The organism is Enterobacter sp. A8 (assembly GCF_004296595.1).
GTDB lineage: Bacteria > Pseudomonadota > Gammaproteobacteria > Enterobacterales > Enterobacteriaceae > Enterobacter > Enterobacter cloacae.
In genome coordinates, this window is sequence record NZ_SCMF01000005.1 from 113873 (window position 1) to 228973 (window position 115101).

Here is a 115101-nt window from a genome sequence, read left to right on the forward strand (position 1 = left end):
TCGCCCCGAAAAAGGGGCTCCCCTTTTTTAAACATCTGGATTCTTTTTTGAAGGACTAAATAAATGAATAAACTGAACGCTATCGTTCTGGGCTCACTGCTGTCTCTTTCTGCCCTGAGCGTTGCTCATGCAGCGGAAACTACCGCTTCTGCAACCTGGCAAGCTTCTGCAACGAAAGACAGCGATTCCGATCTGGTTGTCACCCCAACACGCGCACTGAACTTCGTTTATAGCGCAAACACGAAAGCCTTTAACACCGACACCGGTCTGTTTGATGTGGCTATTCGTGGCGATCACTCTTCTGCAACCAGCTTCAAACTGGAAGCTATCGTTGATGACTCTGACAACACCCTGTTCAGCGTTGGCGGCGAAGCAACCAAACTGAAAGTGGGCGCGCGCTTTGGCGGGACCGATCTGGGCTCCATCGGTGGCACAGTGGGTACGAAGTCAACGGCATGGACTACCCTGGTTGACTCTTCAAACAACACCGGCGTCTCTTCTGGCCTGTGGAACCTGACCACCAGCGCAGGCGCGACGGCAAACACCGAAGTGACCGGCCAGGACAAGTTTGTGTTCTACGTCGATTCTGCACAGGACAGCACCGGTGCGGCGAAAGAGTTCAAAGACCTGACCAACAGCCTGTGGGAAGGTACTGTCTCCGTTGCGTTCCGCGCAACCTGGGGCTAAGAGCTGACAGTTACAGGGGCGTAAGCCCCTGTTTAGGGAAATATCATGTTTAGCCTCAAACCCATCTTCTTCTCTTTATTATTTATTTCCTCCTCCGCGCTGGCGATTAATGTTGGCAAAGTCACCACCATTATTCCTGCCGATGCGGATTCCACCGCCAAGGAATTAAAAAACGAAGCGGACAGCGTGCGCATTATTTCCATCAGCGCCCAGCGTATCAGCAGCCCGATGGATGAAGGCGTGGTGATTAATCCAGAGCAAACCGACGAGCTGCTGCTGACACCCACGCGCATGGTCATGCCCGCCGGAACCAGCAATATCGTCAAATTTTACTATCACGGTAAGGCCGACGATCGGGAGCGCTATTACCGCATTACCTTCATTGATGAAGGGGTCAGCGAAGATCTCGACAACGGCACGCAAAAGAATGGCAAAGGGATGACCCGCGCCGTGGTGAGCACCATTCTGGTGGTCCAGCCCCGCAAGAAGAACGTCGATTTCGTCTACGTGGCCGGGAAGATCACCAATAAGGGCAATACCGCGTTTCGCGTGAACGCGAGCGGAACTTGCCTGAAACCCAACCCGGAATCGCCGACCACGCCGTGCGTCAAAAACTTTTACCTGATGCCGGGCACCTCCCGCGCGATCGACGATATCAACGTAACGGACAGCCATTTTCATCTCGGAATTTGGGACCTGAAACAGTTCATTCCTGTTAAGTAAGGATGCATGGTGAAAAATAAATTAGTGTTGCCGGTGATGATGGCGTGCACATCCGGCCTCTTGCCCGCGTATGCGCATGCGGCCTCCAGCTCCGTGGTTATCGCTAATTACCGTTTTCCCGACTCGCTCTATGCCCTGCTGGAGCAGGGGATCAAAATCCCCGTTTATCTGGTCAATACCCGCCCGGGTGCAGTGCAACAGGCGGGCAGCACCGGTGACGTGAGCGAGTATGTCCGTATTGGCGACGTAACGATCTACGCAGAAGACCGGCAGCTCGGGCTGCGCGATGTCCAGGTCCAGGAGTCAGACAACGGTATTCGCCTGTCAAAAGAGATGCGGACGCTGCTGCAAAGCATCAACGGCAAGCAGTTTGACGACCATATGCGTATTCCGGTGAGCGCCGGGTCGGCGTTCGAGTTGGATCAGAAAAAAATGCGCCTGCTGCTGAACCTCTCCCAACGTGACTACGGGGTCAATATTCGTCCGCGTGAGGTGGATATCGATGCCCCTGAATCAGACGATCTGAGCGGCACGCTCTCCTATAACCTGGGGGCGTATCACACCGAGAGCGGCTACGGCGACAGCTGGTCATCCGGCTATCTCAACGCCAAAAGCTGGGTCTCGATGGGGGTCGATCACCTGCTGGTCGATGGCTCGGGCTACGTTAACGAGAACAGCAGCGACACCCAGATGAACGCGGTGATGTGGGAACGTGACTATCAGGGCATGCGCTACGCCGCCGGGATGTTGAACGGCTGGGCGATGCAGTCTCTCGCCAGCGTCAGCGGGATCTCCGGCGGAGAGGTGTACGGCGTCTCCGTGGGGAACCAGGCCAACTCGCGTAAGCGGGACAATACCCTCTCCCTGACGCCGATCGTGGTTTATTTCCCGACCGCCGGAGAAGCCCGCATTCGTCGTGACGGCCAGCTTATTGGTATTCAGCGCTTTGACGTGGGTAACCACGAAATCGACACCAGCGCGCTGCCCTACGGGATTTACAGCGTGGAAGTCGAGGTGGTCAGCGGCAGCCGCACCGTGTCACGGAGCATGTACACCGTGAACAAACCTTTCACTAACAACGTGTCGGAATCGCTGCGCTGGCAGACGTGGGGCGGGATTTATAGCCGCGACAAATCCGTCGTCAACTATAAGAAGTACGCCAAACGGAAAAACGAGCAGGACAACAGCTACTACTACGATTACGACACCAAACATAAAGACACCATGTCGCTGGTCGGCGCCTCCTTCAGCAAGCGCAGCGGGATGGTCGACTGGAACGCCTCCGGCTATATGATGCGCGAACACGTGGTCAGTGAACTGTGGGCCTCCCTGAACCTGACCGGGTACTTCTCGGTGAATACCCAGACGATGGCCGCCTCTGACGGAACGTACCGCGCCAACTACGGGGCTAACGTCAGCCTGCCGTGGAATATCGGTTCGGTCTGGTACTCGCATGAGCAGCTCTCCAGCGGCAAGTTCCTTGATATCTATGAAAACAAAGGCAACACGTGGGGGGCATCGTTCAGCCTGCCGTCGTTTGGCCTGCCGTCCGCCGGCAACCTGAGCCTGATGCGACAGGAAGACGACGTATACCGCTATAAACGCTATCAGGTTGACTACTCCCAGGGGCTGTATGCCGGTCGTTATGGTACGGCGCGCCTGCGGGTGGGGATGTCGCGCAATAAATACGAAGGCTATTACGAAGAGAAAGACCGCTACGTGATGCTCGATTTCTCGATCCCGCTGGGTAACACCGTCTCGGTGGGCGTTTCCCATAACCGCGATACCGGCACGGCGCTTAACGTCAGCGCCAGCCGCCAGTTCGAAGGGGATTACCTGAAGTCGGTTACCGCCAACGTTTCACGTGCCTTCAGCAGCAACCAGGATCGCACCGTGAGCGGCGGGGGCAGCGTGAGCTTCGACACGCCGTGGAACAGCAACATTCTGAGCGTGCAGAGCGGCACCAGCAAAGGCTGGAACTCCACGCTGACCAGCGACGGCAGCGTGGGCTGGTCGAAAGAGGCGGTTGCGGCCGGTAAAGGCACCCACAGCGCAGGGGTGATCGTCAGTACCGGGCTTAAGTCCGACGAGTCGCTCACGCTGAAGCTCAACGGCCGCACGGAGCGCATCAAGGGCGATAAAACCTGGCTGTCGTTACCGGCCTATCAGGCCTATGACCTGGAGGTCATGAACAGTGAAACCGGCACCGAAAGCTATGACGTTGGCGCAAACGCCCGTCGTCATATCACGGTTTACCCGGGGAACACGGTGGTGATGAAGCCGCAGGTGAAAAAAATCGTCACCCTGTTTGGCCGCCTTGTTGATGCCAACGGTAATCCGGTGAGCGCCACGCAAATCAAAAACCACGTGGGTCTGACCCGCACCGAAAACGACGGTCGCTTCGTGATTGACGTGGACAAGAACAATCCGGTGCTCAGCATTGCCACGCCGGACGACAGCGTCTGCGAGGTGCGTCTGGATATTGCGTCCAACCGTGGCGCGCTGTGGCTTGGGGACATCTCCTGCGATAAAGGCGATTTCGTCTGGCAGGAAGCAAAAGGAACACGGGAACGTGACGATGAAAAAGATATTCGCTCTTAATCTGCTGCTGCTAAGCGCGGCGGCGCAGGCGCAGCAGATGCCCTATTTCGCGATCAACAACCCGGACAACAACGGGACGGGCAACACGGCGGCGCTGTTCAGTCTGAACAGCACCTCCACCGCGTTTTTACACGGCTCGCGGGAGTGGCCCACCCTGAGTGCGAAAACCAACAACGGGATTGCCACCTATATTCCGGACAACAGTTTTAACGGCCCGGCAGGCAGCCCGCTGACCATCAACTTCAGAGTCACAGGCTCCAGCGCCTCGCCGTTCTTTAAGGGCACCGCGTGTTCGTCAAGCTGTGGTACCACGGGCTATACCGCGACGACCAGCTATTCCGACACGTCCATGGTGGTGAAACCGCCGGTCATTGAGCCGGGCACCGCTTATGGCCGCTGGGTGCTGGGGGATCCGTTCTTTGATTATCTGCTCAATGCTGCACCTGGTAACGAGGTGACGATTACTTCCACGCCGCAGATCTCCTCTATCGGCAAGGTCACCACCACCAACACGCTGCATAAGGTCGGCACATTGACCATGACCAACTCGCGGGCGCTGGATCTGGGCATTGACCCGATCAGCGGCGAGGTGACCATTGTGGATGGTTCAACCGGGGCGACGTGTACTAAATACACCCGCAATACGGTGTCGGGTGTGCTTTGCGAACTGCTGGAATACACCTTTGTCGGGGAAGATATCACTGGCTACAACCCGGGGCTGGCGCTGACCTCGTCCCGCGTGAACGGCGTGCTGCAATCGCACATGAACGGGGGGACGGGGCTGGCGGCGGAAATCACCTTCGATGAGAGCAACTGGTACAGCATCTCCGGCGGCATCCTGAGCGACACTCGCGTGCTGGCGAATACCTTCCTCGCGGCGCCGCAAAAAAACGGCGGCAAGGCGTACCTGAAAATCTTCCTCCCGAAGGCGCTGATTTTGAGCGTGGCGCAGGCGGGGGATGGTAACAACATCGGCAATATCGTCAGCCTGTGCCTGACGCCGGGTAACAGCTCGCTGGCGGCGGATTTCTGCTTCCAGCCGGGGGGCGGGCTGGTGATTGACCCTATCCAGCCAGGCCTTGCGATCGTGCCGGATAACCCGGATTACACGCTCGACCCTAACGGCCTGGGCGGTTCCGGGAAAGGCACGATTGGCGAGGGGCCGATAGAGATCCCCTACACCATTACCTACAGCGGCGCGCAAAAAGATGCCGCGATTGCGGTCACGGTGAAGGTCACCGGGCCGACGCAGAGTCTGAACGGCGTGGACTACTGTGCCTTTAGCGGTAACGGCTTCACGGTGCCTGTCCCCGGTAACGTGCTGCTGGGCAAAAGCCAAACGCTGAAGGCGCATAACTGCAAAGGCGAGGCGCTGTCCATTCCCGCACCCGCCACCCATGCGGAAGAGTGGGACAAGATAAGCTCAGGCGTGACGGACATGTGGCTGTGGAAAACCCCGCTGGTATTGCAGTTTGTGATGAACAACCCGGTATCGAAAACCACCTATGACGGTAATACGTGGTTTGGTGAAGTGACGGCTCAGGGTCGAATTGATGTCAGTGCATCCTGGAATTAAACGTGTATGACTGGAAAATTCCTGGCTATTTTCGCAATAAATTGCTTCATTTCCGCAAGCGCAAATGCTTTAATTATTGAAAATCTAAATATTGATTTTCTACCTGAAAAAGAAGTTGTTTTTCAGCCAATAAAAAACGATACCAGTGTACGACAGAATTATACTGTTTCGCTTATTCAGGTTGATGTCCCAAAAGAACACGGGAAAGAGACTGAAATAAAAGATGGTGAGGTGATGTTCTCGCCAAAACAGTTAACTCTGGAGAGTGGCGAGCGGGCCGGATTTAAGTTTTATTATACCGGCCCGCACGACAGCAAAGAACGCTATTATCGCGTTAAATTCACCGAGACGCCGCTTCAGGCGCGGGTTGTGATGAGCAAAGGCCAACGCATTCAGTCGGATGTGGTGGTTTCGCTTGAGGCTATTTTAATTGTCCGACCATGGACAAGGCATTTTGATTATACGTTTAGTAACGGGGTGGTGAGTAATACCGGGAATACCTGGTTTAAATATGTCTCTTCTCAGGGATGTAGCTCACAATATAATGACTCAAAATATCTTCCACCGGGTCAACGGCTGGAAATAGATAATTACGCGCAGCCCGCAAGGCGGATGATTATTTATGGAAATAAAATCATCCCGCTTACGCGCTGCCCGTAACAACCGCTTTCCTTCATAAAAGGAAATTATCCTTTGGCGCAAGCTGAAGATTTACAACTACAGGAGAATAAAATGAAAGCGATTTCATTCGTAGAAGCGAAAGATATTATCGGTGGTGCATTAAACCCATTCGCTGGCCTCGTTAAAGGTGCACAGCTGGGTTATGACACCGGTGCAAGCATCATGGGCATGGTAGGCGGCGTGGTTGGCGGAATTCTGGGTGGCGCAATGGGCTTCCTGGGTGCGCTGGTTGGCAGCTACAACTAATTCAACGAACAGGAAGACAATCATGCAAGTTATCGATTTCAAAAAAGCACAGGCCATCATCGGTGGCTGGGATCCGTTTGCTGCTGCCCTTCAGGGCGCGAGCGCAGGCTATAACGCAGGCAGCCAGATGTTAGGCGCGCTGGGCGGCACCATCGGTGGTGTGTTTGGCCTGGTGGGCGGCTTCATCGGCGGCTTCTTCAGCGCATAAGTTATCGACCTATGCTTATGGCCCGCTTTGCCGGGCCATTTTTTTATTTCAGCCACGGATAATTATGTTTTCGCTTTTTCAGTATAAAAAAAAGGGTAAGACACCCGTTATTCGCCAGCATGAATATACCGAATGTGGGCTGGCCTGCCTGGCGATGGTGCTGGGGCACTATGAACACCACGTCTCCGTCAGCCAGCTGCGCAGGGAGCTTACCGTCTCTGCCGACGCGGGCACCTCGATGGCGGAACTCATGACCCTCGCCAGCGATAAAAATATGACGGGCCGGGTGCTCAAGGGCGAAATCACTGAAATTGAAAGTGCCGAACTGCCGCTCATCGCCTTCTGGCGCGGCAATCATTTCGTGGTGATCGTGAAGGTTGACGGGCGCAGCGTAACGGTCCACGACCCGGCCAGCGGCGTGCGTCGCTACAGCCTCAAGGAGGCGCAAAAACTCTTTTCCGGCTACGTGCTGGAGCTGAAGCCGACGCCGCGCTTCGACAAAAAATCCCCTGACGAGACGCTCACGCTGGGGCGGCTGGCCAATAAATCCCCGAGCTTGTTTCAGCGGCAGGTGCTGCTGTTTGTGCTCTCGATTTTTACCCTCATCACCATGCTGGCCAGCCCCACTTACGTGCAGCTGATCATGGATGAGGCCATCTCGCGCAACGACAACGATCTGGTGATCTTACTCACCGCCATTTTCGCTATCGTCTTTATTTTTGAAGTCATAGGTAAGTTCCTCAAGCAACTGCTTGAGATCCTGATGCGTAACATCGCCTATGACGACCTCAGCCAGTCGGTTCGCCGCTATATGCTGCGTACCCAGACCGGCTGGTTCCGCAGCCGTCCGCCGGGCATTGTGCTGGCGATTGAAAAATCGCTGCATGCCTGTGCGGAGTTCATCAGCAATGGCTATGTGCAGATCCTCTTTTCCAGCCTGATCGCCTTCACCAGCCTGCTATTTATGCTGCTGTATAACGTGAAAATCGCCGTGCTGACGATGCTGCTGATGGGGGTGTTCTTCCTGATCCGCTTTTCGCTGATCGGCCCTTACCAGCGCGCGGTGGACGACTCCATCGAGCGCACCGCAAAGTATGAATCGCTGCTGGTGGAGACGCAGAAGGGGATCATCACCCTGAAGGCTAACAACATGGAGCAGGCCCGGGACGCGGTGATGGATAAATCCCAGCGTGAGCACATAGCCGGGCTGATGCGTAAAGAGCGCCTGCTGGCCCGCTTTGATGTTGCCTCGCTGCTGGTGATCAACGCCGAGCAGCTGCTGGTGGTCTGCTTCGGCGCGTGGCTTATTCTGGAAGGGCAGATGAGTATCGGGATGCTCTATGCCTACATCAGCTACAAACGTTATTTCTCCGACGCGATGGTACAGGTGGCGCAAAAGCTGCTGGACAAAAATGCGCTGAAAGGGCCGCTGGATCGCGTGGGCGACCTGCTGTTTGCCCCCTCTGAAGCCAGCCAGTTTGGCCGGAAGATTGTGACTTCACCCGTCAGTCTGGCCTTTGAGGATGTCTCTTTTGCTTATCCGGGACGTGAGGCGACCCTGCAGCACATCAACATGACGCTGAAGCAGGGCGAAGAGGCGGTGATTGTCGGCCAGAGCGGCTCCGGGAAAACCACGCTGCTGCGTCTGATCTCCGGGATGTTGCTCTCCACATCGGGCAGTTTGCGGATCAATGCGATCCCGATCACCGAGTGCGATCTCTCCTCTTTGCGCCAGCATATTCGCATTGTGCATGCGGACGATATTCTCTTTACCGGCTCCATTCTGGATAACCTCTCCTGCTTTGATAGCGCGCCGGACAAAGAGCGGGTGATTGCTGCCTGCCGCCTGGCGGAGATTGACCACGTGGTTGCGCGTCTGCCGCACGGATACGAAACGGAGCTGCTGCCGGGAAATACCTTTTTCTCCGCCGGCGAGATGCAGCGTCTGGTGCTGGCGCGCGCCCTGTACAGCCAGCCGAAGCTGCTGCTGTGCGATGAAGTGACGGCAAACCTCGATAAAACCACGGCGCAGAAGGTGCTGGCGAACCTGCGTGGCCTGGGGATTGGTCTGGTGTTTGTCACCCACTCGCCGGAGGTGGTGGGCTGTCATGGACGGCTCTACACCATGGAAAATGGCACGCTGCGGGAGAGTGAGCAATGATGTTTCTGCCCCGTCTCTACGCCCGACTTTGCGCCCGGCAGGCCGGACGCACGCTGCTCGCAAGCCGGATCACGCAAAACTACAGCCAGTTTATGCGCTGCCCGGAGGCTGACGTCCCACCCGATTTTTTGCGCCAGAACGCCCTGGAGATGAGCGGCTTTCATTTTGTCGAGCAGATCTTCCCGCCCGCGCTGTGGCGGCGCAACGTGCGTTTCGATCTCCACGCCCGGGTGGCTGCATTTACCCGCGAGCAGGATTTCTATTCTCAGCCCCGCACCCTGCTGCTGGGCATGCGCTGGGCCGGATTTGGCCTGATCGCGGATGCGCTGCTCGCCACCGCGCCAGACGACGTGCGCTTTCAGTTTGTTACCCGCCTTCCCGCGCTGCACAAGCTGATGGCGGCACACGAGGAGCGGCGGGCAGGGGCGTTTTTCGCCCCGCACCGGCTGGTGACCGTGCTGCTGGTGGATGAGCGCCTCCCGGATGCGCCGCTGTTCATGACCCAGGCGGGCGACCAGAAAGCGTGGTTAACGGACGTGTCGACGCGCTTTTTAACGCGCTACGGATACGTGATTCGTACGCTGCTGCCCGGCTGTTCGCTGCACTCGGCGGAATTTGCGCTGGAGAGCCAGACCTATGCCCCTGCGGAGTACCGTCAGGCCGCCACCGCCACGCTGAACGCGTTGCGTAAAACCCCCACGCTCTGGAGTGCATGGGACGATCTTTCAGTGATTTATCATGGATGACATGTCGTGAAATTAAGAAACCGAAACCGACAACGTCGGGCGCTGATCCCGCACCATTTTTCAAAGAGCTACGAGATCAACGCCCCGCGGCTGAAAGGCGTGTTAACGCTGTTTATCTCCTTTTTTCTCTGTCTGCTGGTCTTTTCGATCGTCTTTAACTTTTCGGAAACCACGCTGGCGCGCGGGGTGCTGATCCCGGCCCAGGGGGATGTGGAAGTGCGTGCCAGAGAGTCCGGCACCATCGTGGATTTTGCCGTACGTCCAGGCCAGTACGTGAAAGAGAATGACCCGCTTTTTACCGTGTCGCAGGACTACGGCGGCAAGCAGGGCTCGGTGGTGCAGTTCGATCGCCAGCAGATGGAGGCGGAGAAAAAGCGCAGCGAGCAGCGCGTGCAGACCATTGAAGATTCTATCGCTACGTACCGGAAAAACCTGGCGCAGCAGCTGGATATTGCCGACCGGCAGATTGTGGTATCCCGCGACAAAGTGAAAAAGCTGCGTGCGTTGCTCAAAAACAGCACCGATACCTATGAGGCGTGGAAAGCGATATCCGGGAAAGGCTATGTGTCGAAGGTCGATCTGGATAAAAGCCACAACGACGTGCTCAACGCGCAGCTTAACCTGACGCTGGAGGAGAGCAGTATCCTCGATCTGGAGGCGCGCAAAACCAGCCTGACCGACAGCACTCAGTCGCAAATCGACTCCCTGAGCCAGGAGCTGCTGTACGTGAAAAACCGGATCAGCGAAATTGACCGCAACCTCTCCAGCCGGGGCAGCTCTACGATGGCCATGCTGGCCCCTGCCGATGGCTACGTGGTAGCGATCAACTTCCCGCCGGGCCGGGCCATTACGCAAAACAGCGAGGTGGTGGTGGTGATCCGTAAAAACACCGCCGCGTCGATGGAGGGGTACCTCTATGTGCCAGCCACGGGCGTGGGCCGGGTGGCGAAAGGGGATAAGGTGAAGCTGCGCTTTGACTCCTGGCCGGTGGATAAATATGGCTCGGTGGAGGCCACCCTGTCTGATTTTTACGAGGTGAATATTGATGCGCATTCGGCGCTTATCCCGCTGCAGGAGGGGCAGAACTACTATCTTGCCAAGGTGCGGGTGCCTTCCTGGTTTACCGATCCGGACAACAAAAAGCGTCTGCTGATGGGCGGGATGACGGTGAACGCCGATATCGTTATCGATCGCAAACCGCTTATCAATCTGCTGATTGCGCCGCTGGAGCGGGTGCGTAAACGGTTTATCGATTGACCCGATTTCATCGTTCATCGCCCGTTAGCCCACAGGCTAACGCCGGGTCGCGGGCTATTCTCCTTATCACACGCACAGGAGAATAGCCCATGAACATCACTCATATTCGCAATGCTACCCAACTGATCACGTATGCCGGTAAACGCTTTTTGATCGACCCGATGCTGGCCGCAAAAGACGCTTATCCCGGTTTCCCCGGCACGGCGCGGGCCGAGATCCGTAACCCAATGGTTGAACTGCCCGTTGACGTCAGCACGCTGCTGGACGCCGATGCGGTGATCGTCACCCACACCCATGACGATCACTGGGATCGCGCAGCGGTGGAACTGATCGCCAAAGACAAACCGATCTATGTGCAAAACGATCGTGATGCCGCGCTGCTGCGAAGCCAGGGTTTTCATAACCTGACAGTCATGACCGACGAGACCACCTTTGGTGATATCCGCATCGCGAAAACCCACGGCGGCCAGCATGGTACCGATCGCGCGTACGCGGTGCCGGAGCTGGCAGAGCGTCTGGGCGAAGCCTGCGGTGTGGTTCTGCGCCACCCCGACGAGAAAACGCTCTACATCGCGGGCGATACCGTCTGGCGTGATGCGGTGGCGGCCGATCTGCAAAAACACCAGCCGGATGTGGTGGTGCTTAATGCCGGATACGCGCATGTGATCGGTTTCGGGCCCATCATTATGGGGGAACAGGATCTGCTCAACGTTCACTTCCTGCTGCCGCAGGCAAAAATTGTGGCGGTCCACATGGAAGCCATTAACCACTGCCTGCTGAGCCGCCGCGCGCTGCGGGAATACGTGGAAGCGAACCAGATCGGTGATGCGGTGAGCATTCCCCAGGACGGCGAAACCGTTATATTCTGAGCACCAAAAAGGGAAGGAGAGACAGATGCCACTTATCAACGTCGCGATTGTCGCGGTGGACGGGTTTAGCCCGTTCCACTACTCCGTTCCCTGTATTCTGTTTGGCGACGCGGTCTCCGGCGAAAAGCGCTTTAACGTGACGATCTGCGCCGAAAAACCCGGTGTTCTCACCTCAAAAGAGGGCTTTGCCCTTAACGCGACGCAGGATTTTTCAGCCATCGCGCAGGCGGATATTGTGATGGTGCCCTACTGGCAGCACGTGCTGGATCGCCCGCCTCAGGTGCTGCTCGACAGCCTGGTGCAGGCAAGAGACAACGGTGCGGAAATCGTCGGGCTGTGTCTGGGGTCGTTTGTGCTGGCGTATGCGGGCATTCTCGACGGCAAGCGCGCGGCCACCCACTGGGAGTTTGAACATCACTTCCAGTCGCTTTTTCCGCGCGTCCAGCTTGATATCAACGCCCTCTATGTGGATGACGACAATATTATTACCTCCGCCGGGACCGCCGCCGCGCTGGACTGCTGCCTGTATATCATCCGTCAGCGCTTTGGCAGCGTGGTTGCCAACCAGATCGCCCGTCGGATGATTGTGCCGCCGCACCGCGAAGGCGGTCAGGCGCAGTTCATTGCCCAGCCGGTGCCGAAGGACACCCGCGACGCACGGATTAACTGCCTGATCGACTACCTGCAGCAACACATTACCGAGCCGCATAATCTCGACTCGCTGGCGAAGGTGGTTTCGATGAGCCGCCGCACGCTGACCCGCCATTTTGTCAACGCCACCGGCATGACCGTGGCCGACTGGCTCACCGCCGAGCGCCTGCGGCGCAGCCAGATCTTACTGGAAGCTGGCAATATGCCGGTTGAACGCGTGGCCGAGCTGGTGGGGTTTAACTCTGCGGTGACCTGGCGACAACAGTTTAAGGCGCGTTTTGGCGTCAGCCCGACGGAGTGGCGCAAGACGTTTCGTATTCAGCCGTCTGTAGCCAGGCATGATGCGACATGAAGTAACACCGTCTTTTAGGCCGGGAGACCCGGCCTGCGGATGCTTTTAACTCACCACACCTTACTGAACAATCACGCGGCCATTCAGCGGCTGAAGCGGACGGTTATTGCTGTGCTCAAGCGCTTGCTTAAACATCTCCAGCTGCTTTTCTGACAGGGTGACGGTGTTTTTCATCACCAGCCAGCGCAGCCCTTCGGTGCACGGTGGGGTGGTCAGCGAGCCGCTGAAGCGATAATAGTGCAGGTCAGCCGGGAACAGCGGACGAAGATCGAGGTGTTTATCAATCGAGATTTCGTGGTCCTTTTCCTTCGGAAGGCGTGCCAGCAGCGGGTTGAGTGCGCTGTTTTCCGGGCCGACCTCAAACATAACGGCAAGCACTGCGACGTCGCCCTCTTTGCTGGCATGAACAAAGTGCGCTTCCAGCGGGAAGGATTTGCCGTTGATCCGGTTTTCGCTCGGGGTGTGGAAATGGTACTGGCGCAGGGTAAAGATTTGATCGTCCAGACGGAATTCATCTTCGTCGCTGGCGGTCACCTGCAGGGTGTGGCCGTTGTTCACCAGCTTTTCGGCGGCGGTATGGAAATTCGTTTCCAGCGGCGGCAGCGTGGCGTTATAGGCGTTACGGATATCGATGGGCGACTGGAATTTCCCGGTCTTGCAGGTGGCAAACTCGTCACTGAGCTCGCCCCAGTTTTCCGGACCACTCTTGCCTTCATACGTCCAGTGTGGGGCAGACCCCGCAAAGACAGAGGCAGATAAGGCGAATAAGGATGCGGTCAGAATGTGTTTCATGTTGTGTCTCTCAGAATAAGAAATGCGCGTTAAAATACTGATGGCATTGTACTCTTTTCCAAAAGACCCGTATTATATTGTGGTTATTTGCGTTAAAGAAAATGCAAGCCCCTTCTTACCCCAGCTTCTCCATCTTCGTCTCTCCTTCCGTCATTGACAGCTGATACAGCGAAAACGATCGGTGCTTCTCAATCAATGTCGCCAGCTCCGGCGAGTGGCTGGTGAGCCAGATCTGCGAGTAGCGGCTGGCCTCGGCAATCAGGCTTGCCAGCGCGGGCAGCATCTGCGGATGCAGGCTGTTTTCCGGTTCGTTGAGGGCGATAAACGCCGGTGGGCGCGGGCTTAACAGTGCCACTGCCAGGCACAAAAAGCGCAGCGTGCCGTCAGAGAACTCCGCCGGTTCCAGCGGGCGGCTTAAGCCCTCACGCTGCATCATCATGCGAAAACGTCCGCCGGTATTGTCGCTGTAAAACACGCAGCCGGGGAAAGCCTGATCAAGAATGCGCATCAGCAGCAGTTCATCGCCAATCTCGACAATGGTCTGGAATGCCGCCGCGAGGTTGGCGCCGTCGCTCGCCAGCACCGGAGAGCGGAAACCCACCTGCGGGGCACGCATCATGGAGCCGCTTGCAACGGAAAACTCATGATAAAATCGCCAGTTACGCAGGGACTCGCGCATCTGCGACACTTCCGGGTAAAGGTGCGGTTCGCCGAGCTGTCCGAATACCGATTCGTTCTCGTACAGCGTGCCGCTGTGGGTCACTTTCTCGTGATGGACGTTATTCAGGAAAACCGCCTGATTTCTGCGCTTCATCAGCTGTGCCGACGGGCGGCGGTGCTGGCCGCTCAGCCAGAGCGACTCTTCCTTGATCACCGGATCGAGCTGAAACTGCGAGGGATAGGGCAGCTTCTCAACAAAGCCTACCTGCAGCTCGTATTCGTAGGTTTCGGTTTCTACCGCCAGGTTCATCCGTCGCAGCTGGTCGCTGCGGGTTTTACCCGCCCAGAACACTTTCAAAATCCCGCCTTCATTCGCCAGAGCCTGAGAAAACTGCCCCTGCGCGGCGCTGTGCATCAGGTGGATCGCCTTGTAAATATTTGATTTTCCGGTGCCATTCGGGCCGAAGACAATGTTGAGCTGTTCCAGCTCCAGCGACATATCGCGAATTGAGCGGTAGTTTTGAATGTGCAGGGTGTTAATCACAGGCCGATCCCTTTTTTGCGTTTTAACCTGTATATATTTACAGCCTTTCATGCGAAATGCAAAAAAGAGACGACAGTGAGGATGTCGTCTAAACGGGCTACTGCTTCGGGCCCCTGAGGGTCAATGGGGGCCTTCGCCTTATTGATTATTTAACGGCCAGACGCAGACCCAAATCATCAGGATAGGGATCAAAGTAGTTTTGCGTCATCAGATACTGATCCGGGTATTCGGCAAGGTAATGTTTTAGCAGCGTGATCGGCGCAAGAATGGGCAGAAGCCCTTCGCGGTAATGCAGGATCACGTCACGAAGCTCACCCCGCTGGCGGCTGTTAAGCTGATTGCGAAAATAGCCCTGAATATGCATCAGCACGTTGGTGTGATTTTTCCGCGAGGCGGGCTTTTTCAGGATGGTCATCAGTTTTTCGCGGTACGCCTCGAAGAACGCGTCCAGATCGTCCCATTCATGCAGCGAGGCGACAAATGGGCCAATCTCACGGTAACCCGCCTGATGGTGTGCCAGCAGCTGCAGTTTGTAGCGGCTGTGAAAATCCAGCAGCGCGCGGCGCGTCAGGCCATTTTTACGCAGTGTGTTCAGTTCGTGCAGCGCAAAAACGCGCTCGACGAAGTTTTCCCGCAGCACCGGGTCGTGCAGACGGCCATCCTCTTCTACGGGCAGCCACGGCCAGGTTTCAAGGAGCGCGGCGGTGAACAGCCCGACGCCCTCCTTGCGGCCCCGGTTGCCGTTTTCATCGTACACGCGCACGCGTTCCATGCCACAGCTGGGGGATTTTGCACAGACGATAAACCCGGCGAGATCGCCGATCTTAGGCAGATAGCTGGCCGTAAAGTCGGCCATTTTCTGCGTGACGTCATCATGCGGCGGATGGCTAAAACGCATCTGCGTGTCGCCGCCGGTCGTCATGATCAAACGCAGCGCAGGGCGTGGTGTAGGCAGGCCGATGGCCATTTCGGGGCAAACGGGTCGGAAATTCACCCACTGGGCCAGCTCATCCATGACGAAACCCATACGCTTATGCCCGCCGTCAAAGCGAACGGCGGACCCGGTCAAGCAGCCGCTAATACCCAGCACAGGTTTCGTTGTCATGGTATGTTCCTCCAGAGCCAATACTTAAAACTTACACAATCTTGCTTATTTGTCCAAGTATTGGCGGAGGTATTTTTTATTGCCGTTTAAAATCAACAGGTTTTAACTGCCCTTGTAGGTTGAATAACCGTACTGACTCAGCAGAAGTGGAATGTGCAGTTTCTCGTTGGTCCGGGTGACGGTAAACAGCACCGGCACTTCCGGGAAGAATGTCTCCAGCTTTTTAGCGTGGAAATAGTCTGCGGTTTTGAAGGTCACTTTATACACGCCAGGCTGCATGTCCTGTTCCTGGGGATAGAGCGATTTGATACGTCCGTCATGGTCGGTTTTGCCGCTGGCAACCGGGATCCATTTGTCCTGCTGCTGCTTTTCCAGGGTAACGGTGACATCCGATGGCGGCATGCCGGTTTGCTGGTCGAGAACGTGTACGCTCAGCGTGCCGGCAGGGGCACTGAAGGCGGCAGGGGCAAAAGCCATGGAGGCCAGGATCAGCAGAGGGGCAGTTTTTTTCATGTTGTTTTCCTGTGAAGTTGTCAGTCACAGGAAAACGTTAGCATCTGCGGCGCGGAAAAATATTCAACTTTTCGTGAAGATTCCCGCAGGAGAAAATCATTAGAGGATAATGACCTCAAGGGAAAGCTGCTGCTGCCACTGCGCCACCTGTTTTTTCCGCGCGGCGGTCAGTTTACCGCTGGTGACCAGCAACCATTTGCGATCGGGGAATATCTCCGGTGCCAGCGTGGCAGGGGGCGTGGGTAACACGTCGATGCGGTGACCCTGGCCGGTCCGCGACAAGGCTTCGAGCCAGATTTCACACGGGTCGTTCAGGTACCAGCCGCTGAGCAGAATGTTATCGCCCGGCGCTTTTTTATCGCCTTCAAGGCAAAACGAGGTGTAGGCGATGAGGATGCCGTCGAGGATCGCGCGCAGAGTCATGGCGGCGGCGACGTTGGCGGACACCTGGCTGCGCAGCGGACGCAGCACGTTGGTCACCAGTTCAGGTCTGGGGTATTCGCGGCCCGCGTCGTAAATCATCTGGCGCAGGGACTCGATTTTGCCCCCCTGCAGGCGTTCCAGCATGTTCTGCTGTAGCGTTTGCCAGTTGTTGGTCCGGCGAGGTACAGGGCGCTCAAGCAGGGGTTTTACCTGGCCAATGGGCACGCCTTTTTTCACCCAGTCGAGGATTTTCAGCGCCTGCTGAACGTCTTCATCGCTGTACTGGCGGTGGCCGCCCTCCGTGCGCTGTGGCTTGAGTAAACCATAACGACGCTGCCACGCCCGCAGCGTGGTGGCGGTGATGCCGCTAAGTCTGGCGAATTCGCCGATGGAGTAAGCCATGTCCATGTCCAGAGTGGAGGAATACTCTCAATATACTACGAATTTTTCAGAACGGGATGAAGCGCCGAAAGGGTGCACTACACTTAACATCCAACCGTGCAAATGAAAGGAATTCTCATGAAGCTATGGCCTGTTGTCACCGGGGTTGCCATTGCGCTGACCCTTGTAGCCTGTAAATCCCCCACGCCGCCGAAAGGCGTGCAGCCTATTTCCGGTTTTGATGCCAGCCGCTATCTCGGCAAGTGGTATGAAGTCGCCCGCCTGGAGAACCGCTTTGAACGCGGGCTGGAGCAGGTGACGGCCACCTACGGCCAACGGAGCGATGGCGGAATCAGCGTGCTTAACCGGGGTTACGACCCGGTGAAGAACAAATGGAACGAGAGTGAAGGCAAAGCGTACTTTACCGGCGCGCCAACCACCGCCGCGCTGAAGGTTTCGTTCTTCGGCCCGTTCTACGGCGGCTATAACGTCATCAAGCTGGACGATAAGTACCAGTACGCGCTGGTCAGCGGCCCGAACCGCGACTACCTGTGGATTTTGTCGCGCACGCCAACCGTGCCGGACGCGGTGAAGCAGGATTACCTGAACACCGCGCGCAGTCTGGGCTTCCGGGTCGATCAGCTGGTGTGGGTAAAACATTAACCCCTACTGGTACGAGAACGTAATGCTTGCCAGCGCGTTCGCCGAGCCGGGGACCAGTTCGCCGGTTCGGATGTATTGCGCCTGGAACGGCAGCGACAGGGTTTGTGCCGCAATGGTGCTCTGGATAAAGAACTGATTAGTTGTGCCCGCCGCCGAGCTGTCCGGCCCCATCATCAGCGGGCCGGTGCCGTTATAGAAAAACTGCACCCCTACGCCGGACGCGGTGGAGTCGCCGGTCAGCGTCACCACCGACGAGGTGTTTGACGGCGTGGTCTGATCGGTCATCACCGCGCTCACCGCGACGTTCGCGTCACAGGTCAGGCTGACGTTAAACGCACCCGAAGGCGATGTACTGCCCACGGTGGTCAACGTGCGGATATCGATCGTACCCAGATCGACGTTCGCGCTTTTGGTGCCCACCGTACAGCCGCTCGCCGTCACGGTGATGGTGGTGGGGTTAATGATGACCTTTGCCGTTTTGACCTCGTTGTTATAGGCGGTTAGCACCGCGGCGTTGATAGTCGGAATTTGATACACGCCGGATTTCAGGGCGACGCCGGTTTTTATGAAGGTGACCTTTGCCGACCACCCCAGATCCTGGGTGCTTGTACTGGTGCCTTCTGCCGGATAGCTCTGCGTCACACCGGTTTGCAGGGGAATGTATTTGGTCCCATTAAAATCCTTCAGCCCGATGATATAACCCACGCCTGGAACGCCGGTTTCAAAAATGGTGTAGTTCACCCCGTCGACGGTGACCGTCATCCCGCTTGAGATCGCGCTGCTGCTCGGCTCCAGCGTGCTTTTAGTGCAGTGAAAAACAAACCCACACCAGAACACCTGTTGCACGCTGACGGAGGCGCTCCAGGTGGAGCCGATAATGCTCCCCGGCATAACTGAATCTGCCGGGCCGCTGTAGGTCATCGGCTGCGGGGAGAGGGTGATATCTGATTTCCATTCCATCGCCTGTGCGCTGGCGCAGAGCAGTAATCCGCTAATAAACAAGAATAAACGCATCATTGATACTCCGTGGTCCAGGTGGCAAAGGCGGAGACGTCTCCGGCATTCACCGGCGCGCCCGTGGCGGCCAGCCGAGCGTAGAAGGTCATCTCTACGCTGTCATCGCCCGGCGTGCCCCGGGCGGTGGTTTGCGTGTCGAGGGGGATCAGCCCGCCGTCTTTATCGAGGATCTGCACCGCCACGCCGGTGGCGCCGCCGTCGGCAATTTTCACCAGCTGCGGGTTGTCGTTATCCGGCGTGCCGCTGAAGCGGATTTTGACCCCGGCAAAGGTTGGCCCGCACGCTTCAAGCCTGATCGTGAAGGGCGTTTTGATATTGCTGACCGCGCCTGCACGGGGGAATTGTTTAATCCCGATGGTGCCCAGCGGAACGTCCTGCTCTTTAGAGTCCGCCGCGACAACGCAGGTGTTGCCGATCAAATTCCCGGTGACGGAAACCAGCACGTCATAGCCGCGAACCGGGAACGTGAAGATCAGCAAAGCGATGCTGAACGTCCGAAGCGTTACTGACATACCACCTCCTGTGAATAGAGCCCGGTGCGGGCGTTATAGCTCTGCTTGTTCAACGCGTAGTTGATGGTGCAGCGCTGGTCGCTGTTGCGCCCCCATACGGCACTCAACGTGCCTCGCTCGGTTAACCCCGACAGATACAGGCTGCCGCCGTCGCCGACGATGCCGCTGGTTTTGTCATCGTTCAGTGAGACCAGCGTGCCGAAGGGCAGCACGTCGTTGCCGCGGTGCACGACAAACATCGCTTTTTTCCCCTGGCGTGTGACAAGGGTGGCGCGAACCAGCGCACCGTCGGTCGGCGTTTTGTTGACGATGGCATTCTCCAGCTCCACGTCATTACCTGCGGTTGTGACATCCAGCGCGACCTGGTTCACGCGGTACGGCGTGGCGTAGGGGATCACCGCGTAGCCCCGGCTGTCGGTTTTGATACCCTTGTGGTTAAGCACGGCAACGTCACTGGCGCCCGGGGCTTTCACCAGAATGTTGGTGTTGCCGAGCGGCTGGCTCAGCGTCAGACCATCTTCATGCAGCACCGCCCCGCCGCTCATCCCGTAGCTGAGGTTGCGGGATGAGCGGGTGTAGCTGTAGCCCAGGTTGTAGTCTCCTTTTGCGCCTTCGTATTGCAGCGTGGCGTCGCCGCCGTAGTGCTGCTGCGCGCTATAGCGCTGGTTGACGCTGTAAAACAGGTTCTCCTGGCCCGGCAGATAACCGCTCACGCCGGTACTGGCCGTAGTGCCGGTTGAATCCGCATGGGTGGTGGTAAAGCGGGCGCGGGTCGACAGCGCCGGGTTGCCCAGCGGCACCGAAAGTGACATCGCCAGCACGTTATCTTTTTTGTCGTCATACAGGCTAGAGCTGCGCTGAACGCTGACGCCAAGCGACACGTTACGAAACGTGGCATTCCACGCGAACTGCAAACTTTGCGTGGTTTTCGACGTGTTCCAGTAGGTTTGCTGATCCCACGACAGCGACAGCGAACCGTATTGCCCCATCGGCTGTGACAGCAGCAGCTGGTTTTTGGCCTTACGCGACATGCGCAGGTTATATACCGTGTCGTAGTGGGTGGTGACGGTGCCATCGTCTTCCACAATCTGCTTTGGGGATCCGCCCGCCATGCCCTTGTACGTGGTATCGCTCAGGGTATAAAACCCTTTCGTTGAGTAGCGCAGCGAGAAAAAATTAACCCGCGTGCCGATATCATTCAGCAGCTTGCTGTAACGCAGGCGCACGGAATCGCCGGTGTAGTGCTGGTCGTCCGCCAGCTGGCTGCGGGCGTGGGTCAGGTCGATGGAATACGCGCCAAAGCGCCCCAGGTTCTGCCCAATCCCGAAGGCCAGACCGTTATAGCGATCGGCAAACTGCGCCCCACCGTAAAATGTCAGGCCATAACGCCAGCCGTAGAACAGTTCGCCCTGCGCGAAAGAGGGCGCATCCTGATGGCCCATCGGACGATATTTCCCTGCCCCCAGGGCATATTTCAGCTGTCCGTTACGCACCAGGTTTGGCACGCTGGCATACGGAAGCGTGTACTGCGTCTGGCTGCCGTCGTTCTCCTGGATCGTGACCGCGAGATCGCCCCCGGAAGAGGTCGGGTAGAGATCTTTCAGCACAAACGCCCCCGGCGGCACTGAGGTTTGATAAATGATGTTACCGTTCTGGCGAACCGTCACCGTGGCGTTGCTGCGGGCGATGCCGCGCACTTCCGGCGCATAGCCGCTCAGGCTAGCAGGCAGCATATTGTCATCGGTTTTCAGGGCAATGCCACGCAGGCCCACGGCGTCGAACACCTGGGCGGAGGTATACGTTTCCCCGGCGTAAACCTGCGCGTTCAGGGCGGGAATATCCCGCTGCAGCCAGGTCTGCACGTGGGTAAGTTCGTTAGTATCTTTGGTCCACGTGGTGAAATCACGCAGCCGCCACGCGCCGAGATTGATGCCGCTGTTCAGGCTCGCAAACAGCTGCTGGTCGCGCGTGCGCGTCTCGCCCTGATAGTCATTGTTCGAGCCGTTTACTACATAGTTCAGCCACGCGGCAGGAATGCCCGCTTCCCAGCTTTCCGGGCTGACATACCCGCGCGGCAAATTGCGCATCGCGCTCTGCGGTACGGTGAAGCTGAGGGAGAGCGTCTGCTGGTCAAAATCAAACCGGGTATCGGCAAACGCCTCCGTCAGAAAAATGCAGCGCTGCGCGAGCGGCAGTGCGCCGCCTTTCGCCTGCTGGCTGTCGATGCCCAGCGCCGCGATCTGTTCAGGCGTGAGGCATGGCAGGGCTTCCCCTGTATTTTCAGCGGTGCGGAACGTGATATTGCCGGTGAACGCATAGTTGTTATTGATATACACGTTGAGGTTGTGATCGCCCGGCGGCAATGCGCTCCCGGCGTTGACCCAGGCGAGATCGGCGCTGTTGGCGCTCTCACCGTTGAGGAACGCAGGGTTAAATTGCAACGCGCTTTCAGCCGCCATGGCCTGCCGAATTACCAGGGAGATCACCGTGGCACACAGGATTTTTCTTTTCACGTGGTCACGCCTCACAGTCGGGATTATTGGGACAATGCCGCGCGTGTCGCGGGCGTCCATGCGCCGTAATCGTTAATGGTCTGGTAGCTCACGCTGCTGGCGTGGCTGAAGGTTTCGCCCAGCGTTACGCTGGATTTCGGCGGCACCATCACCGGCTGTACCGGCATGCCATCGATTTTCAGGTTGATGGTGGTGAGGTAGTACGGCGTTGGGTTGCTGAGCGTGACCTTTCCGCCGCGATAGGCTCCGGTCAGGCTTTTCCAGGCGTCACCTGCGCCTTGCCCAAGGCTCTCCGGGCGATAAAACACCTTGATGCGGTTTGCCGAAGCAAACTGCAGCGAATTGCCGGAACCGCTTTTGGTCTGCTGTGGAATGGCTTTCACCGTCATCCAGTAGAGCGTTTCGCGATCCTCTGGCAGGGCTTTACCGTTAAACATGATTTTCACCGCGCTTTCGCTGGCCGGTTTCATGACGAACAGCGGCGGCGTAATAACGAAGTCGTTGGTTTTTTGCCCTTTTTCGTTTTCCATCCATGACTGGATCAGGAACGTGGCGTCGGGATGAGTGTTCCTGACCTGCAGCATGGACTGGTTGGTAGTGCTGGAGTAAACCATTCGCGTGGCGCCCAGCCCTACGCCGCCTGCATATGCGGCGGATGAACATAATGAAATAGCCAGACAGATCCCTGCTTTTGCGCGCATGGTGCGTCTCCTTAAAGCTGAGTCAGGCCCGGCCAGCGAACCGGGCCTGAAAATTACGAGTAGGTAACGGTGTAGGTTGCAACCGCGCTGGCATCACCCGCCGTGGCGTTGCCCTGCGGTGAGTAATATTTCGCGCTGAAGTTCAGGGTGTTGGCCCCCGCACGCAGAGGAATGGCGGCGGCAGGTTCACCCAGCTTCACCACCTTGCCCTGCTCGTCGTACAGGCGAATCGCAACGTGCTGCGCCGAGTTAGCGCCGCCGTTTGCGCCAACGGCCAGGCTGTTGGCATCGGCCGCATCCGGCGTACCGGTGAAGGTCACGGCCACGGTGGTGGCGGCAATCGGATTGTCTTCCGTTGAGGCGGAGGTATCGGCGATTTCGCAATCTTCCAGGGTGATGGAGAAGGCTTTCGCGGTGCTGGCTTCGCTGCCTGCTGCGGCCAGCGTGGCGGTACGCACTTCGCCCATGTCGACATCAATGTTGGCGCTGCCAGCACTGATGGCGCAGGCCGACGTCACCACCTTGCCGCTGAAGTTCACCGTACCGCCGCTGGTGGTTGCAGCGAACGCCGACCCTGCTGGCAGTACTGCCGCAACGGCGACGGCAAGCAGTGTTTTCGTTTTAAATTGAGCTTTCATTGTCCTGATTCCATGTTGTCGTTATGTCGGGTTGTGCTCTTGGTCGACAGATCTAACTGGTTAAAAAGACCAGCAAATCTGTCTTATTTCTGAGCCCAAGTTTTCTTATCGCTGAGCTTTTTAACGCGCTGACGCGGCGGTAAGAAAGCTGCTCTGTTTCGGCGATATAACGCATATCCAGACCTTTTCGCAGATCCTTCAATACTCGCCATTCGCCCGGCGTCAGCGATAACGCCGTGGGTTTCTTTTTTGGGCGATATCGGCTATCGACCATTTTTAATAAGCTGGCTCGCCAGTGATAAAGTGGCTCCTGCAGCGAGATATAGGCATCTATATCGCCGCGTATCCACAGCCAGGAATTCGCTGGCGCGGAATACATACAAATAAGGACGTCAGGCTGGCGGGATTTGATGTTTTTTATATATTTCAGGCAATCAAATCCCGCGTGATACTTTTCCGTGCCGGATAAAAAAATGACATCAACGGGGGTGGTTAAACACACGGTTTCCATTAATGAATAATCATCGCTTGATGCTATTATCTGTATTTCAGGAACCATGTTTTTTAATACCGCGGCGATCCCCTGACGTGAAAAGTGATCGCCTCCCAACAGTGCGGTTGTTAAATGACGTTTATTTCCGGTTTTATTCGCCATGTTATTCCCTCGATTTATAATTGTAATGAGGCTCGCCCGTCTGGCAGAACGATGCCTGTATTTTCGAAGCAATTAAGCATTGCACGGTATGGAGTCACTATACGGATAGTGCGAAACAGGTAATCTGAATTAATCTTAATTTGTATTAAGTTGAGCTAAACGGATTTCTTCATTATCTCCCTGCCGTACCGGCTGCCTCATATTTGCCTGTAATTAATCATACCGACACTTTTTAATGAAAAGTTGGCTTTACTAAATGTTTTGTAAGGAAATTGTCTGGTGATGTCAGGTATTCGGCCCTGTTACTTACTTCTGATAACAATTTCAGGGTGAAACTGTTAATTATGACGGGGCTTTTAGACGAGTATGAGATGACTAAAAATGCCGGCAGGCCGCGTCTTGTCTGGTTTCCTCGGAAAAAGTGAATAAAGGTCTCTGAATAATTCAGACACGGATGGCCGAAGCGTTCAATTCGCCGTTTTGTCGAGTTTTGTCAGTGTCAAGTCCGCGTGGGGAAAGGTAGCATGAGGCATTTTCAGGTGCTTTGCCAGATCTCATATGGCCAAAAAGGCGGTTAAGAGAACTTCAGATAAGCGGTTAAGAAAAAATAAAAATAAGATTTTTCGCCAGGCGCCAGGATATACAGACGCGGGTTTATCGGTCACATTAATCCTTAAACCGGCGTTTACAGGAGGTATTTAACGAGTCTTATGCATAAGTATTATATCATTAATGGCATCGTCGAGTTTCATCCTGCGGCCAGCACATTACGCGACCTCAATAATCCTGAACAGGTGGTGGTATTAAACTCGCCTGCCGGACGTTGTTTGCTGTTATTGATTGAAAGAGCCGGGAGTATTGTCACTCAACAGGAGTGTATGGACATTGTCTGGCAGCGTCGGGGAATGATGGTGTCGCCGAATACCTATTACCAGAATATCTCTATTCTGCGTAAGGGGCTGAAAAAAGCCGGGTTTGAAACCGATCCAATCGTCACGATCCCCCGTATTGGCCTGACGCTGGCAAGCGATACGCAAATTACGATTAAAGAGGCGCAGTTGCCCTCGGCAGAGCCAGAAGCACCGGTCCAGACCGTTCAGGAAGAGGATGGCGTGCCGCAGCCCGTGGCTCCTGTCACTCCCGTTGCTCCGGTTGCGAAACGACGCTTCTGGCTGGGGGGCGCACTGCTGGCGCTGCTGTTAATCATTAGCGTGAGCGTCATCAGCTATAGCCGGCCGCATGACAACTATTTTGTGGACGGTTACCGCTTCACGACAATGATGGGAGAGTGTCGGCTCTATTTTGCCCGCGATATCGAGACGCCGCAGGACAGGGAAAAAGCGCTGGCCTATGCTGCGCCATTTAAAGATGAATGCAGCAGTTATCCCTGGATCTATATCAGTGGATATAGCCTGTTGCCGCGTGCTTCGGTGATCCGCTGCGACCGGGCAATGACGGAACCAAACCGTTGTATGTCAGATTACTTTATTCAGGATCATTAATATGGCTCGTTACCGTCAAACGCTGTTAACGCTCTGTTTGTGCCTGCTGGTGGGGGCGTTAGCCGCTGGCTATTATCTGTGGCAGCGTTATTACATTCACCCTTTTGCCTGTCAGGTGAACTTTATTCAGCACCATCCTGAAGAGACACTGACCCTGTGGCTAAATTATACGGTGGACGGTAACAACGGCACGCTCAGCATGAACGGTCGGGTGAAGAGCGATCCGGGTAAGACCTTTAATCGTAAAATATTCTTTCAGGTAGAGCGCAAAGATAATGTCTATTACATGCGATCTGTCCGCAATATCAAATTCCCCGATGATGACGTGAGCGACAGCTGGCTGGAGAAGTACGAACCGTTATTTTTCATCTACCCCAACGAGAGTATTTATATGCGAATTAAGAAACAGCAGAATGATAATTATTTATTCATTCTGGGGACGTTACCGACCTATGTGTGCCACCCCTCAAAAACGGAGGGCTGAACGGGAAAAGCGTTGCTGTTTTGTGGTCATCATTTATACTTTATTGAACCGCTAAGAAATATCTTAGAGTAATATAAGAGCAACACAATATGTTGCGATAATGTAATTAATATTTTTTGGCAAGGTAATGAAAACTTTAATTGATGACTCATGCAGGCGTGGTTCTGCACGAAATAAACCCCTGCATATCGGTTTATTTCTGTGGCCCCATTTTTCGTTATTAGCCCTATCGGGGTTAATGGAGGCGTTACGTACGGCGTCCTGTGTACAAAAAACCAGACAGAAAATCGCGTTCAAACTCAGTCTGATAAGCACCCGGGCGGAATTGCCCATCACCAGCAGCGCCGGTATTAGCGTACAGCCTGAAGCCGCGCATCTTACTCCGGGGGAATACGACTATATTGCCGTGATTGGCGGAAGCCTGGAGGATCTGGATAAGGGGCTCCAGGACGACCGGGCATTTCTTGCAGAGGCGCATCACAACGCCATTCCGCTGATCGGTATTGGCACCGGGAGCTTTATCCTGGCGGAAGAGGGGATCCTCAATGAGCGGCGCGCCTCGATCCATCCTTATCATCATGACGTCTTCACGCAACGGTTTCCGCAGGTTTATGCCGAGCAGGGGCTGGATTTTATCGATGAAGGCGATGTGCTGACCTGCCCGGGCGGGATCTCGACGCTGACGCTAACCACGGCGCTGATTCGCGCCCATGCGGGCGACGATATTGCCGCCACCACGTCACGGCGTTTATCGCTCTCACCGCACGCCGTTACTACCCCACGGCCTGCCAATATTGCGCTGATCCCGGACTCGCGGCTGCGCAGAGCGGTCATGATCATCGAACAGTACCTGACACGCCCGCTTAGCGCCGCCGGGCTGGCCCAGGACGTCAAGCTGAGCGAGCGTCAGCTTAATCGCCTGTTTCATGCTGAGTTTGGTAAAACGGCACGTGAATTTATCCGCAGCGCCAGACTGCGCTATGCCTGCTGGCTGTTGAAGAACTCGCAGCAAAGCGTCACGGACATTGCGCGGCGGATGGGCTTTAGCGACTGCGCCCATTTTATCCGTCATTTCCAGCTTGAGTACGGCTGTACGCCTGGGGTGTGGCGCACGTCGCAGAGCTAATGCCCCGATTTCGTGCTTTCTTCGTAGGGTATTACTGGTTTGCCTGGATACACTTCCGTTAAAAGCCCAACGGGGGGACGATGACATGAACTGGCAGCCTTTTCGCGGCAGCGCACCGGGAAATATGACCATTTTCAGCGCCTCATTTCCTGATGTCAGCGACCAGTGGCCGATGAAAGACGAGACTGCCCGGGAGATCAACGCGCTTAACCAGGCGCTGAAAGCCGACCCGGCGCTTCGCCCTCCGCTGATTGAATACGAAGAGGGCGGGCATGCGGTGCTTGTCCCGCAGAACCGTTACTCCGAACAGGCTTTTCGCAACCGGCCTGCGCTTCTCGCGTGGCGCGCCCGGCTGGTTCCCACTGCGCTGGCGCTGTTTGTGGTGCAAAATCCGCTGGAGGACCGCCTCCCCGAAGGCACGAAAATGGACAGCGACAGCCGCCAGTGGTTTATTCACGCTAACGACGCCATCGGCGTGCGCTCCCGCGCAAAAGTGCTGGCTGAACTGGTAGAGAAGTACATCCATAACGAGAGCGAGAACAACTGGGTGAGCCTGGCCAGCGGAGCGGCCATTCCCGTGCTGGAGGCGCTGCGCAACGCAAAGCTCGACGGCCAACAGGTGTACCTGACGCTGGTAGATAAAGACCCCGTCGCGCTGAGCTGAGCCGAGACCATGGCCGCGCAGGAGGGGCTGGTTGTGGGCGAACAGCTGACGCTGCTCAGGCGCAACCTGCTACATACGCTGGTGCGTAACGACGATTTACTGCTGGAGCTGGGTGAGCATCAGGCCGAACTGGTCGACGCGCTGGGTATATTTGAGTACTTCAACGATACCGATGCGGTGACTTTCCTGCAGCGCGCGCTGCGGCTGGTGAAGCCCGGCGGGGCGGTGATTGTGTCGAATATGCTGACCAGCAGCCCGCAGATCGACTTTGTGCTGCGCGGTATTGGCTGGGAGGACATTCACCCCAGGTCGTTGCAGCAATTGCAGGATATCCACCTCGCGGCGGGCGTGCCGGTGGAGAATGTCACCGTGGTGGTGCCAAAGGATGGGGTGTACGCGGTGATGGAGGTGAAGGTTTAGCGCGATCGGTTCTCTCTCCCTGTGGGAGAGGGTTAGGGTTAGGGTGAGGGGGAGCAGCACGCACAGCGTGACTTGCATTAGTTCGGTTTTCCAAACATGATCCCCTCATGAAAATAGAAACCGCACATCCCTCACACTTCGAACGCCTGGTCGCAATCTGGGAATCCTCCGTTCGCGCCACCCATCACTTTTTACAGGAAAGCGATATCGCGGCTCTGCGCCCGCTATTGCTCAACGCGTATCTGCCAAACCTCACCGTCGTGATGGCCCGCGATGATGCAGGTGTTATCCACGGCTTTTTAGGCGTGGATGAAAACCGCATTGAAATGCTGTTTGTTGATGATGCGAGCCGGGGAAAGGGCGTGGGGAAATTACTGCTGCACTATGCCATCGCAGAGTTTGGTGTAAACGAAGTGGATGTGAATGAGCAAAACCCGCAGGGCGTCGCGTTTTATCGCCATATGGGGTTTGTGCAGGTCGGCCGCTCAGAGGTTGATGGGCAGGGGAATCCGTTTCCGTTGCTGCATATGCGGTTGAATCGGGATTAGCGCTTAGCCTGCTTATCCCATTTTAATAAGCCGACAATATCTCTCTCACCCTCGGCTTCTTTCAGCAGGCGCTGCTTCTTTTCATACTCGATGTATTCTGAGCACGCCTTTTCATCCGCCGCTTTTTTGCTGATTTTGCCTGCGCCTTCTAAAACGTCCCGGTCGTTAAATTGCAGGAACTGATCGAGTTTGGTTTGCCAGTCTCGTAAAAATACCTGCTTGCGGCGTTTGGCCTGATCTTCAGCAAAGTCGAGCCACATATTAACGACACGATTTAGTTCGCTGACTTCATCCTGAGACAGATAATTTTTTGCTGTGGTGACATCGCTTTTACGGACTTCTTCGCCTTTATAGCTGGTCAGCCCCATATACGGTTGCGTGGCGTCCGCACGCTGGTGAATCAACTCAGCGGCGGTAAGGCCGGTGCAGGCAAAATGCAGTTTATTCTGGATGGTCTGGAAGAATTGCGTGGTTTCTTTAAGTGACGGCTGATAGTCAGCGGCTAATGCAAAAATCTCCCTCACACGGAGATAAACCCGGCGTTCGCTGGCCCGTATATCGCGAATGCGTTCCAGCATTTCATCGAAATAGTCAGGTACGGCGGATGATCCCACAGGCGGGTTTTTCAGGCGCTCGTCGTCCATAACGAAGCCTTTTACCAGATATTCCTGCAGCGTTTGGGTGGCCCACTGGCGGAACTGTGTCCCTCGCGTGGAGCGGACGCGATAGCCGATGGCGAGAATGACGGGCAGGCTATAGTGAAGTGTGTTGCGATTAACCTTGCGCTGACCTTCTTGCTGAACTTGTAAGTAAGCCTTACAAGTTGCTTTTTGTTCAAGCTCACCCTCTTCGTAAATAGCTTTAATATGCTGTGTAATGGCTTGAGGAGTGACCTGATAAAGAGCCGCTATGGCTGCTTGCGACAGCCAGAGCGTTTCATGTTCAAAGCGACATGTGATGCGAACAGTTCCATCATCGCTGGCAAACATAATAAATTCGCCAGCCGGAGAGTGGATTACGTTTTGATCTGCCATGTCGCCTCCCTCTTTTGAGTAATTAACCTTACCAGCGTGTAGTATGCCAGAAACAGCCGCTAAGCCAGGTGGTTTGTATTTGATTTTGCGAGGCGCTTTCCATGATGCTGAGCTTGGATCGCCGCAAGCGCGTCCTCAATCTCAGTGAGCTTTGCTTTCGTCTGTTTATAATCATCCTGCAACCTCTGCTCCTGCTCGTTATACGCTACCAGAACAATGCACCCTTTCATCACCTTTACGGTCACCTGATGTCCGGTTTCAAACCCTGCCGCGCGTAGCCATTTGCCGGACAGAATGATATTGGGCGTGGATTTGTCGAAAACATTCGGGCGGTATCCCACAATTAACGAACGCTCGGTTCCGGATTGGTCGGTGTCTGGGGTAGAATGCGAATCAGCCATAATCAACTCCTTGATAGTTGGTGAGGTTAGACGCTCCTGTTGTGTTCCCGCACATCGGAGCGTTGCTAGTAGAGGAGGTTTAGGTGGCCTCCTATATGGTTCAGAGTAGATGGATAGGTGGCCTCATGTCAATCATATCGCGCGAAAAAAAACCAAAAGGCGGTGGGCAGTCCCCGCAATTTAAGATGCGTATTGATCCGGCGTTGAAGGAGCAGTTGGATGCCGTGGCGGCTGAGGAAGGGGTGAGTCTCGCCAGTTGGTTGAAGGAACTGGCGAGGGAGGCTTTACGACGAAAAGGCCTGGAGCCAAAGGGATAATTCACTACGGGTTCATCGCACTTCGACAATGAGTCGCGGTTGCTAAGCAAGGGCAAGTCTGCGCACCGTCATCAGGAAGTCGTAAGAGGTCGTCTCCCACAGCTCGGGCGAAAAATCAAATCCATATCGGCTTTTGAACTCATCATCCAGCTTGTCTCCGTAACACTCAATGAAAGTATCAATCTCTTCGGCTAACTCTTTTAACAACCAACCAGGTGCCGTCTTTTTAAATAGCCCAATTATTCCCTCAATTGTATCCTCACCATCATTAATGAGGTCATAGTCCTGATTGAAGTAACCATGAATCAACTGATCAAGATGATAGAAATTTTGCATAATTCACCTACGGGGTCGGGAATGCAGTAAGGATATAGTAAGGCTTACCATTATATTCTTTCAGCTCAAATAATTAATGCTGTTATACCCAATAAACTTAAATTTGCATGCTTAAGCAACAATGCAGCCCAAGCCTTATAGACATGAAACGACTCGGGCAACATGCAATTTGAAGTATTACCGATATGAATGTAATATACGGGCTAAAATATTGGATGAAAAAATCATTATGATGATTAAATATCATCAAACCCATAAATTATATTTTAATATTAGTCATTATATTCTGATTGTCGTAAAACATCCTCTGCAGCCTGACCAAGATACCATCTGATTGTAGAAAAAAAAGGAGATAGCTTACCGTGATTATCCGGACAAAGGTAAGCTTCAGCCAACTCATTCAAAGCTGAAGGAAGATTTTCTTCGGAAAATGAAAGTAATTCATCTCTTATTTTTTGTATTGTGGCGCTTCTAAATCTTTCAATTTTTTTTGTGTTGAGTTTTAAGTATTCAATAGTTTTATTGGCTTTTTCCTTAATTTCTAGTGGACAACTATCAGATACAGAAATAGTTCCCTTCTCATTAAACTCAAAAAGCGATGGAAATGCTGGTATATCTGCAGTAGGGTCGAGGATAATTGCTGTCCAATCATTATTCATTTTTGGTACATCACAATGAGTATGTGGGTTGCTATACCTTTCCTGGCTCTCCACAACATGTGGTACGTTCCCTCCAGTACAACATCCAAATAAGTTTGGCCAGTGCAAAGCATAATTTATACCGTCATCTCTTGACTCACCAGTCTTTGGATTTTCCGGAAAGAAATGTTCTACTCTAAAATCATCATATCCAATTCCTCCAGCATCTTTAAGGTCTATTTCACAATAAACGCATAAACCAAATTGTTCTTTTTTTAGCGCATCTCGAACTGACTGATTTGCCTCTGCTCCAGCATTTTGTCTGAAGCCATTCTTCCAGTCACTGTCAGGATTTTCTCTTTTATATATAGATAATAAATTCGGCTCATCCCCTTTTTTTATTTTTTTCATTATTTTTTGCCTCTTCTAAACTCACGAAGCCTAATATCCATTTGCAGTTTTTTCATTACTGGATCGTGTTTACCTGCCCATTTATCGAGCTCCTCCTTCAATTCTTTAGCCTCATCCGTATCCCACATATCGAGTTCTATTAAATCTTTATACCGGTTAAGCATTTTTACTTGCTCAATATTTTCCGGGCGAGAGTTTACAAGGAATATATCTTCAAGAATCATATCAGACTCGGAACCGAGAGAGAATTCAGGTTCGACAATATTTAGCATTCCATTTTCATCATTACGAATAACCTTAATGCAATGGCTCGGTGCTGTTGATAATACCTGAGGGCTATGAGTTGTTATAATAAATTGAATGTTAGGAAAAGTATCCTGAAGTTGTCCAATGATTTCCTGTTGCCATTTCGGGTGTAAATGTAAATCAATTTCATCGATAATTACAACGCCATGGCCTTTTAAAGCATTAATACCTTTTCCTGGGTTTAGAAGAATAAGCCTACGGCTAATATCACTGACTAAGGAAAATAAAGCTTTTTCACCCTGGGAAAGGTCAGTTGCAGAAATAGTTATACCGTTTTTATCAAGTAAGATTGACACGTTATCTTTATCAACTTTCATTCTTATATTGTCGATGCTCATAAATTTATATATTGCTTTCTTAACAATGCTAACAATATTACCATCGATATTATTTAGAATTAACTGTAATTCTGCAATTTTAATGCGAAGTTCATCTAACTCTGTTTTAAGCTTCAATCCAATCAAGGATTCTTCTTTAGTTTCATCTGCTAAAAAATTGTAGATTTCATATGTTGTATTATATTTAACTTCAAGAGAAGATAGTTTGTTTTTGATATCATCAACTTCATCATTATTTTGAGAGCCACAAAACAACATCCATTTAATTAAATTCTTGAAATTCCTAGACTCTTCAAATGAAAAGCTGTACCCATCTAAATTATTAAATGCCGTAATTTCACCATTGTTTTGTTCATCATCTATTTTTATTTCTAACGCTCTACTAACTGAATAGTGGCAAAAGAGAGGGAGGCAGGATTCACCTTTATATTTACTGTTGAGTGAATAATACATTTCGGCTAAGTTTTTAAACTCACTCAATGAGCTTCTGTTCTTATTTGTACTGCTTTTATTTTTATATAAGATGAGTGTGAATGTGGATTTCTCATCAAGAGTTAATGTTGCTGTAATTGCACAATCTTTTGCACCTTGAGAGTTATTTATTTCGGCAGGAAGGATTCCTTTACCATTTGCTCTATTTTTAATACCATTAACCAGCCAAGTAGATGCTTTTACTATAGACTCAATTATTGTCGTTTTTCCGCTGCCATTCACGCCTACAAAGATATTCAAGTATGGGTCAAGGGTGATTTTTTTTACTGTTTTTCTAATGCCTTTATAATTTACTAATTCTAAGCTAGTAAAAAAAGGTCGTTTTTTTTGAAGATTTTCATTTATATGATCGTAATATTCTTGAGCTTTAGCTTTATCTGTATTTAGAGAATAACGCCCTGACTCCATCCATCCTGCAACTTCATACATATCCCCCAGATGTCCTTTTTCTGCACCTTCAATTTTTTCAGTTACAGTTCTGGTTGCTTTTTTATTTTTACTTTCCATTATTCCCTCCATTGACCAGAGATTATTTTATCTACCAAGTTAACTGAATATTTTTTCTTCATTCTTTCGATAAATAAAGGCTCTATATGTTTCGAAAAGGATAAAAGCCCCTGTAGTTTAGCCAGTTCAATATCGTCAGATTTACCTAGGGAGTATTTATGGATCATTGACGATATTATCCTTTTTTTCTCTCGGCCTAAAGATAGAGTGTCATTATTAGTAATGGTAACTCCTGCAATATGCCTGTTGTGTGCTTTAGATGAAAAACTGGTTTTAACTTCATTAATCGTTAATTTTTTACCAAACTCAGAACTTAAAACATATTGGATTAGGCTTGGGATTTTAAAAAGTATGTTTTTATTCTTAGTGGAAAAAAATAAATCATCGGCATATCTCGTATATGTGATCTTCAGAGGCGCACAGATCGAACTAATTGTTTCATCGAATGAAAACATAATGAAATTCGATATTAATGGCGATGAGGGCGCACCTATGCTGAGAATAAGGGTTCCTGTATTTGTCTTCGTGGGACTCCAAAACACAGAACGACGGATTAATGCTTTGTCTGCTGTGCTTAGTTGGATTTTATGTTTCTCAATCCGCTCCTCAAATAGATGAATATCAATACTATTAAAGAAGTCAGCGAGATCCATTCTTAAAAAATATGGATTTGTCACATGTTGAAGCGCATTATCTTTAATACTGATATTTTTTCTATATGCATAAGCCGCATCATGTACAGGCAATTTATCATTTAAGTATTCAACTAATCCTCTTTGGATCACCTTGAGAGCTCTTGACGGATGAGCAATTGTACGTTTGCCCCCATTTTTTTTGGGTATTGTATAAACTCTATACATCTTGGGGCCACTTACCATCACCTTTGCAAGTGAGACAGTGAGCCATTTTTCCACATCCAATTTCGTCACTTTTTTAGACGAGGAGGTAGAGAGCAAACTGAACGCCTGTTCCGCGACGAAGGGGCTGGTGAGTAAATGATGTTTTAGAGTTGCCATTTTATCGACTCTAGAGTTAGAGCCCTTCAGGTGAAGGGCTGTGTTGTGCTCTTTACTAGAGGAAGCGAAAGTCTCGCGACCTAAGTGAGTTAACGAACTTGGGTCGCGAGACTTTCGCAACCACAATGTCGTTCAATAAGTTGGTGTCTGGCGAAGCGCCCGACAAGGCTTTAATACTGAGCCACAAGCTAAAGAGCAATCAAAGCATATCAGACAAGCTAACTGTCCAGCAACACAGCAGCGATTTCAGCAACTGCTATTGATGGGGTTCGTACAAGAATGCACTGCGAGCTTAACAGGAGGTATAGTAAAAAAATAATAAATTTAGAAAAAAAACAGATGTTTACTTCTCTTTGGAATATTTTTTGGAATAATTTGTTGTAAAAAATGTGGTTGAGTTTTATGCTTATCAAAGACATTTCACAGCAAAAATACCAGAGATCCTATATGTCTTTAATCAACAAAGAAGAAGCACATTCAGTCTGTCAACCCTACTACAACACCTTAACTTCAGTTTTCGACAATGTTTGGAAAAATTGGCTTCAAAACGATGTCGCACGACGGTTGATCGATAAGCGTGTTCGTTCAGCTGTTCTCCGCAATGACGCATTGTTTTTCCTTAAAGACAGTATTGAAACTTCTAATCTTAAAGGGATCAAATATGTAAAAATGCCATATCAGGTAGGCTTTCTGATTCAGGATCGATATTTTGTGAGGATTAAGAAAGGTGATAAGAGCCTTCGTTCTTCCAATTACCCTACTCAAAGAGCCTTGGATTTTCATAATCCTGAAATGGACATGTTTGGAGGATTAGTTCGTTTAGAGCTACTCTACATACTTAGTGACGATGGTGTAGGAATTGATAAAATTGTTCTCACTCAGCGCAATGGTAGGTTTGTTGCGTGGGCAATTGACTTAACAGATGCAAATCTGTACGAAATGCCTGTATCTAAGCTTGAATTGAACATACCCCAACCACAGCCTGTTAAGACGGTTTCCCCAGCGAAAAGTGTTGTGAAACCAAAACGGGCTAGAAAGGCAGAACCGAAGGTAGAAAATGGTCGTGGAGATTAAGTCAGCAGCCACAATACGCCCAGAGATGATTGAGTTGCGTCGGAAAATGTTGGGTATGAGCCAGAAGGATTTGGCTCAGATTATCGCCATTTCTCAAGGAACCTTGTCTAAGATTGAGCAAGGCCTTAAGCTGGCCACTGATGAGCAAATTGATAGCATCGCAAAAGCGCTCAACTGCCCCGTTGAGTTTTTCATGATGTCTGAAAGGCTTTATGGTGGACCTATAAGTGCAAATCCCATGTATCGTAAAAAAGCGTCAGTCGGTATGAAAGTACTGGACAAGCTTGTTGCGGAAGTAAATGTCCGCATAGCCCATCTCAGAAAGCTTTTGCAGTTCGTTGATTTTGAACCTGAATATGAACTTCCGTATTATGATCCTGACGATTATGAAGACAATGTTGAGCAAATTGCGCGTAACGTTCGTACAGCATGGCACATCCCACGCGGACCAATAAAAAATCTAGTCGAAGTGTTAGAAAGGGCTGGAGTCATTATCATCGACTGTGATATGGAAGATACGAGTCTTTCCGGCCTTAGTTATAACCTTGCTGGACTGCCACCACTGATCTTTATAAACAAAAATCAGCCAATGGACCGCTACCGATTTACCTTAGCTCATGAGCTGGGACATTTAGTCATGCATCGTGCTCCTACTCCTGAAATGGAAGAGGAGGCAAACACTTTTGCTGCAGAATTACTTATGCCCGCTTCAGATATTTATAATGATTTAAGAAATGTAAGCATTGAAAAGGCTGCCGCACTTAAACCGTTCTGGCGAACCTCGATGGCTGCGTTGTTCTATAGAGCTAAAACATTAAAAGCTATTACGGCAGGCCAAAGTGATTGGATCTGGAGGCAGATGTCCATCAAACGTTACAAGGTTGATGAGCCTGTAAAACTCGATGTAAATGGGGAAAAACCCACTTTACTGAATGCAATTATTGATCATGCGAAAGAAGAGCTGGGTTATGATCAGAATGAACTTGCATCTATATTCAACCTTTTTTTACCCGAAGTTAACCAGTTGTACTCACTGAGCACACAAAATCAGCATTTACGTTTAGTGAATTAAAAAGGCAATGGCTGAACATTTACAGTTTAGCCATTTTACTTAATGCTATGTTTTCATTGGTGAAAATGATGTTTTTAGTAAATGGGTAATATTGGCTGAATACCACTGCATCATCTCTTTTCTTCCATCCAGATATTGCGCATGGTTGTAAGCCCCACGAATCGCATTCTTGTCCACATGAGCAAGTTGAGTTTCAATCCACGCAGAGTCGAAACCCTCTTCGTGCAGAATGGTACTCATTGTTTGACGGAAACCATGCCCCGTCAGCCTTCCTTTATATCCTAATAACTCAATCACCTTATTAATGCTTTCTTTTGAGATCGGCTTAGTACGATCATTACGTCCAGCGAAAACAAGTGGGTACATGCCGGTAACTGGCTTAAGTGATTCAAAAAGTGCCACTACCTGATCTGAAAGCGGAACGGTATATGGTCGTTTCATCTTATTACTTCAGTTGGTATCTCCCAGAGTCGCTTTTCAAAGTTGATATCTTCCCAACGGGCGAAACGCAATTCCTGAGTTCGTACAGCTGTAAGCATGATGATTTGGGTTGCTGTCTTGGTAATAATGCTAACAGTGTACCCAGTTGGATCCTTGAGGAAGAGTGGTAGTTCTTCAGCTGTCAGGAAAGGAAAATGTGTTTTCTTTGGTTTTGCGAGTGCAGTAGCGAGATCGGGGGCAGGGTTATATTCAGCTCGTCCGGTCACGATCGCATAACGGAATCCTACACTACAGCGTTCTCTGACTTTGCGCATCTTTTCTAGTGCTCCACGTTTTTCCATTCGGCGCAGAGTTTCAAATAACTCCATCGGTTTTATTCCGCAATAGGATGCTTACCAATGTAGCGAAAAAATCTTTCTCGAAGGTATCAATGATTTCTTCACGATAGCGCAACGACCTACGGTCAGTTCTCACCTGATGCCATTCTCTCGCAATTGCTTCAAAAGTATTTTCAAAGCCTAGCTTCTGAGCGATTTTCTCCGTTTTCTTTACTTCACCAGGATCGTTACCCGCAGCCAGTATCGTTTTTACTGCTTCACCTTTATCACACTATTCAGCCAAGGAGACTTCTGGATATAAATCAAAGGCAAGGCGTTTTTCTTGACCAGCGTAACGGTAATTCAAACACCAATAACGCAGCCGCTGGTCGCGACCTCAAGGTAGAGACTACCGACATCATATAACTTGTAGGGCTTTTCTTTCGGTTTAGCAGTATCAACTTGACGGGCTGTTAACTTCATTGGGACATTATGGGGGGCATCTTTTATGCTCCCCATAATGCCCCCAGAATGTACTTGATTCTGGTAGACATGAGGAGAACATAACTGATTGCAATCGCAGGTAGTATAAGGGATTTATTGACTGTGAGGGAATTCAGTAGAGGCTAATTGGCGGAAGATCACAGGAGTCGAACCTGCCCGGGAACGCTGGCGTCCCCAACTGGATTTGAAGTCCAGCCACCTCACCGGAGATGACGATCTTCCGCGCCTGCATTGCTACATGGAGGCGGGGCGCATTATAGCTACTTTCAGACATTTACCACATACCCCGACACACTTTTTTCACCTCTCTTTTGACCTGAACACCCCCATTTCAGTTAATTCTTAAGAAAATCCTCAGGTTAGCATTTCGTGCTCCGCGACATTTACCCCGATCACAAAAAACAAGAAACGTAATTTGCTAACCAGAAAACGCAATACTCGCTCCTGAAACAATGGTTTAAAACCTCTGTAACCGGTCTCAGTGCCCGTATCGCCACACGGCAGGCACCTGACGGCCAGCAAAGGATTACAGAACCAGGAGGACGAAAGTATGAAAATCAGTGATGGAAACTGGCTTATTCAACCTGGCCTGACCGTGACGTATCCGGTCCAGGTGTTCGATGTGGAGCAGCAGGGCAATGACCTGGTGGTGTATGTGGCACCGCGCGACGTCCGCGAACGCGCGTGGCAGCTCGATACGTTGATGTTCACCGTCCGGCTCTTCGCACCGCAGGAAGGGATTGTCGGGGTGCGCATCGAGCACTTCCAGGGGGCGCAGGACAAAGGCCCGCACTATCCGCTCAACGTGCTGAAGGACGTAAGGGTCGAGACGGTAAATAACGCCGAATACGCCGAGCTGAAAAGCGGTAATCTCAGCGTGCGCGTCACCAAAGGCGAGTTCTGGGCGCTCGATTTTATGCGTAACGGCCAGCGGATCACCGGCAGTGAACTGAAAAACAACGGCTACGTGCAGGACAGCAACACGAATCGCAACTATCTGTTCGAACGTCTGGATCTGGGCGTCGGGGAAACGGTTTATGGCCTCGGTGAGCGCTTTACCGCCCTGGTGCGCAACGGTCAGCAGGTCGATACCTGGAACCGCGACGGCGGCACCAGCACCGAGCAGTCCTACAAAAATATTCCGTTCTATCTCACCAACCGCGGCTACGGCGTGCTGGTCAACCATCCGGAAAATGTGTCGTTTGAAATCGGCTCGGAGAAGGTCTCCAAAGTGCAGTTCAGCGTCGAGGGCGAATATCTGGAGTATTTTGTGATCGACGGCCCGACGCCGAAAGCGGTCCTGGACCGCTACACGCAGTTCACCGGTCGTCCGGCGCTGCCGCCAGCGTGGTCCTTCGGCCTGTGGCTCACCACCTCGTTTACCACTAACTACGACGAAGCGACGGTGAACAGCTTCATCGACGGCATGGCCGAACGCGACCTGCCGCTGCACGTCTTCCATTTTGATTGCTTCTGGATGAAGGCCTTCCAGTGGTGTGATTTTGAGTGGGACCCGGTGACCTTCCCCGATCCAGAAGGGATGATCCGCCGCCTGAAAGAGAAAGGGCTGAAGGTCTGCGTGTGGATCAACCCGTACATCGGCCAGAAATCGCCGGTGTTTAACGAGCTGAAAGAGAAGGGCTATCTGCTGAAGCGCCCGGATGGCAGCGTGTGGCAGTGGGACAAATGGCAGCCCGGGCTGGCGATTTACGACTTCACTAATCCGGACGCGTGCCGGTGGTACGCCGACAAGCTGAAGGGCCTGGTGGAGATTGGCGTGGACTGCTTCAAAACCGATTTCGGCGAGCGTATCCCGACGGATGTGCAGTGGTTTGACGGTTCCGATCCGCAGAAGATGCACAACCATTACGCCTTCATCTATAACGCGCTGGTGTGGAACGTGCTGAAAGAGACGGTAGGCGAGGAGGAGGCGGTGCTGTTTGCGCGCTCGGCGTCCGTCGGCGCACAGCAGTTCCCGGTGCACTGGGGCGGCGACTGCTATGCCAACTATGAATCCATGGCGGAAAGCCTGCGCGGCGGCCTGTCGATTGGTCTGTCCGGCTTCGGGTTCTGGAGCCACGATATCGGCGGGTTCGAAAACACCGCCCCGGCGCACGTCTACAAACGCTGGTGCGCGTTCGGGCTGTTCTCCAGCCACAGCCGCCTGCATGGCAGCAAATCCTACCGGGTGCCGTGGGCGTACGATGATGAGTCCTGCGACGTGGTGCGCCACTTTACGCAGCTGAAATGCCAGCTGATGCCGTACCTCTATCGTCAGGCGGCGCTGGCACGGGAGTGCGGCACGCCGATGCTGCGGGCGATGATGCTGGAATTCCCGGACGATCCGGCGTGTGACTATCTCGACCGTCAGTACATGCTGGGGGATGCCTTGATGGTGGCGCCGGTGTTCTCCGAGGCGGGTGAGGTGCAGTTTTACCTGCCGGAAGGTCGCTGGACGCACTTGTGGCACAACGATGAGGTTCAGGGCTGCCGCTGGCATAAGCAGCAGCACGATTTCATGAGCCTGCCGGTTTATGTGCGCGACAACACCTTGCTGGCGCTGGGTAACAACAAGCACAAACCGGACTACGCCTGGAATGAGGGCACGGCCTTTCAGCTGTTTAACCTGGATGAGGGCGCAACAGCGGTGAGTAAAGTGCCTGCGACTGACGGTTCGGTGGTATTTACGCTGAAGGCGTCACGCAAGGGCGACACCGTGACCCTTACCGGCGCGGGTGACGCGCGGAACTGGTCGGTATGCTTGCGCAACGTGCAGAAGGTGAGTGGTGTGAAAGGTGGCTCATACGCGGGCAGCGAGTGGGGCGTGGTGGTGAACGCGGAGGGGGATGAGGTGGTGGTTCACCTTTAATTCCCCTCACCCTAACCCTCTCCCCAAAGGGGCGAGGGAATGGTTTACTCCCTCTCCCTTTCAGGGAGAGGGCTGAGGTGAGGGTGGTGTTGAAACTACACCACCCGTCATGGTCTGCTGAACCTGCTGTTTATCCATATTTACCGCGCTCAGCTTGCCATTTACCGTTGGCTTCAGCGGGGTATTCGCCTGCACACTCCCGCTGGCAGTCAGCTGAATATTGCCGTCGCCGCTCACCGGCAGCGCGGGCCAGCCCCACTGCTGCAGGATGTTGAGCGGCACGCCGCGCCCGTTCAGGCTCACCGTGGTCTGTCGTTGCGCAAGCTGAGAAACCGTCGCGGTGGCTTCCAGAATGCCTTTCTCGGTAAAGGCGCTCAGATCGGTGATATTGACCGTGGCGGCGTTAGCGTTCAGTGCCAGCGACGGGCGTCGCACGTCCACGCGGTTAAAAGTGGCTGCCGCGCCGTTTAGCGTGGCGCTGCCGCCCCATACGCCCCATTTGTGGTCCTGCGCCAGCTGCAGGTTAGCCCCATAGCCATCAAGAGAGGTGATCTGCCACGGGAACGCGGGATCAATGTCGATCACCAGGTTGCGGCTCAGGCCGAATTTCTTCAGCGTCACGCTGTTCAGCCATTCCGGCAGCGGATCCATCCACAGCGTTTTCCAGTTCTGCGGCAGGGTGTACTCCAGCCCGGCGACGGCGACATCGTCCAGTACCAGCGCTTTACCGTCGCGCAGCCAGTTGCCGGAGGTGCGCACCATGCCCCCTTCCCAGCGGGAGGTGAACTGGCGCAGCGCCACGCCCTGCGGAGAGAATTCCGCATTCAGGATCGGGTCGAACAGATGCAGCGAGCCGTAAATAAATTCGCTGGCATTCATGGATAAACGCCCGTCCTGGCTCTGCCAGTCTCCTTTGCTCAGCGTCAGGTTGCGCAGGCTGAGATCCAGATCGGTTACGGCCCAGTCTGGCCCCTGCAGGCGCGCATCGGTGACTTCCAGGCGGCCAATCTGCAAGGAGGGGATGGTATTGAGCGGCGCGAAGAAATCCAGCAGCGATTTATCGCTCTGCAGGCGGATCTCGTTCAGGCGCATGGTGTCGATGACCCAGCTTCCGTCGGCGTTGCGCAGGGCGGAGCCGGTAAGCGAGCCGCGCGCCATATCGGCACCGATGGTGTTCAGCACCACCTCCTTGCCGTTCAGCTGGCCCTGGATTAGCACGTTAGTGGCCGGTACCCCGTTCAGGGTGAGCGAACCCGCGCTCATCTGGATCTGCGCATTTTTGCCCAGCACGTGACCCGCTTCTGGCTGCCACGGGCTGACACCGCCCGTCACTTTTTGCGCGCTTAAATCCCACTCCGTGTTGGGGCTGTTGAAGGCCATGTTGTTTAGCTGCAGACGGTCTGCCTGGAAGGGCATCGGCGCGGTCTGCGGAGAGAGGTTCAGCGTGCCATCGACCAGGGTGATGGTGTCCATATGCAGTGGATCGGTGAGCTGTCGGCTGCCAAGACCAATATCGACTTTTTTAGCCACCAGCGTGGCGGGCTGACCGTCGCGGCCAAAGGTGACGTTTTCCAGAAGGATGTGGGAAGGCGACGAAAAGCGGTGGTCCATCAGGTCGAAACTGAGTTCGTAATCGGTGTTCACCGTTACCCAACTGCTGACCTGTGACGCACCCCAGCGGGTCTGAAGCAGAAAATAGAGTGCCAGCAGCACAAGGAGCAGGGCTACCAGAAGATAGACGAGCAGCTTTCCAATAAATTTCATGGTCTTCCTTCCCGCGAAACGTACATAAAGGAGTTATGCACGATTTATGCGCAATGCTCAAGGCGGGAATGGTGTAAAGAGATGTCACGGCAGGCATTGACAGCCTGCCGTGAGGACAATCAGTTTTTCTCTGGCGGGAAAACGAGGTTCAGCACGATAGCGGTGATACCGCCAGCGGCGATGCCGGAAGAGAGCAGGTTTTTCACCCAGTCCGGGGCAAACTGCAGGATCAGCGGCTGCTGAGAAACGCCCAGACCCACGGCCAGCGACAGGGCAATAATCATGATCGCGCGGCGGTTCAGTGGCTCGCGGGAGACGATTCGCACGCCCGAGGCCGCGATAGTTCCGAACATCACCAGCGTTGCTCCGCCCAGAACCGGCTCAGGGATGTGCTGCACAAAGCCACTCACGGCCGGGAACAGGCCAAGGACAATCAGCATCAGCGCCACCACAAACCCGACATAACGGCTGGCTACGCCGGTCAGCTGGATCACGCCGTTGTTCTGCCCGAAGCAGGAGTTCGGGAATGTATTAAACACGGCGGAGACAAAGGAGTTCAGACCGTTTGCCAGCACGCCGCCTTTCAGACGCTTCATGTACAGCGGGCCGGACACCGGCTGCTCCGAGACATCGGAGGTGGCGGTGATATCGCCGATGGTCTCCAGGGAGGTGATCATAAAGACCAGCATCAGCGGCAGCAGCAGACCCCAGTCAATGCCCAGGCCGTAGTACAGTGGCGTTGGAACGGTAATCAGCGCGCTGTTGGTCGGCGCGGTGTTTTCCGGCAACATGCCCAGCGCCCACGCCAGCAGGTAACCGGCCGCCATGGCGATCACCAGCGAGGCCACGCGCAGGTACGGGTTACGCTGACGGTTGAGCAGAATAATGATGGCCAGCACCACGCCAGCCAGCAGCAGGTTTTTTGGTGCGCCAAAGGTGTGGTCGCTCATTGCGGCATAACCCCCACCGATGGAGGTCAGCCCCACCTGAATCAGCGACAGACCGATAATCATCACCACCACGCCCGAGACCAGCGGGGTGATGACGCGGCGAGCCAGATGCAGAACACGGGAGATCACCATCTCCGTGCAGCTGGCCAGCATCAGCGTGCCGAACAGCGCCGCCATCATGGTCGGGACATCCGCCCCGCCGGTTTTTAACGCCGTACCGCCCATGATCAGCGGTGCCACAAAGTTAAAACTGGTACCCTGAATCGACAGCAAGCCAGACCCCACCGGACCCCAGGCTTTAATTTGAATAATTGAGGCCACGCCGGAGGCGAAGAGGGACATGCTGATGATGTGCTGCGTATCCTGAGCCGGTAAACCCAGCGCCTGACAGATCAACAGTGCCGGGGTGATCACCGCAACAAACATGGCCAGAAGGTGCTGGCAGGCAGCGAAGAGCGTCTGCGGAAGCGGTGGGCGGTCTTCAAGACGGTAAATCAGTTCGCTATTTTGCTTCTGCGCAATCGGTTGCGCATCAGGAGACTCTATGCTGTTAACGGACATCGACGGTAATCCCACGGTGGAAAAGCGGGCATTTTATCTGACCAACTGGTAAAAGCAAACGATTGCCAGCAAAAAAAAGAGAGAAAATCTGCCGGTATGAGCAGGTTTTCTACAACGTGGAGGAAAAAAAAATTACACTTTTCGCGCCGGTGGCTCATGACGAGCATAAGCCGGCCCAGGATAACGCCGCGTGTGTATGGAACACGCGCATAACAGGAGCCTCTTATGATTCATCTCGATACGTTGTCGACCCTTGTTGCCGCAACGCTGGTTCTTCTGCTTGGTCGCAAGCTGGTACACAGTGTTTCCTTTCTGAAAAAGTACACCATTCCTGAACCTGTTGCCGGTGGGTTGCTGGTGGCGCTGGCCCTGCTGGTGCTGAAAAAAAGCATGGGCTGGGAAATCGATTTCGATATGTCCCTCAAAGATCCGCTGATGCTGGCCTTCTTTGCCACTATCGGCCTGAACGCCAACCTGGCGAGCCTGCGCTCGGGCGGTAAGGTGCTGGGCGTGTTTCTGATTGTCGTGGTTGGTCTGCTGCTGATGCAAAACGCCATCGGCATCGGTATGGCGTCTCTGCTGGGGCTGGATCCGCTGATGGGTCTGCTGGCTGGCTCCATCACTCTGTCCGGCGGGCACGGTACCGGGGCGGCGTGGAGTAAGCTGTTTATCGAGCGCTATGGCTTTGAAAACGCAACGGAAGTGGCGATGGCCTGCGCGACCTTTGGTCTGGTGCTTGGCGGTCTGATTGGCGGCCCGGTAGCGCGCTACCTGGTGAAGCACTCCACCACGCCGGACGGCAGACCGGACGATGAACTGGTCCCCACCGCGTTCGAAAAGCCGGACGTTGGCCGCACCATCACCTCGCTGGTGATGATTGAAACCATCGCCATGATCGCCATCTGTCTGACGCTGGGTAAAGTGGTTGCGCAATGGCTGGCGGGCACGACCTTTGAGCTGCCGACCTTTGTTTGTGTGCTGTTTATCGGGGTGATCCTGAGCAATGGTCTGGCCCTGATGGGCTTCTATCGCGTGTTTGAACGTGCGGTCTCGGTGCTGGGTAACGTCTGCCTGTCGCTGTTCCTGGCGATGGCCCTGATGAGCCTTAAGCTGTGGGAACTGGCGTCGCTGGCGCTGCCGATGGTAGCCATTCTGGCGGTGCAGGCGCTGTTTATGGCGCTCTATGCCATGTTTGTTACCTGGCGCATGATGGGCAAAAACTACGATGCCGCGGTGCTGGCGGCGGGGCACTGTGGGTTTGGTCTGGGTGCCACGCCAACGGCAATCGCCAATATGCAGGCAATCACCGAACGTTTCGGGCCTTCGCACATGGCGTTTCTGGTGGTACCGATGGTTGGGGCATTCTTTATTGATATCGTCAACGCGCTGGTGATCAAGCTGTACCTGATGCTGCCGATGTTCGCCTGAGATCAGGCGTTGGAGTAGCGCTCAGTTTCCGGCATCCAGCGCTCAATTAACGCTGCCGCCTGTTCGGGGTAGCGTTCATGAATATGGCGGGCAAGGCGCTGAACTTCAGGGATCATGGCCTGATCGCGCAGCAAATCTGCCACTTTGAATTCAGCGTTCCCGGTCTGACGTGTGCCCAGGAGCTCGCCCGGGCCACGGATCTCCAGGTCTTTTTGCGCAATGACGAATCCGTCGTTGCTGTCACGCAGTACCTGCAAACGCATCTGCGCGGTTTTTGAGAGCGGGGCTTTGTAGAGCAGAACGCAATGTGAGGCCACCGCACCACGGCCCACGCGGCCACGCAACTGGTGTAACTGCGCAAGCCCCAGACGCTCCGGGTTTTCGATGATCATCAGACTGGAGTTTGGCACATCCACGCCCACTTCAATCACCGTTGTGGCGACCAGCAAATGCAGCTCACCCTGTTTGAAGGATTGCATGACGGCCTGTTTTTCTGCGGGCTTCATGCGCCCGTGCACCAGGCCCACCTTCAGTTCCGGTAGCGCCAGCTTCAGCTCTTCCCACGTTGCTTCTGCGGCTTGCGCTTCAAGCAGGTCAGACTCCTCAATCAGCGTGCAGACCCAGTACGCCTGACGTCCTTCATGGGTGCAGGCGTTGCGCACGCGATCGATGATGTCGCTGCGGCGGGTATCCGGGATGGCCACCGTCGTGACCGGCGTACGGCCCGGCGGCAGCTCGTCAATGGTGGAGGTGTCCAGATCGGCGTAGGCGGTCATCGCCAGGGTTCGCGGAATAGGCGTGGCGGTCATGATCAGCTGGTGCGGATGGAAGCCCTGCTGCAGCCCTTTTTCCCACAGCGCCAGGCGCTGATGCACGCCAAAGCGGTGCTGTTCGTCGATGATCACCAGCGCGAGGCCGTTAAACTGCACCTGCTCCTGGAAGATGGCATGGGTGCCGACAATCATCTGCACCTCACCGCGAGCGATGGCATCCTGTTGCGCAAGACGCGCTTTGCCCTTTTGTTTTCCGGCAAGCCAGCCCACCTCAATGCCCAGCGGGGCGAACCAGGCGCGGAAGTTATTCGCGTGCTGCTCCGCCAGCAGTTCCGTCGGCGCCATCAGCGCCACCTGCTTGCCGTGGGCAATGGCGCGCAGGGCTGCCAGGGCAGCAACCAGCGTTTTACCAGAGCCTACATCGCCCTGCACCAGGCGCATCATGGGCACATCAAGCGCCATATCGCGTTCGATCTCGGCGGTGACGCGCGCCTGGGCACCGGTAGGTTTAAACGGCAGGGAGGCCAGCAGCTTATCCTTGAGCTCATCACGCGGGCTTAAGGGCTGGGCATGAAAACGCTGCGCACCGGCGCGCAGCGCCAGCATGCTCAGGTTATGCGCCAGTAATTCCTCAAGGATAAGACGCCGTTGGGCAGGGTGCTTGCCGCTTTCTAAATCGCTGAGCTGCAGCGTGGGCGACGGGCGATGCAGCGTACGCAGCGCTTCCGGCAGGCTCATCATTCCCTGCGCCAGCTCAGGCGGTAGCAGTTCGGTGATGGCGCAGGTATCGAGTAACTCCAGGGCCTGGTCGGTGAGCTTACGCAGCGTCGCCTGCTTGATACCTTCCGTTGTCGGGTAGACCGGAGTGAGCGTCTCCTGCAGCTCCGGCGTGCTGAGATCGCCCTGCACGCGGTACTCCGGGTGGATCATCTCTGCGCCATATTTCCCGCGTTTGGCTTCACCATACGCCAGCACCCGGCGGCCTGTTGCAAGGCTGTTTTTCATCGCCGCGTTGAAGTTGAAAAAGCGCATGGTGAGAATGCCGGTGCCGTCGCTGATTTGACAGGTCATCATCCGGCGGCCGCCAAAGGTGATATTGCAGTTCAGCACCTCGCCCTCAACGGTGGCGTAAATCGCGGGCAGCAGATCGCCAATCTTATAAAGTTGCGTGCGGTCTTCATAACGCAGGGGGAGGTGGAGCAGGAGATCCTGCACGGTGTGCAGGCCAATTTTGCCCAGTTTACTGCTTTGCGCCGCGCCCACGCCCGTCAGGCTATTGAGCGGGATGGCATCCAGCAGGCGGCCTTTCATCGGTTACCCTGCGTACTGCATGGTGGCCCACCACCCGGCATCGGCTTCAATTTCGCCCTGCGCGTTGACGTGGGGGTAAGGCAATTTTTTCTGCTTTGCAACACGAGCCAGCACCGGATAACCGCCTTCAAACAGCAGGCGCTGCTGTTCGTCTTCCGGCAGCATGCTGTTGCTGCGCTCGTACATCCCGGCGTTCTGACGCTGGCGCTGGGCTTCATACAGAATGAGCGCGGAGGCCACAGAGACATTCAGGGACTGCACCATGCCGATCATGGGGATGATGATGTCCTGATCCGCCAGATCCAGCGCTTCCTGAGTGATCCCGGTTTTCTCCTGACCCATCAAAATACAGGTCGGGCGGGTGTAGTCGATCTCGCGGAAATCGACCGCTTTGGCAGACAGGTTGGTGGCAAGAATCTGCATACCGCGACCTTTCAGGTGCGATACGGCTTCTCCGATGGTCTGATGGGTTTTGACGGACACCCAGCTGTTACTGCCTGCGGCTGTCGACGCCATGGTGCGCATGCGGGCACCGGGCCAGACGGCGTGCACTTCATGCACGCCGACGGCGTCTGCGGTACGGACAATGGCAGAGACGTTATGAGGTTTATGGACCTGCTCCATGCAGACCGTCAGATCAGGCTGACGCCTGGCGAGCATTTCGCAGATACGTGCATAACGTTGTGCATTCATAAAACTAGTTTCGGTTTCGGGTGACTTTAATGACGTCCGGCATGACGCGGATCTTGCGCATAATATTTGCCAGATGCACGCGGTCGCGGGCGGTCAGACGAATAAAGGCGCTGTACACGCGGCCATCTTTTTCTTCCGTGTTCAGGCTCTGAATGTTGGAAGAGGCCGTGTTGATCGCTGCCGTCAGGTTCGCCAGGGCACCCTGGTGGTTGAACATATCCACCTTAATTTCGGTGATAAATTCCTGCGCCGTCTCTTTATCCCACTCGACCGCCATAAACTTCTCCGCCTCTTTTTGATAGCCGCGGATGTTACGACAGGATTCATGGTGGATAACCAGCCCTTTGCCCGGGCTGACGTGCGCAATAATCGGATCGCCAGGAATTGGACGGCAACACTTCGCAAAGGTGATAAGCACCCCGTCCGCGCCTTTGATCGGCAGATGCGCGTGGCCGGATGCGCCAGGTGCGGAAGGTATTGCTTCGCCCTGCTGCAGATTTTTGGCCACCACGACGCTCATGGCGTTACCCAGCCCAATTTCCGCCAGCAGATCGTCCAGAGAGGTGAGCTTCATCCGGTCGAGTTCACGCTGGATATGTTCTGGTGGGATCTCTGCCAGCTTACGGCTGCCACCCAACGCATGGTTGAGCAGACGACGCCCAAGGCTGACGGAGTCATCACGCTTGAGGTTTTTCAGCAGCTGACGGATTTTGGCGCGCGCTTTGGAGCTCACAACAAAGTTCAGCCAGGCCGCGTTTGGACGTGCGCCCGGTGCGGTGATGATTTCGACAGTCTGGCCGCTGGCGAGCGGTTGAGACAGCGGATAAGGCTGTCTGTCAACGCGTGCGCCTACGCAGGCGTGGCCGATATCGGTATGCACGGCATACGCGAAGTCGACCGGGGTCGCGCCCGCAGGCAGTTCGACAATACGCCCTTCAGGCGTGAAAACGTAAATCTCATCCGGGAAGAGATCGGATTTTACGCTCTCGATAAATTCAAACGAGCTACCCGCACTCTGCTGCAGCTCCAGCAGGCTCTGCATCCAGCGCTGGGCGCGAATTTGTGCCGTGGTGCTGCTTTCACCACCGTGCTCTTTATAGGCCCAGTGTGCGGCGACACCCATCTCCGCCATCTGGTCCATGTCTTCGGTGCGGATCTGCACTTCAACAGGGACACCGTGCGGGCCGATCATCGAGGTATGCAAAGATTGATAGCCGTTCGCTTTTGGAATGGCGATGTAATCTTTCATGCGCCCAGGACGCGGCTTGTAGAGGCTGTGCATCTGCCCCAGCACGCGATAGCAGGTGTCGGCATCGTGGACGATCACGCGGAACGCGTAAATATCCATGATCGAGTGAAAACGCTGCTCTTTGAGCACCATTTTGCAGTAAATAGAATACAGGTGTTTTTCGCGACCGCTCACGCGGCAGGGAATGCCCGCTTCCTGTAAACGTCCTTCAATTTCCGAGAGGATCTTTTGAATCATCTCTTTACGGTTACCGCGGGCGGCTTTCACCACCTCTTTAATGACGCGATAGCGGTTCGGGTACAACGCTTCAAAACCCAGCTCTTCCAGCTCGGTTTTAATGTGATGGATACCTAAACGGTGCGCCAGCGGACTGTAGATTTCGAGGGTTTCACGGGCAATGCGGCGACGTTTGTCCGGGCGGAGTGAGCCCAGCGTGCGCATGTTGTGGGTACGGTCAGCGAGTTTGATGAGAATGACGCGGATATCCTGCACCATCGCCATAATCATCTTGCGAAAGTTTTCGGCTTGCGCCTCTTTCTTGTCGCGGAAGTTCAGCTTATCAAGCTTGGACACCCCTTCCACCAGTTCGGCAACGCTTTTGCCAAACAGCTGTTCCATATCCTGGTAAGTGGCAGGGGTATCTTCGATCACGTCGTGCAGCAGAGCGGCCATCAGCGTTTCATAGTCGAGTTTCATCTCGGCCAGAATGCAGGCCACCGCTACCGGGTGCGTGATATAGGGTTCACCGCTTGAACGTGTCTGGCCCTCGTGAGCGTCACGTGCAACGAGATAAGCCTGCTGAAGACGCTTAATCTGGTCTTCAGGCAGGTAGGTTTGAATCAGTTGATTCAGGCTTTCAAACAGATACAAGGGCGACCCGCAGGTTTAATTAACGACGACCTTCAGCAATGGCGGTTACGGCCTGCAGTTCTGCGGCTTCCTGCTCTTGCTGCTCCTGGCGCTCACGCACGTCGAGGATCTGGTTGTTGATCAGACCTTCTTCGATTTCGCGAAGTGCAATTACGGTGGTTTTATCGTTTTCTTCCGGTACCAGCGGATCTTTTCCGCCTACCTGCATCTGACGAGCGCGACGCGCGGCGACCAGCACCAGGTCAAAACGGTTACCAATTTTCTCTACAGCGTCCTGAACAGTTACGCGTGCCATACTTAAAATGCTCCACAGGTGAAGAAATGACTGGGCATAATACTGAAAGTGGGTTCAGTCTGCCAACAGTTTGGTGATTAATGCGTCATGTCGCTGCTTCTGGCGGCTCATACGCAGACGTTCTGCGCGAAGGATGGTTTTGAGATCGCTCAGTGCGGCATCAAAATCATCATTCACAATAAGGTAATCATATTCGGCGTAATGGCTCATTTCTGCAACTGCCTGTTCCATACGCTTTGCAATGACCTCTTCGCTGTCCTGACCGCGGCCACGCAGGCGGCGATCCAGCTCATCTTTCGACGGCGGTAAAATAAAGATACTGCGCGAATCAGGCATTTTCTTGCGAATTTGCTGTGCGCCCTGCCAGTCGATATCCAGGAACACATTCACGCCGGTTGCCAGAACCTGCTCAATGGTTTCACGCGAAGTACCGTAGTAGTTCCCGAATACTTCTGCGTGTTCAAGAAACGCATCTCGGCCAATCATCGCTTTAAATTCGTCGTGATCGACAAAGAAATAGTGTTCACCGTGCACTTCACCCGGACGCGGTTTACGCGTGGTGTGTGAAACAGAAACCTGAGTGTCATACAACGGTTGGGTTTTTAACAGTGCCTGAATAAGGCTGGATTTACCCGCGCCACTAGGGGCAGAAACAATATAAAGCGTGCCTTGAGCCATGAGAGTCTTTTGTATGTGTTAACGAAGAAGTCCTACATACGGGCTTATTATACACGTCGCCGCTGTGTGACGTAGCCTTTGTCACACTTTTTCCCCTGGATTATTGCATTTTGCGTGTCGTTTTCAGGTTTTACCTGTGTTTTGCAGCAACATAAATTCACTCTGGATAGCGCCTCGCAAAGCGCAATGTTGCCATTAGCGTGGTTTTCATCGCCGGGTTATACCTCCAGCAACGTAAAGGAGGGGTAGCGATGTGGCGATGGATAAGCGGCTTCATGCTGTTGTGGTGTGGTTCTGCGGCGGCGGTGTGCCCGGTGTGGTCTCAGGCGAGGGCGGAGAAAGAGATTGCGACGTTAAGTGCGCAAATCAAACGCTGGGATGACGCCTACTGGCAGCAGGGTATCAGCGAAGTGAACGATGAAGTGTATGACCAGCTCAACGGGCGGTTAAAACAGTGGCAGCACTGTTTTGGGCATGCCTCACCTGACGCAGCACTTCCCGCCCTGACGGGACGTATCAAACACCCTGTCGCCCATACAGGGGTTCATAAGGTGAGCAGTAAAGAAGAGCTTGACCAGTGGATGCATGCCCGGCGCAATCTCTGGATGCAACCCAAAGTTGACGGTGTAGCGGTAACGCTGGTGTATCGGGGTGGAACATTGGCTCAGGCCATTAGCCGTGGCGATGGGTTAAAAGGTGAAGACTGGACATCGCAGGTGCGTTTAATACCGTCGGTGCCACAACACCTTTCCGGCGCGCTGGCAAACAGCGTGTTACAGGGAGAGCTTTTTTGGCAGCGTGAAAACCACATTCAGCAGCAGATGGGCGGAATGAATGCACGCGCAAAAGTCGCAGGTGCGATGATGCGCCAGCAGGATAACGCGTTTTTGAGAGAGGTTGGGGTATTCATCTGGGCCTGGCCAGACGGGCCAAAAGAGATGAAAACCGCACTGGCGGAACTGTCTGACGCGGGGTTTACCCTGACGGCGCGCTATACCTTGCCCGTAGAGCATATTGAGGCCGTCGAAAAGCAGCGCTCAGCGTGGCACACCGCAGCATTACCCTTTGCCACGGACGGCATTGTGGTTCGCTCGGCGGATGAACTGCCGGGTGAAAACTGGCTGCCAGGAGAGGGCAGTTGGGTTGTTGCATGGAAATATCCCCCTGTCGCGCAGGTTGCTGAAGTACGGGATATTCACTTCACTGTGGGCCGTACGGGTAAAATTGCCGTTGTGGCGGCGCTGGAGCCGGTACGGCTGGATGATAAACAGGTGCAGCGGGTTAGCCTGGGGTCCGTTGGCCGCTGGCAAAGGCTGGATATCGCGCCGGGCGACCAGATCCAGGTAAGCCTGGCCGGGCAGGGGATCCCCCGATTCGACAAAGTCGTCTGGCGAGGGAGCGACCGGCAAAAACCAGAACCTCCAGTCCCGCAGTACCATTCTCTCAGCTGTTTTTACGCTTCACCGGAATGTATGGAGCAGTTCTTTGCCCGGCTGACGTGGCTCAGTTCTAAGCAGGGGCTGGATATTGCCGATTTAGGCGAGTCAGGCTGGCGGTCGCTCTGGCAGGCACATCGCTTTGAACATATTTTCTCATGGCTGTTGTTAACCCAGGCGCAGCTGCAAACCACGCCGGGGTTTTCGGCTGCACGCGGACTGGCGCTCTGGCATCAGTTTAATCTGGTGCGCGAGCGTCCTTTTATTCGTTGGATCATGGCGATGGGTGTTCCGCTGGCTCAGGCGACCCTGAAAGCCGCCGGAGAGCTATCATGGCAGACCATGCACCAGCGTAGCGCTATGGACTGGCAGACCTTGCCGGGGACCGGAGAGGAGAAAGCGCGGCAAATCGTTAACTGGCTCCACGCGCCGGAGGTGGATGTGCTGGCAAAGTGGCTGGCTGAACAGCACATCAAGGGATTCTGAAATTAGTGAGCGCTGTGTTTGTAGTGAAACACCGGCAGGCCGAGCTTCAGTCGCAACGCCAGCATGCGGGCCGTAAAGCCGAACAGCAGCGTGGAGATGACCACCACATCATGGTTCGAAACATAATGCTGCAGGGCAATATAGAGCACCGCTGCGGCGAAGGAGATGCCGGCGTACAGCTCTTTTTGAAAGACCAGAGGAATACGTTTGCAAAACATATCGCGCAGCACGCCTCCAAACACCCCGGTCACCACGGCGGCAATGGTGGCGATAACTGGCCCTTCGCCCATATCGAGCGCGATTTGTGCGCCAATGATAGAAAAGACAATCAGCCCGAGCGCATCAAGCACCAGAAACAGGCGACGCAGATGGGTCATAACGGGCGCGACAATGGTGGTTACTACGGCGGCGGTCGCCACAATAATCACGTACTCGGGGTTTTTCACCCAGCCCAGCGGGTAATGGCCCAGCAGAATATCGCGCACGGAACCGCCGCCCAGCGCGGTCGCTGTGGCAATAATGATCACGCCGAAGGTATCCATTCGGCGACGACCGGCTGCAAGCGCGCCAGTCATGGCTTCTGCAGTGATGCCAATGAGATAAAGAGTGTGAAGCAGCATATAACCTCCGGTGTGAAGCCGGGAAGGTTAACGTTTTGTGCGCACGATCACGATTGAGATTTTCTAAAGTGAGCGGGTTTGCCCTATAAAATTTTATCAACCCATAGTGGAGAAGGTTGATTGGTGGCGGCAAAGCGAGAAAAGACGGGTTAAAATGGATTAGAAATAGTAATGGGTGACGTCGGTCGACGCCACCCGAATAGTATTACTCAATATTCTGGATCTGCTCGCGCATCTGCTCAATCAGTACCTTGAGCTCAATGGCGGAATTCGTCACGTCGGCATTGATTGATTTAGACGCCAGGGTATTCGACTCGCGGTTGAATTCCTGCATCATAAAGTCGAGACGACGACCAACGGCTTCTTTCTTCTTCAGAATGTTGTAGGTCTCTTTAACATGTGCTTCCAGACGGTCCAGCTCTTCGGCCACGTCAACGCGCTGCGCCATCAGCACCAGCTCTTGTTCCAGACGGTTATTTTCCAGCTGAACTTCCGCTTCTTCCAGTTTGGCAACCAGACGCTCGCGCTGCCACTGCAGCACTTCCGGCATATGGGTACGTACTTTTGCCACTTCGGCGCTGACGCCTTCAAGGCGCTGTTCAATCATCGCTTTCAGCGCCTGGCCTTCGGTTTCGCGAGCAACGATAAAGTCATCCAGCGTGCTGTCGAGGGCGGCAAGGATTTCAGCGGCAATTGCATCCAGATCCTGCTCTCCGGCAGCCATGACGCCAGGCCAGCGCAGAATATCAACCGGATTAATTTCGCCTTCGTCGCTTTGCATTTTGACCCAGTTCGCCGCATTGACGAGCTGTTTTGCCAGTTTTTCGTTGAGGATCAGTTCGCCCTGCGCGCTGGCATCCGGCTCAAAACGCAGGTTACATTCCACTTTGCCGCGCGTCAGACGCGTACGGATACGCTCACGCACCACAGGCTCAAGGCTGCGGAACTGCTCCGGCATACGGAAATAGGTTTCCAGATAGCGCTGGTTTACCGAACGCATTTCCCAGGTAGCGCTACCCCAGCTACCCTTGATTTCACGCCGGGCGTAGGCGGTCATACTGCGGATCATAGATATTCCCGTTTTTAAAGGAGAGATGGGGGGATTATAGCTTTCAGGGGCTTCTCAGGATAGGAATAAGCGTCCTTTATCCGTATAATGCGCAGCCACATTCGTTTCAAGCCGGAGAATTCATCATGCGTCCAGCAGGTCGTAGCGCCAATCAGGTGCGTCCCGTCACCCTGACCCGTAACTATACAAAACACGCTGAAGGCTCCGTTCTGGTTGAGTTTGGTGACACCAAAGTGCTGTGCACGGCTTCCATTGAAGAAGGCGTTCCGCGCTTCCTGAAAGGTCAGGGCCAGGGCTGGATCACGGCTGAATACGGCATGCTGCCGCGTGCAACGCATACCCGTAATGCCCGTGAAGCGGCAAAGGGTAAGCAGGGCGGCCGTACCATGGAAATTCAGCGCCTCATCGCGCGTGCGCTGCGCGCCGCTGTTGATCTGAAAACGCTGGGCGAATTCACCATTACCCTGGACTGCGACGTCATTCAGGCTGACGGTGGCACGCGTACCGCATCGATTACCGGTGCCTGTGTAGCGCTGGCGGATGCCCTGAATAAACTGGTTGCGGCCGGTAAGCTGAAAACAAACCCAATGAAAGGGATGGTTGCCGCGGTGTCCGTCGGTATCGTTAACGGTGAAGCGCTTTGCGATCTGGAATACGTAGAAGACTCCGCTGCCGAAACTGACATGAACGTGGTGATGACCGAAGACGGACGTATCATTGAGGTGCAGGGCACCGCAGAAGGCGAACCGTTTACCCACGAAGAACTTCTCACCTTGCTGGCTCTGGCCCGAGGGGGAATTGAATCTATTGTAACGACGCAGAAAGCGGCGTTAGAAAATTGATTTTAAAGGCGACCAATGAGTCGCCTTTTTTTTGCCTGTAAGACAGAAAAGACAAAGGAGCGAATCCATGAAACCGTATCAGCGCCAGTTTATTGAGTTTGCGCTTAACAAGCAGGTCCTCAAGTTTGGCGAGTTTACGCTGAAATCCGGGCGCAAGAGCCCCTATTTCTTCAATGCCGGGCTGTTCAATACCGGGCGCGATCTGGCGCTGTTAGGCCGTTTCTATGCCGAAGCGCTGGTGGATTCAGGGATTGATTTCGACCTGCTGTTTGGCCCGGCCTATAAGGGCATTCCGATTGCGACCACCACCGCGGTTGCGCTGGCAGAACACCATGACCGCGACGTGCCGTACTGCTTTAACCGTAAAGAGGCCAAAACCCACGGTGAAGGCGGCAACCTGGTCGGCAGCCCACTGCAGGGGCGCGTGATGCTGGTGGACGACGTCATCACCGCGGGTACCGCCATTCGCGAATCCATGGAGATTATCCAGGCCAACGGCGCGACGCTGGCTGGCGTGTTGATTTCTCTGGACCGTCAGGAACGGGGGCGTGGTGAAATCTCGGCCATTCAGGAAGTTGAACGTGATTACAGCTGCAAAGTGACGTCAATCATCAACCTGAAAGACCTGATTGCGTATCTGGAAGAGAAGCCAGAGATGGCGGATCATCTGGCTGCGGTGCGGGCATATCGCGAAGAGTTCGGCGTGTAACGGAATCGCCCGGTGGCGCGTCGCTTGCCGGGCCTGCGCAATTCGTAGGCCGGATAAGGCGAAGCCACCATCCGGCAACGACGTTACTGCAACTGCGCCGCCACTAACGGCCAACGGGCGTCGAAATCGTCCGTTGGGCTGTATTTGAACTCACTGCGTACAAAACGGGAGAGCATGCCTTCGCAAAACGCCAGGATCTGGCTTGCCAGCAGCGTTTCATCCGTGCTGTAACCTTCGCCTTCACGCATTTTCTTTTCACGCAGTACCTGGCGCAGCTGCGCTTCAATACGTTCGAAAAGCTGGTTGATGCGACCCTGCAGTCTGTCCTGCTCAAACATCAGCGCATGGCCAGTCAGAATACGGGTCAGGCCCGGGTTACGTTCTCCAAATCCCAGAATCAACTGCACAATCAGACGCAGACGCGCAGTGGTGTCTTTTTCGTCTTTCAGAATCAGGTTGATGCGCGTGATCAGACTGTCTTCGATAAACTCGATCAGGCTGTCGAACATCCGGGTTTTGCTCGGGAAATGACGGTACAGCGCCGCTTCAGACACGCCTACAGAGGCGGCCAGTTTTGCGGTGGTGATGCGTTGACTGCCATCGCTGGATTCAAGCATCAGAGCCAGAGATTGAAGTATTTCTTCGCGACGGTTCCTTTTCGCGGTTTGTTTTTCTGCCATGTTGCAAAATACCCCTGAAAATAAGCACTTGTCAGGCTGGCATCCACACAGCGACCGCAAACTGGCGTTTGCGGTTTGTTATGACATTATGGCGCTGTGAGATGCGTGTCTGTCGGGCGGTTATTTGCGCCCGGAATGGCCGAAGCCGCCTTCGCCACGGTCGGTGGCATAAAAGTCTGCCACCAGGTTAAATTCTGCCTGCACCACAGGTACAAAGACCATCTGCGCGATACGCTCGCCCGGTTCAATGGTGAAGCTGTCCTGACCTCGGTTCCAGACGGAGACCATCAGCTGGCCCTGGTAGTCAGAGTCGATCAGGCCGACCAGGTTACCCAGCACGACACCATGCTTATGACCCAGGCCTGAACGTGGCAGGATCACCGCCGCCAGTGAAGGGTCAGCAATGTGAATCGCCAGGCCCGTTGGGATCAGGGTGGTCGCACCCGGAGCCAGTTCTACGGCGTCATCGAGACAGGCGCGCAGGTCAAGACCGGCAGAGCCGGAGGTGGCATAGGTTGGCAGCGGGAATTGCTCGCCAACACGCGGGTCCAGAATCTTAACGTCGATTTTTTTCATCATAACGGGTAACGATCTCGTCCAGTAATTGTTGGCCCAGGAGTTCCTTGCGCTCAAGCGGTAAGATTTTATCTCCATCCTGCCAGAAAAGGTGCAGTGCGTTGCTGTCGCTGTTAAATCCTTGCGTGGCCAGCGATACGTCATTCGCGCAAATCAAATCGAGGTTTTTGCGGGTACGTTTTTGCCGGGCATATTCTTCCACATTATTTGTTTCTGCGGCAAACCCAACAACGTAAGGACGATGGGTTTTCAGCGCGGCGACGCCAGCAACGATATCCGGGTTTTTCACCATTTTTAGTGTTAATTCATCGCCTTGCTTTTTGATTTTGGCATCGGAAATGGTCTCTGCGCGGTAGTCCGCGACGGCAGCACAACCGATAAAAATCTGCTGGTTTTGCGCACGGGCCTGTACCGCGGCCTCCATTTCCAGCGCGGTGGTGACATCAATACGCTGCACAAAAGGCGGCGTAGGTAACGAGACCGGGCCACTGACCAGCGTGACGTTCGCGCCGCGTTTCGCCGCTGCGGCCGCAATCGCAAAGCCCATTTTACCGGAGCTGTGGTTGGTAATGTAACGTACCGGATCCAGCGGCTCGCGCGTTGGGCCGGCTGTAATCATGATGTTGAGATGTTGCAGGTCGTTGACAGGCGAAAAATGGGCCGCGGCCATATCGACAATAGTCAATGGATCAAGCATACGACCTGGTCCGACATCGCCACAGGCCTGGCTCCCGCTGTCCGGCCCCCAGATCAGCAGGCCGCGCGAGGCCAGCGTCTGTAGATTATGCTGGGTCGCGGCATTGCGATACATCTGCTGATTCATGGCCGGCACGACGGCAACAGGGGCGGGCGTAGCCAGACAAATGGTCGAAACCAGATCGTTCGCCATCCCGGCGGCAACGCGGGCAATTAAATCGGCCGTGGCGGGGGCAAGGATAACCAGGTCTGCCCATTTCCCAAGCTCAATATGGCCCATCGCGGCTTCTGCGGCAGGGTCAAGCAGGCTGTCAGATACCGGGTATCCTGAAACGGCCTGCAGGCTCAGAGGAGTGATAAAGGCTTTTCCGCCTTCGGTTATCGCGACCCGTACGTCGGCCCCGCGCTCGCGCAGACGGCGCACCAGTTCCGGCGTTTTATAGGCTGCAATGCCGCCGCTAACGCCAAGAACGATTTTTTTACCGGCCAGGCTCATCATGATTCTTTCCTGTTGGGTTTCACCAGAGAGCGGGCATTTTATCACAATCCCAAAAACGGGGTGATCTTGTCCTTCGGTCACTTTGCGAGGCGTTACGCAAGAACGAGACGCGAGAGTCAGGTACCTGAGTAGCCTATGGCAAGATGGGCAAAAAACAGGGAGAAAAAGCATGGAAGACGAGGATGAACTGCTCTTACCGCGCGAAAAATTGCTGCGCTATGGCGTCACTTTGCTAAAAGATGAGGAACTGCTGGCGCTTTTTTTGCGCACCGGTACGCCGGGCAAAACGGTCTTTACGCTGGCAAAAGATCTGATAGGCCATTTTGGTTCACTCTACGGTTTGATGACGGCGGAACTGGCGGAGTTTGCGCATGTGGAGGGTATCGGTGTGGCGAAATATGCCCAGCTTAAGGGGATTGCCGAGCTGGCCCGCCGTTTTCAGTGTGTTCGTATGCAGGAAGAGGACCCGATACTGACTCCTGCGATGACGCGCGAGTTTCTGCAAAGTCAGTTAACCGATATTGAACGCGAGATCTTTATGGTGATCTTTCTCGATAACCGGAACCGGGTGCTCAAGCATAGCCACCTTTTCTCGGGCACGCTAAGCCATGTAGAGGTTCATCCGCGTGAAATTGTGCGCGAAGCAATAAAATTGAATGCAGCCGGCGTGATACTCGCGCATAATCACCCTTCTGGCTGTGCAGAACCAAGCAGAGCTGACAAAGAGATCACCGACCGCATTGTCAAATGCTGTCAATTCATGGACATTCGTGTGCTGGACCATCTGATAATTGGCCGCGGAGAGTACCTTTCTTTTGCAGAACATGGCTGGATTTAGGCTATTTCTCGCGATCCATCGGGATCTTTGTCTGTTCGGGACTTGAGCACACCGCCGAGTCAGCGTATACTACGCCACCTTTGAGAATCTCGGGTTTGGCATTTGGGCCTGGCAATCGAGAGTTCAATAGAACTATGCGATGACCGGGCTGTAAAGCCTGACGAGGCGCCGATACCCCATACGAAGCTCGAGCTAATTTGATTTTTGGAGAATAGACATGTCCCGAGTCTGCCAAGTTACTGGCAAGCGTCCGGTGACCGGTAACAACCGTTCCCACGCACTGAACGCGACTAAACGCCGTTTCCTGCCGAACCTGCACTCTCACCGTTTCTGGGTTGAGAGCGAGAAGCGTTTTGTCACCCTGCGCGTATCTGCTAAAGGTATGCGTGTAATTGATAAGAAAGGCATCGATACAGTTCTGTCCGAACTGCGTGCCCGTGGCGAAAAGTACTAAGTACTTAAAGAGGAAATAAATCATGGCTAAAGGTATTCGCGAGAAAATCAAGCTGGTTTCTTCTGCTGGTACAGGTCACTTCTACACCACCACGAAGAACAAACGTACTAAGCCGGAAAAACTGGAACTGAAAAAATTCGATCCAGTTGTACGCCAGCACGTAATGTACAAAGAAGCTAAAATCAAATAATTTTAGCCTCCTTGTATTGAAAAACCCCGCAACTGCGGGGTTTTTTGCATTCTGCATCTTACTACGGAGGAATCATGCCTGAATTACCTGAGGTGGAGACCAGCCGCCGCGGTATTGAGCCGCATCTGGTCGGCGCGACTATTCTTCATGCTACCGTGCGTAACGGTCGCCTCCGTTGGCCGGTTTCTGATGAGATCCATGCGTTAAGCGATAAACCGATCCTCAGCGTCCAGCGCCGCGCGAAATATCTGCTTCTGGAGCTGCCCGATGGCTGGATCATCATTCATCTTGGCATGTCCGGCAGCCTGCGGATCCTCACTGAAGAGCTGCCTGCGGAAAAGCATGACCATGTCGATCTGGTGATGAGTAACGGCAAAGTGTTGCGTTATACCGATCCCCGCCGCTTTGGCGCATGGTTGTGGACCAAAGAACTGGAAGGACATAGCGTACTGGCACATCTGGGGCCAGAGCCGCTTTCAGAAGCGTTTAACGCGGAATACCTGAAAGCGAAGTGTGCGAAAAAGAAAACCCCGATTAAACCCTGGCTGATGGATAACAAGCTGGTGGTCGGCGTGGGGAATATCTATGCCAGCGAATCGCTGTTTGCGGCCGGGATCCATCCCGATCGGCTGGCCTCTTCGCTGTCGGCGCAGGAGTGTGAGCTGCTGGTGCGGGTGATTAAAGCGGTGCTGCTTCGCTCAATTGAGCAGGGGGGAACGACGCTGAAGGACTTCCTGCAAAGCGATGGTAAGCCAGGCTATTTTGCTCAGGAGCTGCAGGTGTATGGCCGCAAAGGCGAGCCGTGCAGAGTGTGTGGAACGCCGATCATCGCAACAAAGCATGCCCAGCGCGCCACATTCTATTGCCGTCAGTGCCAGAAATAGCGCTACTTTAGCTTGTCCATCAACGCCTGGTGGACGTTAACCGGCAGGAAATGGGTAACGTCCCCGTGATGACGCGCCACCTCTTTCACCAGCGTGGAAGAGATGAACGACCACTCCTTGGATGGCATCAGAAATACGCTTTCCAGCTCCGGCATCAAATGACGATTCATGTGCGCCAGCTGCATCTCATACTCGAAGTCTGCCACCGCGCGTAAGCCACGGATCAGAATCGTCGCCTGCTGAGCGCGGGCAAAGTTGGCCATCAGATCGCTGAAGCCCACCACCTCAACGTTCGGCAGGTGCGCAATGGCCTCGGTGGCAAGCGCAACACGCTCGTTCAGGTCAAACATCGGTTTTTTACTGGGGCTGGCAGCAATCGCCAGAATCACCTTGTCGAACATGCACGCCGCACGGGTGATGATATCAAGATGACCATTGGTGATCGGATCAAAGGTACCTGGATAAATCGCTTTTGTGCTCATGGCTCACGTTTTCTCTGAGTAGCCGCGGCTGAGCGCCCACAGCTCGGTGTATTTGTTGAAAGTATACTGGGCATTTACCACGGCCAGTAACCAGCCCTGTTTACCGTCCAGCACGCCGCCACGCAGCAGCAGCGTTTTCAGAAACGCCCCCAGCGTATGGGTGAAGATACCTGTCAGCGTGGCCTTCTTGCCGCGCTGATGGCGCTCCTGTGCCCAGGCGGTGGCATAGTTGAGCTGTTTACGCTGGAAGCTGGCGAAATCCCGGCAGGTCAGGTGCAAAAGATCGCCCGTCAGAGGGACGACTGGCGCACTGTCGCAGGCCAGGGATTCATGGACCAGATTATCATTGTACTGATACCGCTCGCGCTCGTAGAGGCGCGTGACCCGGTCGGGGTACCAGCCGCTGTGACGCATAAAACGGCCAAGGAAATAGTTACGACGCGCAATGCTGTAGACCGTGCCCGGCGTTGGTGCGGCGAGCACCGCCTGAATGGCCTGACGCAGCTCCGGCGTGATGCGCTCGTCTGTGTCGAGCATCAGTACATAATCACCGGTGGCATATCCCTGCGCGCGCTGGCGCTGGATGCCATACCCTTGCCAGTCGGTGTTGGTATAGACTTTTGCACCCGCTGCGCGGGCAACGTCCGCCGTGTTGTCTTCACTGCCGGAGTCGAGCAGGATAATTTCGTCAGCCCAGGCAACGGAGGCCAGGCAATCCGGAAGCAAGTCGGCAGCGTTTTTGGCGATCAGAACGACCGACAGGCGCGTTGACATTAGTGGCTCCGCTGCGGCAGATAAGGTTGCAGAAGCTGCAGCAGACGAGTGAGGGCACCCTGGTTCTGATGCAGCACTTCGACGGCATGACGACCGTACCACAGGCGGTAATCTTCGTCGGTCAGCAGAGTCGAGACCTCTTTGACCACCGAATCCGCATCGGTCACGGTAATTAGCCCTTCCGCTTGCTGCAATTTCGCACAGATATCTTTGAAGTTGAAGGTATGTGGACCCATCAGCACGGGAATGGCATGGGCCGCTGGCTCCAGCGGGTTATGGCCACCACGCTCCACCAGGCTGCCGCCAACAAAGGCCAGATCAGCGATGCCATACAGCAGCATCAGCTCACCCATGGTATCGCCAATAACTACCTGCGTGCTGGTGGAGGGGATCTCACCGCTGCTGCGCAGGGTGAAGCTGAAGCCGCCTTTTTGCACCATTTCACGGGCGTCTTTAAAACGCTCGGGATGGCGAGGTACCAGAATCAGCAGCAAATCGGGGAATTTCTCCAGCAGCTTACGATGCGCCTGCAGGATAATCGCCTCTTCGCCATCATGGGTGCTGGTCGCAATCCAGACCTGGCGACGCGGTGCCCACTGGCGGCGCAGCGTGATAGCACGGGCCGCAAGTTCAGGCGTGACGGAGATATCGAATTTCAGGCTGCCTGTCACCGCCAGCTGGTTGCGTTTCAGGCCAAGCGAGATAAAGCGCGCTGCGTCTTCTTCGTTTTGCGCAGCAATCAGTGTGATCTTGCTGAGCAGGCGGCGCATAAATTTCCCCAGCTTGCCGTAGCCTTTCGCCGACCGCTCAGACAGACGCGCGTTCGCGATCACCAGGGGAATCTTACGTGCATGCAGAGCGGAAATCATATTCGGCCACAGCTCGGTTTCCATCACGATCACCAGTTTAGGGCGAACGGTTTCCAGAAAACGGTTCATGGCGCAGGGAAGGTCGTAAGGCAGATAGACGTGATGCACGTCTTTACCGAAGGCGGACATCACGCGCTCAGAGCCGGTCGGCGTCATGGTCGTGACGGTGATCGGCAGCGACGGATAACGGTGACGCAGGGCGCGAACCAGCGGGATCGCTGCCAGCGTTTCGCCAACAGAAACGGAATGCAGCAAAATACCGTCCGGGGCAACTTTATTGCGACAGAAGCCATAGCGTTCAGCCCAGCGTTTTCGGTACGCAGGCGCTTTACGGCTACGAAGCAGCAGTCTCAGCCACACCAGTGGCTGAATGATATAGAGCAGGGCGGTATACAACAATTCCAAGCGATTATCCGTCTTTTTAGTTTCGGCGGGCAAATTCTAAGCATTTGGGCCAGGTAAAGCTATCTCTTATGCCACATAGCGCTTCAAACGGAAGTAACGACGGCCCAGTCGCCAGCGCAGTCGGGGACTTTTTGCATTTTTCCAGATGAGTTTCCAGATCCCTTTATCGAAAAACTCTTTGATAATAAATGCCTTTTTCTGCTCATCTTTCATGTTGTCGAAAGTATGAATGATGCCCAGCCCTTCTTTGGCAATTTGCCAGTGGCAAGCAGGGATCCCTTTCACTTTATCGGGGTAGCGCTGATTAATGGCATCGAGCATCTGCAGGATTTTCATGTAGTGACGCGCCGAGCGAATGAGCGTGTCATCATTGTCCGGCATATGAGACACCGACGCAGAGTGAATGTAGTAGTCGTAGTAACGTTCACTGGTGTACTGCACCCGCTCCGCCGCCAGCAGTACTTCTGTGGTCCACGGAATATCCTGATGGCGCAGCCCCGGTTCAAAGTGAAAACCGTGCTCGCGAATAAAGTCATGACGATAGATGTTCAGCCAGGTCACGTGCAGGAACTTACGGGAGTCGAGCGCCATTTTGAGCCATGCAGGGCCGGACATGACGCCCGTTGATGCCAGTTTGTCTTCAGGGAAAATAGGGCGTGAAGGCTTCTTATTATTTTCCCAGACGTAGTTGCCGTTACAGGTAGCGACATCAAGACGTTGCGTAACAGCCATATCAAGCAGGTGCTGATACATGCCGGGTTTAAAGACATCATCAATATCAGGGAAAGAAAGATATTGGCCCGTCGCGACGGCCAGACCGGTATTACGCGCGATGGATACGCCCTGATTTTGCTGCTCAATAACCTGCATCTGCGGCAGCTTTTCGCGCCAGTTTTCGACGATCTGCATCGAACGGTCCGTGGAGCCGTCATTGACGATGATGACTTCCATGCTGTCGATGCGTTGATCCACAAGGCAGGTAAAGAACTGATCCAGGAACGCTTCACCGTTATAAACGGCTACCACCACGCTTAATAATGGCGCTGAATTTTGCATAAGAAACCTGATTATTTTTGATTGTCGACCAAAGCAATATATTGCTGGCAAATGGCCTTGATACCGAACGATGCAATGGTTGCGCGATCAACGACCGGTGGAGAGGTATAAATATCCGCCAGCGTTTTTGCCAGAGACTCGTCATTCATCTCTGCCAGACCGCGGGATAAGTCTCCCTTGAGGATTTCGGCGGGGCCACCTGGACAATGTGTACTGACGGGTGGCGTCTGGCAGATAATGGATTCAACCAGCACATTACCAAAACCTTCGCAGTCAGAACTTAACACTAAAAGGCGTGCCCCTTTAATCCAGGGATAAGGATTAGGTTCGAACGGACGGAAAACCGTTTTGTCTTCAATGCCCAGTTCGCGGGCAAGCTGCTTAAGCTTTTGAATTTTAGCCTCAGAGCCATTGCCCATCATAACCAGCGTGGTATTGAGCTGACTCAGCGCGAACGCCCGTAGCAGGCGATCGTGGCGCTTGTGCTCATGGAAGCGGCCGACGTGAATGATGTAATCCTTTCCCTGCATCTCAAAGGGGGCGTCCGCCAGACGCTGGATTTCAGGAATATCAAAAGGATTATGGATTACCGCTGTGCGTCGGAGATTCAGGGCCAGCGTTTCTGAAAGATCTTTCAACACGGCGCCTGAGACGGCGACCACGTTGCGGTTTTCGTAGGTATGGCGAATTTTAGTGTGTTTAAACCAGCGTGAAAGCCCACGGCGATGACGAAGGTAGGAGAATGAGAACATGCCATGCACGCAGAACCAGACTTTATCGCGCTCCAGGGCGCGGCAGTGCGCCACGATGCGGTCAGTTTTGTGCAGATGCGAGAACACCACATCAAATTTGCCGCTGCGCTCCGCCCGCTCGATAGCCTGATCCAGCAGCCTGGCGCGGCGTGGGATCTCCGTTAGCTTCCGCCACGGTTTTTTGCAGGTATCCTGAACGACCTGATAATCGATGCCTTCCGGAATGGCGTAGTCGCACACTTTCCGCAGCGAGAAGAGAGAGACCTGATGCCCCATCTCTGTTAATCCGCTGGAGAGTGTAAGAACCGTTTTTTCAGCTCCTCCACCGGGTAAACCATCAATAATCATTAGGATGCGCATTTTTAATCCAGTAATTTTTGATAAAGCGAAATAAGCTGACTTGACAGTTTTTCGGGGGTGGCGTCTTTTACACGTTCACGTGCCGCTCGTCCCATATCGTTATTTTTTTCCAGCGAAGGGGTGGCCGCTACCGCCTCCTTCAGGGTGCTGATATCAAGTGCGTCACAGTAAAATCCGTTCTGGCCTTGCTGAATAAATTCTGCCCCACCGCAACTCTCTGATGTAATGACCGGCAAACCGCAGGCCATCGCTTCAAGAATGACGTTAGGGAAAGGATCATACAGCGTTGGTAGCAGTAAACCATCAGATAGCTGATAAAATGGCAGCGTCTCTTTTTGCATCCCCAGAAAACGGATTTGCCCCTCGCAGCCTAATGAACGGGCGAGGTCGCGATAGCGACGTTCTGCTTTATCCTGCCCAACCACAATCAGCCATGCCGCAGTACCCGCAACGGCGCGTATAGCGCTGGCCAATCCTTTTCGTTCAAATCCTGACCCTACGAAGCAGAAAATGACGGCATCGGTCGGCAAACCAAACTGCTGACGCAATGCGATACGTTGTGCCTCTTCTGCCGGAACGAAACGGGTGGAGTCAATTGAATTATAAATCACATGTATTTTTTTTGCGTCAATATCAAAGTCTTCGACGATTTCGCGCTTGATCATCTCCGCATTACAGATAACCGCCTTTAACTCCGGCGCCTGGTACATTTCACGTTCGGCATTCATCACATAGCGGTGATAGCGATCATGCATCAGCAGTTTTGCACGCCAGGCAGGCAGAATGCGTGCGCGCTGCAGGAGCCAGCGTCGGTGTACGCCGTCGCCTGCACGATAAATGTCACAGCCCGGAATGCGCTCGTGGCTTTGCACAATATCAAACTGCTGCTGCTGCCAGAGCGCACGTGCGGCATGCGCAAATCCGCGCTCGCGGCTGATGCGGCCCCATTTGCGCGGATCGCAAATATGAATATGCCAGTCGTCCTGCTTCTCACCCTGCCACTCGCGCGTGATGACGTTGAGCTCGAGATTTTGGTTGCTCAGCGCGGTAAGGGCGCGAGACACGAAGCGTTCTGCCCCGCCATCCGGGCGATACTTTTGGCGAACAATCGCCAGGCGATGGTGTTTCATGACAGATATCTCCTTGCGGCGGAGACGACAGCATCAACGGGAATGGCGTCGAGATAGCGTTCTTTTGTTTTGGTATCAATGGCGTCTGGATCGGGCAGTGGGCCGTAATCACCTGCCCAGATGACTTCCCCATTAACCTGCCAGGGTGACCAGAAGGTAAGTTTTGATGGGCCAAACAATGCCACACAGGGGGTCTGAAGCGCAGCGGCCATATGCATCGGAACGGAGTCAACGCCAATAAACAGAGACGCATGATCAATAAGCGAAGCCAGTTGACGCAACGTGAGCTGACCTGCCAGCGAGACGACTCCCGTCGCTGGCGAGGCGGCGAGAATGCGATCGATCATCGCCAGCTCTTTTTTATCCGGCCCGGCGGTGAGGACGACAGTGTGGCCATCCTGCTGCAGCGCCGTGATGGTTTGCGCCATTTTGCCTTCGTCCCAACATTTAAAGAACCAGCGCGACGTAGGCTGAATCACGATGTAGTTGTCTCCCACACCGTTTTGCATCAACTTTTGGTGAGCCTCGTGCCAGTCTTCAGCATGGTAGGCCATGGTTACGGCAGGTTGAGCTGTGACCGGTAATGGCGACAAAATAGAGAGGTTCTGTTCGACAGTGTGCAGCGCGTTGTGCCCGGCCACAGAGACCAAATCGCTATGGCAAAACCGCCAGAATGCGTTGTTGCGCTTGTTAAAAGCGAACCCGAGTCGTACCGGTGCGCCGGTGAAACGGGTAACGATAGCGCTGCGCCACTGATCGGCAAGATTAATCACCAGGTGATAATGCTGTTTCCTTAACGCACAGAGCAACTGCCACTCTTTTTGCAGATGTTTCAGCGTGCCCAGCTGCTTCCATTTACGGTCGATCCCGTAAACAGTACCGATCGCCGGGTGTGCGGCGAGCATATCGCGGGTTTCTTCATACAACAGCACATCAATCTGTGCCTGCGGCCATTTTTGACGTAACGAATCAATGACGGGAGTGGTCAGTAACATGTCGCCATGATGGCGGAGTTTGATAAGTAAAATGCGCAAATCAGGCGTGTCAGGTAAGTTATTCATCATCATCTTATTGGCGTTGTACTGTTGGCAATTCTAATAGACCTGATAGCGACTTGCACTCTTTCTCCATAATCTCAGGAAATTCCCTGGAAGGGTTTACTCATGCTTCGGTGAGTGCGTAACATAGCGCTAACTTTCCTGTCTTGCGGACTCATTATGAAAAAACCAGCGTTTATCATCACGATTGATACTGAAGGCGATAATCTCTGGCAAAATCACCGCGTCATTAAAACGGAGAATGCGCGCTATCTGGCGCGATTCCAGACGCTTTGTGAGCGTTTCGGTTTCAAACCCGTATGGCTGACAAATTATGAGATGGCGATTGAGCCGGTTTTCATTGAGTTTGCCAAAGATGTGATCGCCCGCGGTCAGGGTGAAGTCGGGATGCACCTTCACGCGTGGAATAGCCCTCCTGAACACGATCTCACCGGAGATGACTGGCGCTGGCAGCCGTATTTGATTGAATTTTCAGATGAGGTGATGCGCGAGAAAGTGTTGTTCATGACCCGTCTGCTGGAAGAGACCTTCCAGACCAAAATGTTAAGCCATCGCGCCGGGCGTTGGGCCTTTGATAGCCGTTACGCCAGACTGCTGATCGAACTGGGCTACCAGGTTGATTGCTCTGTTACGCCGCGCGTGAACTGGCGTAACGCGAAAGGCGCCCCGCAGGGGAATGGCGGAACCAATTATCAGCACTTTCCAGACCACGCCTACTTTATTGATACAGACGATATCTCACGAGCGGGCAATAGCCCCTTACTCGAAGTGCCGATGAGCATCCAGTATAAGCATCCGGCCTGGTTGAACACCGTCAAACAGGGCTACGATCGCCTGCGCGGTAAATATCGTTCACCGTCCGTAAACTGGTTGAGACCGTCCGGTGGTAATGCGTCGCAGATGATTCAGGTCGCACAGCAATGCCTGTCTCAGGGACATGACTACGTGGAGTTTATGCTGCATTCCTCTGAATTTATGCCGGGCGGAAGTCCTACGTTTAAAGATGAGGCGGCGATTGAAGAGTTGTATCAGGATCTGGAAGTGCTCTTTAGCTGGTTATCCGACAAGACGGTAGGGATGACGTTGGCGGAGTTTTATCAATACAAGAAAAATTAATGCCCGCATCGCGGGCATTATGATTATTGTCGCTTTGTTTGCGAAAACGAGGTGCTTAATGCAAAAAGTGTCATGAAGAAAATTAAGGCTTCTGAACTCAATAGCATCACATCTGTCAGTCCGTAGAGCAGTAAGAGAAGCATAGCCGTTAACAGCAGACCATTTCTGTTAGTCATGGCGTATACAATCATCGAAACGTAGAAAAAGAGTAAAACTGCCAGACCTGGGATCCCTTGCAGAGAGTATTTTTCAATAAATTCATTATGCAAATGAATTCGCATGTATCCAAGTGCAGCGGCAACATGCGCATGGCCCTCTTTTACATACTGTTTTGCCCAGATTTCCCTGCTTTCAATAGACTGTCCCAGAGGATGGGCAAGGCCAGTCATTATTCCCACATTCCACATAGAAAAACGCGCACCGAGGGATGTGGCATCGTGGCCTTTTTGATATTTGGTTATCTCATTTTGAGTTTGTTGAATTTTTGGTGAAATCAACGGCTTGTAACTGACGATAATGATACCCGCAACAATACATAAGAAAATCATCAGCGATTTTAGATGAATTTTTCTAAATTGATAAAGCGTGAGAACAATAGCCAGTATGAGGTAGAGTCCCATAGCAGCACGCGTGGCGGTCAATAAAATTACGAAGTAAGACAGCAACACAACGAAACCAGCCAGTAAGTACAGTTTCACATTTTGCTGAAGATACAAGCTATAAACGAACGCTAACGAAAGAACAGAGTAGATGTAAGCCGCAATTGTTGGCCGATTGATAGCCATCTCGACGCGATCAATACCTTGTATGGCCTGGAAAAGCCCATATCCTGTAGCCAGTACAAAGCCAACTGACGTAGCGATTAAGAAATATTTTTGGAAGTTCTGTTTCGTTACATGAGATTTAAAGCGATCCAGATAGAAGATCAAAAAACTTGCCAGTATTAATTTCTTACTTGCTCCAAGATAATCACTATATGCGTTTAACCCCTCATTATGGAATTCATAAGAGAAATACCAGATCAGGTTAAGGATCCCCACCAGAAGTACAGGATATGCGATGCTAAAAGGCCTCCAGGTGATTTTTTTATACTCAACGGCTAAGCCTAAAATACTGGCATAGATAGCAATATAGAAAAATTCTCTTTGTTTACCTGAACTAACCAGCACCAATGCTAAAGACACAAGGCTTAGCGTGAGCGTTAACTGATAAAGTCTTAACTTTACTTTTTCCATAATGCCTCAATAACCCTTTTTTTATAGCTGAAGCGAACATCGCTGGATAAGAAAAATGAGAGAGAATAAAGTGCTTTTACCCGTTGTTTAACGAGCTGGAAATGCTGGTCGGTCAGATGTTGCCGATGATTACTGTAAATATCAAACCAATGACAATTTATGAGATGTTGAAACGGCTGCGGGAATGTTTTTTCCATCAGCAATGTGCATTCCACAAGCGTCTTGATTTTGCTCGCGTCGAGTTTGCTCGACAAACTGTCGCTACGCTTGATGTAGTAATAGTGCCCGCGACGTTGATAGGCTATTTTACTCGATTGCATCAACATGCCAGGGAATACCGCAAAATCCTCATAACACACCATCGAAGGAATCGGATTACTTTCGTATAACTTGCGATGAATGAATTGACCAATGAGATGTGCCTGGAAATCTTTATGCAGCAGGAAACGTTTTATAGCCTCCCGTTGCGACAACGCAACGGGAGAAAATCCTTGCCAGTTGGGGGTGATTTTTTTGATATCACGAATTTCTAGCAGGCGCGTCAGCAGCATATCAGGACGCTCTGTCTTGAGGAATGCTACAGCGTCCCTGATGCTACCCGGTTTCAGTCGGTCATCACTATCCAGCATCGTAATGTAGTCACCTGATGCCAGAGAGAATGCGCTGTTGCGAACAAGGCCTACATTACGAAACTGAACGTGCCGGGAGTGCACATTCGGAAACGCTGGCAACCACGTCTCAATAATATCTTGCGTGGAATCATCGGAGCTGTCGTTAAAGATAATCACCTCAACATCGTCGCCCGCATTATCGATGGCATTGTGCAGGCTTTCTAACGTTGTGTGAAGGGTATCTTCGGCGTTATGTGCAGCAATAATGATGCTTAGAAAAGCCATAAAAAATTAGTTTCCCAGGGCATCAAAGGTATATGGGGTTGCGGTAGCTTTTGGTAACGCGCAAATGAAACGTTCGAGTTCGTTTAAGGATTCGTCTGTTACAGCAAAGAGTTCTTCCCTGTCTTGCGAGAAATAGTATTTAGTCTCAAAAACATAAGAACAAATATTGTCGTCGTTCCCTATCAGCATCACATTTCCAAGTGGGCGTTGTTCATAGTGGCAGCATGGGCCAAACAGCAGCACTACGGGTACATCTACTGCATCGGCAATATAGACATTGCCTGAATCAGACGCGATATAACAATCCATCCTGGAAATCGCCCACGGAAGATCTTCGAGAGGGATTTTGCCGATGAGGTTAACGACATTAGGAATATCACCGTAAGCACGGGTGATATCGTCCAGCCACGACTGTTCATCAGGGGCGCCAAACACATAAAACTCGCAGGGCAGGTCGGCGAGACGATCAATAATTCGCTTCCAGATGACCGGCGGCACCGTTTTGGCTTTATTACCTGCGGCAATGCTGATGCCGATGCGGATCACATCAGGTTTGTCGAGAATTGCCGGGTAGGTCGCCGGTTTGAACAGCGGCTTTGTGGCGTGCTTGGGCGAGTCCTGCCACGTCAACGAACGGTCGGCCAGCTTCAGGTAATTGGTCACTGATAGCGTTTTTTTGCCGTGCTCAACGGTACCGTCGGCGGTGAGATAGAAAATCCCGTGATACCATCTGCGGGTGTAAATGCTTAAAAATTGTTTGTTTTTGGCATTACAGACGGCGGCAAAAAAGAGATTTACACTGTTGGGTTGCAGAAGATAGACGTTGTCGTAGCGGTTCATGATGCGGCAGGCAAAGCTGAGCTTACGCCACAGACTACGCTTATGCTGCTCGATAAAAAAAATCTCTTCGATCGTTTCGTCATGCTTCGCCAGCGCACCTACGCTGCGACTGATAAGCACATCACTTTTTTGCAGGTATGCCAGCAGGGGCGTCGCATTAACAAAATCACCGATTTTGGCTGTCTGAATGACCAGGTTTTTGCCTGTATCTTTGCGGAACAGCTTCCGGATAAGCTTCACCGGAAGGAGTAAAATCAGCAGAAATACGTAACTCATTCGTTAGATATCCCTGTCGGAAAGCCAGTGGCTGTCCTGTAAAAATGAAAAAATGGCATCTGCGCTAATGTCCCTCGTTTGTTGAGTCGGGCTGACCATTTGATGCTGGTTTTTACCGTAACCCCCAATCAAACCGGGATCGGTCGGGCCAAAAATCGTGATGTTTGGACGATCCAGCGCCGCGGTTAAATGGCTTAAACCCGTATCAACGGAAACGACAGCTTTAGCTCCGGCCAGCTCTGCAGCAACTTGCGCCAGCGTGAGTTTAGGTAAAACCTCGACGTGCGAAAAACCGGCTGCCAGACGTTCAGCACGCTGGCGCTCATGTTCAGCACCCCACGGCAGTTTAATATGGATGCCGGCAGGTTGCATTAGTTCAATGAGTCTTCGCCAGTGCGTTTCCGGCCAGTGCTTATCATCGCGCGTTGTGGCATGCAGGAAGACCAGCCAGGGCTGCGCAGGCTTCTCTGCATCACGCAGAAAATGCTGCGAAATCGCGTAATCACCCTGCGTTTCCGGCTTTGTGTAACCGAGGCTTTTTGCAAACAGCTCGCGGGTGCGTTCCACTGCGTGCTGCTGCTTTGCAATATGGTGACGACGGTTATAGAACAGGCTGGCGAGTGGTTCGCGGGCGGTTTGCCAGTCCATGCCGTGCTTTACACCGTGTGCCAGGCGCGTTACCAGCGCGGCGCTTTTGACCAGCCCCTGCGCGTCGATAATGGCGTCGTAACGCTGCGCCTGCACCGCATCGCGGAAGGCTTTGCGCTCGGCTTTAATCGGTGTGGAAAACCACGCTTTACGCCAGCGGCGGATGGCCACCGGGATCACGCGGTCGACCGCTTCGTGCCAGGTAGGGATCTGCGCGAAGCCTTCTTCCACCACCCAGTCAAAACGAATGCCTGGAATGGCCCGCATGGCGTCCGTCAGCGACGGAAGCGTATGCAGCACATCACCCATCGAAGAGGTTTTAACGATCAGTACCCGCATTCGTTATCCTTCTTCGCTCAGCAGCAGTTCGTTGAGTTCTTCGAGAACGCGCTGCGGCGTGATGTCGATCAGGCTCTGGTGATAACCTTGCGCGGCATCGCCTTTACGCACCTTATGGTAACCCGTGATCAGACGAATAACGCGCGCCTTATTTGAGAGCGGCGGCGTGAAGTCCGGGCTACTTGGACCGTACAACGCAACCAGCGGGCGGTTGAGCGCGGCGGCGACGTGCATCAGCCCGGAGTCGTTGGTGACTACGGCTTTACAGGCAGCAAGTAAAATCACCGCCTGCTCAAGCTGGGTTTCCCCGGCCAGGTTGCGGCACCAGGCCTGCTGTTCTGTGCTGAGGGCTGCAAGAATTTCGTTCCCCGCCTCGTGGTCTTTGGCCGAGCCGAACAGAACGATCTGATAACCTTCGTCAATCAACTGCTTTGCCAGCTCTGCGTAGTGATAGTGCGGCCAGCGTTTTGCCGGGCCGAATTCTGCGCCCGGGCAGAAGCCAATCATTGGCCGTTCAGAGGAAAGACCAAACGCGTTACAGGTCTGGGATTTTTCACCCTCGCTGACCTGTAGCTGTGGCCATAGCAGCGGCTGCGGCAGGTCTTTTGCGCTGCGCATCACGCCTTTGTCGTAGGCCAGCGCCACATAGCGCTCCACCATTAATGGCCAGGCCTCTTTATCCAGCACGCGTGCGTCATTCAGCAGACCGTAGCGCATCTCACCGCGCCAGCCGGTACGGTGCGGCACACCGGCGAAGAAGGGAACAAGCGCGGATTTAAACGAATTGGGTAACACGTAAGCGCGGTCATAACGCTTCTCGCGCAGACTGTGACCGAGTTTACGACGTTCGCCAATTTCCAGCGCCCCGTGGCCGAGCGGCATTGGGATGGCTTCATTCACTTCCGGCATACGCGATAACAACGGACGGCACCATGCGGGTGCCATCACGTCGATTATCGCCTGGGGATAACGCGCCTTGAGCGTGCGATAGAGACTTTGCGACATCATCATGTCGCCCACCCATGACGGGCCGATCACCAGAATTCTCATACTTACGCGTCGCGATTCAGCCAGGCCATATATTCCGTTACGCCTTCGGCAACGGTCTTGAACGGCTTGTCATAACCCGCTGCGCGCAGGTTGGTCAGATCGGCCTGGGTGAATGCCTGGTAGCGGCCTTTCAGTTTGTCCGGGAAAGGAATGTACTCAATGCTGCCTTTCTTGTGATACGCCAGCGTTGCGTCAGCCACGGCCTGGAAAGACTCCGCGCGGCCGGTGCCAAGGTTGAAAATACCGGATACCCCATTTTCCCAGAACCACAGGTTCACGGCGGCAACGTCGCCTACGTAGACGAAGTCACGCTTAAAGCCGTCGCTGCCTTCGAACAGTTTTGGACTTTCGCCGTTATTCAACTGAGTGTTCAGATGGAACGCCACGCTCGCCATGCTGCCTTTGTGGCCTTCGCGCGGCCCGTAGACGTTGAAGTAGCGGAAACCAACGATTTGGGAGTTCGCTTCTGGCAACACCTGACGCACATATTCGTCGAAAAGGAACTTGGAGTAACCGTAAACGTTCAACGGCTGCTCATATTCGCGGGATTCAATGAAATCAGAGGTACGTCCGCCGTAGGTGGCCGCCGAAGAGGCATACAGGAACGGAATTTCACGCTCCAGACAGTAGTGAAGCAGCTCTTTAGAGTACTGATAGTTGTTGTCCATCATGTACTTGCCGTCCCACTCTGTGGTGGAGGAGCATGCCCCTTCGTGGAAGATGGCTTCGATCTCGCCGAACTCTTCACCTGCCATAATCTGGATAAGGAAGTCTTCTTTATCCATGTAGTCAGCGATGTTCAGATCCACCAGGTTGACGAACTTGGTGCCGTCTTTCAGGTTGTCAACCACCAGGATGTCGGTGATGCCTTTGTCATTGAGAGCTTTAACAATATTGCTGCCGATAAAGCCCGCGCCGCCGGTAACGATGATCATAACTGTAACCTTTGAAGTGTGGAGTCCGGGGACAATCCCGGACGCTAATGGTTCTATCATATCATTAGTATGGCTGCCCTTCAGCCATTCACCGACATAGCGCAAGGGTACACGTGATTTATGCTGCAAAAACGAGAAGAGATAATGTGTCATCTCGTCATGAACTATAGGTTTGGGTAATATGTGCCGAAATTTGCCGAGTCTGGAGAATTGCAATGCGTGGTGATTTTTACAAACAGTTAAACAGCGACCTTGAGACCGCGCGTGCGGAAGGGTTGTTTAAAGAAGAGCGTATTATCACGTCTGCTCAGCAGGCGGACATCACCGTTGCCGATGGCAGCCATGTGATCAACTTTTGTGCGAACAACTACCTGGGTCTTGCGAATCACCCTGAGCTGATTGCTGCGGCGAAAAGCGGTATGGATACCCACGGTTTTGGTATGGCCTCCGTACGTTTTATCTGCGGCACGCAGGACAGTCACAAGCAGCTTGAGAAAAAGCTGGCGAACTTCTTAGGCATGGAAGACGCAATTCTGTACTCCTCCTGCTTCGATGCCAACGGCGGTCTGTTTGAGACGCTGCTGGGTGCAGAAGATGCCATTATCTCCGACGCCCTTAACCACGCTTCCATCATTGATGGTGTGCGCCTGTGTAAAGCGAAGCGTTTCCGCTATGCCAACAACGATATGGTTGAACTGGAAGCACGCCTGAAAGAGGCGCGTGAAGCGGGTGCTCGCCATGTGCTCATCGCCACCGACGGCGTGTTCTCTATGGACGGCGTGATCGCCAACCTGAAGGGCGTGTGCGACCTGGCGGATAAATACGATGCGCTGGTGATGGTCGATGACTCGCACGCGGTCGGTTTTGTGGGTGAAAACGGCCGTGGCTCGCATGAATACTGTGACGTGATGGGCCGCGTGGACATCATCACCGGTACGCTGGGCAAAGCGCTTGGTGGCGCGTCTGGCGGCTATACCGCTGCGCGTAAAGAGGTGGTGGAGTGGCTGCGCCAGCGCTCCCGTCCGTACCTGTTCTCCAACTCCCTCGCGCCGGCCATTGTTGCCGCCTCCATCAAAGTGCTGGAGATGGTGGAATCCGGGGCTGAACTGCGCGACCGTCTGTGGTCCAACGCGCGCCTGTTCCGCGAAAAAATGAGTGCGGCAGGGTTTACCCTGGCCGGTGCTGACCACGCCATTATCCCGGTCATGCTGGGCGATGCCGTCGTGGCGCAGAACTTTGCCCGTGAGCTGCAAAAAGAAGGCATTTACGTGACCGGGTTCTTCTTCCCGGTCGTACCAAAAGGCCAGGCGCGTATCCGCACCCAGATGTCCGCGGCGCATTCGCCTGAACAAATTGAACGTGCGGTGGAAGCCTTTACCCGCATCGGTAAACAGCTGGGCGTAATTGCCTGAGGACGTGTGATGAAAGCGTTATCCAAACTGAAAGCGGAAGAAGGGATTTGGATGACCGACGTGCCGGAGCCGGAAGTCGGTCATAACGATCTGCTGATCAAAATTCGTAAAACCGCCATTTGCGGCACTGACGTTCATATCTACAACTGGGATCAGTGGTCGCAAAAAACCATTCCGGTACCCATGGTTGTCGGCCACGAATACGTTGGTGAAGTAGTTGGGATTGGTCAGGAAGTGAAAGGTTTTAACATTGGCGACCGCGTCTCGGGTGAAGGACACATCACCTGCGGCCACTGCCGTAACTGCCGCGGTGGGCGTACGCACCTGTGCCGTAATACCATTGGCGTGGGCGTGAATCGTCCGGGTTGCTTCGCGGAATATCTGGTGATCCCGGCTTTCAACGCGTTCAAAATTCCGGACAACATTTCTGACGATCTGGCCTCGATCTTTGACCCGTTCGGCAACGCGGTACATACGGCGCTCTCTTTCGACCTGGTCGGCGAGGATGTGCTGGTCTCCGGTGCGGGCCCTATCGGGATTATGGCCGCAGCGGTGGCGAAGCACGTGGGTGCGCGTAATGTAGTGATTACCGACGTGAACGAATACCGTCTGTCGCTGGCCCGCAAGATGGGCGTCACCCGTGCGGTGGATGTCTCTAAAGAGAGCCTGGCCGATGTGATGGAAGAGCTGGGCATGACCGAAGGGTTTGACGTGGGTCTTGAGATGTCCGGCGCACCACCGGCGTTCCGTACTATGTTGGATACCATGAACCACGGCGGTCGTATTGCGATGCTGGGTATTCCGCCGTCGGATATGTCTATCGACTGGAATAAAGTTATCTTCAAAGGGCTGTTCATTAAAGGCATCTATGGCCGTGAAATGTTCGAAACCTGGTATAAGATGGCGGCATTAATTCAGTCTGGCCTGGATCTGTCCCCGATTATTACACATCGTTTCTCCGTTGATGATTTCCAGAAAGGCTTTGACGCGATGCGTTCGGGCCAGTCCGGGAAAGTTATTTTGAGCTGGGATTAAACCTGCCAGCTGGCACCCGTATAAACGGGTGCCAGTGCTAATTATGGTAGTTTGACTTTTCGGAATTTTCTTGTTACTTTTCAATAAAATACCAATCTTTCTTCTCCACGCGTTTATTAATAATAATTACGTCAGGAAGACACTGTCAGGCTTGTCAAAACATTATGTCCACGCACCTTTCGCTGAAGCTGGTTGATACAACTTCACGGTTTACCTCTTTTTTAAATCTGGCGATTTCTCTTTTAATATTTATGGCTGTAAATATTTTACATGCCCGATATAATTTGGTAATTAACAGAACGTTTGTTTTTTTGCTGATGTTGTTGATGCTCAAGTGCATAGACAATAAATTAATACGCAATGTACTGGCGATTGTACTTCTCATTCCAGTTGCGGCAGATATTTCTCTCCAGCTACACGCATGGAGAAATTTCGATTCTGCGTTTAGTTATGGGTTTGCAATGAGCATAATCCACTCCACACCGGATGAAGCAAGTTCAATGCTCAGCGTGTACTGGCGTGAATGCATTATTTTTATCACACTCTCTGCTTTTTTTATTTATACCGCAAATACGGGTGCATGGCCCGTTGCACCGCGATTTCGTCGCTGGCCTGCCATTGTGCTTGGTGTGACGTTGTTGGCTTTCTATGGTCAGGCACTACAGCACCAGTTCAGGAAAAGCAGCGTCGAAAGTCTGGCGCAGCGCGTGGTTCAGGCGACACCAGTCAGTACGGCAAAAGTTTTTATGCAGGCTTTTGAAGATAACGCGGTCATTGCCAATATCGGTAACAACATTCCTGATTACAAACTCACGCTTTCGGATACCGGTATTGAGAACTACGTGCTGGTTATCGGTGAGTCTGAGCGAGCGGCGAATATGGGCATCTATGGTTATCAACGAGATACTACACCAGAGCTGGAAAAGCAGAAATCGCAGCTCTTGCTGTTCCGTAATGCTGTAGCGCCAGCGCCGGTCACGATTATGGCCGTACCGTTGGCCATGACCGCTGATAAAGTGAATATTCGCGATCCGAAAAAATATGGTGATAATGTTATTAATATTGCCAATAAAGCAGGCTATGAAACTTATTGGTTTAGTCATCAGGGTAAAGGCGGGGCGCATAACAACGTCATCACCGGGATTGCCATGAATACGAAAAAGCATGAATGGCTCGAAGGCGGTTACGATGAAGATCTTCTACCTCTGTTGCAGAATGCATTAAAAGCCCCGGGTAAAAAAGTGATCGTCTTGCATTTATACGGCAGCCATGAACCATCCTGTACGCGCTTTCCGGCAAACCAGGCGGTGTTACATGGTACCAATGAGGCCGATGACTGTTATGACAACTCGGTACGGTATACAGACACATTGATGGGCAAGATGTTTAGTATGCTGGCCAACTCGCGTTCTTCGGTTATGTATTTTTCCGATCATGGTTTGATTCGTGATCCGCAACGCGCTGTCGTTTACTCTCACGGTAATGTGAACCCTCCACGAGAGGCTCTGCACATCCCTGTGTTTATCTGGTATGGGCAACAGGTTGATAAAGCCAGGCAATACACAGGAGACTATTACACCGTCTGGTCTGCTGATGATGTGAACACGCTTGCTGAATTGTGGTTGGGGATCCATCGTCAGGGTCAACCTGTCCAGTCGGTAAACTCATGGCTTGCCGGTTACGATAAGAATGTCTCAGTACTGGATACCACAGGTAAGACCTATTACTGGAGTAATATACGTTAGCCCGGACGTGTGATATCTACTGCACATCAAGGTGACGTAAAATAATAAAAGGGGCCTGAGGCCCCTTTTATTATTAGATCGCAGAACTATCGTTACTAAGTTTATTCAATACTTTTGATGAGATATCATCAATGTTTATTTTATTGTGGCGCTTGTCAAATATCAGTTGTTCTGAATTCTTGCCAACTGGGGAGAAAATAGTATTGCCTTCGAAGTTTTTATTATGATCCAGCAGCATTGAAAAATAGATGGCAATAATTTTTTTATCAAACGCACAGGCGATATGAACAATGGCCGTATCAACAGAGACCACTAAATCGGCTTTTTTTATGAGCGTGATAGCATCCCAAAGCGATTTAAATCGACAGACAGTAATTTTCTCATCATCGAAGGCAAGGTCTGCCAGTTTTTTTCCTTCACCAATGATGAAAACTTGTGTATCCGGGTGCTGCACAATATCAATCGCCAGTTTTTCCAGTTGAGGCAGAGAAAGACTGCGTTCGGCTACGCTCGCGAAGGGATTAAGCACAACGATCTTTTTACCAGCATGAGGTTGTAGAAAATCATCAATAAAAACTTCATGCTCGGGTAAAACAGGTAAGGAGTAGCTAAGAGATGCGGGCTTAATACGTAAAGCGTTAAGTATTTTTTTTTGGGGATGTGTAATATGAAACTCAGGACTCACCGGTAACATTAAGTTATAGGGTTTATCCAGCCAGCCACCAAATCCAATCGCATATTTATAATGAATTTTTGCCAGAAGTTGTGTGTTAAATAATTCCTTTCTCTTCATCCATGAATAATGACTAATCACCAGATCTGTCTCGATATCTTTCATTTTTTTGATATTGTTGATATCGACAACATAAACTTCATCAATGTCAGTCATCTTCTCGAAGAGATCGCGATTTCGTTCTTCAACAATGACCTGAAGTTGATAGCCTGCATCTTTCAGATTACGCCAGGTTCCTGTATGGCATACCGCATCGCCAATTCCAAGATCAACAAAAGGGAAAAGAATTTTTTTAACGCTGGAGACGTCAATTTTTTCTTGTCGCTTATCCTGTAATTGTCGCGATAAAGAAAGCAACTGTAGCCGTCTTTTTAATTCTTTAGTTTTATAGTTTCGCTGCCTGTTAATTTCCTTTAAATAACCAATTATTTTCTTCATAACCACGCTAAACCAAATTAAGCATTTTACTGTGGGTAGTATAATCTTAACGACAACGAAAAGGAATGTCTGAGGAAATAGAACAACGCGACAAAGATTTTACTGTTACTTAACAATAAGTTAATGCATTTTTTCACTCTGTGAGTTCCGTCATTTTTTCTGGGATGACTATCATGTTATAGAGTTTTTTATTGACCAAAGTGAGCCTTGCCAGCTTTTCCATAAAAAATAAGATACAGATTCGGAAGTGACAACAGTGATAGCTGGCACTATCTTGTCAGGAATGACTTGACTGAGTTCAGGAGACCACATGTTTAAACTAACCGTATGTCTTTTGACATACAACTCTGCCCGCTTGTTACATAAGGTGTTAACGCCGTTAATGAGTATTGCAGATGAGTTTATTGTTGTTGATTCTGGTAGTTCAGATGAGACATTAGTTATCCTTCAGGAATATGCCATTACACCAATATTTCATCCGTATGCAATGCACGGTGAGCAGATGAATATTGCCATTTCCCGGTCATCTAACGACTGGGTGTTATGTATGGATAGTGACGAAATACTCGATGAAGACACTATACACTATATCCTGGCGTTAAAGTCTGGAGAGGAGCCGTCCGCTGATTGCGGATGGAGCCTGTCACGCTACTGGTATGTCTTAGGCGAGCGCACACGAACCATCTATCCGATTTCTTCTCCAGATTTCCCATTAAGATTGTTCAACCGCCAGCATGTCAGATTTAACAATCGACCAGTGGATGATAAGGCGATAGGTGCGGCGCGGGTGACACGTATACCTGGCCATGTCCGGCACGACACATTTTATTCCCTGCATGAAGTATTTAATAAGCTGAATGTCTATACCACCCGAGTCGTAAAATATCAGACGCTCAGGCCGTCAATCGCACGTGGTGTGGTGAGTGCTATTGGGGCTTTCTTTAAATGGTACTTGTTTAGCGGGGCATGGCGGCAGGGGAAAGTTGGTGTAGTTACAGGGCTCTATGCCACCTTGTACAGTTTTTTAAAATATTTCAAAGCCTGGTATCAGTATCAGGATGAACGTGAGTCCGCTGCACGGGAGCACACGGACTCTCACCTTATAAAATAGTTACGCTTTCTTACCCCAGCCCTGCCACTGATGTTGAAAATATTGCACCAGCGTACTCTGGCTCATGCTTTCACCAATCACAGAGAAGAACCGGGTCGCATAAACCGGTTCAGGGGCATGTTTCGGCACACAGCGTTTTACGCCGCGGAACGGGTTACGCGGCGTTGATGATCCTGGTTTCCCCTGGTTCGGCGTTGACGTATCAACCTGTGGTTCGTTCAGGAGATCGCTCGGGCGGACCAGCGTGATATCCGAAGGCAATGTCGGCAGCATTTGCTGCAGGACGCGAACGGTCGACGGATGCGGGTGGCCGATGGCAATCGCGGAGCCATTGCGGCGGGCCAGCTGCACAGCGCGATTAAACTGCACGCGAATGTCTGCTTCGTTCTGCGTATCGTCAAGGAACACCTTGCGCTTAATCACCTTCACCCCCGTTCCCTGCGCGGCACGCATCGCCTGACTGTTGCCGATGGTCATGCTATCGAGGAAGTAGAGGTTGTAACGCTCCAGCGCCTGCATCACTTTGAGCATCCCGTACAGGCTGGATGTCATCGCGCTGCCCATATGGTTGTTTAACCCCACGGCATACGGCACTTTGTTGTAAGCGTCGCGGATAATGCGATCGATCTCATCGCTGCTCATCTCAGGGCGCAGAGTATCTTTTTCCAGCGGTTGTTTGCTGATGGGGGCCATCGGCAGATGGATCAATACCTGGTGGCCGCTGTTGTGGGCCTTGGTCGCCATCTCACGCGCGTGTGGCGCATTCGGGAGGACGGCGACAGAAATGGCTGCCGGCATCGCCAGCACCTGATTTTCATAGTGCGGACGATAACCGAAGTCATCAATCACAATGGCGAGTTTACCGGCGTATACCGGTGCGACCAGCGCCAGTGCGCTGGCGACGGAGAGAACAATTCGACGAAATTGAAGCAAAACTTATCTTCCCAACCACGGCTGTGGATTGACCGCCTGACCCTGGCGACGAATTTCGAAATAGAGTGACGGGCGGCCCTGACCGCCACTGCTGCCCACAAGGGCGATGGGTTGACCCGCGCGCACCTGAGTGCCAACGCTGACCAGTGCGCTCTGGTTGTAACCGTAGAGGCTCATGTCGCCTTTACCGTGCTCAACCACCACCACAAGCCCGTAACCCTGCAGCCAGTCGGCCAGGATTACGCGGCCATCGGCGATGGCTTTCACTTCGCTACCTTCAGACGCACCGATAACTATCCCTTTCCAACGTAGTTCACCCTGCAGCTGTTCGCCATAACGATGCAGAATTGTACCGCGAACGGGCCAGTAAGCCTGACCGCGAGGGGAGCCCAGGCCACCGGTTCGTGACATCAATGAGCGTTCGCTTTCGCTTGGTTTATAGGTTGTGCCTTTACGGGAGGCTTCCTGCTGCTTATCGCGAACGGCCTGCGCCTCGCGAGCCTCTTTTTCGGCGCGGGCTTTTGCCGCGGCTTCCGCTCGGGCGATGCTATTACGCAGCTTCGATTCGTTGGCGCGCATTTCGCTCAACTGGCTCTGACCAGCCTGAATGGAGGATTCAAGCCCGGAAAGGGTTTTCTTACGTTCGTTGCGAGCCTGCTCGAGCTTTGCCTGCTGGGCCTGCTGTTCGTAGAGCAGCGTCTGCTGCTGGCTCTGCTTCTCTTCCAGCTCGGCTTTTTGCGTGGTGACCTCTTCGCGCGTCTGTTTTAGCTGCGCGATAGTCTCCTGACGCGCCTGGTTCAGATAGCCGAAATAAGCCTGCAGGCGCTGACCGCGCTGGCTCTCTTCACCGCTGAGGATCAGCTGAAGGCCGGTGTGTTCACCCTGGCGGAATGCGGCATCAAGTTGCGCCGCAAGATTACGTTCCTGCGCATCGCGCTGACGTTCCAGCTTGGCAATCGACGCGTTCATCTCGTCGATCTGTTTATTCAACTGGGAGAGGGTGTTTTGTGTTTCGCGGAGCTTACGTGCGGCGGCGGAGATCGCCTCTTCCTGCTGCTTAAGCTGAGCAAGCAGCGACGCGCGTTGCTGTTGCTGCTGACGTACCGCATGCTCTTTGGCGGCGATATCGGCCTGAATGGATTTCAGCTGGTCGCGATCATCCGCGTGGGCGGATGCGGCGCACAGCAATACGCCAGCGCTGAGTGCGCTGGCGTAAAACAGAGGTCTGACTGATAACCTAAGCGGTTTCACGACCCATGTGATTGAAAAAATCGCCTTTCCCCTCATGGGGAGCGATTATTCCACGATGAACAGCGGCTTACCAGTCATCTCTTCAGGGATCGGCATACCCATCAGCGACAACATGGTTGGCGCGATGTCAGAAAGCTTGCCGCCTTCCACTGCTTTCAGTGCTTTATCACCTACATAAATCAGCGGAACCGGCAGGTTGGTGTGGGCCGTATGCGCCTGTCCGGTTGCCGGGTCGCGCATCTGCTCTGCGTTACCGTGGTCAGCGGTAATCAGCAGCTGGCCGCCAACGGATTCAACCGCTTTGGCAACCTGCTCAACGCAGTGATCCAGCGCTTCAACCGCTTTAATAGCCGCTTCCATCACCCCGGTATGACCCACCATGTCACCGTTTGGATAGTTACAGATGATGGTGTCGTATTTGCCGCTAACGATCGCCGCAACCAGTTTTTCGGTCAATTCCGCAGAGCTCATCTCTGGCTGCAGGTCATAGGTAGCGACTTTTGGTGAATTAATCAGAATGCGATCTTCGCCTTTGAACGGCTCTTCTACACCGCCGTTAAAGAAGAAGGTGACGTGGGCATATTTCTCGGTTTCGGAGATACGCAACTGCGTCTTATCGTTTTTCGCCATCCACTCACCGAAGGTATTGGCCAGTGAAGCTGGTGGGTAAGCGCATGGGGCGTCGATGTCAGCGGCGTATTCGGTCAACTGGATGAAGTTGATGTTCACCGCTTTCTTACGGGCGAAACCGTCGAAATCGCTGTTAACGAATGCGCGGGTGATTTCACGCGCACGGTCAGCACGGAAGTTCATGAAGATCAGCGCGTCCCCATCTTCCATGGCGGCATCAGCCTGGCCTTCTGCGCGAATGACGGTCGCTTTCACGAATTCGTCGTTTTCATCGCGCGCGTACGCGGCTTCAAGGCCCTCAACGGCAGTCGCAAACTGGAACTCGCCTTTTGCCAGCGTCATCAGGTCATAGGCCTGTTCCACACGATCCCAGCGATTATCGCGATCCATGGCGTAGTAGCGGCCAATAATAGATGCCACGCGGCCTTTGCCCAGTGCGGCAAATTTCTCTTCGAAGGCTTCCAGCGAACCTTTAGCGCTACGCGGTGGCGTATCGCGGCCATCCAGGAACGCGTGCAGGTAGATTTTTTCCGCACCGCGCTCAGCGGCCAGTTCAACCATCGCCATAATATGATCTTCATGGCTATGAACGCCGCCGGCAGACAGCAGACCCATGATATGCACGGCTTTGCCTGCGGCAACGGCTTTATCCACCGCACCACACAGCACAGGGTTGGCGAAGAAGGTGCGTTCTTTGATTTCAACATCCAGACGCGTCAGATCCTGATAGACAATGCGCCCGGCGCCCAGGTTGACGTGACCGACTTCAGAGTTACCCATCTGACGGTCCGGCAGACCCACTTCCAGGCCGGATGCGTCAATCAGAGTGTGGGGACGTTTCGCCCACAGCGCATCCATGACCGGGGTTTTAGCGTTGAAAATGGCGTTATCCTGTTGATCTTCACGGTAGCCATAGCCATCCAGAATCACCAGTACCATAGGTTTTTTAGAAACCGACATTGCGACAACCTCATGCTCAAGAGTCAAAAATTTGCGTAATTTTACTACAGCTGAATCGTTCAAATAGCCGCAGAAGATCAAAGAAAGGGCAGGGGCAAGATGCTTCTCCGACCATTTTGAGGCATTTTTTTAGGTGGCATGCCGCAGAAAATGGATTAGCTTAGGGTCGCTGGCTGTATTTGCCACAACGCACAGGTATACTCCTGTCCTGGTTTTTTTAATCACTAAGTCGGGAGTAGTTACCCTCCATGCAAGAAATTATGCAATTCGTTAGCCGCCATCCGGTTCTGAGCATCGCGTGGATTGGCCTGCTGGCCGCTGTGCTGTTCACCACATTTAAGGGCCTGACGTCTAAGATTAAGGTTATCACCCGTGGTGAAGCGACGCGTCTGATTAACAAAGAAGATGCCGTCGTGGTCGATCTGCGTCAGCGTGACGATTTCCGCAAAGGGCACATTGCAGGCGCTATCAACCTGCTGCCAGCTGAAATCAAAGCCAACAACGTGGGCGAGCTTGAGAAGCATAAAGCCCAGCCGATTATCGTTGTTGACGGTACCGGCATGCAGGCGCAGGAATCTGCTAGCCTGCTTCATAAAGCAGGCTTCGAAAACGTCTCTGTACTGAAAGAAGGCATTTCCGGCTGGAGCGGAGAAAACCTTCCTTTGGTGCGCGGTAAATAAGGAGTTCAGTGATGGCCAATATCGAGATCTACACCAAAGCGACCTGCCCGTTCTGTCACCGTGCGAAAGCGCTGCTGAACAGCAAAGGCGTAACGTTCCAGGAACTGCCGATCGATGGTGACGCGATAAAACGCGAAGAGATGATTCAACGTAGTGGTCGCACGACGGTTCCGCAGATTTTTATTGATGCGCAGCACATTGGCGGCTGTGATGACTTGTATGCGCTCGACGCCCGTGGTGGACTCGATCCCCTGCTGAGCTAAGAGACTTTAGGACAATTTAAAAAGGGTTTTTCCATGTCAGAACAAAACAACACCGAAATGACTTTCCAGATCCAGCGTATCTACACCAAGGATGTCTCTTTCGAAGCGCCAAATGCGCCACATGTTTTCCAGAAAGATTGGCAGCCAGAGGTTAAACTTGATCTGGATACCGCATCAACCCAGCTGGCTGATGACGTGTATGAAGTCGTACTGCGTGTGACCGTGACCGCCTCTCTGGGCGAAGAAACTGCATTCCTGTGTGAAGTACAGCAGGGCGGTATCTTCTCCATCGGCGGTATTGAAGGCAACCAGATGGCGCATTGCCTGGGTGCATACTGCCCGAACATCCTGTTCCCGTATGCGCGTGAATGCATCACCAGCCTGGTTTCTCGCGGTACATTCCCGCAACTGAACCTTGCGCCAGTTAACTTTGATGCGCTGTTCATGAACTATCTGCAGCAGCAGGCTGGCGAAGGTGCTGAACAACATCAGGATGCCTGATGAGCACTGTTAATGCGTCAATGACTGTGATCGGTGCCGGCTCTTACGGCACCGCTCTTGCCATCACGCTGGCAAGAAATGGTCACGAGGTGGTCCTGTGGGGCCACGACCCAAAACATATCGCAACGCTGCAGCACGACCGCTGCAACGTGGCGTTCCTTCCTGACGTTCCGTTCCCTGACTCCCTGCACCTGGAAAGCGACCTTGCGACCGCGCTGGCAGCCAGCCGCAATATTTTGATTGTGGTGCCGAGCCATGTGTTTGGCGACGTGCTACAGCAGATTAAGCCGCTGATGCGCCCGGATGCACGCATTGTGTGGGCAACGAAGGGGCTGGAAGCCGAAACCGGTCGTCTGTTGCAGGACGTTGCCCGCGAAGTGCTGGGTACCGAGATCCCGCTGGCGGTTATCTCCGGCCCAACGTTTGCCAAAGAGCTGGCCGCAGGCCTGCCAACGGCAATCTCGCTGGCCTCCACGGATCCTGTTTTTGCGGACGATCTTCAGCACCTGCTGCACTGCGGCAAGAGTTTCCGCGTCTACAGCAACCCCGATTTTATCGGCGTGCAGCTGGGCGGTGCGGTGAAGAACGTCATCGCCATTGGCGCCGGGATGTCCGACGGCATTGGCTTTGGTGCCAATGCACGTACTGCGCTGATTACCCGTGGGTTAACCGAGATGTCCCGTCTCGGGGCGGCACTGGGTGCCGATCCGGCCACCTTTATGGGGATGGCGGGTTTAGGCGATCTGGTGCTGACCTGTACCGACAACCAGTCGCGTAACCGCCGCTTTGGCATGATGCTCGGTCAGGGCATGGATGTAAAAGGCGCGCAGGAGAAGATTGGTCAGGTAGTTGAAGGCTACCGCAATACCAAAGAAGTCCGCGAATTGGCGCACCGTTTTGGTGTCGAAATGCCAATAACCGAGGAAATTTATCAGGTATTGTATTGCGGAAAAAATGCGCGCGAGGCAGCATTGACCTTATTAGGTCGTGCGCGCAAGGACGAGCGCAGCAGTAACTAGTCGGAACCATTGTCACCTGAATGACCCAGCCAGCGCAGAACTGGCTGGTCATTATACTATCGTCTGGAGTAAGCAATGCCGTGTGAAGAACTGGATATCGTCTGGAATAATATTAAAGCCGAAGCCCGGGCGTTGGCCGACTGTGAGCCGATGCTGGCCAGTTTCTACCATGCAACGTTACTCAAGCACGAAAACCTCGGTAGTGCCCTGAGCTATATGCTCGCCAACAAGCTGGCGTCTTCAATCATGCCCGCCATCGCCATTCGTGAAGTGGTGGAAGAGGCCTACGCCGCAGACCCGGAAATGATCGCCTCTGCCGCCTGTGATATTCAGGCCGTGCGCACGCGTGATCCGGCGGTCGATAAATATTCTACGCCGCTGCTGTACCTGAAGGGTTTTCATGCCTTACAGGCGTACCGCATCGGCCACTGGTTATGGAAGGAAGGCCGCCGCGCGCTGGCAATTTTCCTGCAAAACCAGGTTTCTGTTACCTTCCAGGTTGATATTCACCCGGCGGCCAAAATTGGCCGGGGGATCATGCTCGACCATGCCACCGGGATTGTTGTCGGTGAGACGGCGGTCATTGAAGATGACGTGTCGATCCTGCAGTCGGTTACCCTGGGCGGTACCGGCAAAACCAGCGGCGATCGCCATCCGAAAATTCGTGAAGGGGTGATGATTGGCGCGGGTGCCAAAATCCTCGGCAATATCGAAGTGGGCCGCGGCGCGAAAATCGGCGCGGGCTCTGTGGTGCTGCAGCCCGTGCCGCCGCACACCACCGCCGCTGGCGTACCGGCGCGCATCGTCGGTAAGCCAGACAGTGATAAACCATCGATGGACATGGATCAGCACTTCAACGGTATTCACCATACGTTTGAGTATGGTGACGGCATTTAACTTCTGAGAATGGCGCCCGGATACCCCAGTTGGCGCCAGGCTTCATACACCACCACGGACACGGCGTTCGACAGGTTCATGCTGCGGCTGTCCGGCATCATCGGAATACGGATTTTCTGCTCAGCGGGCAGGGCGTCCAGAATCGTAGCCGGCAGGCCGCGGGTTTCCGGGCCAAACATCAGATATTCGCCTGCCTGGTAGCTCACGGCGCTGTGCGCGGGCGTGCCTTTGGTCGTCAGGGCAAACATGCGCTCTGGCTTTTCGCTTTCCAGAAACGCGGCGTAATCATGATGGCGAACCACCGCGGTAAATTCATGATAATCCAGCCCCGCACGACGCAGGCGTTTATCATCCCACGTAAAGCCCATCGGCTCGATAATATGCAGGCGAAACCCGGTGTTGGCGCACAGGCGGATAATGTTGCCGGTATTAGGCGGAATTTCTGGTTCGAATAAAACGATGTTAAGCATGCTGCCCCCTTAATTGCGGGGGCAGCATAGCAGAAATGACGGGCACTACGCGACGCCGGGTTCCTGTGGGCGGCAGCGCAGCATTTTATAGACGGTGGCACCTGCAGCCACCAGCGCGGGCAGGCTGAGGATCATCAATATACTGTCTGCCTGCCACTGCATGGAGAGAAGCTGCGCGCTGGTCATGGTACCCGCCACGCCACCAAAACGGCCAATTCCCTGCATCCACGCGATACCCGTCGCGCGGCATTCTGTTGGGTAGAAGGTGGCGGCCAAAGTTTGCATCCCTGATTGCGCGCCGTTCATGGCGATCCCCATCAGGAAAATCAATCCGCCAAACAGGGCGATGTGATTATGCTCCATGCCGAGCAGCAGGATGAGCGCCATGGTCAGCATAAACCCACCTGCCACCACCCTGTGCGCCTCCCAGCGGTCCATCATCCACCCGGCGAGAAGAATGCCTGCGGTACCGCCGAAGGTGAACAGCGAGGTGAGCCAGGCAGATTCCGCCAGCGGATAACCCATCCCCAGCATCAACGTCGGCATCCAGCTCAGCAGGACGTAATAAATCACCAGCCCCATAAAGTAGGTCACCCACAGCATCAGGGTGCCGGGCAGCCAGGGCATAGAAAACAGCTGTGCCACGCTCCCTTTCTTAGACGCGACCCGCTCCTCCGCCAGGAAAAAGCCGGTCACGCCATCCAGCGTGCCGCGGGCGAAGCGGCTGGCGATACGGCGGATCTGCATCACGTCTCTTCCACGCTGAACCAGAAACTTCACCGACTCCGGCAAAAATAGCGCCAGCAGCAGCGTCAGGATCAGCGGGGCAATTGCGCCGGTCAGCAGTACGCTTCGCCAGCCGTGGTGAGGAATCAGCCAGGAGGAGATTGCCCCACCCCCCGCCGCGCCCAGAGGAAAACCGCAGTACATGGTATTGATCGCCATGGCGCGACAGCGCTTAGGGGCAAACTCTGAGATCAGCGTGATGGCATTAGGCATTGCCGCACCCAAACCCAGGCCGGTGAGAAATCGCCACAGCGTCAGGGTGTTCAGGGTTTGCGCCCAGGCGGCGCCCAGGCTTGCAAGACCAAAGAATAAACACGAAAAGACCAGCACGCGCTTGCGGCCCATCCGGTCCGATACCGGACCTGCGATCAGCGCACCCAGCGACAGTCCCAACAGCGCGGCACTCAGTACCGGCCCCAGATCCTGTTTGTGGATCCCCCATTCTGCCGAGAGTGTCGGGGCAATGTAGCCCATTGCCGCTGTATCGAAACCATCGATTGCCAGCACCAGAAAGCCCAGCACAATGAGTAGCCAGTGAAACCATGAAAAGGAACTGTCGTCGATTACCTGCTGAATATCCACCTTACCTGAATAGGCCATACGCTCCTCTCTGATGTGATGTTGTTTTTGTGTTCTTGTATTTGCTTGTCTATACAATTGCGTGTGGCGGGGGATGTCAAATATTCTTATCTAATATGTTGTATAGATGTTATTTACGACACAAAAACGCGTCCGATGGAGGAGATCGGACGCGTGAGTAAGGTTGGTTAAGCGGAGGGGATCAGGCCGCGTCTCCGTGGGTAAGCGGTGCCAGTGCCGCAGGGATATTGCTCAGCTCCTGCACCAGAGAATCCTTGCTGATCTCGCCGATTGTTTTCGCCCCGGTGAGAGTCATTGCAACCTTCATCTCTTTCTCAATCAGGTTAAGCAGGTTTGCTACCCCTGCCTGGCCGCTGGTGGCCAGCGCGTAAAGGTAAGCGCGTCCCAGCAGTACGCTGTCGGCACCCAGCGCAATCATACGCACCACATCCAGCCCGTTACGAATACCGCTGTCGGCGAGGATAGCGATGTCGCCTTTAACCGCATCCGCAATTGCCGGAAGGGCGCGTGCGGATGAGAGCACGCCATCGAGCTGACGTCCGCCGTGGTTCGAGACCACTATCCCGTCTGCGCCAAAACGCACCGCGTCGCGGGCGTCGTCCGGGTCGAGGATCCCTTTGATCACCATTGGGCCGTCCCAGAATTCGCGGATCCACTCCAGGTCTTTCCAGGAGATGGACGGATCGAAATTGTTCGCCAGCCAGCCGATATAATCTTCCAGCCCGGTAGGCTTACCGAGATAAGCCGAGATGTTACCCAGATCGTGTGGACGGCCATTCAGGCCCACGTCCCACGCCCACTGCGGATGTGTTACCGCCTGCCAGTAACGACGCATAGCAGCGTTCGGGCCGCTCATGCCGGAGTGGGCATCACGGTAGCGCGCGCCGGGGGTGGGCATATCAACGGTAAAGACCAGCGTGGAACAGCCCGCCGCTTTGGCGCGCTCCAGCGCGTTACGCATAAAGCCGCGATCGCGCAGGACGTACAGCTGGAACCACATCGGGCGTTTGATGGTCGGGGCCACCTCTTCAATCGGGCAGACAGACACGGTGGAAAGGGTAAACGGAATGCCTTTGGCATCCGCCGCCGCAGCGGCCTGCACTTCACCGCGACGGGCGTACATGCCACACAGCCCGACCGGGGCAAGCGCTACCGGCATGGAGAGCGTTTCGTTAAACAGTTTCGTCTCAAGGCTCAGATCCGACATATTCTTCAGCACGCGCTGACGCAGAGCCACCTCCGACAGATCTTCCACGTTACGGCGCAGGGTATATTCGGCATAGGCCCCGCCGTCGATATAGTGGAACAGGAACGGCGGCAAAATACGCTGCGCCGCGGCGCGGTAGTCACTGGCTGCTGAAATAATCATGCTTCGTTCTCCCTGGATATATCACTGTCGCCAGGCAGACGGGTAATACGCGCCTGTCGGGCCTGATCTTCATCAAATCGTTTAATGGTGGTGTGGACGAAGCCCAGATGCGCCATCATCGCCTTGCGTGCGGCCTCGGCATCACCGGCCAGAATGGCGTTGAGCACCGCCTCGTGCTGTTCGGTCAGTTGAGCAAAGACCGGCGGGACCAGATACATGCGCTGGCGGCTCTGCTTCACGGAGGATTGCAGCAGGTCGAAAAAACCGCGCATGGTCTGGAGCAGCACCACGTTGTGTGATGCCTCGGCAATCGCCAGGTGAAAGCGGACATCCGCCTGCGAAGCGATATCCGGGTCGCTGCTTTGCGTGGCGTCGAAGCAGGCCCTGAGCTTCTCTCTGTCGGCTTCGGTTGCTCGCATGGCCGCATGCCAGGCGGTACTGGTTTCGATGGCGTGACGGGCTTCGAGGATGTCGAAGCTGTAGTCCGGGTCATTCTCCATCAGGGTTTTGAGCGGCTGGACGATGTTTTGCTCGGACCAGTCGTCATGTTGCCAGCGCACAAAGGTGCCGCCGCCGCGACGGCTTACCAGTACCCCTTCGCTGACCAGCGTCGCCAGCGCTTCACGCAGGGAATTGCGCGACACGCCAAGCTGGGCGGCGAGTTGACGTTCAGCGGGCAATTTCATGCCCGCTTCCAGCTGTTGTTCTTCAATCAGCGCCCGCACGCGAGAGGCAATCTCGTCGGACAGGCGTCTGGGCATGACTATCATGGGATCATCCAGGTTAAGACATAGGCCTGCAGGGTGGTGATCACCCCAACCATGCAGGTGAATATCAGGCTGTGTTTCACGGTAAAACGGAACAGGTCGGACTCTTTACCCACCAGCCCTACCGCCGCACAGGCAATGGCGATGGACTGCGGAGAGATCATCTTCCCGGTCACGCCGCCGGTGGTATTCGCGGCCACCAGCAGCACGTCAGAGACGCCAATCTGCTGAGCCGCCGTCGCCTGCAGGGCGGCGAACAGGGCGTTAGACGAGGTATCTGAACCGGTCAGGAACACCCCCAGCCAGCCGAGGAACGGCGAGAAGAAGGTGAAGGCGTGGCCGGTATGGGCCAGCGCCAGTGCCAGCGTTGATGACAGGCCGGAGTAGTTCGAGATAAACGCGAACGCCAGCACCATGCCGATGGAGTAGATCGGCAGCATCAATTCTTTAATGGTCGCCGCAAAGGTCTGTACCGCGGCGGCCGGCTTCATGCGCAGCCACACCACAGAAAGGAGTGCGGCAAACAGGATGGCCGTGCCGGTGGCGGAGAACCAGTCAAACTTAAATACTGCCGCGTACGGCGTGGCGTCGTGCACCACTGGCGGCATACGGGCGACCATCTTGTCGAGGAACGGCACGGAGATGTTAATCACCATGTCGTACAGCGCACCGCCCGGGGCAAACAGGGCCTTAAACGGCGGGATGCTCCACAGCGTTACGGTGGCGGTCAGGAACAGGAACGGTGACCAGGCGCGAACGATCTGCCCGGCGGTATAGCCCGTGCGGGCGAGCGTCTGATCCACGTGCGACGCGCCCATATCGGCAAAGCGGAAGATGCGCACAGGCTGCCAGCGTTTCAGGAACAGCGTCAGACAGACCAGCGACACCAGGGAAGAGATAATGTCCGGCAGCTCCGGGCCAAGGAAGTTCGAGCTGAGATACTGGGCAATCGCGAACGAACCGCCCGCCACCATCACCGCAGGCCAGGTCTCCTTCACGCCGCGCCAGCCGTCCATAATCGCCATGATCCAGAACAGCACGATAATGGTCAGGAACGGCAACTGGCGGCCAACCATCTGACCAATCTCGAAGCTGTCCAGGCCAGTCACCTGGCCTGCGACCAGAATCGGAATACCCATCGCGCCAAACGCCACCGGCGCGGTGTTGACGATCAGGCAAAGACCGGCGGCATAGAGCGGATTAAAGCCCAGCCCGACCAGCAGCGCGGCGGTGATTGCCACCGGCGCACCAAACCCTGCCGCCCCTTCCAGAAACGCCCCGAAGGAGAAGCCGACAATCAGCATCTGCAGGCGCTGGTCCGGCGTGATGGAGAGAATCGACGAGCGAATGATGTCGAACTGCCCGGTTTTGACTGAGATTTTATAGACAAACACTGCGGCGATGATGATCCACGCAATCGGCCACAGGCCGTAGAAGAAACCGTAGACAACGGATGCCAGCGCGCGATCGATCGGCATTTTGTAGAAGAACAGTGCCACCAGCAACGCGATGGCGACGGTGTACGTCGCGGCGAGGTAGCCCTTCAGCTTGAGCTTAATCAGCGCAAAGAAGAAGAACAGGATCGGCAGCGATGCGATCAGGCTAGACAGCCAGATATTTCCGGCCGGGTCGTAGTTTTGTTGCCAGAGGCTCATGCAGGTCTCCTGGGGACCAGACAGCCTATGCTGCGGGTGAGTCTCCGCTCATCTCTGCGTCACAGTCTGTGTAAAAGTGGTCCTGCCAATATTGTGTGTAGGGGTAATGACAACAAATGGTTAACCAGATGTTATGGGCTGGCAATGGTTTTGTGAGCGGAAATAATGGATTTGTGAACCAGGGAAGAAAGAAAGGGGGATTGGTTGGGCCAATTTTGAAGCGGGGCCCTATCGGGTGATAGTGGGCCCCGTAAATGCGTTTCTAGAATATCAGTAATTAAATAGCCTTCTGAGCAGAAGAGGCGTCTCCGATAACAATCAAACCATCTTGTTGCTTAAGGCGGTTATCTTTAATTTCCTGCTCAATGACTTCGGATATTACCTTTCTAAGGAGGCTACTGGTTGATTTAAAACCAAGCATCCTTGAGACGGATGTAATGATTTCATCTTCAGTTGCTCCCAAGCTTGCGCTAACGATGTCAAAGACACCTGAAGCGATTTCTATAGGTGCGATCAGTTCTGGTTTACGTACGCCTGCAGACAAGACGTGCTGTCTGTTGCGGATTCGAATTGCTACTTCTTTATGTATGAAAAATTCTTGCTCCTTATAAATCTTACCTCTCTTGCAGGCAATTTGAGCAGCCTGGCTAACAACACTTTCTATCCGTGCACCAGCTCGCTGCAACCCCCATGCTGAGCGCAGACGAGTGATTACTTCATTCAAATGGATAGGCGATTCTGTGAAGACTATTTTTTCAACCATGTCAGCAAGTATGCCGGTTGGTGTTTCATGTAAAGCATAGGAAAGATTGGCTTCGGGTTGTGCTTCTTCATAAATGATAGACTGGTCATTAGCGGAATCAGTTCTATCAAGACCAATCTCAACAACGTCTTCTCGTTCAACAGTGACGATATCAACTGGAACGGCTCGGGAACGCCCGTATGTGTGTTCTGCTCTGTTATTCAGTTCTCTTTTTGCATTCTCAATAGCGTAAATAACTTTTTGCAATTGTTCCTCAGGTCTTTGGAACCAATCAGTACTCCAGATTCTGTGGATGATCCATCCATGATCTTCCAGAACGGCTTGACGTAAGCGATCACGCTCTCTGGCAGAACGAGAGGAATGATAAGCGCTGCCATCACATTCAATCCCGAGAAGATAACGGCCAGGTAGATCAGGATCGGCAATTGCCAGATCGATGAAGAAGCCAGCAATTCCGACTTGTGGGTGCACCTGATAGCCCCGCTTCTGAAGTGCTGAGGCGACTTGTTCTTCAAATACGCTATCCATCGGACGCCCTGAAACAGTGGACATTGATAAACGTCCTGTACGTGCATATTGAAGGAAGAGTTTGAACGCCAATACGCCAACACCTTTCGCGCGCTCAAGATCAATATCTTCATCGGTGATCGATGCAAAAACCTCACATCGGCGTTTTGCACGGCTAATCAGCACATTAAGCCGTCGCTCACCGCCTTGCGAACCCAGAGGGCCGAATCGCATTGCCAGATAACCTTGTTTATTACGCGCATAGCCTACAGAGATCATGATGACATCACGTTCGTCACCTTGAATGTTTTCCAGGTTTTTAATGAAGAATGGCTCGGCAGGATGAGAATTAAAGAAATCTTCATATTGAGGATTTAAACGGCGGAGAATCTCTAATTCATCCTGGATAGCTTTACGTTGTGAGACAGAGAATGTTGCGACTCCCAGTGACATTTCAGGATTTTGCTGTACATGCTCAAGAATGGCGGTAGCAATTCTTTTAGTCTCAATAGGGTTGGCATTACCTGCACCTGATTCGAAAACACCGTTTTCCACAAAATGGAATCGCAAGCCCATTCCAGCCTCTTCGGTATATGGGCTTGGGACTATAAATAATTTATTTTCGTAGAACTGGCTATTAGAAACCGCAATAAGTGACTGGTGTCGACTGCGGTAATGCCAGCGAAGCATTCGTTGTGGCAAGCCTCTGGCAACAAACAATCCGAGTATACTTTCGATATCTCCTACTTGTGTTGAATCTTCATCCCCATCATCGTTACTGGCTTCAGTCATACGAGAGAAAAAGCTGGTTGGTGGCAGTTGTCTTTCGTCGCCGACAACAACAACTTGCTGACACCGCGCAATTGCGCCTATGGCATCGACAGGCTGAATCTGGCTTGCTTCATCCATCACAAGCAAATCAAATTTTTGCTTACCGGGGATCAAGAATTGTGCGACAGAAAGAGGACTCATCATCATAACCGGTTTGATTGCTTGAATTGCTGGGCCCGCTTTAAGCATCAGTTGGCGAATGGGCATATGGCCTCTTTTTCTCGCCATTTCAGCGCGCAGCACTCCAACTGGACCTGCCGCTCCAATTTTTGAAGGAATACGGCGATGGTGTGCCCGAGCGACCTCAATACTTGAGCTCTTTATGCGGCGTAGATCCATTTCGGAAAAGTGCTGCACTTTTCGGTTATGAAGATCACCGTCAAAGCGGGAAAGGGAAGGTGTCTCTTTAGCCATCAAACTGAACAGTGATTCATAATAGGTATATTCGACCGAGCTAAAACAAGTGGATAATGGTAAGCGCCCATTCTCAAGTCGTTCTACCACTTCTGACAGTCCCAGTTTATTTGCCTGATTGCGTCGGTGTTGCCAGGCAACCCATTTAGACAATTGTTCGGCATTTTCAATCCATGAGGTTAGTTTGTTCAGGACGCTATCGATACGTAAATGCTGATTATCTAAATGGAAGAATTCGTCGGTGGATGATCCGAGTTCGTCTGTAAGATTATCAAGTGCGTCGATGATAGAGACACGTGCCGCTGACAGTTGATTAGCGGAATTGAGTAACTCATCACGATTGTTTATGGTCGCGCAAATGAAGCGTAAGTCACCGTTTTTTTCCATCCATGTATAATCGCTAACGAGATTGCGCCAGTTCGATCGCGTGCCCAGCCAGGCACTGCCCAATGCAGCGCTACCCAATTCGGATTGGGATTCAATAGCCTTTTTCTGGTATTGCAGCGCTATAATATTTTTAACCAGTGTCAGGCGTTCACCGGGCCGATCTGACGGATCTTTAAACACCTGATGTGATGTTGAATCTATACGAATGAGTTTTTGAGACAGAGTTTCAACATAGCTTAATGGGACACGCTTAATAGAATAATGATTATCAAACCAGGATTCTGCAGTTGCGCCAAACGCTTTCCAAATTTGTTTCAGTTCGACGCTAGCTTGATTAAGGAGTTGTTCTAGTTTCTGACTAAGGTGTCTCAATGTTTCACGATCAGACAGTTGGCTCGCAAGTACACGTGCTTCTGAGCCAACATCTTTAAGCGTTGCCATCCATTCTACTAAAGCTTTCAAAGCACTACTGTTACTATTTTCACCACGCCAGTGTGAGCCAAATGCGCTATGACCAAACTCGCTCGCGTTGGTGATATTTTTTCGTAGCGCTTGCGCCTGAATAACGTTATCCAATAGCTCGATTTGCTGGTGAATAGGTTGATTTGTATCTCGAATAAGAGAACGGGCAAGTGCACGTGAACGGCGCCATTCACTGTTAAATATTTTGAATAGACCCGTATGTATCGCGAGGTTATGGCGAATTTGAGTCAGTTCGGTATCCCAAATGGTCTCCGAAACATGGGGATCGATCTTCTGACGCAAAGAATGTAAATTGGCGATTGAATTGACCAACTCTCTGGCTTGTTCGACACCATGTTCCCATACAGAAGCGACAAAGGCTTGTGGGCTTGCATCAGGGGCATCGGCTACACGTATACTGAGTTCAATCAGATTTTTGATTTCCTGAGATGAACGGTACAGAGATTCCGTACCTAGCTCTTTCGTCAGATGGGATACTGTTAATTGAATTTGGGGTAGTAGTGGTAGTAATACTCTGGCGGCTGAGAAGGCATCAGGCAAAAGATCTTCCGGGATTGTTTCCAGCTCATCTCGAAATTCAAGAAGAGGGGTATCAAACTGTTCGTCATGAAGCAGGTGTTTGATTTCTTCTAATTTACTCTGATACGTTACACCCTGCTCAATTAGACTTTTTATCTCATAAAGAGAGTGCGACCAGACAGGATTTACTAATGCAGACTCCTCATACTCAGGTGCCTGATGTATGAGGTTAGCAATCTTAACAATTTTGTCAGCCTCGTTGAAAAGTACGGGATCAGGTGTTATCCCGATTTCTACAGCCAAAGGCACTATAGTGCTTTGAAAGTCATGTACTTTTTGCAACAACGTAGTGATTTTTGGCTTCAGGCGATCAAGTTCACCTGGCAAAACGGATTCTCGTTTTACGCCATTCCAGGGATGATTATGGGGTAGCCCAATATCTTCAACTCTTTCAATAAGTTCTTTAACGAGATCCAGTCGTTTTATCAGATCGTTATTGCTCCATTCATCGAAGCCATGAAGACTAAAGTCCGTAGGTGTTTGCCCATTTTGGCGCAACCGTACCAATTGCCCAATAACCTGATAAGGGGTCAAACCCGAAGGGGTGTAGACTTTGTGTAGGCGTGCTGGGTGTGCATTTAGGGAATCACGGGCTTCGGTTAAGTTCTCAATCAATTCATCAGGAAATTCACCGCGTGGAGAACCTAAATCCCAAACTCGCTTCAACTCTTCGAGCAAAATTCGTTTATTGGCCTTGTTACTGTGAAGTTCTAAACAAGCATCTCCTACCCCTGTTTGGTCTAAACGCCGTTTAACCACTTCAAGGGCTGCCATTTTTTCTGCAACAAAGAGTACCGTTTTTCCATCGGCAATTGCGGATGCAATAATATTGGCTATAGTTTGCGACTTACCCGTCCCCGGTGGCCCTTGTATAACGAGGTTTCTACCTTTTCTTACTTCATGAATCGCTAGTGTCTGGGAGCTATCACTATCCATAATATGAAGCATATCTTTTGGCGTGATAATGGGATCTATAGGGCTATCTTCTGGAAGGAGTCCATCGCTTTCATCGAACCCTTCTTCCATAAGTGCTCGAATGAGATGTTTTGATGTAATAGCTTCATCATCTGGCCAGTTGGCAGGATCAAGATCACGATACATCAAAAATTTAGAAAACGAGAACAAACCAAGAATTATGTCATTGGTCTTAACTTCCCAATCCGTTTTCAATGCTATTGATTGTTGTACGGCCTCAAAGTAACCACTTACGTTAATTTCATCATCATCAGATTGCATTACCGGTAAGGTGATCTGGTGTACGCGTTCAAGGAAGGCTTCAAGAGAGAGGTTAGGGATGATGTCTTCTGAGCGTGCTTTTAATTTAAATCTTTCTCCAGCACTACCGCGTTCCAGACTGACTGGCACCAGTATTAATGGGGCATAACGGACATTTTCTTTATTGGCGGGATCTATCCATTTCAATGTTCCCAAGGCCAGGAAAAGAATGTTTGCGCCTTGCTCCTCTTCAAGAGTTTTGGAGTCATGGTACAAATCGAGTAATCGAGTCTGCAGCCCTTTAGGTGTTAAACGAGTCTGAAGTTTGGTATCAAGATGTTGAGATTTTATTTCAGCATCTGACTCATCAAATTGATAAATAAAAGATTTTTCTTCTGAAAGACTCTCTTCGGTCTCTTGGTCATCTTCTTTTCCTGATTTACCATGCAAAAAGGTGAATGTCCTTTTTTCATTAAAGAGAAGGTTGTAGACCAGCTCAGAACGTTCATCAATCACTTCCAGGAAACGTGTATTCTTCGATCGCGGAATGTTGAGTAAACGGTTCCTTGCCCCTAAATCCAGAAGTTCAGCCCGGGCTTTTTCAAGTTTTTGTTCTAAAGAAAGGGTGCTGTTTTGAAAGGTTGAGCTCTCAGTAGAATTCATAAAATTTATAACCTAATGCAATGACATACCATCATGCCAAAGAAAATATATTATATTTCAATGACGTGCCGTGTGTATTAGTTAGATCGAAAGAAATGAATGCCCACTTTACTCTCATGAGTGAGAATTGTGAACCTGCAGAGTTTACTATTACTTGTCTACTTTTGAGGGCTATAGCCCAGTATTTTTTGGATAATAAAAAACCCAATATATTCTGTTGGTGAATATATTGGGCAGGATTTTATTAACTTAACTAAAATTAACTATCAGAACGCCGTCTTACAAAAACCCGTCATCTCTTTCAGGCCCATCTCGCGGCCAAGCTCGGTCATCGGGTGGACCACCACCAGACCCCGTACGCTTTTCTTCAGCTTGCCCATATCGGCCTGCTCTTTTTTGGTAATGGCGCGGCGGTGCGGCATATTCATCAGCTTCTGCGCTTCTTTACTCAGCTTCTGGCTTTTCACTTCGCGCAGGCGCTCGATCTCCGCTTCCAGCTTCGCGGTCTCTTTCTCAAGCTCGGCGTACTTCTCGGCGGAGTCTACCAGCGAGAGACCGGCCATCTGATGGCGGATCAGATCCAGGCGGTCGCTCAGGCGTTTAATTTCGTTCTTTTCGACTTCTTTCATGACAAATAACTCTGAAAACGGGGAATTTAGAGGGAAGGATACACCAATGTGAGCAGGCTTACTTCTGAAACGCTTTTTTTAAGCTGATTCGGGAAATCAGCTCAGTCAGGGAAAGAACCATCGTGGAACGGACAACCTGTTGATAACGCAGCTTTTGCATGGCGTACAGTTCCGGGTCGCTGTTATCAAAATGGGGGGCAGGGGGGAGCGCGGTAACGCAATGTAGCTCGCCGAAAGGGCCAAGGATCTCGTCATCGGTAAAGGTGTACTCATTACCGTCATGATTGAGCTCTTCGCGCAGCGCCATCAACAGCTCCGCATCTTCATACTCTTGTCGGTTCAGCACGCCAAGACCATAAATCAACTTCAGACGCACGGATAAATCGCCCAGCGGTCCGTCGCCGTCCAGTAACGGTTCTACAGCATATTTTACCGCGTAGTCGTCTTTGCGAAACACCTGAAGTACCAGGATATTCACCGCCTCGGTTAACAACTCGACGGCGGTAATCAGGAAACTTCGTACGGTTTTGCCAGCATTCAGACGCTCAAGCACACGATTTTCAAAGGCCTGGGTTTGTTCCATTATTGCCTGCATATCTGACAATCTGTAATCAGGGCGCAGGATCACCTGCGCCTCACTGTGCATCATTTGGTTGCGTTATATGCGTTAACCGCCTCCGCAACCACGTCGCTGTTGGCGTCCAGACCGGAAATCTGCGCCAGCGCAGCCTGTGCGCCCTGGTCATCAATCAGCTGAGCCAGCTCCTGCGCCTGCGGATCCTGCTCGCTGCGGTAGTGCATCGCGGCGGCAATCCCTTTCACCAGGTTGGCGTGCGGTAGGCCGTATTCCAGCGTACCCAGCAGCGGCTTAATCAGGCGATCGCCCGCGCTCAGCTTACGCAATGGCTGGCGGCCCACGCGCTCAACATCATCTTTCAGATACGGGTTTTCAAAACGACCGAGGATTTTCTGGATGTATGCTGCGTGTTTATCAGCATCAAAACCGTAGCGTTTGATCAGCACCGCGCCGCTCTCTTCCATTGCCCCTTTTACCACCGCGCGGATCTTCTCGTCGAGGATCGCATCACGAATAGTCTGATGACCGGCCAATTTTCCGAGGTACGCGGTTATAGCATGACCCGTGTTCAGCGTGAAGAGTTTACGTTCCACAAATGCCATCAGGTTATCCGTTAATTCCATACCTGGAATGGTCGGCAGCGCGCCTTTAAACTGGGTTTTGTCCACGATCCACTCGCTGAAGGTTTCTACCGTCACTTCCAGCGGGTCGTTAGTTGCAGATTCTGACGGCGGAACGATACGGTCAACGGCAGAATCCACGAAGCCAACGTGCGCTTCCACCCAGGCTTTGTCTTCGTCCGCAACGGCGGCCAGAACGTGGCCTTTCAGCTGTGTTGTGCCACGCACCATATTTTCACAGGCAATGATGTTCAGCGGGGTATCGATGCCCTGCGCTTTACGTTTTGCCAGGCCTTTTGCGACCGCAGGCGCGATGCGCTCAAGTACCACCGGGCCCACTGCGGTGGTCACCAGGTCAACGCTGGCGATGAGGTCGATAACATCGTCGCCAATGCTGCTTACCGCCTTGACGCCAGAGACCGTTTCAACCTGCTCGTTTTCTCCCACCACGTGTACCTGGTAGCTATGACGGGCATTCAGGGCATCCAGAACGACCTGATTCACATCGGCGAATGTCAGCGTAATGCCCGCGTCTGCCAGCAGTTTGCCGATAAAGCCACGACCGATATTACCTGCGCCAAAATGTAATGCTTTCATAGTGTTAACCTTTATCAATGTTTTTACCCGAGAGGGCTGGGGTGAGGAACGTTTACCCCTCACCCTAGCCCTCTCCCTTAAGGGGAGAGGGAAGATACGCTGTTATTTGTTGAGGAGTGCCAGCACTTCTTCAACGCTTTCAGTCTGTGCCAGACGCTCGATGACGGACTCATCATCCAGCGCGTTGGTCAGGCTGGTAATCACCTGGATGTGCTCGTTATTGCGAGCGGCGATACCAATCACCAGACGGGCGATGTCGTCTTCTTCTTCACCGAAGCGCACGCCATCAGGATACTGGCAGAACACCACGCCGGTTTTGAGCACGCGGTCTTTCGCTTCCACCGTACCGTGCGGCACCGCGATGGATTCGCCCAGGTAGGTTGGCGTCAGTTTTTCGCGTTCCAGCATCGCGTCGACATATTCAGGCTGAACGTAGCCGCCTTTCACCAGCTGCTCACCGGCAAAGCGAATTGCCTCTTCTTTGGTGCTCGCGGTACGGCCGAGGAAGATGTTCTCCGCGCCCAGCTTAAACAGGTGAGCATTGCTCTCGTCAAAGCTGTCCTGCAGGCTGGTCCGCACTTTCACTTCGTTGTCTTCGTGACGCTGTGCGGCCACCAGACGTTCAGTCAGGCTGGTGTACAGGCCGCTGTCGAGGAAGTTGGTCAGCGAAATATGCTGTGCCTGCGGTACCTGGCGCATGGCACGTTCGGTCAGGTCACGGTGCGTAATCACCAGGTCAACATCCGGTGGCAGGCTGTTAATGGCGCTGTTGGTCACTGAGATATTGGTCAGGCCTGCATCCTGCACTTTCTTACGCAGCACGCCGGCACCCATTGCGCTGGAACCCATACCAGCATCACAGGCAACGATGATTTTACGCACGTGGCTCAGGTCGTTAGAAACATCACCCGCTGACAGCGGCGTTGCGCCTTTGGACTCGGCTTTCATGTCGTGCATACGACGGGTGGCCGCTTCGATATCGTCATCTTCTTTCACTTTGCTGGTTTTCAGCAGGATAGAAGCGACCACGAAGGAGACTGCCATTGCCGCACAGATAGCCGCGATGTTAGCAAAATAGGCACCTTTCGGCGTCATTGCCAGTACCGCCAGGATAGAGCCCGGAGACGCCGGAGAAACCAGACCACCGTTCAGCACGCTCAGAGTGAACACACCGGTCATACCGCCGAGGATAACGGCCAGGATCAGACGTGGGTTCATCAGCACGTACGGGAAGTAAATTTCGTGAATACCGCCCAGGAAGTGAATGATAGCCGCACCGCCAGCAGACTGCTTCGCGCTGCCGCGACCAAAGAACATGTACGCCAGCAGAACGCCCATACCCGGACCCGGGTTCGCTTCAATCAGGAAGAAGATGGACTTGCCGAGGTCATGAGACTGCTGAATACCCAGCGGTGAGAAGATACCGTGGTTGATGGCGTTGTTCAGGAACAGGATTTTCGCCGGTTCAACAAAGATAGACGCCAGCGGCAGCATGTCGTGCGCCACCATGAAGTTAACGCCCGCCGCCAGAATCTTGGACAGGACTTCAACTGCCGGGCCAATGCCGAGGAACGCCAGAATCGCGAGGATCATCCCGATGATGCCCGCAGAGAAGTTGTTCACCAGCATCTCGAAGCCGGATTTGATTTTGCCATCAACCCAAACGTCGAATTTCTTAATCGCCCAGCCACCCAGAGGACCGGCGATCATCGCACCGAGGAACATCGGCATATCCGCACCGACGATAACACCCATGGTTGTGATGGCACCCACTACGCCACCACGGTCACCGCCCACCAGACGACCACCGGTATAACCGATGAGCAGCGGCAGCAGGTAAGTAATCATTGGGCCAACAAGTTTCGCCAGCGTTTCGTTAGGCAACCACCCTGTCGGAATGAATAATGCAGTGATGATACCCCACGCGATAAACGCGCCGATATTTGGCATCACCATATTGCTGAGGAAACGACCAAAGCTTTGAACTTTGATCTTGAAATCGGATGACATAAAACACCCCTTCTTCTGTTTACGCTTAGGCTTGCGGCCCGAGGTTTATTGTTAATGAGGCGGCAGAGGTAGCCGGGCCCTGTTCTGATGCTGTGAAATCTGGCACTGAATCGTTCAACTGTCCAGACAGCGAAAAATTGTGTGATCACAATCACGTAAATGCAGGGGGTGTGGCGGGAAATGAGGTGATCTGAATCACAAAACCACAGTCTAAAAAAAACACAATGGGGAGGAAATCGGCAAAACACCCCTGTTTTTGTGAGATGTATCACATTTAGTTGTCGCGAGTTTGTTTCTGAGTTGTGATTTAATTCACAAAAAATTTTTATACGGATTTCTCCGGCTGTGATCGGCGGCAAATTCTGCCTGACGAATGAGCGTCACGATGGTTCTGGGCAACACGCAAAGCTAAAAAACCACTTTTCATGTGTGGTATGGCGAAAAGCGAAAACGTGGATTACGCTCATAATGTAAGGTTAAGTATATTATTATTCAGGATATATTTTGACACGTTTATAAACTTGCATGGAGATATTATAAAAACCGATACTCCCCGGCTCTGAAATAACCAGTCTACCTTTTATATTTAAAAATAAATTAATTAGGTTGCGTACTGTTTTATTAATTTAATGAGTTGACGTTGTTTAAGTGAGGAGAATATGTTTCTCAACTATTTTGCGCTGGGCGTATTGATTTTTGTTTTTCTGGTTCTGTTTTACGGAATCATCGCCATTCATGACATCCCCTATAACATGGCCAAAAAGCGTAATCATCCCCATGCCGATGCAATCCACACGGCGGGCTGGATTAGCCTGTTTACGCTCCATGCCATCTGGCCGTTCCTGTGGATCTGGGCCACGCTGTACCGGGAAGATCGCGGTTGGGGCATGCAAAACCACATCACCAAACCTGATGAGGTGCCGGGTATGGATGCGCTGGCCAAACGCGTGGCCGAATTAGAACAAAAGCTGGCAGCGGTACAGCCCACTGCTGATACGAAAACGCTGGAGCGCTAATTATGGATCTGTTGATTATTTTGACCTACGTGGCGTTTGCCTGGGCGATTTTTAAAATATTCCGTATTCCGGTCAACCAGTGGACGCTCGCCACCGCCACATTAGGTGGGGTATTTATTGTGGCGGGCCTTATTTTATTAATGAACTATAACCACCCGTATACGTTTACGGCGCAAAAAGCGGTTATTTCCATTCCGATTACGCCGCAGGTGACCGGCGTGGTCAGCGAAGTCACTGATAAAAATAACCAGCTTATTAAAAAAGGCGAAGTGTTATTTAAACTTGACCCGGGCCGCTATCAGGCACGGGTCGACAGACTGCAGGCCGACCTGGTGACCGCGACGCACAATATCGACGTGCTCAAAGCGCAGTTGTCGGAAGCAGTAGCCAACACCACGCGCGTGTCCGCCGAGCGGGACCGTCTGTATAAAGATTACCAGCGCTATCTCAAAGGCAGCCAGGCGAAGGTAAACCCGTTCTCTGAGAGCGATATCGACAACGCGCGGCAGAACTATCTGGCTCAGGACGCGCTGGTAAAAGGTTCAGTGGCGGAACAGACGCAGATCAAAAGCCAGTTAGACAGCATGGTGAACGGCGAACAGTCGCAGATTGCCTCTTTACGCGCCCAGCTGGCCGAAGCCAAATACAACCTGGATCAGACCGTGGTACGTGCGCCGAGTAATGGCTACATCACCCAGGTGCTGATTCGCCCGGGGACGTATGCCGCCGCGCTGCCGCTGCGCCCGGTCATGGTCTTTATTCCTGAACAGAAACGCCAGATTGTGGCTCAGTTCCGTCAGAACTCGCTGCTGCGTCTGAAGCCGGGCGATGAAGCGGAAGTGGTGTTTAACGCCCTGCCGGGGCAGGTCTTCTCCGGCAAGCTCACCAGCATTCTGCCGGTGGTGCCTGGGGGCTCATATCAGGCGCAGGGGGCACTGCAATCGCTAACGGTAACACCGGGAACGGATGGCGTGCAGGCGCTGATAGAACTGGAGCCTAACGCCGACGTTGATGCGTTGCCGGACGGTATTTACGCGCAGGTGGCGGTCTATTCCGACCATTTCGCGCACGTCTCGGTGATGCGTAAAGTCCTGCTGCGCATGACCAGCTGGATGCACTATCTCTATCTTGATCATTAATCCTCGCCGGGCAGGAATGCGACATGCATACCTGCCCTTTTTTCAGCGCTTGATCCATACTGACTTTTTCTGGCATCAAGGATCAGGCAATGAAACTCATCGGCAGCTACACCAGTCCCTTCGTGCGAAAGATCTCGATTCTCCTGCTGGAGAAAGGGATTGAATTTGAATTCGTTAATGAACAGCCCTACAACGCCGAAAACGGCGTTGCGCAGTACAACCCGCTGGGGAAAGTCCCGGCGCTGGTAACGGACGAGGGCGAATACTGGTTTGATTCCCCGATTATCGCTGAGTACATCGAGCTGCTCGGCGTTGCGCCAGCCATGTTACCGGCAGATCCGAAGGCGGCCCTGGCAGTGAAGCAAATTGAAGCGCTGGCCGATGGCATCATGGATGCGGCGTTAACTTCCGTGCGCGAGCAGGCAAGGCCCGTTGCTCAGCAGTCGGAAACGGAGCTGCTGCGCCAGCGTGAGAAAATCAGCCGCAGCCTGGACAGGTGCGAGCAGCTCATCCAGGAGGGCAAAATAGCAACGGATAGCCTGAATCTGGCGACGATCGCTATCGCCTGCGCCATTGGTTATCTCAACTTTCGTCGCGTCTCCCCTGGCTGGTGCGTCGACCGTCCGCTGCTGGTGAAGCTCGCCGAAACGCTCTTCCAGCGCGAGAGCTTCGCCCGTACCGAACCGCCAAAGGCTTGACGCGGGTTATAACACTTCGCGTCAGGAGGCGGTACAATCCCTCCACATGTTAACTCCCTCTCCCGTCGGGAGGGGGGATGATATTTACTCGCCAGGCGCTTTCATGACTACTCATCACTCCCTGTACAGCCAGATCCCCGCTACCGACCGACTCCTTCGAGAACCCCTTATTCATTCCGCTGTTGAGCGGTTCGGCCATACCGCGACGGTTGAGATGTTACGTCTGCTTCAGGACGAGGCCCGGCGCCATATTCAGGCAGAAAATGCCTTGCCCGGCTGGTGCGTGGCGTGGGAGCAGGAGCTGGAACAGAGGCTGGTTGAGAAAGGGCAAAGCGCGTTGCGCCCGGTGATTAACCTGACGGGGACAGTCCTGCATACCAATCTCGGGCGTGCGCAGCAGGCGGAAGAGGCGGTAGATGCCGTAACGCAGGCCATGCGTTCGCCTGTCACGCTGGAGTACGATCTCGACGGTGCAGGACGCGGGCATCGTGATCGGGCCCTGGCGGATCTGCTTTGCCAGCTCACCGGTGCTGAAGATGCCTGCATTGTGAATAACAACGCGGCGGCGGTCCTGTTGATGCTGGCAGCGACCGCCAGCGGCAAAGAGGTGGTCGTCTCGCGCGGCGAACTGGTGGAGATTGGCGGCGCGTTTCGCATCCCGGACGTGATGCGCCAGGCGGGCTGTACCCTGCAGGAAGTGGGTACCACTAACCGGACCCATGCGAATGATTACCGTGCGGCGGTTAATGAAAACACCGCCCTGCTGATGAAGGTCCACACCAGTAATTATCATATCGAAGGGTTCACTAAAACCGTTGAAGAGGCCGAGCTGGCGGCGATAGGCCAGGAGCTGAATGTGCCGGTCGTTGCCGATCTCGGCAGCGGCTCGCTGGTGGATCTGAGCCAGTATGGTCTGCCGAAAGAGCCGATGGTGCAGGAGATGATTGCGGCGGGCGTTAGCCTGGTCAGTTTTTCTGGTGATAAGCTGCTGGGCGGGCCGCAGGCCGGGATCATCGTCGGTAAGCGTGAATTGATTGCGAAACTGCAGCAGCATCCGCTGAAGCGCGCCCTGCGTGCCGATAAAATGACGCTTGCTGCGCTGGACGCGACACTGCGGCTCTATCTCCACCCGGAGAAACTGGCGGAACGCCTGCCAACGCTGCGTCTGTTAACGCGTGATGCCGCCTCGATTCGCGCGCAGGCCGAGTTACTGTTGCCGAATGTCGCGTCGCATTACGCCGATTTCGACGTGCGCATTGAGTCCTGCCAGTCGCAAATTGGCAGTGGCTCGTTACCGGTGGATCGGCTGCCCAGCGCGGCCCTGACCTTCACCCCGCGCGATGGCCGCGGCAGCAGGCTTGATGCGCTCTCTGCGCGCTGGCGTGCTCTGCCTACGCCGGTTATCGGGCGAATTTACGATGGCCGAATGTGGCTGGATCTACGCTGTCTTGAAGATGAAGAGCGATTTCTGGAGATGCTGTTGAAATGATTATTGCCACCGCCGGTCATGTTGACCACGGAAAAACCACCTTGTTGCAGGCCATCACGGGCGTGAATGCCGATCGCCTGCCGGAAGAGAAAAAGCGCGGTATGACCATCGATCTGGGTTATGCCTACTGGCCGCAGCCCGATGGCCGCGTGCTGGGCTTTATTGACGTCCCCGGACACGAAAAGTTTCTTTCCAACATGCTGGCGGGGGTCGGAGGTATTGACCATGCCCTGCTGGTGGTGGCCTGTGATGACGGCGTTATGGCGCAAACGCGTGAACACCTGGCGATCCTGCAGTTGACGGGCAACCCACAGCTAACCGTGGCGCTGACCAAAGCCGATCGTGTGGACGCGACGCGTATTAACGAGGTGCGCGAGGCGGTGGAGGCCACGTTGCGCGAATATGGCTTTACCGATGCTGCGCTGTTTGAAACAGTCGCCACAGAAGGGCGCGGGATCGACGCACTTCGCCACCATTTGCAGCAGCTTTCGTCGCGGGAACATGCCAGCCATCATCGCTTTCGTCTGGCCATCGACAGGGCGTTTACCGTTAAAGGTGCGGGTCTGGTGGTGACCGGTACTGCCCTGAGTGGGGAAGTGAAGGTGGGCGATACCGTATGGCTGACGGGTATTAACAAGCCGATGCGGGTGCGCGGGTTGCATGCACAAAACCAGCCCGTTGATCATGCCCATGCCGGGCAGCGTATCGCCCTCAATATTGCCGGCGATGCGGAGAAAGCGCAGCTAAACCGCGGCGACTGGCTGCTGTCTGAGGCGCCACCAGAACCGTCTGAGCGGGTGATTGTCTCCCTGCAGACGCATATCCCGCTCAGCCAGTGGCAGCCGCTGCATATCCACCATGCGGCCAGCCATATCACCGGGCGCGTGTCGCTGCTGGAAAACGATCTCGCTGAACTGGTTTTCGATACGCCACTCTGGCTGGCAGATAATGACCGTCTGGTGCTGCGTGATATTTCGGCGCGAGAAACGCTGGCCGGGGCGCGGGTGGTGACGCTCAACCCGCCGCGTCGCGGGAAGCGTAAACCGGAGTATTTGCAGTGGCTGTCGGCACTGGCGCAGGCCAGTAACGATAAGGCTGCGCTGGAGGTGCATCTTGAACGCGGTGCGGTGAACCTGACCGACTTCGCCTGGGCACGACAGCTCAGCAACGAAGGCCTACTCCCGCTGACCCAGCAGCCGGGATTTATCCAGGCCGGTAATAACCTGCTGAACGCGCCGGTTGCGGCGTGCTGGCAGCGAAAAGTGTTAAACACGCTCGCCACCTACCATGAACAGCATCAGGATGAACCTGGCCCGGGGCGCGAGCGCCTGCGTCGTATGGCGCTGCCAATGGAAGACGATGCGCTGGTGCTGTTGCTGATAGAAAACATGCGTGAAAGCGGCGTGATCAAAAGCCACCACGGCTGGCTGCATCTGCCGGATCACAAAGCCGGCTTCACCGCAGAGCAAGAGGCAATCTGGCAAAAAGCGGCCCCTCTGTTTGGCGATGAGCCCTGGTGGGTTCGCGATCTCGCCCGTGAAACGAATACCGATGAGCAGGTGATGCGCCAGGTATTGCGCCATGCCGCGCAGCAGGGGCTCATCGTTGCGATCGTGAAAGATCGTTATTACCGCAACGATCGTATCGTCGCGTTTGCCAGTCTGATCCGCGAACTGGATCAGGCGCGAGGCTCCACCTGTGCGGCTGATTTCCGCGATCGTCTGAACGTGGGGCGTAAGCTTGCCATTCAGATCCTGGAATATTTCAACCGCATCGGTTTTACCCGCCGTCGCGGTAACGACCATTTATTACGGGATTCGTTGCTCTTTCCAGAAACAGCGTGACCCCTGTCGTAAACACCACTCCCGGCTGGCGATAAAATCACCAGCCGGTACTACCCTTGTTGTACACCAACAGCAAGGAGACGGTCATGACAAACAATCCTCCCTCTTCACGCATTCAGCCAGGCGAGTACGGTTTCCCTCTCAAGCTAAAACCCCGTTATGACAACTTTATTGGCGGCGACTGGGTGGCACCCGTCGACGGCGAATACTATTCCAACCTGACCCCCGTCACCGGCCAGCCGCTGTGTGAGATAGCCAGCTCAGGCAAGCGCGATATCGATCTGGCGCTGGATGCGGCGCATAAAGCCAAAGATAAATGGGGACAGACTTCCGTGCAGGACAGGGCGGCGATCCTGTTCAAAATTGCCGACCGGATGGAGCAAAATCTTGAGCTGCTGGCGACGGCAGAAACCTGGGATAACGGCAAGCCGATCCGTGAAACGATGGCGGCCGATGTGCCGCTGGCGATTGACCACTTCCGCTATTTTGCCTCCTGTATTCGTGCTCAGGAGGGGGGAATCAGTGAAGTCGATAGCGACACCGTGGCGTATCACTTCCACGAGCCGCTGGGCGTGGTGGGGCAGATTATCCCGTGGAACTTCCCGTTGCTGATGGCGAGCTGGAAAATGGCGCCCGCGCTGGCGGCCGGGAACTGCATTGTGCTGAAACCGGCCCGCTTAACGCCGCTTTCAGTACTGCTGCTGATGGACATTATCGGTGACCTGCTGCCCCCGGGTGTGATTAACGTGGTCAACGGGGCCGGGGGGGAGATTGGGGAATATCTGGCGACCTCAAAACGCATCGCCAAAGTGGCGTTTACCGGCTCGACGGAAGTGGGTCAGCAGATCATGCAGTACGCCACCCAGAACATCATTCCGGTGACGCTGGAGCTGGGCGGAAAATCCCCAAACATCTTCTTCGAGGACGTAATGGCGGAAGAGGACGCCTTCTTCGAAAAAGCGCTGGAAGGGTTTGCGCTGTTTGCCTTTAACCAGGGCGAAGTCTGCACCTGTCCAAGCCGCGCGCTGGTCCAGGAGTCCATCTATGAGCGCTTTATGGAACGGGCCATTCGCCGCGTGGAGTCGATCCGTAGCGGTAACCCGCTAGATAACGTGACGCAGATGGGCGCGCAGGTGTCGCATGGACAGCTGGAAACCATCCTCAATTACATTGATATCGGCAAAAAAGAAGGGGCGGATGTCCTGACTGGTGGACGCCGTAAAGTGCTCGGTGGCGATCTGCAGGAAGGGTATTACCTTGAGCCGACCATTCTGTCTGGCAAAAACAATATGCGCGTTTTCCAGGAGGAAATTTTTGGACCGGTGCTGGCCGTGACCACCTTCAAAACGATGGAGGAGGCGCTGGAGATTGCCAACGATACGCCGTATGGCCTGGGGGCAGGCGTCTGGAGCCGCAACGGCAATCTGGCGTATAAAATGGGCCGGGGGATCCAGGCCGGACGCGTATGGACCAACTGTTATCACGCCTACCCGGCGCACGCGGCCTTTGGGGGCTATAAGCAGTCAGGCATCGGGCGTGAAACGCACAAAATGATGCTGGAGCATTATCAGCAGACGAAATGCCTGCTGGTCAGCTACTCCGATAAACCGCTGGGGCTGTTCTAGTCATCCAGCTCAGGCCGTCCGTGGGCGGCCTGAGCTATTTGCTGGCGAAGATTATTCAGGACGCCATCCAGAACATATTGCACGCGCCATGGCTGGTATTCACGCTTGCGGAAGATGGCCGTCAGATCCAGCCACCACTCTTCCTGATGCGGGAAGCAGGGAACCAGTGAACCATTTTTTAACTCTTTTCTCAGGCTCTCTTTCGGCGCAAAGACGATACCGAGATTATTCCTCGCCAGCTCCAGGGCAGTTTGCGTATTGTCGCAAATATAATTCCCGGTAACCCGGTAATCCTGTACATCATCACTGCCATGAACGCGGAACCGCCAGATGTTAGCATCATCCACCAGCATGGAGTCGATTAGAATACAGGAGTGATGAATTAAATCTTCCGGGCCGTTTAACGGGTGCTGATTTAAATACTCTTCGGTCGCGAAGGCGGTAACGGAATATTGGGTTAATACACTTGCGACCAGACTTTCATCTTTCGGCTGAGCATAGGTAATTAAAATATCGCAGTCATCCGGAAAGGTCACCCCCTCAGAAAATTCATTGCGATCCAGATTGTATGTTTTCAGCGAAATACGAATATCGCCAATATCTTTTATCTGGTGGATCACATGACGAGAGAGATAGGTCACGATGCCTGTCGGGGCGTAAATCGTCACCTTTCCACGCTTTTCATGCTTATAATCGGCAATAAAATTAATAAGCTGACTATTTTTATCCAGCGTGGCGTTCACGTAAGGAAGCAAGGCCTCACCAAACTGCGTTAGCGCAAGCTGACGGGTGGTGCGTTCAAAGACCTTGAGACCGACTCGTGTTTCAAAATCAGAAAGATATTTACTGACGTTGGCCTGTGCCATGCCCAGCAGGGCGGCGGCGTCGCCAATGCTGTGGGTGGCGGCGATGACGGAAATTATTTTTAATTCACGGGGTTTTAGTTGTAATTTATTCATCATGCCCACCCATCTATATGATTTTATATATAATATTATATAAACAGCGGCGTTGCATACGCAAATTTGTAACCATTATTATTCGCCTCGCTTGTTCGGCGTTTAAATGGATTACATGGAATGACTATTAAAAACAATTTACTCATCGCTGCCACGTTATTTGCGACCTCATCCGCAATGGCCGGTGACTTTTCACTTGGCGCGGGGGCTGTATTTAATGAGTCACCTTATAAAGGGTATAATGAAAATACCACCGCGGTTCCGTTAATTAGCTATGAAGGTGACCGATTCTATGTGCGCCAGACCACAGGTGGATGGATCCTGTGGAAAGACGAAAAAAATGAATTTAGCCTGACCGCGTCGTGGATGCCGCTGCATTTTGATCCCGACGATAACGACGACCCTCAGATGAAACATCTGGATGAGCGTAAAGCGTCTGCATTCCTGGGTGGCGCCTATTACCGCCATGAAAACTGGGGCTCGCTGAAAGTGGCCGTTTCCGGCGATGCGATGGATGAAAGCGGTGGCGTAGTCGGTGAGATTTCGTACTTCCGCCCCATCCGCATGGAACGCCTCACGCTGACGCCATCTGTGGGCATTTTCTACAGTGACGAGAGCTATAACGACTACTACTACGGGGTTTCCGGCAGCGAGTCTCGCCGCTCAGGTCTCAATGAATACGCCGCCGGTGACAGCTGGACGCCATACGTGGGTCTGGCGGCAAAATATCAGTTAACCCAGAACCTGTTCCTTAACGCCAGCGCGGTTTATACCGTATTGCCTGACGACGTGAAGAACAGCCCGATGATCGACCGCGACGACAGCTTCGCGCTGATGACCGGGCTGAGCTGGCGCTTCTGATGCTGTAACGCCGGGTGGCGGCTTCGCCTTACCCGGCGTTGTGATAGCGCCTGTATTTCGATCTGCAATTTACCTGTTCCGCCTTTCTTTTTGCGTTGCTCCTTCCTGTTCAGACAAAACCCGGCTGCGTTTGCATTTCCTTTCGTCTATTGTCATCTGCACCAGTAGCGATGGTGTGTATGATGCGTATAATCATGGAAGGATTGGAATGTGAAAAGTGCGGATGTCATTACTGTTCTGGTCAGGCATGGCTGGAAATGTGTAAGAACGAAAGGAAGCCATCATCAGTTTCGCCACCCAGTGCATGCGGGGTTGGTGACCGTTCCACATCCCAAAAAGGACATAAAACCCGGCACCCTCGCGCAAATCTGGCGGCAGGCGGGAATCAAACACTGATATCAGGAGTAGTTATGTTTTATCCGGCTTACATTCATTCTGATCCCGACGGTAGCGCCAGCGGTTTTTTTCCTGACGTT

General features: G+C 53.3%; 105 protein-coding genes, 1 tRNA gene and 2 pseudogenes (1 of these 108 running past the window's edge). 49 read left to right on the forward strand and 59 right to left on the reverse strand.

Translation table 11 applies throughout. From position 1 onward, the window contains the following. Nucleotides 1–63 precede the first annotated feature (63 nt). From EQV24_RS18550 to EQV24_RS18605, 12 genes are all read left to right on the forward strand, one after another. A complete protein-coding gene (locus EQV24_RS18550; RefSeq protein ID WP_013094841.1) occupies nt 64–687 on the forward strand; it encodes a common pilus major fimbrillin subunit EcpA in 624 nt (207 codons plus the stop codon). A 45-nt stretch (nt 688–732) separates the two neighbouring features. Next, complete coding sequence (locus EQV24_RS18555) at nt 733–1410, forward strand: fimbria/pilus periplasmic chaperone (protein ID WP_020686458.1); 678 nt, start codon at nt 733–735, stop codon at nt 1408–1410. 6 nt (nt 1411–1416) lie between these two features. Next, nucleotides 1417–4011: a CS1-pili formation C-terminal domain-containing protein gene (locus EQV24_RS18560; RefSeq protein WP_095455671.1), complete on the forward strand. Its 2595-nt coding sequence runs from the start codon at nt 1417–1419 to the stop codon at nt 4009–4011. Next, nucleotides 3989–5587 (forward strand): receptor, encoded by a 1599-nt coding sequence (locus EQV24_RS18565; protein WP_130626916.1) that lies wholly within the window; start codon nt 3989–3991, stop codon nt 5585–5587. Before EQV24_RS18560 ends, EQV24_RS18565 begins: the two co-directional genes overlap by 23 nt. A gap of 6 nt (nt 5588–5593) precedes the next feature. After that, a complete protein-coding gene (locus tag EQV24_RS18570) occupies nt 5594–6247 on the forward strand; it encodes a hypothetical protein (RefSeq protein ID WP_013094845.1) in 654 nt (217 codons plus the stop codon). A gap of 72 nt (nt 6248–6319) precedes the next feature. Beyond that, on the forward strand, nt 6320–6514 hold the full coding sequence (locus EQV24_RS18575; RefSeq protein WP_013094846.1) for a hypothetical protein: 195 nt from the start codon (nt 6320–6322) through the stop codon (nt 6512–6514). A 22-nt stretch (nt 6515–6536) separates the two neighbouring features. Then, complete coding sequence (locus tag EQV24_RS18580) at nt 6537–6722, forward strand: hypothetical protein (protein ID WP_013094847.1); 186 nt, start codon at nt 6537–6539, stop codon at nt 6720–6722. Nucleotides 6723–6786: 64 nt separating this feature from the next. Further along, nucleotides 6787–8883: a peptidase domain-containing ABC transporter gene (locus EQV24_RS18585; RefSeq protein ID WP_020686461.1), complete on the forward strand. Its 2097-nt coding sequence runs from the start codon at nt 6787–6789 to the stop codon at nt 8881–8883. Further along, nucleotides 8880–9629, forward strand: coding sequence for a hypothetical protein (locus EQV24_RS18590; protein ID WP_014830094.1), 750 nt, complete (start codon nt 8880–8882; stop codon nt 9627–9629). Before EQV24_RS18585 ends, EQV24_RS18590 begins: the two co-directional genes overlap by 4 nt. A gap of 6 nt (nt 9630–9635) precedes the next feature. After that, entirely contained in the window at nt 9636–10886 is a 1251-nt protein-coding gene (locus EQV24_RS18595; protein ID WP_013094850.1) for an HlyD family efflux transporter periplasmic adaptor subunit, read from the forward strand. 89 nt (nt 10887–10975) lie between these two features. Then, nucleotides 10976–11755: an MBL fold metallo-hydrolase gene (locus tag EQV24_RS18600; RefSeq protein WP_013094851.1), complete on the forward strand. Its 780-nt coding sequence runs from the start codon at nt 10976–10978 to the stop codon at nt 11753–11755. A gap of 25 nt (nt 11756–11780) precedes the next feature. Next, complete coding sequence (locus EQV24_RS18605; protein WP_130626917.1) at nt 11781–12758, forward strand: helix-turn-helix domain-containing protein; 978 nt, start codon at nt 11781–11783, stop codon at nt 12756–12758. Between the two features lie 60 nt (nt 12759–12818). Here EQV24_RS18605 and EQV24_RS18610 read toward each other — a convergent pair whose 3' ends face one another. From EQV24_RS18610 to EQV24_RS18630, 5 genes are all read right to left on the reverse strand, one after another. Then, the gene (locus tag EQV24_RS18610; RefSeq protein ID WP_130626918.1) at nt 12819–13550 is read right to left on the reverse strand and encodes a carbonic anhydrase family protein; all 732 of its coding nucleotides are present in this window, start codon (nt 13548–13550) and stop codon (nt 12819–12821) included. 115 nt (nt 13551–13665) lie between these two features. Continuing rightward, nucleotides 13666–14754, reverse strand: coding sequence for an AAA family ATPase (locus EQV24_RS18615; RefSeq protein WP_013094854.1), 1089 nt, complete (start codon nt 14752–14754; stop codon nt 13666–13668). A 145-nt stretch (nt 14755–14899) separates the two neighbouring features. Continuing rightward, nucleotides 14900–15859, reverse strand: a complete 960-nt coding sequence (locus EQV24_RS18620) for a DUF523 and DUF1722 domain-containing protein (protein ID WP_029881877.1) — start codon at nt 15857–15859, stop codon at nt 14900–14902. Between the two features lie 102 nt (nt 15860–15961). Beyond that, nucleotides 15962–16372 (reverse strand): hydroxyisourate hydrolase, encoded by a 411-nt coding sequence (gene uraH / locus EQV24_RS18625; RefSeq protein WP_013094857.1) that lies wholly within the window; start codon nt 16370–16372, stop codon nt 15962–15964. Nucleotides 16373–16471: 99 nt separating this feature from the next. Beyond that, nucleotides 16472–17197, reverse strand: coding sequence for a MerR family transcriptional regulator (locus EQV24_RS18630; protein WP_020686466.1), 726 nt, complete (start codon nt 17195–17197; stop codon nt 16472–16474). A 117-nt stretch (nt 17198–17314) separates the two neighbouring features. On the opposite strand from EQV24_RS18630, the gene EQV24_RS18635 reads away from it, so the two are divergent. Next, complete coding sequence (locus EQV24_RS18635) at nt 17315–17839, forward strand: lipocalin family protein (RefSeq protein ID WP_029881878.1); 525 nt, start codon at nt 17315–17317, stop codon at nt 17837–17839. Between the two features lie 3 nt (nt 17840–17842). Here EQV24_RS18635 and EQV24_RS18640 read toward each other — a convergent pair whose 3' ends face one another. Genes EQV24_RS18640 through EQV24_RS18665 form a run of 6 tightly spaced genes read right to left on the reverse strand, consistent with a single transcriptional unit; the run spans nt 17843 to nt 23875 of the window. Next, complete coding sequence (locus EQV24_RS18640; RefSeq protein WP_130626946.1) at nt 17843–18853, reverse strand: fimbrial protein; 1011 nt, start codon at nt 18851–18853, stop codon at nt 17843–17845. Then, complete coding sequence (locus EQV24_RS18645; protein ID WP_023621018.1) at nt 18853–19368, reverse strand: fimbrial protein; 516 nt, start codon at nt 19366–19368, stop codon at nt 18853–18855. Before EQV24_RS18645 ends, EQV24_RS18640 begins: the two co-directional genes overlap by 1 nt. Further along, a complete protein-coding gene (locus EQV24_RS18650; RefSeq protein ID WP_095427746.1) occupies nt 19359–21881 on the reverse strand; it encodes a fimbria/pilus outer membrane usher protein in 2523 nt (840 codons plus the stop codon). The genes EQV24_RS18645 and EQV24_RS18650 overlap by 10 nt, the downstream gene beginning before the upstream one ends. A gap of 23 nt (nt 21882–21904) precedes the next feature. Continuing rightward, nucleotides 21905–22582: a fimbria/pilus periplasmic chaperone gene (locus EQV24_RS18655; protein WP_023621016.1), complete on the reverse strand. Its 678-nt coding sequence runs from the start codon at nt 22580–22582 to the stop codon at nt 21905–21907. Between the two features lie 53 nt (nt 22583–22635). After that, the gene (locus EQV24_RS18660; protein ID WP_013094864.1) at nt 22636–23220 is read right to left on the reverse strand and encodes a fimbrial protein; all 585 of its coding nucleotides are present in this window, start codon (nt 23218–23220) and stop codon (nt 22636–22638) included. 52 nt (nt 23221–23272) lie between these two features. Continuing rightward, a complete protein-coding gene (locus EQV24_RS18665) occupies nt 23273–23875 on the reverse strand; it encodes a LuxR C-terminal-related transcriptional regulator (protein ID WP_048972229.1) in 603 nt (200 codons plus the stop codon). 710 nt (nt 23876–24585) lie between these two features. On the opposite strand from EQV24_RS18665, the gene EQV24_RS18670 reads away from it, so the two are divergent. The 5 genes and pseudogenes from EQV24_RS18670 to EQV24_RS18690 all read left to right on the forward strand — a co-directional run bounded on the left by EQV24_RS18670 (nt 24586) and on the right by EQV24_RS18690 (nt 28619). After that, nucleotides 24586–25377 (forward strand): winged helix-turn-helix domain-containing protein, encoded by a 792-nt coding sequence (locus EQV24_RS18670; RefSeq protein WP_023621014.1) that lies wholly within the window; start codon nt 24586–24588, stop codon nt 25375–25377. Nucleotide 25378: 1 nt separating this feature from the next. Then, nucleotides 25379–25861 (forward strand): hypothetical protein, encoded by a 483-nt coding sequence (locus tag EQV24_RS18675; protein WP_013094867.1) that lies wholly within the window; start codon nt 25379–25381, stop codon nt 25859–25861. Nucleotides 25862–26099: 238 nt separating this feature from the next. Beyond that, nucleotides 26100–26987: a helix-turn-helix domain-containing protein gene (locus EQV24_RS18680; protein ID WP_058661649.1), complete on the forward strand. Its 888-nt coding sequence runs from the start codon at nt 26100–26102 to the stop codon at nt 26985–26987. A gap of 85 nt (nt 26988–27072) precedes the next feature. Continuing rightward, nucleotides 27073–28071: pseudogene (locus tag EQV24_RS18685) on the forward strand (class I SAM-dependent methyltransferase). Nucleotides 28072–28178: 107 nt separating this feature from the next. Then, the gene (locus EQV24_RS18690; protein ID WP_023621008.1) at nt 28179–28619 is read left to right on the forward strand and encodes a GNAT family N-acetyltransferase; all 441 of its coding nucleotides are present in this window, start codon (nt 28179–28181) and stop codon (nt 28617–28619) included. Here the strand turns inward: EQV24_RS18690 and rhuM are convergent. Together rhuM and EQV24_RS18700 are read right to left on the reverse strand one after the other, a co-directional pair. After that, nucleotides 28616–29653: a RhuM family protein gene (rhuM, locus tag EQV24_RS18695; protein WP_130626919.1), complete on the reverse strand. Its 1038-nt coding sequence runs from the start codon at nt 29651–29653 to the stop codon at nt 28616–28618. The two genes, EQV24_RS18690 and rhuM, sit on opposite strands and share 4 nt — an antisense overlap. 59 nt (nt 29654–29712) lie before the next feature. After that, complete coding sequence (locus tag EQV24_RS18700; protein WP_045294542.1) at nt 29713–30054, reverse strand: SymE family type I addiction module toxin; 342 nt, start codon at nt 30052–30054, stop codon at nt 29713–29715. 125 nt (nt 30055–30179) lie between these two features. Here EQV24_RS18700 and EQV24_RS18705 point away from each other — a divergent pair, with 125 nt between their 5' ends. Further along, complete coding sequence (locus tag EQV24_RS18705) at nt 30180–30371, forward strand: toxin-antitoxin system HicB family antitoxin (RefSeq protein WP_028028019.1); 192 nt, start codon at nt 30180–30182, stop codon at nt 30369–30371. 42 nt (nt 30372–30413) lie between these two features. Here EQV24_RS18705 and EQV24_RS18710 read toward each other — a convergent pair whose 3' ends face one another. The 4 genes from EQV24_RS18710 to EQV24_RS18730 form a co-directional block, all read right to left on the reverse strand. Next, on the reverse strand, nt 30414–30707 hold the full coding sequence (locus EQV24_RS18710; protein WP_013094874.1) for a contact-dependent growth inhibition system immunity protein: 294 nt from the start codon (nt 30705–30707) through the stop codon (nt 30414–30416). A gap of 272 nt (nt 30708–30979) precedes the next feature. Continuing rightward, nucleotides 30980–31756 carry a retron Ec78 anti-phage system effector HNH endonuclease PtuB gene (gene ptuB, locus EQV24_RS18720; RefSeq protein WP_130626920.1) on the reverse strand — a complete coding sequence of 259 codons (777 nt, stop codon included), beginning with the start codon at nt 31754–31756 and terminating at the stop codon, nt 30980–30982. Beyond that, nucleotides 31756–33399, reverse strand: a complete 1644-nt coding sequence (gene ptuA / locus EQV24_RS18725) for a retron Ec78 anti-phage system effector ATPase PtuA (RefSeq protein WP_130626921.1) — start codon at nt 33397–33399, stop codon at nt 31756–31758. The genes ptuB and ptuA overlap by 1 nt, the downstream gene beginning before the upstream one ends. Next, nucleotides 33399–34415 carry a retron St85 family RNA-directed DNA polymerase gene (locus EQV24_RS18730; RefSeq protein ID WP_130626922.1) on the reverse strand — a complete coding sequence of 339 codons (1017 nt, stop codon included), beginning with the start codon at nt 34413–34415 and terminating at the stop codon, nt 33399–33401. The genes ptuA and EQV24_RS18730 overlap by 1 nt, the downstream gene beginning before the upstream one ends. A gap of 447 nt (nt 34416–34862) precedes the next feature. Here EQV24_RS18730 and EQV24_RS18735 point away from each other — a divergent pair, with 447 nt between their 5' ends. Both EQV24_RS18735 and EQV24_RS18740 read left to right on the forward strand, forming a co-directional pair. After that, entirely contained in the window at nt 34863–35489 is a 627-nt protein-coding gene (locus tag EQV24_RS18735) for a hypothetical protein (RefSeq protein WP_243649063.1), read from the forward strand. Continuing rightward, nucleotides 35473–36561 (forward strand): XRE family transcriptional regulator, encoded by a 1089-nt coding sequence (locus EQV24_RS18740; protein WP_130626924.1) that lies wholly within the window; start codon nt 35473–35475, stop codon nt 36559–36561. The genes EQV24_RS18735 and EQV24_RS18740 overlap by 17 nt, the downstream gene beginning before the upstream one ends. Before the next feature lie 45 nt (nt 36562–36606). On the opposite strand, the pseudogene EQV24_RS18745 reads toward EQV24_RS18740, so the two are convergent. Further along, nucleotides 36607–37802: pseudogene (locus EQV24_RS18745) on the reverse strand (tyrosine-type recombinase/integrase). Nucleotides 37803–37950: 148 nt separating this feature from the next. Continuing rightward, nucleotides 37951–38045: transfer RNA gene (locus EQV24_RS18750), tRNA-Sec, on the reverse strand. A gap of 328 nt (nt 38046–38373) precedes the next feature. Here EQV24_RS18750 and yicI point away from each other — a divergent pair. Continuing rightward, nucleotides 38374–40692 carry an alpha-xylosidase gene (yicI, locus tag EQV24_RS18755; protein WP_129327153.1) on the forward strand — a complete coding sequence of 773 codons (2319 nt, stop codon included), beginning with the start codon at nt 38374–38376 and terminating at the stop codon, nt 40690–40692. A 60-nt stretch (nt 40693–40752) separates the two neighbouring features. Here the strand turns inward: yicI and EQV24_RS18760 are convergent, their stop codons facing one another. Then, entirely contained in the window at nt 40753–42456 is a 1704-nt protein-coding gene (locus tag EQV24_RS18760; RefSeq protein ID WP_129327152.1) for an AsmA family protein, read from the reverse strand. A 119-nt stretch (nt 42457–42575) separates the two neighbouring features. Continuing rightward, entirely contained in the window at nt 42576–43967 is a 1392-nt protein-coding gene (gene xanP / locus EQV24_RS18765; RefSeq protein WP_014830139.1) for a xanthine/proton symporter XanP, read from the reverse strand. 225 nt (nt 43968–44192) lie between these two features. On the opposite strand from xanP, the gene gltS reads away from it, so the two are divergent. Next, nucleotides 44193–45395: a sodium/glutamate symporter gene (gltS, locus tag EQV24_RS18770; RefSeq protein ID WP_130626925.1), complete on the forward strand. Its 1203-nt coding sequence runs from the start codon at nt 44193–44195 to the stop codon at nt 45393–45395. 2 nt (nt 45396–45397) lie between these two features. Here the strand turns inward: gltS and recG are convergent, their stop codons facing one another. The 5 genes from recG to gmk are packed head-to-tail and all read right to left on the reverse strand — an operon-like array spanning nt 45398 to nt 51264. Continuing rightward, a complete protein-coding gene (gene recG / locus EQV24_RS18775; protein ID WP_057071602.1) occupies nt 45398–47479 on the reverse strand; it encodes an ATP-dependent DNA helicase RecG in 2082 nt (693 codons plus the stop codon). A gap of 3 nt (nt 47480–47482) precedes the next feature. Next, the gene (gene trmH, locus EQV24_RS23730) at nt 47483–48172 is read right to left on the reverse strand and encodes a tRNA (guanosine(18)-2'-O)-methyltransferase TrmH (RefSeq protein WP_020686483.1); all 690 of its coding nucleotides are present in this window, start codon (nt 48170–48172) and stop codon (nt 47483–47485) included. A gap of 4 nt (nt 48173–48176) precedes the next feature. Continuing rightward, on the reverse strand, nt 48177–50291 hold the full coding sequence (spoT, locus tag EQV24_RS18780) for a bifunctional GTP diphosphokinase/guanosine-3',5'-bis pyrophosphate 3'-pyrophosphohydrolase (RefSeq protein WP_013094882.1): 2115 nt from the start codon (nt 50289–50291) through the stop codon (nt 48177–48179). A gap of 19 nt (nt 50292–50310) precedes the next feature. Then, nucleotides 50311–50586, reverse strand: coding sequence for a DNA-directed RNA polymerase subunit omega (rpoZ, locus tag EQV24_RS18785; RefSeq protein ID WP_000135058.1), 276 nt, complete (start codon nt 50584–50586; stop codon nt 50311–50313). A gap of 54 nt (nt 50587–50640) precedes the next feature. After that, on the reverse strand, nt 50641–51264 hold the full coding sequence (gene gmk, locus EQV24_RS18790; RefSeq protein ID WP_013094883.1) for a guanylate kinase: 624 nt from the start codon (nt 51262–51264) through the stop codon (nt 50641–50643). A 251-nt stretch (nt 51265–51515) separates the two neighbouring features. On the opposite strand from gmk, the gene ligB reads away from it, so the two are divergent. Then, nucleotides 51516–53186: an NAD-dependent DNA ligase LigB gene (gene ligB / locus EQV24_RS18795; RefSeq protein WP_130626926.1), complete on the forward strand. Its 1671-nt coding sequence runs from the start codon at nt 51516–51518 to the stop codon at nt 53184–53186. Between the two features lie 2 nt (nt 53187–53188). Here the strand turns inward: ligB and EQV24_RS18800 are convergent, their stop codons facing one another. Both EQV24_RS18800 and EQV24_RS18805 read right to left on the reverse strand, forming a co-directional pair. Further along, nucleotides 53189–53806, reverse strand: coding sequence for a trimeric intracellular cation channel family protein (locus EQV24_RS18800; protein WP_013094886.1), 618 nt, complete (start codon nt 53804–53806; stop codon nt 53189–53191). 205 nt (nt 53807–54011) lie between these two features. Continuing rightward, on the reverse strand, nt 54012–54875 hold the full coding sequence (locus EQV24_RS18805; protein WP_013094887.1) for a YicC/YloC family endoribonuclease: 864 nt from the start codon (nt 54873–54875) through the stop codon (nt 54012–54014). A gap of 125 nt (nt 54876–55000) precedes the next feature. Between EQV24_RS18805 and rph the strand changes: the two genes are divergently transcribed. Both rph and pyrE read left to right on the forward strand, forming a co-directional pair. Continuing rightward, a complete protein-coding gene (rph, locus tag EQV24_RS18810; RefSeq protein WP_013094888.1) occupies nt 55001–55717 on the forward strand; it encodes a ribonuclease PH in 717 nt (238 codons plus the stop codon). A 67-nt stretch (nt 55718–55784) separates the two neighbouring features. Continuing rightward, nucleotides 55785–56426, forward strand: coding sequence for an orotate phosphoribosyltransferase (pyrE, locus tag EQV24_RS18815; protein ID WP_013094889.1), 642 nt, complete (start codon nt 55785–55787; stop codon nt 56424–56426). 83 nt (nt 56427–56509) lie between these two features. On the opposite strand, the gene slmA is transcribed toward pyrE, so the two are convergent. The 3 genes from slmA to coaBC all read right to left on the reverse strand — a co-directional run bounded on the left by slmA (nt 56510) and on the right by coaBC (nt 58874). Beyond that, nucleotides 56510–57106: a nucleoid occlusion factor SlmA gene (slmA, locus tag EQV24_RS18820; RefSeq protein ID WP_013094890.1), complete on the reverse strand. Its 597-nt coding sequence runs from the start codon at nt 57104–57106 to the stop codon at nt 56510–56512. Between the two features lie 120 nt (nt 57107–57226). After that, nucleotides 57227–57685 (reverse strand): dUTP diphosphatase, encoded by a 459-nt coding sequence (dut, locus tag EQV24_RS18825; protein ID WP_165876022.1) that lies wholly within the window; start codon nt 57683–57685, stop codon nt 57227–57229. After that, nucleotides 57663–58874, reverse strand: coding sequence for a bifunctional phosphopantothenoylcysteine decarboxylase/phosphopantothenate--cysteine ligase CoaBC (coaBC, locus tag EQV24_RS18830; RefSeq protein ID WP_105826592.1), 1212 nt, complete (start codon nt 58872–58874; stop codon nt 57663–57665). Before coaBC ends, dut begins: the two co-directional genes overlap by 23 nt. A 172-nt stretch (nt 58875–59046) precedes the next feature. Here coaBC and radC point away from each other — a divergent pair, with 172 nt between their 5' ends. The 4 genes from radC to mutM all read left to right on the forward strand — a co-directional run bounded on the left by radC (nt 59047) and on the right by mutM (nt 61243). Further along, nucleotides 59047–59715 (forward strand): DNA repair protein RadC, encoded by a 669-nt coding sequence (gene radC / locus EQV24_RS18835; protein WP_013094892.1) that lies wholly within the window; start codon nt 59047–59049, stop codon nt 59713–59715. A 217-nt stretch (nt 59716–59932) separates the two neighbouring features. Continuing rightward, the gene (gene rpmB, locus EQV24_RS18840; RefSeq protein ID WP_002436699.1) at nt 59933–60169 is read left to right on the forward strand and encodes a 50S ribosomal protein L28; all 237 of its coding nucleotides are present in this window, start codon (nt 59933–59935) and stop codon (nt 60167–60169) included. A 22-nt stretch (nt 60170–60191) separates the two neighbouring features. Next, nucleotides 60192–60359, forward strand: coding sequence for a 50S ribosomal protein L33 (gene rpmG, locus EQV24_RS18845; protein WP_013094893.1), 168 nt, complete (start codon nt 60192–60194; stop codon nt 60357–60359). A 74-nt stretch (nt 60360–60433) separates the two neighbouring features. Further along, the gene (mutM, locus tag EQV24_RS18850) at nt 60434–61243 is read left to right on the forward strand and encodes a bifunctional DNA-formamidopyrimidine glycosylase/DNA-(apurinic or apyrimidinic site) lyase (RefSeq protein ID WP_013094894.1); all 810 of its coding nucleotides are present in this window, start codon (nt 60434–60436) and stop codon (nt 61241–61243) included. 2 nt (nt 61244–61245) lie between these two features. Here mutM and coaD read toward each other — a convergent pair whose 3' ends face one another. From coaD to rfaQ, 7 genes are all read right to left on the reverse strand, one after another. Beyond that, on the reverse strand, nt 61246–61725 hold the full coding sequence (coaD, locus tag EQV24_RS18855) for a pantetheine-phosphate adenylyltransferase (RefSeq protein WP_013094895.1): 480 nt from the start codon (nt 61723–61725) through the stop codon (nt 61246–61248). Nucleotides 61726–61728: 3 nt separating this feature from the next. After that, nucleotides 61729–62499: a glycosyltransferase family 2 protein gene (locus EQV24_RS18860; RefSeq protein ID WP_014830152.1), complete on the reverse strand. Its 771-nt coding sequence runs from the start codon at nt 62497–62499 to the stop codon at nt 61729–61731. Further along, a complete protein-coding gene (gene waaA, locus EQV24_RS18865) occupies nt 62499–63773 on the reverse strand; it encodes a lipid IV(A) 3-deoxy-D-manno-octulosonic acid transferase (RefSeq protein ID WP_013094897.1) in 1275 nt (424 codons plus the stop codon). The genes EQV24_RS18860 and waaA overlap by 1 nt, the downstream gene beginning before the upstream one ends. A 66-nt stretch (nt 63774–63839) precedes the next feature. Continuing rightward, nucleotides 63840–64829: a glycosyltransferase gene (locus EQV24_RS18870; RefSeq protein ID WP_013094898.1), complete on the reverse strand. Its 990-nt coding sequence runs from the start codon at nt 64827–64829 to the stop codon at nt 63840–63842. Between the two features lie 11 nt (nt 64830–64840). Further along, nucleotides 64841–65941 (reverse strand): glycosyltransferase, encoded by a 1101-nt coding sequence (locus EQV24_RS18875; RefSeq protein WP_029881896.1) that lies wholly within the window; start codon nt 65939–65941, stop codon nt 64841–64843. 2 nt (nt 65942–65943) lie between these two features. Beyond that, nucleotides 65944–67071: a glycosyltransferase family 4 protein gene (locus tag EQV24_RS18880; RefSeq protein ID WP_013094900.1), complete on the reverse strand. Its 1128-nt coding sequence runs from the start codon at nt 67069–67071 to the stop codon at nt 65944–65946. Continuing rightward, the gene (gene rfaQ, locus EQV24_RS18885; RefSeq protein ID WP_072206139.1) at nt 67068–68138 is read right to left on the reverse strand and encodes a putative lipopolysaccharide heptosyltransferase III; all 1071 of its coding nucleotides are present in this window, start codon (nt 68136–68138) and stop codon (nt 67068–67070) included. Before rfaQ ends, EQV24_RS18880 begins: the two co-directional genes overlap by 4 nt. Nucleotides 68139–68288: 150 nt before the next feature. Between rfaQ and EQV24_RS18890 the strand changes: the two genes are divergently transcribed. Further along, a complete protein-coding gene (locus EQV24_RS18890) occupies nt 68289–69245 on the forward strand; it encodes a polysaccharide deacetylase family protein (protein ID WP_130626927.1) in 957 nt (318 codons plus the stop codon). Nucleotides 69246–69268: 23 nt separating this feature from the next. Here EQV24_RS18890 and EQV24_RS18895 read toward each other — a convergent pair whose 3' ends face one another. From EQV24_RS18895 to rfaD, 6 genes are read right to left on the reverse strand one after another with little or no spacing between them, the layout of a single operon-like run. Beyond that, nucleotides 69269–70480, reverse strand: coding sequence for an O-antigen ligase family protein (locus EQV24_RS18895; protein WP_013094903.1), 1212 nt, complete (start codon nt 70478–70480; stop codon nt 69269–69271). Continuing rightward, nucleotides 70468–71376, reverse strand: a complete 909-nt coding sequence (locus tag EQV24_RS18900) for a glycosyltransferase family 2 protein (protein WP_058650587.1) — start codon at nt 71374–71376, stop codon at nt 70468–70470. The genes EQV24_RS18895 and EQV24_RS18900 overlap by 13 nt, the downstream gene beginning before the upstream one ends. 6 nt (nt 71377–71382) lie before the next feature. Then, nucleotides 71383–72492 carry a glycosyltransferase family 9 protein gene (locus EQV24_RS18905; protein WP_013094905.1) on the reverse strand — a complete coding sequence of 370 codons (1110 nt, stop codon included), beginning with the start codon at nt 72490–72492 and terminating at the stop codon, nt 71383–71385. Nucleotides 72493–72495: 3 nt separating this feature from the next. After that, complete coding sequence (gene rfaC, locus EQV24_RS18910; protein WP_029881900.1) at nt 72496–73479, reverse strand: lipopolysaccharide heptosyltransferase RfaC; 984 nt, start codon at nt 73477–73479, stop codon at nt 72496–72498. Between the two features lie 3 nt (nt 73480–73482). Beyond that, nucleotides 73483–74529 carry an ADP-heptose--LPS heptosyltransferase RfaF gene (gene rfaF / locus EQV24_RS18915; RefSeq protein WP_013094907.1) on the reverse strand — a complete coding sequence of 349 codons (1047 nt, stop codon included), beginning with the start codon at nt 74527–74529 and terminating at the stop codon, nt 73483–73485. A gap of 2 nt (nt 74530–74531) precedes the next feature. Next, nucleotides 74532–75464 carry an ADP-glyceromanno-heptose 6-epimerase gene (gene rfaD / locus EQV24_RS18920; protein ID WP_013094908.1) on the reverse strand — a complete coding sequence of 311 codons (933 nt, stop codon included), beginning with the start codon at nt 75462–75464 and terminating at the stop codon, nt 74532–74534. Between the two features lie 215 nt (nt 75465–75679). On the opposite strand from rfaD, the gene kbl reads away from it, so the two are divergent. The 3 genes from kbl to EQV24_RS18935 all read left to right on the forward strand — a co-directional run bounded on the left by kbl (nt 75680) and on the right by EQV24_RS18935 (nt 79656). Further along, on the forward strand, nt 75680–76876 hold the full coding sequence (gene kbl / locus EQV24_RS18925) for a glycine C-acetyltransferase (RefSeq protein WP_013094909.1): 1197 nt from the start codon (nt 75680–75682) through the stop codon (nt 76874–76876). A 9-nt stretch (nt 76877–76885) separates the two neighbouring features. Then, nucleotides 76886–77911 carry an L-threonine 3-dehydrogenase gene (gene tdh / locus EQV24_RS18930; protein ID WP_029881902.1) on the forward strand — a complete coding sequence of 342 codons (1026 nt, stop codon included), beginning with the start codon at nt 76886–76888 and terminating at the stop codon, nt 77909–77911. A 164-nt stretch (nt 77912–78075) separates the two neighbouring features. Beyond that, nucleotides 78076–79656, forward strand: a complete 1581-nt coding sequence (locus tag EQV24_RS18935) for a phosphoethanolamine transferase (RefSeq protein ID WP_058681617.1) — start codon at nt 78076–78078, stop codon at nt 79654–79656. A 73-nt stretch (nt 79657–79729) separates the two neighbouring features. Here EQV24_RS18935 and EQV24_RS18940 read toward each other — a convergent pair whose 3' ends face one another. After that, nucleotides 79730–80827, reverse strand: coding sequence for a glycosyltransferase family 9 protein (locus tag EQV24_RS18940; RefSeq protein WP_130626928.1), 1098 nt, complete (start codon nt 80825–80827; stop codon nt 79730–79732). 310 nt (nt 80828–81137) lie between these two features. On the opposite strand from EQV24_RS18940, the gene EQV24_RS18945 reads away from it, so the two are divergent. Continuing rightward, on the forward strand, nt 81138–81938 hold the full coding sequence (locus EQV24_RS18945; RefSeq protein ID WP_130626929.1) for a glycosyltransferase family 2 protein: 801 nt from the start codon (nt 81138–81140) through the stop codon (nt 81936–81938). Here the strand turns inward: EQV24_RS18945 and EQV24_RS18950 are convergent, their stop codons facing one another. From EQV24_RS18950 to gpmM, 3 genes are read right to left on the reverse strand one after another with little or no spacing between them, the layout of a single operon-like run. Then, nucleotides 81939–82871: a divergent polysaccharide deacetylase family protein gene (locus tag EQV24_RS18950; RefSeq protein WP_013094917.1), complete on the reverse strand. Its 933-nt coding sequence runs from the start codon at nt 82869–82871 to the stop codon at nt 81939–81941. It lies immediately after the preceding gene. 3 nt (nt 82872–82874) lie between these two features. Then, complete coding sequence (gene envC, locus EQV24_RS18955) at nt 82875–84134, reverse strand: murein hydrolase activator EnvC (RefSeq protein ID WP_243649067.1); 1260 nt, start codon at nt 84132–84134, stop codon at nt 82875–82877. A gap of 33 nt (nt 84135–84167) precedes the next feature. Beyond that, on the reverse strand, nt 84168–85712 hold the full coding sequence (gpmM, locus tag EQV24_RS18960) for a 2,3-bisphosphoglycerate-independent phosphoglycerate mutase (protein WP_029881907.1): 1545 nt from the start codon (nt 85710–85712) through the stop codon (nt 84168–84170). 248 nt (nt 85713–85960) lie between these two features. On the opposite strand from gpmM, the gene EQV24_RS18965 reads away from it, so the two are divergent. From EQV24_RS18965 to cysE, 5 genes are all read left to right on the forward strand, one after another. Further along, on the forward strand, nt 85961–86392 hold the full coding sequence (locus EQV24_RS18965; RefSeq protein WP_013094920.1) for a rhodanese-like domain-containing protein: 432 nt from the start codon (nt 85961–85963) through the stop codon (nt 86390–86392). Between the two features lie 11 nt (nt 86393–86403). Continuing rightward, complete coding sequence (gene grxC, locus EQV24_RS18970) at nt 86404–86655, forward strand: glutaredoxin 3 (protein ID WP_010426371.1); 252 nt, start codon at nt 86404–86406, stop codon at nt 86653–86655. A gap of 33 nt (nt 86656–86688) precedes the next feature. Next, nucleotides 86689–87156, forward strand: a complete 468-nt coding sequence (gene secB, locus EQV24_RS18975) for a protein-export chaperone SecB (protein WP_003860835.1) — start codon at nt 86689–86691, stop codon at nt 87154–87156. Further along, nucleotides 87156–88175 carry an NAD(P)H-dependent glycerol-3-phosphate dehydrogenase gene (gene gpsA / locus EQV24_RS18980; protein ID WP_020686508.1) on the forward strand — a complete coding sequence of 340 codons (1020 nt, stop codon included), beginning with the start codon at nt 87156–87158 and terminating at the stop codon, nt 88173–88175. The genes secB and gpsA overlap by 1 nt, the downstream gene beginning before the upstream one ends. Before the next feature lie 75 nt (nt 88176–88250). Beyond that, the gene (gene cysE, locus EQV24_RS18985) at nt 88251–89072 is read left to right on the forward strand and encodes a serine O-acetyltransferase (RefSeq protein WP_013094922.1); all 822 of its coding nucleotides are present in this window, start codon (nt 88251–88253) and stop codon (nt 89070–89072) included. On the opposite strand, the gene trmL is transcribed toward cysE, so the two are convergent. The 10 genes from trmL to EQV24_RS19035 all read right to left on the reverse strand — a co-directional run bounded on the left by trmL (nt 89069) and on the right by EQV24_RS19035 (nt 104994). After that, nucleotides 89069–89542, reverse strand: coding sequence for a tRNA (uridine(34)/cytosine(34)/5-carboxymethylaminomethyluridine(34)-2'-O)-methyltransferase TrmL (gene trmL, locus EQV24_RS18990; protein WP_130626931.1), 474 nt, complete (start codon nt 89540–89542; stop codon nt 89069–89071). The two genes, cysE and trmL, sit on opposite strands and share 4 nt — an antisense overlap. Nucleotides 89543–89587: 45 nt before the next feature. Then, nucleotides 89588–90928 carry an aromatic acid/H+ symport family MFS transporter gene (locus EQV24_RS18995; RefSeq protein ID WP_020686509.1) on the reverse strand — a complete coding sequence of 447 codons (1341 nt, stop codon included), beginning with the start codon at nt 90926–90928 and terminating at the stop codon, nt 89588–89590. 181 nt (nt 90929–91109) lie between these two features. Next, nucleotides 91110–92297: an FMN-dependent L-lactate dehydrogenase LldD gene (lldD, locus tag EQV24_RS19000; protein ID WP_130626932.1), complete on the reverse strand. Its 1188-nt coding sequence runs from the start codon at nt 92295–92297 to the stop codon at nt 91110–91112. After that, on the reverse strand, nt 92294–93067 hold the full coding sequence (lldR, locus tag EQV24_RS19005; RefSeq protein WP_130626933.1) for a transcriptional regulator LldR: 774 nt from the start codon (nt 93065–93067) through the stop codon (nt 92294–92296). The genes lldD and lldR overlap by 4 nt, the downstream gene beginning before the upstream one ends. Beyond that, the gene (lldP, locus tag EQV24_RS19010; protein WP_023621174.1) at nt 93064–94719 is read right to left on the reverse strand and encodes an L-lactate permease; all 1656 of its coding nucleotides are present in this window, start codon (nt 94717–94719) and stop codon (nt 93064–93066) included. The genes lldR and lldP overlap by 4 nt, the downstream gene beginning before the upstream one ends. A gap of 277 nt (nt 94720–94996) precedes the next feature. Continuing rightward, the gene (locus tag EQV24_RS19015) at nt 94997–100561 is read right to left on the reverse strand and encodes a DUF3320 domain-containing protein (RefSeq protein ID WP_130626934.1); all 5565 of its coding nucleotides are present in this window, start codon (nt 100559–100561) and stop codon (nt 94997–94999) included. Nucleotides 100562–100827: 266 nt separating this feature from the next. After that, nucleotides 100828–101190 carry a YibL family ribosome-associated protein gene (locus EQV24_RS19020; RefSeq protein WP_023621173.1) on the reverse strand — a complete coding sequence of 121 codons (363 nt, stop codon included), beginning with the start codon at nt 101188–101190 and terminating at the stop codon, nt 100828–100830. 58 nt (nt 101191–101248) lie between these two features. Then, a complete protein-coding gene (gene mtlR / locus EQV24_RS19025; RefSeq protein WP_013094931.1) occupies nt 101249–101839 on the reverse strand; it encodes a mannitol operon repressor MtlR in 591 nt (196 codons plus the stop codon). Next, entirely contained in the window at nt 101836–102984 is a 1149-nt protein-coding gene (mtlD, locus tag EQV24_RS19030) for a mannitol-1-phosphate 5-dehydrogenase (protein WP_130626935.1), read from the reverse strand. The genes mtlR and mtlD overlap by 4 nt, the downstream gene beginning before the upstream one ends. 102 nt (nt 102985–103086) lie before the next feature. After that, a complete protein-coding gene (locus EQV24_RS19035) occupies nt 103087–104994 on the reverse strand; it encodes a PTS mannitol transporter subunit IICBA (RefSeq protein WP_013094933.1) in 1908 nt (635 codons plus the stop codon). Between the two features lie 659 nt (nt 104995–105653). Here EQV24_RS19035 and EQV24_RS19040 point away from each other — a divergent pair. From EQV24_RS19040 to EQV24_RS19065, 6 genes are all read left to right on the forward strand, one after another. Beyond that, entirely contained in the window at nt 105654–106010 is a 357-nt protein-coding gene (locus EQV24_RS19040) for a DUF3302 domain-containing protein (protein WP_013094935.1), read from the forward strand. Between the two features lie 2 nt (nt 106011–106012). Next, entirely contained in the window at nt 106013–107149 is a 1137-nt protein-coding gene (locus EQV24_RS19045) for an HlyD family secretion protein (RefSeq protein WP_013094936.1), read from the forward strand. Between the two features lie 89 nt (nt 107150–107238). Then, nucleotides 107239–107847: a glutathione S-transferase gene (locus EQV24_RS19050; protein ID WP_013094937.1), complete on the forward strand. Its 609-nt coding sequence runs from the start codon at nt 107239–107241 to the stop codon at nt 107845–107847. 103 nt (nt 107848–107950) lie between these two features. Continuing rightward, nucleotides 107951–109336, forward strand: coding sequence for an L-seryl-tRNA(Sec) selenium transferase (gene selA, locus EQV24_RS19055; RefSeq protein ID WP_130626936.1), 1386 nt, complete (start codon nt 107951–107953; stop codon nt 109334–109336). Continuing rightward, complete coding sequence (gene selB, locus EQV24_RS19060) at nt 109333–111180, forward strand: selenocysteine-specific translation elongation factor (RefSeq protein ID WP_130626937.1); 1848 nt, start codon at nt 109333–109335, stop codon at nt 111178–111180. The genes selA and selB overlap by 4 nt, the downstream gene beginning before the upstream one ends. Nucleotides 111181–111266: 86 nt before the next feature. Continuing rightward, the gene (locus EQV24_RS19065) at nt 111267–112805 is read left to right on the forward strand and encodes an aldehyde dehydrogenase family protein (RefSeq protein ID WP_094084293.1); all 1539 of its coding nucleotides are present in this window, start codon (nt 111267–111269) and stop codon (nt 112803–112805) included. On the opposite strand, the gene EQV24_RS19070 is transcribed toward EQV24_RS19065, so the two are convergent. Beyond that, nucleotides 112802–113767: a LysR family transcriptional regulator gene (locus EQV24_RS19070; protein ID WP_061771396.1), complete on the reverse strand. Its 966-nt coding sequence runs from the start codon at nt 113765–113767 to the stop codon at nt 112802–112804. The genes EQV24_RS19065 and EQV24_RS19070 overlap by 4 nt on opposite strands. A gap of 117 nt (nt 113768–113884) precedes the next feature. Between EQV24_RS19070 and EQV24_RS19075 the strand changes: the two genes are divergently transcribed. The 3 genes from EQV24_RS19075 to EQV24_RS19085 all read left to right on the forward strand — a co-directional run. Further along, a complete protein-coding gene (locus EQV24_RS19075; protein ID WP_013094942.1) occupies nt 113885–114625 on the forward strand; it encodes a MipA/OmpV family protein in 741 nt (246 codons plus the stop codon). A 210-nt stretch (nt 114626–114835) separates the two neighbouring features. Next, on the forward strand, nt 114836–115021 hold the full coding sequence (locus EQV24_RS19080) for a type II toxin-antitoxin system HicA family toxin (RefSeq protein ID WP_071843252.1): 186 nt from the start codon (nt 114836–114838) through the stop codon (nt 115019–115021). Between the two features lie 14 nt (nt 115022–115035). Then, nucleotides 115036–115101, forward strand: the 5' portion of a protein-coding gene (locus EQV24_RS19085; protein WP_013094943.1) for a type II toxin-antitoxin system HicB family antitoxin. It continues 339 nt past the right edge of the window; 66 of the gene's 405 nt are visible here — the first part of the coding sequence; it begins with the start codon at nt 115036–115038; its stop codon lies off the right edge, out of view.

What these genes read in the sequence shown, in the direction of transcription:
- rfaQ (WP_072206139.1), bottom strand. Translation starts at nt 68,138, where the DNA reads ATGATGATGAATAACTTACCTGACACGCCTGATTTGCGCATTTTACTT.
- coaD (WP_013094895.1), bottom strand. Translation starts at nt 61,725, where the DNA reads ATGAGCACAAAAGCGATTTATCCAGGTACCTTTGATCCGATCACCAAT.
- EQV24_RS18675 (WP_013094867.1), top strand. Translation starts at nt 25,379, where the DNA reads ATGGCTCGTTACCGTCAAACGCTGTTAACGCTCTGTTTGTGCCTGCTG.
- EQV24_RS18995 (WP_020686509.1), bottom strand. Translation starts at nt 90,928, where the DNA reads ATGGCCTATTCAGGTAAGGTGGATATTCAGCAGGTAATCGACGACAGT.
- ptuB (WP_130626920.1), bottom strand. Translation starts at nt 31,756, where the DNA reads ATGAAAAAAATAAAAAAAGGGGATGAGCCGAATTTATTATCTATATAT.
- EQV24_RS18965 (WP_013094920.1), top strand. Translation starts at nt 85,961, where the DNA reads ATGCAAGAAATTATGCAATTCGTTAGCCGCCATCCGGTTCTGAGCATC.
- secB (WP_003860835.1), top strand. Translation starts at nt 86,689, where the DNA reads ATGTCAGAACAAAACAACACCGAAATGACTTTCCAGATCCAGCGTATC.
- pyrE (WP_013094889.1), top strand. Translation starts at nt 55,785, where the DNA reads ATGAAACCGTATCAGCGCCAGTTTATTGAGTTTGCGCTTAACAAGCAG.
- EQV24_RS19045 (WP_013094936.1), top strand. Translation starts at nt 106,013, where the DNA reads ATGGATCTGTTGATTATTTTGACCTACGTGGCGTTTGCCTGGGCGATT.
- EQV24_RS18900 (WP_058650587.1), bottom strand. Translation starts at nt 71,376, where the DNA reads ATGGCTTTTCTAAGCATCATTATTGCTGCACATAACGCCGAAGATACC.
- EQV24_RS18590 (WP_014830094.1), top strand. Translation starts at nt 8,880, where the DNA reads ATGATGTTTCTGCCCCGTCTCTACGCCCGACTTTGCGCCCGGCAGGCC.
- mtlR (WP_013094931.1), bottom strand. Translation starts at nt 101,839, where the DNA reads ATGATGCACAGTGAGGCGCAGGTGATCCTGCGCCCTGATTACAGATTG.
- EQV24_RS18640 (WP_130626946.1), bottom strand. Translation starts at nt 18,853, where the DNA reads ATGCGTTTATTCTTGTTTATTAGCGGATTACTGCTCTGCGCCAGCGCA.
- EQV24_RS18565 (WP_130626916.1), top strand. Translation starts at nt 3,989, where the DNA reads ATGAAAAAGATATTCGCTCTTAATCTGCTGCTGCTAAGCGCGGCGGCG.
- EQV24_RS18580 (WP_013094847.1), top strand. Translation starts at nt 6,537, where the DNA reads ATGCAAGTTATCGATTTCAAAAAAGCACAGGCCATCATCGGTGGCTGG.
- rpmG (WP_013094893.1), top strand. Translation starts at nt 60,192, where the DNA reads ATGGCTAAAGGTATTCGCGAGAAAATCAAGCTGGTTTCTTCTGCTGGT.
- EQV24_RS18585 (WP_020686461.1), top strand. Translation starts at nt 6,787, where the DNA reads ATGTTTTCGCTTTTTCAGTATAAAAAAAAGGGTAAGACACCCGTTATT.
- cysE (WP_013094922.1), top strand. Translation starts at nt 88,251, where the DNA reads ATGCCGTGTGAAGAACTGGATATCGTCTGGAATAATATTAAAGCCGAA.
- EQV24_RS19015 (WP_130626934.1), bottom strand. Translation starts at nt 100,561, where the DNA reads ATGAATTCTACTGAGAGCTCAACCTTTCAAAACAGCACCCTTTCTTTA.
- rph (WP_013094888.1), top strand. Translation starts at nt 55,001, where the DNA reads ATGCGTCCAGCAGGTCGTAGCGCCAATCAGGTGCGTCCCGTCACCCTG.
- lldD (WP_130626932.1), bottom strand. Translation starts at nt 92,297, where the DNA reads ATGATTATTTCAGCAGCCAGTGACTACCGCGCCGCGGCGCAGCGTATT.
- gpsA (WP_020686508.1), top strand. Translation starts at nt 87,156, where the DNA reads ATGAGCACTGTTAATGCGTCAATGACTGTGATCGGTGCCGGCTCTTAC.
- EQV24_RS18555 (WP_020686458.1), top strand. Translation starts at nt 733, where the DNA reads ATGTTTAGCCTCAAACCCATCTTCTTCTCTTTATTATTTATTTCCTCC.
- selA (WP_130626936.1), top strand. Translation starts at nt 107,951, where the DNA reads ATGACTACTCATCACTCCCTGTACAGCCAGATCCCCGCTACCGACCGA.
- xanP (WP_014830139.1), bottom strand. Translation starts at nt 43,967, where the DNA reads ATGTCCGTTAACAGCATAGAGTCTCCTGATGCGCAACCGATTGCGCAG.
- EQV24_RS18665 (WP_048972229.1), bottom strand. Translation starts at nt 23,875, where the DNA reads ATGGCGAATAAAACCGGAAATAAACGTCATTTAACAACCGCACTGTTG.
- uraH (WP_013094857.1), bottom strand. Translation starts at nt 16,372, where the DNA reads ATGAAAAAAACTGCCCCTCTGCTGATCCTGGCCTCCATGGCTTTTGCC.
- gmk (WP_013094883.1), bottom strand. Translation starts at nt 51,264, where the DNA reads ATGGCTCAAGGCACGCTTTATATTGTTTCTGCCCCTAGTGGCGCGGGT.
- rfaF (WP_013094907.1), bottom strand. Translation starts at nt 74,529, where the DNA reads ATGAGAATTCTGGTGATCGGCCCGTCATGGGTGGGCGACATGATGATG.
- yicI (WP_129327153.1), top strand. Translation starts at nt 38,374, where the DNA reads ATGAAAATCAGTGATGGAAACTGGCTTATTCAACCTGGCCTGACCGTG.
- grxC (WP_010426371.1), top strand. Translation starts at nt 86,404, where the DNA reads ATGGCCAATATCGAGATCTACACCAAAGCGACCTGCCCGTTCTGTCAC.
- EQV24_RS18870 (WP_013094898.1), bottom strand. Translation starts at nt 64,829, where the DNA reads ATGCAAAATTCAGCGCCATTATTAAGCGTGGTGGTAGCCGTTTATAAC.
- EQV24_RS18600 (WP_013094851.1), top strand. Translation starts at nt 10,976, where the DNA reads ATGAACATCACTCATATTCGCAATGCTACCCAACTGATCACGTATGCC.
- EQV24_RS18670 (WP_023621014.1), top strand. Translation starts at nt 24,586, where the DNA reads ATGCATAAGTATTATATCATTAATGGCATCGTCGAGTTTCATCCTGCG.
- coaBC (WP_105826592.1), bottom strand. Translation starts at nt 58,874, where the DNA reads ATGAGCCTGGCCGGTAAAAAAATCGTTCTTGGCGTTAGCGGCGGCATT.
- EQV24_RS18735 (WP_243649063.1), top strand. Translation starts at nt 34,863, where the DNA reads ATGTCTTTAATCAACAAAGAAGAAGCACATTCAGTCTGTCAACCCTAC.
- EQV24_RS19075 (WP_013094942.1), top strand. Translation starts at nt 113,885, where the DNA reads ATGACTATTAAAAACAATTTACTCATCGCTGCCACGTTATTTGCGACC.
- selB (WP_130626937.1), top strand. Translation starts at nt 109,333, where the DNA reads ATGATTATTGCCACCGCCGGTCATGTTGACCACGGAAAAACCACCTTG.
- EQV24_RS18570 (WP_013094845.1), top strand. Translation starts at nt 5,594, where the DNA reads ATGACTGGAAAATTCCTGGCTATTTTCGCAATAAATTGCTTCATTTCC.
- slmA (WP_013094890.1), bottom strand. Translation starts at nt 57,106, where the DNA reads ATGGCAGAAAAACAAACCGCGAAAAGGAACCGTCGCGAAGAAATACTT.
- recG (WP_057071602.1), bottom strand. Translation starts at nt 47,479, where the DNA reads ATGAAAGGCCGCCTGCTGGATGCCATCCCGCTCAATAGCCTGACGGGC.
- EQV24_RS18710 (WP_013094874.1), bottom strand. Translation starts at nt 30,707, where the DNA reads ATGCAAAATTTCTATCATCTTGATCAGTTGATTCATGGTTACTTCAAT.
- radC (WP_013094892.1), top strand. Translation starts at nt 59,047, where the DNA reads ATGGAAGACGAGGATGAACTGCTCTTACCGCGCGAAAAATTGCTGCGC.
- EQV24_RS19070 (WP_061771396.1), bottom strand. Translation starts at nt 113,767, where the DNA reads ATGATGAATAAATTACAACTAAAACCCCGTGAATTAAAAATAATTTCC.
- EQV24_RS18875 (WP_029881896.1), bottom strand. Translation starts at nt 65,941, where the DNA reads ATGCGCATCCTAATGATTATTGATGGTTTACCCGGTGGAGGAGCTGAA.
- EQV24_RS18890 (WP_130626927.1), top strand. Translation starts at nt 68,289, where the DNA reads ATGAAAAAACCAGCGTTTATCATCACGATTGATACTGAAGGCGATAAT.
- EQV24_RS18895 (WP_013094903.1), bottom strand. Translation starts at nt 70,480, where the DNA reads ATGGAAAAAGTAAAGTTAAGACTTTATCAGTTAACGCTCACGCTAAGC.
- EQV24_RS18655 (WP_023621016.1), bottom strand. Translation starts at nt 22,582, where the DNA reads ATGCGCGCAAAAGCAGGGATCTGTCTGGCTATTTCATTATGTTCATCC.
- dut (WP_165876022.1), bottom strand. Translation starts at nt 57,685, where the DNA reads ATGATGAAAAAAATCGACGTTAAGATTCTGGACCCGCGTGTTGGCGAG.
- kbl (WP_013094909.1), top strand. Translation starts at nt 75,680, where the DNA reads ATGCGTGGTGATTTTTACAAACAGTTAAACAGCGACCTTGAGACCGCG.
- EQV24_RS18620 (WP_029881877.1), bottom strand. Translation starts at nt 15,859, where the DNA reads ATGACAACGAAACCTGTGCTGGGTATTAGCGGCTGCTTGACCGGGTCC.
- EQV24_RS19035 (WP_013094933.1), bottom strand. Translation starts at nt 104,994, where the DNA reads ATGTCATCCGATTTCAAGATCAAAGTTCAAAGCTTTGGTCGTTTCCTC.
- rfaD (WP_013094908.1), bottom strand. Translation starts at nt 75,464, where the DNA reads ATGATCATCGTTACCGGCGGCGCGGGCTTTATCGGCAGCAATATTGTT.
- lldR (WP_130626933.1), bottom strand. Translation starts at nt 93,067, where the DNA reads ATGATAGTCATGCCCAGACGCCTGTCCGACGAGATTGCCTCTCGCGTG.
- EQV24_RS19050 (WP_013094937.1), top strand. Translation starts at nt 107,239, where the DNA reads ATGAAACTCATCGGCAGCTACACCAGTCCCTTCGTGCGAAAGATCTCG.
- EQV24_RS18860 (WP_014830152.1), bottom strand. Translation starts at nt 62,499, where the DNA reads ATGTCAACGCGCCTGTCGGTCGTTCTGATCGCCAAAAACGCTGCCGAC.
- EQV24_RS18945 (WP_130626929.1), top strand. Translation starts at nt 81,138, where the DNA reads ATGTTTAAACTAACCGTATGTCTTTTGACATACAACTCTGCCCGCTTG.
- trmL (WP_130626931.1), bottom strand. Translation starts at nt 89,542, where the DNA reads ATGCTTAACATCGTTTTATTCGAACCAGAAATTCCGCCTAATACCGGC.
- EQV24_RS18550 (WP_013094841.1), top strand. Translation starts at nt 64, where the DNA reads ATGAATAAACTGAACGCTATCGTTCTGGGCTCACTGCTGTCTCTTTCT.
- EQV24_RS18700 (WP_045294542.1), bottom strand. Translation starts at nt 30,054, where the DNA reads ATGGCTGATTCGCATTCTACCCCAGACACCGACCAATCCGGAACCGAG.
- rfaC (WP_029881900.1), bottom strand. Translation starts at nt 73,479, where the DNA reads ATGCGGGTACTGATCGTTAAAACCTCTTCGATGGGTGATGTGCTGCAT.
- EQV24_RS18880 (WP_013094900.1), bottom strand. Translation starts at nt 67,071, where the DNA reads ATGAAACACCATCGCCTGGCGATTGTTCGCCAAAAGTATCGCCCGGAT.
- rpoZ (WP_000135058.1), bottom strand. Translation starts at nt 50,586, where the DNA reads ATGGCACGCGTAACTGTTCAGGACGCTGTAGAGAAAATTGGTAACCGT.
- EQV24_RS18630 (WP_020686466.1), bottom strand. Translation starts at nt 17,197, where the DNA reads ATGGCTTACTCCATCGGCGAATTCGCCAGACTTAGCGGCATCACCGCC.
- EQV24_RS18800 (WP_013094886.1), bottom strand. Translation starts at nt 53,806, where the DNA reads ATGCTGCTTCACACTCTTTATCTCATTGGCATCACTGCAGAAGCCATG.
- EQV24_RS18645 (WP_023621018.1), bottom strand. Translation starts at nt 19,368, where the DNA reads ATGTCAGTAACGCTTCGGACGTTCAGCATCGCTTTGCTGATCTTCACG.
- mtlD (WP_130626935.1), bottom strand. Translation starts at nt 102,984, where the DNA reads ATGAAAGCATTACATTTTGGCGCAGGTAATATCGGTCGTGGCTTTATC.
- EQV24_RS19065 (WP_094084293.1), top strand. Translation starts at nt 111,267, where the DNA reads ATGACAAACAATCCTCCCTCTTCACGCATTCAGCCAGGCGAGTACGGT.
- EQV24_RS18905 (WP_013094905.1), bottom strand. Translation starts at nt 72,492, where the DNA reads ATGAGTTACGTATTTCTGCTGATTTTACTCCTTCCGGTGAAGCTTATC.
- EQV24_RS18560 (WP_095455671.1), top strand. Translation starts at nt 1,417, where the DNA reads ATGGTGAAAAATAAATTAGTGTTGCCGGTGATGATGGCGTGCACATCC.
- EQV24_RS18730 (WP_130626922.1), bottom strand. Translation starts at nt 34,415, where the DNA reads ATGGCAACTCTAAAACATCATTTACTCACCAGCCCCTTCGTCGCGGAA.
- rpmB (WP_002436699.1), top strand. Translation starts at nt 59,933, where the DNA reads ATGTCCCGAGTCTGCCAAGTTACTGGCAAGCGTCCGGTGACCGGTAAC.
- gpmM (WP_029881907.1), bottom strand. Translation starts at nt 85,712, where the DNA reads ATGTCGGTTTCTAAAAAACCTATGGTACTGGTGATTCTGGATGGCTAT.
- EQV24_RS18760 (WP_129327152.1), bottom strand. Translation starts at nt 42,456, where the DNA reads ATGAAATTTATTGGAAAGCTGCTCGTCTATCTTCTGGTAGCCCTGCTC.
- EQV24_RS18690 (WP_023621008.1), top strand. Translation starts at nt 28,179, where the DNA reads ATGAAAATAGAAACCGCACATCCCTCACACTTCGAACGCCTGGTCGCA.
- lldP (WP_023621174.1), bottom strand. Translation starts at nt 94,719, where the DNA reads ATGAGCCTCTGGCAACAAAACTACGACCCGGCCGGAAATATCTGGCTG.
- ptuA (WP_130626921.1), bottom strand. Translation starts at nt 33,399, where the DNA reads ATGGAAAGTAAAAATAAAAAAGCAACCAGAACTGTAACTGAAAAAATT.
- rhuM (WP_130626919.1), bottom strand. Translation starts at nt 29,653, where the DNA reads ATGGCAGATCAAAACGTAATCCACTCTCCGGCTGGCGAATTTATTATG.
- EQV24_RS19040 (WP_013094935.1), top strand. Translation starts at nt 105,654, where the DNA reads ATGTTTCTCAACTATTTTGCGCTGGGCGTATTGATTTTTGTTTTTCTG.
- EQV24_RS18705 (WP_028028019.1), top strand. Translation starts at nt 30,180, where the DNA reads ATGTCAATCATATCGCGCGAAAAAAAACCAAAAGGCGGTGGGCAGTCC.
- EQV24_RS18740 (WP_130626924.1), top strand. Translation starts at nt 35,473, where the DNA reads ATGGTCGTGGAGATTAAGTCAGCAGCCACAATACGCCCAGAGATGATT.
- EQV24_RS18935 (WP_058681617.1), top strand. Translation starts at nt 78,076, where the DNA reads ATGTCCACGCACCTTTCGCTGAAGCTGGTTGATACAACTTCACGGTTT.
- tdh (WP_029881902.1), top strand. Translation starts at nt 76,886, where the DNA reads ATGAAAGCGTTATCCAAACTGAAAGCGGAAGAAGGGATTTGGATGACC.
- EQV24_RS18660 (WP_013094864.1), bottom strand. Translation starts at nt 23,220, where the DNA reads ATGAAAGCTCAATTTAAAACGAAAACACTGCTTGCCGTCGCCGTTGCG.
- trmH (WP_020686483.1), bottom strand. Translation starts at nt 48,172, where the DNA reads ATGAATGCACAACGTTATGCACGTATCTGCGAAATGCTCGCCAGGCGT.
- mutM (WP_013094894.1), top strand. Translation starts at nt 60,434, where the DNA reads ATGCCTGAATTACCTGAGGTGGAGACCAGCCGCCGCGGTATTGAGCCG.
- EQV24_RS18605 (WP_130626917.1), top strand. Translation starts at nt 11,781, where the DNA reads ATGCCACTTATCAACGTCGCGATTGTCGCGGTGGACGGGTTTAGCCCG.
- EQV24_RS18610 (WP_130626918.1), bottom strand. Translation starts at nt 13,550, where the DNA reads ATGAAACACATTCTGACCGCATCCTTATTCGCCTTATCTGCCTCTGTC.
- EQV24_RS19020 (WP_023621173.1), bottom strand. Translation starts at nt 101,190, where the DNA reads ATGAAAGAAGTCGAAAAGAACGAAATTAAACGCCTGAGCGACCGCCTG.
- EQV24_RS18680 (WP_058661649.1), top strand. Translation starts at nt 26,100, where the DNA reads ATGGAGGCGTTACGTACGGCGTCCTGTGTACAAAAAACCAGACAGAAA.
- EQV24_RS18635 (WP_029881878.1), top strand. Translation starts at nt 17,315, where the DNA reads ATGAAGCTATGGCCTGTTGTCACCGGGGTTGCCATTGCGCTGACCCTT.
- EQV24_RS18940 (WP_130626928.1), bottom strand. Translation starts at nt 80,827, where the DNA reads ATGAAGAAAATAATTGGTTATTTAAAGGAAATTAACAGGCAGCGAAAC.
- EQV24_RS18575 (WP_013094846.1), top strand. Translation starts at nt 6,320, where the DNA reads ATGAAAGCGATTTCATTCGTAGAAGCGAAAGATATTATCGGTGGTGCA.
- ligB (WP_130626926.1), top strand. Translation starts at nt 51,516, where the DNA reads ATGTGGCGATGGATAAGCGGCTTCATGCTGTTGTGGTGTGGTTCTGCG.
- EQV24_RS18805 (WP_013094887.1), bottom strand. Translation starts at nt 54,875, where the DNA reads ATGATCCGCAGTATGACCGCCTACGCCCGGCGTGAAATCAAGGGTAGC.
- gltS (WP_130626925.1), top strand. Translation starts at nt 44,193, where the DNA reads ATGATTCATCTCGATACGTTGTCGACCCTTGTTGCCGCAACGCTGGTT.